The organism is Actinomyces acetigenes (assembly GCF_031296635.1).
Lineage (GTDB): Bacteria > Actinomycetota > Actinomycetes > Actinomycetales > Actinomycetaceae > Actinomyces > Actinomyces acetigenes.
This window is the reverse complement of record NZ_JASPFC010000014.1, coordinates 1-80,937: the sequence shown is the minus strand read 5'-3', so window position 1 is coordinate 80,937 and position 80,937 is coordinate 1. Positions and strand designations below refer to the sequence as shown.

Below are 80,937 nucleotides of genomic sequence, written 5' to 3'. Positions count from 1 at the left end.
ATGACCTTGGGTCCCGGGGGCTGGCGCGTGATACCCGAGCCCTGAGCAATCAGCGTCGCAGCCTGACGAGTGGTGATCGTGCGGGGGCCGCTGCCGCCGCTGGCGTCAGTGGTGTCGTCCTGTGGAATGGTCATTCGCCGTCCGAGCACGCACCCCAGGGGATCATCCGGCCCTTTGCCCGGTTTGGTGTTGCAGTCCCAGTGAGGTTGCTCCTCCCACATCGACGGATCCGAGGCCGTCACAGACGGATGCTCCTGAGACGGAGACCCACCAGAATCCGGCGCACCCTCCTGAGGGACGGTCTCAGTCACCTCGCCGTAGGTCTCGCTGGCACCGTCGAGGTTTCTTGCTCCTAGTCTTGTCCCGGGAGTGTTGTCGGCCTGGCCTTCAGCTCTGAGGGAGGGGGCTGTAAGAATTAGAACCAAAACTATTGCAGCGGTAATGCTGTGTATTTTCAATTTCATTTCGAAACCGCCTCAACGGCTCCAACCATCCATCTGCCATTATTGTATCGAACTCCGAAGTTAACCTCTTGATTATTTGTTGGTTCAGAGGTGGTTGGGTTTTTTCCGTCGCCATAGTAGGAGGCCATCGCTCCGTAGTTAATGATGACCTTGACTCTGTTATAGTCATAACCTTCCAGCTTCTCGTAGTAAGTTATTCCGACAATTTCCTGGTCCCATTTGTCGGCCCATCCTCCTTTACTGTGAATGTCGTTGGCGTCGTCGATGGTGGACTTGCAGAACTTGCAGCGTTCATCGCTCATGGCGGCGAACTCGGTGGTGTTGCCGGTCATGAAGGCGTAGCGGTAGAGGTCGAGGAAGTAGCGAACACTGGAAGCTGCCCCTTCGGGGCTCTCCTCGTTCATCTGGGAGGGCTTGGCCGGTGCGGGTTCGGCCAGGGCGGCATCGCGCTTGGCGCGCAGCTCAGGGGTCAGGGCCGCTTCCCGGGAGGCGGTCGCAGAGGCGTTAGCGTCAGCAATGCCCTTCTCAGCCCGGGCAATAGCCGCCGACGCGCTGGCGCTGGCGCTCACGCTGGCCTCAGCCTTGGCGTCCTTCACCGAGCAGGCCGCCGCCCCCAGCGCCAGCACACACACCGCCACCAGGCCAGCCACACCCCGTCGACGCCCAAGACGAGCCCCGGGCCGAGAACCGGGCCGAGCCCTGCGCGACGACAGCACCACCCCACCCGGCAGCTCCGCCCCGACCTCCAGCACGACCCGCTCTCCAGGAACGCAGTGGCTTCCGGGGCCCGGGTGGGAGTAACGGTCACGTTCGGCCACGCCCGACTCCGGAGCGGTCGCCCGTCCACCTGGCTGCTCCAGCCCTCCCCTCAGAGCCACCTGCTCCGCAGGCTCGCTAGAGTCAATGAGAACCAGCCTGCCGCGACGCCTGTGCACGGTGGGGTGTCGCTTCGACACAGCGACCTTGCCAGGGCCGGATACCGGCTCCCGGGCGCCCGCAGGCTTGGGGGATCGTAGGGACGCACTCATCACGGAAGCCTCCTCGCCGCCGAAACAACTCCATACCCCGCCCGGCCAGGCAACACTGCCCGTCCAAGCGGTGTATTGACACTACCCGCACCAACGCCCCCACACCAGCCCCTCAAGACACCCTGTGGAAAACCGGCTCTTCGCGTTTGGGTGTGTAGTAAGTAGAGCTTATTGGTGTGCCTGGGGTTGGTGGGTGCGTCGTTACGCCGGGTAGGGGTCGAGGTCCCTCGATGATGGGAGCTGCTAGACAACCGTCACGAGAGACCTCGACGTGCCTGAGACTACCTTCATCGGCCCTGATCTGACGACCTTCCTGGGCCCGGCGCCCTGGGACTGACCGCGGTGGGCCAGTTCCTCACGGTGGAGTGTGCGGTGATCGAGTGCCGTATGCCGATCGGGTTCGAGGACCCCTTCTGCAAGGCCTGCGGGGCCCAGGGGCAGGCTCGTGGGACGGTGGCCCGGCGCCTGGCCCACGTGCCGGTGGGGTGGAGGCCCACGCAGCTGGTGGTACGCGTGCGGCGCTTCACCTGCACCCACTGCCGCCGGATGTGGAGACAGGACACCTCCACCTTGGCTGAGCCCAGGGCGCGGCTGACCCGCTCGGCGGTGGAGTGGGGACTGCGGGCCCTTGCCCTGGAGGCCATGTCCGTCTCCCGGGTACCAGCCGCCCTAGGGATCTCCTGGCACACCGCCAACAACGCAGTCCCGACCCGAGCCGAGCAGACCATCACCGGCAACCCTCACCGCTTCGACGGCGTGGAGGTCCTCGGCGTCGACGATTCCCCCGCGCGCTTCGCTCCCGTGCGGGAGGTACCCCCTGTGTGTGGCGCCACACCAAGCGGGGCGACAAGCACGTCAGAGTCAGACGCGCCCAGGAACAGCCCCAGCGCCCTCGTCCCGAACACCGGCGGAGGGCCTGTGCTGTAGATCGTCTCGCACAGGCCCATAACCTCACACTGAGGGATTTCTCGTGCTACTATTTATTATGGTGGCTCACTTCTTGGTTGGATTGGCTTAAGCGCCAAAGATCTCTCAAAAGCCAGCCGCCACCCTGCTTGGCGACATACCTCTTTTAAACGCCCAAACACCCTTACGAATAAGCCTCATGGTTTGCATGTTGCTGACGTGCGGGTGATTCCAGCGGGCAGCTTGCCGACGACTGTCTCTGGAAAGGTTGTCCGGACAGGTTTGGAGGACCTAATCAGTCGGTTAGACATTGGAGAGAACGACGAGTGAGTTGATGGGATATGGGAGCTGCAGCAGAGTCCGGTAGTCGCGAAATAGCAGAATTAAGGGATAGTCGCGTTCTGGCGCTTGTGCTCGTCTGCACGGTGAGTTTCATGAACGTCCTGGATATCACGGTGGTGTCGGTGGCACTGGGTGATATCGGGCAGAGTCTTGGCGCGTCGCAGAGTGAGTTGCAGTGGGTAGTGGACGCCTACACGCTGCCGTTGGGGGCGTTGCTGATGTCAGCGGCGACGTTGAGCGGAAGTCTGGGGCGACTGCGATTGTTCCGATGGGGGCTGGTCCTGTTCACGGTGGGGTCAGCCGTGTGCGCATTGGCCCCTTCGATGCTCGTACTCAACGCTTTCCGGGCTCTTCAGGCGGTCGGTGGGGCGATCTTCCTGGGCGTCGGCGTGCCGATGATCTCTGATCGCTACGCCGCCGGACGCGAGCGGGCACGAGCTACCGGGATCTACGGGCTCATCTCAGGGGTGGCTATCGCAGTGGGGCCACTGGCAGGTGGGGGCCTGGTCCTAGTCGCCGGGTGGCGCTCCATCTTTTGGATCAACGTCCCTGTGGGGGTGGTGTCCTGGCTGGCGTCGTGGTACGTGAAGGATCACGGCGCGGATCGCAGAGGTTCAGACGTGGACTGGCCCGGAACGCTGCTGGCAGTCCTTGCCGCCGGGGGCGTGACGGTCGTCCTGCTGGAGGGGTCGGCCTGGGGGTGGACTAGTGCGCGCACGCTTGGTGGCGTTGCCGTCGGACTGGCCGCGATGGGGCTGTTCATGGCCGTCGAGCGGCGCTCGGACGCACCTATGGTTCCGGGACGCCTGCTGACTGACCGGCTCTATGTGGTGAGTATCCTGACCGGCTTTGCCGTCCAGGCTGGTCTGGTGGGGCAGATGCCCTGGCTGTCGCTGTATGCGCAGAATATCTACCTGTTTTCACCCCTGCAGGCCGGACTCTGCTTCCTCCCGTTCAGTCTCTGTGCCATCGCGGGGGCGTGGCTGTTTCGTGGCGGTAATGGGCGCTGGGCGCCGTCGGCCAGGCTGCTGGGAATCCTTGTCGTCGGGTGCGCGGCGCTGATGTCATGGGTACTGTTGTACGGCTCATCGACCTGGGTGGTGCTCCTGCCGGGCCTGATCCTGGCGGGCATTGCGGTTGGCGCTGCCGGGACCGTGGTCAACGAGCTGGCGGTCGCCTCCTTCGAGGGTGATGAGGCAGGTGCGGCCTCTGGGCTGTCCGCTGCGATGAGGCAGATCGGCGTGGTGCTCGGCGTGGCTGTCTCCGGCGTGGGGTTCGGTGGTGCGAGTGAGCACGTGGTGCGTGATCAGTGGCCGGTGGGTGCGCAGGAACTTGTCAGCAGCGTGCGCTCAGGACAGGGACTGCGTACGACGGCTAGTGCTCCCGGTGCCGGGCGCAGCCTTCTTGCCGACGTCGTGCACCGTGCCACCGACTGGGGAATGGTGACCAGTTTCGCGATCGGGCTGTTCATCATGCTGATGGTGCTGGTGGTCGGTGTCCTGTGGCTACGACGAGGAGGCGTCAACATGCCGACCTCGGGGAAGAAAAATCCCCCGGCCCGAGAAACACCACGCACCCCACACCGTTGAGCGCGACATCCTCAGAATCTGCACCAGATCTGCCTGCATGACCCCGACTCTTGCCACCCGAGTCGTCCACGTCGCTGTCCGGTTCCATCCGGACGGCGACGGGTCGGTGGCGCGCTCAGGCGAAGACGACGGTGCGGTGCCCGTTGAGCAGCACCCGGTGCTCGGTGTGCCAGCGCACCGCCTGCGCCAGCACCCGGCGCTCGACGTCCTGTCCCTTGGCCTGCAGCACGGACACCGAGTCCTCATGGCCTGCCCGCGTCACGTCCTGCTCAATGATCGGCCCCTCATCGAGGTCCGCCGTCACGTAGTGCGCCGTCGCCCCAATGAGCTTGACCCCGCGCTCGTGCGCCTGGGCGTAAGGACGTGCCCCCTTGAAGGACGGCAGGAACGAGTGGTGAATGTTGATGACGCCCCCGTGCAGCCGCTCGCACAGGGCGGGGGAGAGGATCTGCATGTAGCGGGCCAGCACCACCAGCTCGACATTAAGGGAGTCCACCAGTCCCAGCAGCTCGGCCTCGGCGGCCTCCTTGGTCTCCTTGGTGACTGGGATGTGGTGGAAGGGCACCCCGTAGAACTCGGCGACGTCCCGCAGCGTCTCGTGATTGCCCACCACGCCGACGACGTCGACCGGCAGCCCCTGGCTGCGGGCCCGGAAGAGCAGGTCGGTCAGGCAGTGCCCCTCCTTGGAGACCATGATGAGGGTGCGCATCGCCCTCCCCACTTCATCGAGGCTCCACTCCATCTCGTACTCGCCGGCCAGCTCGGCCAGGTCCTTCTCCAGCTCCACTCGCGGCACGGTGGTGAGCACCTGGACCCGCATGAAGAACAGGCCCGTGGAGGAGTCCCCGAACTGCTTGGACTCGGTGATGTTCCCGCCGCGGCGCGCCAGCGTGCCGGTGACCGCGTGGACGATCCCCGGGCGGTCGGGGCAGGACAGGGACAGGACCAGGTGGGCGGCGGAGTCGGGTTGCGCCGTGGAATGAGCCATGGCCTCAGCCTAGTCGGCGCTCGCGCCACTTGACGACGGCGAGCACCAGCCAGGTGGTCACGATGAAGGGCCAGGTGTAGGTCGGCACCGGGATCGCCGTGAAAACCCGGTCCACGACGACGGTCAGCACCGACCCCACCACCGCCAGCACCCAGGCCCGCCTCCCGGGAGGCAGAAGGACGACGCCGATCGCGATCGCCGTCAGGCACGGCGAGTATCCGCCCAGACCATGCGCCGCCTGACCGGCGGGAACGAGCGCCAGCGTCGCTGCCGTCCCGACGACGCTGCCCAGCAGCGCCGCCGCCCCGACTCTCCACCCGGCGATGAACAGCCCGGCCAGGATCAGCGCCCCGCCCACCCAGGAATCGACGAGCACCACCTGGGACTCCCCGGTCAGCACCGCCTCCGGGACCAGCCACGCCGTCGCCCCACTGACCGGCGCCGGATCCGGCACCATCGGCGCATCGATCGCCCTGAGCAGAGCCGTCAGCAGGCCGGAGACGATGCAGAAAGGAGCCGTGAGCGCCGGGAGCCCGACCGGGGCGAGTGCGCGCTCCAGCGCGCGGTGGACCGCGGGGCACGCCGCCGCCCCGACCACGGTGACCAGCGTCGCCGGCCAGAAAACCCCCACAGCGGCCCAGGCCGCTGCTCCCACCAGCGCCCCGTTGTAGCCCTGGAGTCCGTCACGGACACGTAGATCCAGCATCCTGGCCGCCACCGTTGACACCGTTGTGCCGAGGACCACCTGCAAGGCCATGAGCGGTGAGTAGACGGCGACGCCGGCCACGATGAGCAAACCGGTGAGCGTCCGGGGCTGGAGGAAGATCTGCCCCACCCCGCGCCCCAGTGCGCCCACGCCGGAGGAGACGATCGACGGGACGGCCGAGGTACCCGGTCCGTCAGCCGGGCGGTGGGACTGGTGAACAGATGACTCAGGCATGAGGGGCTCCGATCGATAGAGGCATCGCGGGAGGTGCCCGCCGCCCAGGCGAGCGGGCTGTTGCTAGTACTTGCGCAGGTTGAGCCTCGGCGCGCCGAACCACCGGCCGCGCAGAAGCTCGCTGATGTCGAGCATGAGAGCGGTCAGACGGGTCGTGTCATCGCCCAGCGCCCGGGCGATGAAGCCGGGTCCCTGCACCCGCGTCACTGCCCCGCGCACGTCGTCGACCTCCAGCATCTGGGCCACCTCATTGACCAGGGCGGCATCGACCCGGGCGTCGAGCGCCGTGAAGGAGGCCAGGTGGCTGTGCCCCTCCAGGCCTCCCAGACCCGCCAGCCCGGCCTCACCGGGGACCAGGCGCAGGTTGTCGACGACGGCGCACCGCCCACCGACCCGGATGTCAGTGCGCATCCGCACGCAGTCGTAGCCGAAGGCCGAACCGTCCGGGGCCCATCCGGGGGTGAGGACCTCCAGGGACATGAAGGTCGCCGTCGGGTCCATCTCAACCAGGGTGGTCTGCCGGTAGGAGGACTCCCGGTAGGCGATGACCTGGTCGGGAACGAGCTCCAGCACGGCCCGGGGCCCCAGGTTCACCCGGGTGTCCTGGCGGACCGGGCAGGTGGGGGTGCGGTAGATCTTCGTGGCCGCCTGGGTCGTCAGCACCGCCGAGGCCCCCTGGAGGACCTCGACCTCGGTGAGATAGGAGTCGCCGTCCAGGTACCCGCCTCCGGGATTGACCACGTAGTAGGTCACCTGCCCGGTCTCATCGAGGTACAGCGGGCGGAACACCCTTAGTGCTCCCCGGTGGTATTGGTCGACGGCGATACTCCGGTCCTCGCCCCGGGCGATCCGCAGGTGCAGCTCGCCGGTGGTGCTCACGGCTCCAGGTCCGTCATGAGCACGTCGTGGTGGATCCACTCGATGACCTGCTCCAGGCCCTCGTCGGTCTTGAGGTTGGTGAAGCAGAAGGGCTTGTCACCTCGGAACACCTTGGAGTCGGCCTCCATGACCGCCAGGTCGGCGCCGACGTGAGGGGCCAGGTCCGTCTTGTTGATGACGAACAGGTCGGACTTGATCATCCCCTGACCGGCCTTGCGGGGAATCTTCTCGCCCTGGGCGACGTCAATGACGTAGATGGAGAAGTCGACCAGCTCGGGGGAGAAGGTGGCCGAGAGGTTGTCGCCTCCCGACTCCACGAACACCACCTCCAGGTCGGGGTGGCGCTCCACCAGCTCGGCGATCGCCGCCTCGTTCATGGAGGTGTCCTCACGGATGGCCGTGTGCGGGCAGCCCCCGGTCTCCAGCCCGACGATGCGGTCCACCGGCAGGACCCCCTGAGCAGCGAGGATCTTGGCGTCCTCGATCGTGTAAATGTCATTGGTGACGGCGGCCATGGAGACCTCCCGGCTCATGGCCCGGGTAATGCGCTCGATGAGCTGGGTCTTGCCCGCCCCCACCGGACCACCCACTCCGATACGGACCGGGCCGGGGTGGGAGCGGGGCGCCGACTGCCCGGGCGCATCCGCATGCTCCTGGCTGGTTGCTGCTGACATGAGAATCTCCTCAATAGCTCTTCAGGAAGGTCTTTCAGGACATGAACATGCGGGCGCGCTGGCGCTCGTGCCGCATCTGGCTGATCTCGATCCCGGGTGCGGCGGCCCCCAGATCCGTCTCGTCGAGGCCCCCGATCCGCCTGACCGCGGCGTGGACGTCGTCGCGTACCGAGGCGATGGCGCGCTGACCGGCGTCCTGCCCCAGGGGGATGGCTCGTACGGCGTTCTGCGTCAGTGAGATGACGCTGGACTGGAGGTAGGCCGCCGTGACCGCCGCCGGCGGCGCCGCCAGCGCGTAGCCGGCGATCGCCAGCACGATGGCGGGGTGGGTGCGGCAGCCCCCGGTGTCCTCGGTGTCTCCGGTGTCCATGAGCGCCGCGTATCGGCTCAGCAGCCCATCGCCGTCGGTGCCTTCCAGGGCCAGGCGGGCGATGGTGAGCAGCCGCTGCCCCATCGTCACCCCGGCCCGGCGCACCTGGATCGGCACCGCCTGAGCCACGAGGAGCGCATCGAGGTGCGCGATCGCCTCCCAGTCGTCGGCCGCCACCGCCTCGAAGGCCAGCCGCAGCCCCAGCCCCTCGGAGAAGGTCAGCTGGGTGGACACGAGCGCGCGCAGCCAGGACACGAAGGAGGCCTCACCGTCCACGACGCCCTCGCAGATGTAGGTCTCCAGCCCGAAGGAGTGGGAGAAGGCGCCCGTGGGCAGCGCGGAGTCGCACAGCTGGGCCAGCGGCAGCTGCCAGCCGGCGACCTCGCCCCACTGCGGGGTGGGGGCGTCAGTGAGTGTGTTCGGCATGACGGAAGGGGACGGGCATGGACCGCTCCATCCGCGCGTGACGCACGCCCAGGTGCTCCAGGTAGTGCTCGGCGGTGTGGTCGTACTGGATGACCATGACGCCGTCATGCCCCTCGAGGCCTGGGAAGGGCTCGTCCGGGCCGAAGAACTGGGCGGGCAGGTGCCGGTTGCCCAGGTTGTGGGCGACGACCCCCATCTCGCGCACCGTGGCGGGCGCGATGACCAGGACGTCGGTGGGCTCCAGGCGCACGACGACGATCCCGCGTTCGTTGCGAAGCAGAATGTCGCCCTCGCGCAGGTCCGGTGCGCCCGGCGCGAGCCGGATACCGAGCTCGGTGCCGTGGTCGGAGCGCACTCGTTGGATGCGTTTCGTGAGGTCGGCCAGGGGGAGGACCACGCTCTCAACGTGCACGTCCTCCAGGTCCTCGCCGGGCAGGTCGTGGATATTGCCTGAGATGGACTCGATGATCATGAAGGCTCCAGGGTTGAGGGTTCAGAAGAGGAAGTAGCGCTGGGCCATGGCCAGGACCTGGGCGGGCTCGCAGGTGACCTTCTCGCCGTCGACGGTGACCTCGTAGGTCTCGGGGTCGACGGTGAGCGCCGGAGTGGCGTCATTGAAGGCCATGTCCGCCTTCGTCAGCCGCCTGACCCCGCGGGCCGGGCAGATCTTCTTGCGCAGCCCCAGCCTCTGGGGCACTTCCGCGTCGATAGCCGCCTGGGACATGAAGGTGATCGAGTTCGACGCCGGCGCCGCCCCGTAGCCGCCGAACATGGTGCGCATGAGCGTGGGCTCGGGGGTGGGGATCGAGGCGTTGGCGTCACCCATGACCGCCGAGGCGATCTGGCCGCCCTTGAGGATCAGGGATGGCTTGACCCCGAAGAAGGCGGGGTCCCACAGCACCAGGTCGGCCCACTTGCCCACCTCCACGCTGCCCACGACCTCGGCGATCCCGTTGGTGCGGGCCGGGTTGATCGTGTACTTCGACACGTAGCGCTTGATGCGCAGGTTGTCTCCGCCCTGCGGGTCCCCGGCGAGCCTGCCGCGCGCCTTCTTCATCTGGTCGGCCACCTGCCAGGTGCGGATGACGACCTCGCCGACGCGCCCCATGGCCTGGGAGTCCGACGACGTCATCGAGAACACGCCCAGGTCGTGCAGCACGTCCTCGGCCGCGATCGTCTCCGGACGGATGCGCGAGTCGGCGAAGGCGACGTCCTCCGGGATAGCGGGGTTGAGGTGGTGGCACACCATGAGCATGTCGAGATGCTCCTCAGCGGTGTTGCGCGTGAAGGGCAGCGTCGGGTTGGTCGAGGACGGCAGGATGTTGGGGTCCTGCGCCAGGGTGATGATGTCGGGGGCGTGGCCGCCGCCGGCGCCCTCGGTGTGGAAGGTGTGGATGACCCTCCCACCGATCGCGCGGCGGGTGTCCTCGACGAAGCCGCACTCGTTGAGCGTGTCGGTGTGGATGGCGACCTGCACGTCGAACTCGTCGGCGACCTTGAGGGCCTCGTCGATGACGGCGTGCGTGGCTCCCCAGTCCTCATGGATCTTGAAGCCGACCGCGCCGGCGCGCAGCTGCTCGGCCAGAGGCTCCCGGGCCGAGGCGTGGCCCTTGCCCAGCAGGCCGATGTTCATGGGGAAGGACTCGACGGCCTGGAGCATGCGGGCCAAGTTCCACGCCCCGGGGGTGATCGTGGTGGCGTTGGTGCCGTCGGCGGGTCCTGTCCCTCCTCCGATCATGGTGGTCACTCCCGAGGCCAGGGCGGTGGCGACCTGGGTGGGGGAGATGAAGTGAATGTGGGAGTCGATGCCTCCGGCCGTCAGGATGCGGTGCTCGCCGGCGATCACCTCCGTGGAGGCGCCGATGACGATGTCGACGTCGTCCATGATGTCCGGGTTGCCCGCGGCGCCGATAGCGCTGATGACGCCGTCGCGGATGGCGACGTCGGCCTTGTAGATACCGGTGTGGTCGATGATGATCGCGTTGGTGATGACGGTGTCGGGGATGCCCTCGTCCCGCGTGCGCTGGCCGTTGTGGCCCATTCCGTCGCGGATGACCTTGCCGCCTCCGAAGACGGCCTCGTCGCCACGGTGGGTCAGGTCCCGCTCGATCTGGGCGAACAGGTCGGTGTCGGCCAGGCGGACGGCGTCCCCGGTGGTGGGGCCGTACAAGGCGGCGTGCTCCCGACGGCTGAGTTCCTTGCTCATGATGTGCTCCTGTGCTCTCAGCCCTCGACCGGGCCGTTCGTCTCGCCTGCCAGACCGAAGACTCGTCGTGCTCCCGCCAGTGCCACCAGGTGGACTGGGCGGGAGTCGCCCGGCTCGAAGCGAACCGCGGTTCCGGCCGGAATGTCGAGGCGGAAACCGCGAGCGGCCCGCCGGTCGAAGGACAGTGCGGAGTTGACCTCGGCGAAGTGGAAGTGCGAGCCGACCTGAATGGGACGGTCCCCGGTGTTGAGGACGTCGAGACTGAGGGTGGGGCGGCCCTCGTTGATGGTGATGGTGCCGCCCGCGAGCCGGTACTCTCCGGGGATCATGGCAGCCTCCTGCGAATCGGGTCGTGAACGGAGACGAGCTTGGTCCCGTCGGGGAAGGTCGCCTCCACCTGGACCGCGCGGATCATCTCGGGGACTCCCTCCATGACGTCGTCGTAGGTCAGCAGGGTGGTCCCGTAGGCCATGAGATCCGTGACTGTGCGCCCTTCGCGGGCCCCCTCGAGGATCTCAGCGGTGATGTAGGCGACTGCCTCGGGGTGATTGAGCCGGATACCCCTGTCCTTGCGTCTTCGTGCCAGGTCTGCGGCGACGACGATGAGTAGCTTCTCCTGCTCACGAGGAGTGAGGTGCATCAGGGCTCTCCCAGAGACGGTTCTCAGCGGGCGCATAGGCGCGAGCTTGTCCGCACATGACGGACGCATATAGGCAATGCCTGGCATGTTGCAGAAATATTTCCGGCCGTTGAGTGGTGTGGGGCGGGTGCTTCGGCCTGGCTGGTTTTCCGCGTCATGGCGGGGCGAGGCTGATTGTGGTTGACGTGCCATCAATCGTCGGCGACTGGCATCGATACTGAGGAAAAGAAGGGCCGGGATGCGTGCTGATGCGCATCCCGGCCCTGCGTGGGCGGTTGTGAGTGTCAGCCCTGACGGGCCTTGAGGCGGGGGTTCTTCTTGTTGATGACGTAGGTGTGGCCGCGGCGTCGGACCACCTTGGACCCCGGCTGCTTGGCCAGGGACCGGATCGAGGCACGAACCTTCATGCCGTCTCCTTTCCTTCTTCGTGTCCAGTGAGGGCGGTGAGAGATCGAGGTGAGGGGCGGTGGCGCCCCGCCTGTGCGCCTACCGCTTGCGCTTGCCGTAGCGGCGCTCGAACTTCTCCACCCGGCCGGCCGTGTCCAGGATCTTGCCCTGGCCGGTCCAGAACGGGTGCGAGGCGCTGGAGACCTCGACGTCGTAGACCGGGTAGGTGTTGCCGTCCTCCCACTCGATAGTCTCCGACGACGTCAGGGTCGAACGGGTCAGGAAGGCGAAGCCTGCGGACTTGTCGCGAAAGACGATGGGCTGGTAGCTGGGGTGGATCCCAGGGCGCATACGAGCTCCTTGGATGGGGCGAAGGTGAGAACTGACGTGGTGAACGAGTGGTAGAGGTGCGGTGAGGGGGGCGGGGTGGCTGAGGCTGCGGCGCGCCGTGGGCCCCGGCAGGGGCGGGCCCGCTGGCCCCGTCCCGCACGTCTACCAGGAGGACTTGACGATGCCCGGCAGCTCGCCGCGCAGCGCCATCTCGCGGAAGCGCACCCGGGAGGTCCCGGTGACGCGCAGGTGCCCGCGCGGGCGACCGTCCACCACGTCACGCCGACGCAGGCGAGTGGGGGAGGCGTCGCGAGGCAGCGCGTGAAGCGCCGCCATCGCCTCATCGCGCTCGGCCTGGCTCAGGTGGGGGCTGACCGAGGCTCGCTTGAGCTCGGCGCGGCGCTCGGCGTAGCGCTCCACCACCTGCTGGCGCCGCAGCTCGGCGGCGATCTTGGACTTCTTGGCCATCAGCGTGACTCCTTGTACTCCACGTGCCGGCGCACCACCGGATCGAACTTGCGCAGCACCAGCCGGTCAGGGGTGTTGCGGCGGCTCTTGCGGGTCACGTAGGTGTGGCCCGTCCCCGCGGTGGAGACCATCTTGATGATCGGCCGCAGGTCCTTCCCCCTGGCTCCGCTCATGACAGCTTCTCCCCCCGGGCGAGCATCTGCGCCACGACGACGTCAATGCCCAGCTTGTCGATCGTGCGGATGCCCTTGGCGGACACCGTCAGGCGCACGGTGCGCCCCAGGGACGGCACCCAGTAGCGCTTGCGCTGCAGGTTGGGATCCCAGCGCCGGGGCGTGCGCTTGTGGGAGTGGGAGACGGATCGGCCGAAGACCGGCCGGGCCCCCGTGACTTGGCAGTAAGTGGTCATGACGAGCATGATATAAGAATGATTCTCAGTTTCGTCAACTCTGCTGGAGGACCTCGTGACCGATCCCTCGGATGACTTTGCCGGCAACGTCGCTGACATCCTCGGCTCCCCGGCCGACGGCCGGCACACTCTGGCCGTCATCGGCGCCGTCGACCCCGCCCTGCTGGACCTGGTCGACCTCGCCCTGGCCGGCCAGGACGCCGTCGTCATCCGCGCCGGGCTCCACTTCGGCGGCGACGAGGAGTCCGGGAGCGGCGACGCCGGCGACGACCTGGTCCGGCTCGTCAGCCACAGCTCGGCCGAGGGCTTCGACGACGAACCGGTCAGGCTCGACGTCCCCATGCCCTTCACCTGCCCCACCTGCTCCCTGCGGGAGGTCCTGGCCGCCGTCGCCCAGGACCGTGCCGTCCAGGAGCCGGGCGGCACCACGGTCATCCTCCTGCCTGCGGCCATCGAGCTCGCCCACCTCTTGCCCGGCCTGGCCGAGGAGCTTGCCGGTACCGGCGTGAGACTGGCCGGAGCCGCTCACGTCCTGGACGCCACGACCGCCCTGGACGAGCTCCTCGAGCACCGCCTGCTGAGCGCCTTCCCCGGCGACTGTCGCTGCACGGGCGCCGTCCACCTGACCAACCTCGGCTACGCCGACGTCGTCCTGGCCCTGGGGCGCGATGAGGACCCCGCCGGGGCCGACCTCATCGAGCACCTGCGCCCCCACGACGCCCTCCTGCTCCCGGGGCTCGACGCACCCCTCCTGGAGACCCTCACCACCCTCACCCACGACGTCGCCGCCTCCTTAAGCCGCATCCACCCCGCCACCACCAGCGCCTGGGGCGGCCCCGACGAGCACGGCGTGTGGACCCTCGACCTCAGCGCCACTCTGCCCTTCCACCCCGAGCGCCTGCGCTCCCTGGTCGTGGAGCTCGCCGGTCAGGGCCTGTGCGCTCGCGGCTGCTTCTGGCTGCCCAGCCGCCCCGGCCGGGTCTGCACCTGGGAGGTCGCCGGAGGCGCCGTGAGCGTCGGCGACGCCGGAACCTGGGCGGAGGTCCCGGCCGCCGTCTCCGGCACCGGCGACGACGCGGCCGGCGAGCCCCGCTGCCACCTCGTGGTCACCGGCGTCGGAGACGAGGAGATGCGCGAGCAGGTGCGCCGCGCCTTCGCCCGGATCCTCCTGCGCCCCGAGGAGATGGCCCAGGCCCTGGCCTGGATCGGCGCCGACGACGGCCTGGGCGACTGGTTCGGCCAGGCCGACCAGGAGGGCTGAGCACCCACGGTTGCGGCGCGAGCCCCGCCCCAAGGCGGCGCAGGGCGGCACTGGGCAGCACTGGGCGGTAGGGGCGGCGTGGCTGCGCCCCGGCGCGGTAGGGTGTCCCCGTCGCGACTGGCGCCGGGTGGATCACCACCGGGGAGCGGCACGAACACGACTCCGGGGTCGCCCGCCTGGGCCACGGATCGCCCACCAGTGCGCGCACAGCCGCCTGCCACGGCGCAGCGTGCGCCCCACACCTGAGGAGAGACATGACCGCGCAAGCCGTCACCCCGTCCCTGAACCAGCCGCTGGCCGAGCTCGACCCGGACATCGCCGAGGTCCTCACCGGTGAGCTCGCCCGCCAGCGCGAGACCCTGGAGATGATCGCCTCGGAGAACTTCGTTCCCCGGGCCGTCCTGGAGTGTCAGGGCTCGGTCCTGACCAACAAGTACGCGGAAGGCTACCCGGGGCGCCGCTACTACGGCGGCTGCGAGGTCGTCGACGTCGCCGAGTCCCTGGCCATCGAGCGCGCCAAGGCCGTCTTCGACGCCGAGTGGGCCAACGTCCAGCCCCACTCCGGGGCCCAGGCCAACGCCGCCGTCCTCCACGCCCTGGCCACCCCCGGCGACACCCTCCTGGGCCTGTCCCTGGCTCACGGCGGCCACCTCACCCACGGCATGAAGATCAACTTCTCCGGCAAGAACTACAACGCCACCGCCTACGGCGTGGACGAGACCACCATGCGCATCGAGATGGACCAGGTGCGCGAGGCCGCCCTGCGCGAGCGCCCCACGGTCATCATCGCCGGCTGGTCCGCCTACCCCCGCCACCTCGACTTCGCCGCCTTCCGCTCCATCGCCGACGAGGTCGGCGCCACCCTGTGGGTGGACATGGCCCACTTCGCCGGGCTTGTCGCCGCCGGCCTGCACCCCAACCCCGTCCCGCACGCCGACGTCGTGTCCACCACCGTCCACAAGACCCTGGGCGGCCCCCGCTCCGGCATGCTCCTGTCCAGCCGCGCCGAGCAGTGGGGCAAGAAGCTCAACTCCGCCGTCTTCCCCGGCCAGCAGGGCGGCCCCCTCATGCACGTCATCGCCGCCAAGGCCGTGGCCATGAAGATCGCCGGCACCGAGGAGTTCCGCGAGCGCCAGGAGCGCACCGTGCGCGGCGCCGCCATCATCGCCGAGCGCCTGGGGGCCGACGACGTTAAGGCAGCAGGTGTCAGCCTGGTCACCGGTGGCACCGATGTCCACCTGGTGCTGGTGGACCTGCGCGACTCCTCCCTGGACGGCCAGCAGGCCGAGGACCTCCTGCACACCGCCGGCATCACGGTCAACCGCAACGCCGTCCCCTTCGACCCGCGTCCTCCGCGCGTCACCTCCGGCCTGCGCATCGGCACCCCCGCCCTGGCCACCCGCGGCTTCGGTGACGCCGAGTTCACCGAGGTCGCCGACATCATCGCCGCCACCCTCGTCCACGGCGCCGCCGGCACCGCCGACGACGAGACCCTGGCGACCTTGCGCGGCCGCGTGCGCGCCCTGACCGACGCCTTCCCCCTCTACCCGGGGCTGGACCAGTGAGGGCACCCTGGAGCGGGGCGGCCCAGGTCCTGGACGGCAAGGCCACGGCCGCCGCCCTCAAGGCCGAGCTCAAGGAACGCGTCGCGGCGCTGCGCGAGCGCGGAGTCACCCCCGGCCTGGGCACGGTCCTGGTGGGGGAGGACCCCGGCAGCGTCAAGTACGTCGCCGGCAAGCACGCCGACTGCGCCGAGGTCGGCATCCTCTCCATCCGTGAGGACCTGCCGGCCACCGCCACCCAGGCGGAGGTGGCCGCTGCCGTCGACCGCCTTAACGCGGACCCCGCCTGCACCGGCTACATCGTCCAGCTCCCGCTGCCGGCGGGCGTGGACACCAACGCGATCCTGGAGCGCGTCGACCCGGACAAGGACGCCGACGGCCTGCACCCCACCAACCTGGGGCGCCTGGTGCTGCGGGCCTCGGGGCCCATCGACTCGCCCCTGCCCTGCACGCCGCGCGGCTGCATCGAGCTCATGGAGCGCCACGGCATCGACCTGGCCGGCCGCAACGTGTGCGTCGTCGGGCGCGGGGTCACGGTGGGCCGCTCCATCGGCCTGCTCCTGGGCCGCAAGGACGTCAACGCCACCGTGGACATCTGCCACACCGGCACTACGGACCTGGCCGAGCACGTGCGCCGGGCCGACGTCGTCATCTCGGCGGCCGGCAGCTCCGGCATCATCACCCCGGAGATGGTCGCCCCCGGCGCCGTCGTCCTGGACGTGGGCGTCTCGCGCGTCGTCGACCCCGTCACCGGCAAGGGCCGCATCGCCGGTGACGTCGCCGACGGCGTCGACGAGGTGGCCTCCTGGCTCTCGCCCAACCCCGGCGGCGTGGGGCCCATGACCCGCGCCCTGCTGCTGGCCAACGTGGTCGAGACCGCGGAGCGCTCGCTCTGAGAGGCGCCGCCCTCGCCTGACCGGCCGTTTAACCTTGAGGCCATGACGGACGAGTCCCACGGCGCCCACCCCTCCCATCCTGACCACCCCACCCATCCGGCTGAGTCGGCAGGCTCCACGAGCTCCTTGGAACCTGAGCCGACTCAGCCGGAGGCATGTCCTCCGGCCCCTGGGGACACGGCGCCGGTGTCGTCCTCGCCGGACGCGACCGGTTCCCAGGACTCGCAGCCGCACAGGACCGGCCTGCGACGTCGGACCCTCATCCTCGGCGCGGCCGGCGCCGGCGCCCTCATCGTGGGCGGAGCCGTCCTGGTGCGCTGCACCACGGGGCGCCGGAGCTCGCCGACGCCCACGGCCACCGACTCGCCGGCCTCGGCCGCCTACCGCCCCACCTACCACTACAGCCCCGCCACGGGGAATCTCGCCGACCCCAACGGCCTGGTCCTCTACGAGGGCGAGTACCACCTCTTCCACCAGCAGGACGGCACCTGGGGCCACGCGATCAGCCCGGACATGGTGCACTGGAAGCGACAGGGGACGGCCCTGAAGCACGACGCGCAGGGCCTGGCCATGTCCGGCAGCTGCGTCGTCGACGGAGCCAACACCTCCGGTCTGGTCACCGGCGGCGGCATGGTCGCCGTCTACACCTCCACCGAGGGCGGAGAGGCCCAGTCCCTGGCCTACTCCACCGACCAGGGGAGGAGCTGGCAGCGCTTCTCCGGCAACCCCGTCATCCCCAACGACGGGCGCAAGGACTTCCGCGACCCCAAGGTCTTCTGGCACGAGGACTCCAAGGCCTGGATCATGATCGTCTCCGCCGGGGACCACGTCTCCCTGCTGCGCTCCACCGATCTCAAGGCCTGGAGCCACGCCAGCGACTTCGGCCAGGGCATCGGCTCGCACGCCGCCGTGTGGGAGTGCCCCGACCTCTTCCCCCTGACCGACTCCAGCGACGGGCGCACCCGCTGGGTCATGACCCTCTCAGTGGGCGCCAACGAGGAGACGGCCGGCTCCACCGCCCAGTACTTCATCGGCGACTTCGACGGCTCCGTCTTCTTCCCCGAGGACCGCGACACCCGCTTCACCGACATCGGCCAGGACTTCTACGCCGCCCAGAGCTTCGAGCACGTCGAGGGCCGCCGCGTGTGGATGGCCTGGCTGGGCAACTGGAACTACCCCTACTCCCTGCCCACCGGGGACTGGCGCGGCGAGATGAGCATCCCGCGCGAGCTGTCCCTGACCACCATCGGCGGCAAGCGCACCCTCGTGCAGACACCCGTCCCCGAGCTCGACGCCCTGCGCGGGCGGGCCACCGACCTCTCCGGCCGTCAGGCCACCGACACGGTGACGGTTCTGGGCTCGGGCCGCACGGTCGAGATCGACCTGACCCTGGACGTCTCCCATGCCTCCGAGGCCTGGCTGGGACTGGCCCGCGGCACGGTCGACGGCAAGACCCAGGAGGTGCGCGTCGGCGTCGACATCTCGACCGGCACCCTCTACCTGGACCGCACCGACGGCGGGCTCACGCAGGTCGACGGCAAGGACGAGGGGGCCACCACCGACTTCGCCCTGCGCCGCCAGACGCAGTACCACCCCACCGGCTCCGCAGTGCGTCTGCACCTCTACCTGGACCGCTCCAGCCTCGAGGTCTTCGTCGACGACGGCGCCACAGTCGGCAGCCTCCTGGTCTTCACCGTCCCCTCCTGCCAGGAGATCGTCCTGGGCGCCAAGGGCACGGCCACCATCACGTCGGGCAGCCTCACCCCACTGGCCGCAGCCCTGTAGGCGCGCTGCAGGACGCTCGACGACGGATGATGACGGCGGGGCCGTCGGAACAGGTGTTCCGACGGCCCCGCCTCCTGCGCGAGCAGTGATGCCCTGAGAGCGGCGCCTACTTCAGCCGCTGCGGGCGGGTGTCACCGCCGTTGGAGCGGGCCCGGTCCGAGGGGATGTCCGCGAAGCCCCCCAAGCCGTTGGTGCCGTAGGTGCGGTCCACCGAGGTGGTGTCCCCGGAGATGGTGAGCTTCACCGTCGGGGCCAGCGAGCCTCCACGCACCGGGTTGCCGTCCTTGTTGCCGCCGATGGAGTCGATGAAGGACTCCACCAGGCCACCGGGCATGACGTAGTGCGAGTAGGACTGGAAGGTGTACGGGCTCTGGTTGAAGTCCGGTGAGTAGGGCTTACCCGGGTTGAAGTTGAGGTTAATGGGGTTGCCCAGCGCAATACCCGTGTTCTGGTTGAGCGGCTTGTAGTCGCTTCGCAGCCCGTCGCCCACGAAACCGTAGACGCCTTCGGGGCCCTGGAGCCCGTCGGCATAGGTCTCCCGGTGCGAGATCGTGAACAGGTAGTACTTGCCGTCCTGGAAGTAGATCTGTGGCCGCTCGGTCTGGTCGTTGACGCAGTTGCCGCTCAGCAGCGGAGGCAGGTACTCCCACTGGGTCATCGCCTTGTTCTTGGCCCGGGCCAGACCCACGTTAGCCAGCTGGTAGCGGCCGCCGCGCTGGTTGACCGCCTCGACCGTCTCCGCCTTGGGGTCGCCCTGCTCGTAGCCCAGATCCTCCGCGGTGCAGGTGGCCAGAGTGGTGTTCTGCCCGGCCTTGGCCGCGGCGTCGACGTACTGCTGCTCACGGACGAAGGCCGAGTTGCCCTCGAAGACCATGTACTCGGTGGGGTCCGAGGGGTTGTTCTGGTCACGGAAGGTGAAGGGGTCACGGAAGTTCACGCCCGGGTTCTGCTCGCGGGTCTGGTAGTACTTGCCGTCCGGGACGAGCAGCTGGTGCTGGGTGCGGAAACCGGTGAGCCACACGCCGTTCTCGTCAGCGTAGATGCGTCCTTCGGACTGCACGATCCGCGGGTCGTAGGGCTTGGAGGCCGTGTTGTTGCCTTCCTGAACGTAGCCCTTGTCGCCACTGCCGCCGGTGGCGGTGTTGTAGAAGGCCACCGAGGTGTAGAACATGCGGATCTTGTTGCCCTCCATGAGGCGGGCCGAACCGGACCACTCGGTCTGGGCCGTGAAGCTCTGGTCCTCGAAGATCGAGCCGGAGGCGCCGTCGGGGAAGACGTGCCCACCGTAGATCCAGCCGCCGTTGGAGCTGCTGGCGCCGTCGGCCGAGGAGGTCTGCGTACCGGCCTTGCGGTAGAAGAAGCCCAGGCGCGCGTGGGTGTGGCGGTCATCGAAGGTGTAGCCGGCGTGCCGGTCGGCCACCAGGGAGAAGGCGATCTCCCAGCCGTTGTAGGAGATCTGGTGGGCGGCCTCATCGGTCAGCGTCCAGGTGTCCCACACCCACACGTCATCGCTCGTGGCCGGGAAGCCGTTGGAGATCTCCGGCATCGTGAGCTGCTCGGGCATCGAGTTGGTGCCCGACGGCGCATTGGGGTTGGAGACCCGCTGGATCTGCATGGCGTCAGCGCGGGTCCACTTGGCGGTGTAGTTCTCCTCGACCCCGTGCGCCGCACCGGTGTGCTTGGTGGCGTTGGCCCAGCCGGGGTTGTCGGCCTTGAAGCCCTTCGCGTCCTGGGCGGCGGCCCCACCAGCGGCCTGCTGGTCGCTCTGACCCGCCTGGCCCTGCTCAGTTGGGCTCTGGCTCGCCTGCGCCTGGCCGGCAGGGGCCTGGTCGTTCTTCTGGGCCGCTCCCGCCTCGGGCGAGGCCTCGGCGGTAGCGGTAGCGGAAGGGGAGGCGCTGGGGGAGGGCGCCTCATCGGCGAGCGCGGTGGTGCCGGACCCGGCCACCAGGAGCCCAAGCGTCAGCGCCACGGCCAGTCGTCTGCGACGGGCGCGGAACGAAGTGTGTGTCACGGTCATTGTCCGTACTGTCCTTACTCATGAGGGATGAGGGTGTCAGTGCGCCGTGAGCCGATGTTCGTGATCTCCCAGGCCCAACCTTAGGAGAACCTGGAGGTGGAGGGACAGGCCTTTGGACCGCTCTGTCAATATCAGGACACTGCCACCAAAGACGTAGGCCCAGCATTCCCAGGGTTTCTTGAGGTATTCGGAACTTTGGTGACATAAACCACAGGCCAAAGTGTTATCGTCCGGTTAGTCTTGAACGCGTTCTCCGTGAGCTGTCTGGTCTCCCAGCCTGTCGGTTCAGGTGGTCGTCCGCTGCCGGGCGGCCCCGTGTCTAACGGAGATCCTGTGAATACTCTTCCCATCCGTCTGCGACGGTTATCCGCATCAACAATCGCTTTCCTGGCTGCGCTCGCCCTGAGTGCGGCCAGCCCGGCGGTGGCCGCTACAGCGCCGAATACGGCGGGGCAGTCCACCACCTCCCTGCGTGACACCTCCACGGTGAGCGCCCAGTCCCTGGCTCAGATGATCGCCGGTCCGAAGGCGACAGTCTCCAACGCATCCGTCTCCGGCAAGGACGTCCAGATCGGCACCGTCAAGGGCCTGCCCGGTGACGGCAACGCCATCACCGAGGGCGTCGCCCTGTCCACCGGCTCCCTCATCGACCCCGATCCCACCGCCGACTCCGACACCGACATCACCCGCTCCGCGGTCCTGGGACCCAACGACGCCCTGGACACCACCGGTGACTTCGGCGTCGTCGAGGACCCGGCGGGACTGGCCAAGGTGGCCGGCACCGACGTCTATGACGAGGCCGTCCTGGAGTTCGACGTCACCGCCACTAGCTCCAACATCGTCCTCTACTACAGCCTCGGCTCCGAGGAGTACGCCGGCGCCACCGAGGGCACCCCTGCCTCCTGGCAGTCGCGCGGATACAAGGACCCGCTGAGCATCCAGGTCAACGGCACCGAGTGCGCCCACGTCCCCGGCACCCAGACGGCCGTGAGCGCCGCCTCGATCAACGAGTCCTCGAACGCCGCCTACTACACGGCCAACGTCTCAGGCCACACGCCGGGGCAGATCCCCGTGGAGTTCAACGGCTACACCTCCGCCCTGCCCTGCCAGGCCTCCGTCACGCCGGGGCAGAAGGTTCACGTGCGTGTGGCCATCGCCGACGCCCAGGACGGTCAGCTCGACTCCACGGTTCTCCTGCGCACCCAGGGACTGGGCTTCACCGACAAGCCGATCACCGACCCCTGCAACGCCAAGGCCGGCACCTGTGACATCCCCGGCAACGGCAAGGGTTCCAACGGGAACGGTTCGAACAACGGCAAGGACTCCACCCCTCCGCCCGGTCAGGGCAAGCCGGGCGTGACCGACTACAGCGCCGCCTCGCCCACCGCGAGCCCCAAGAAGACTGTGGCCGGTCTGCCCCTGACCGGAACCCAGGCGCTTTTCCTGGGAGGCATCGCCCTGCTGCTCCTGGCCGGCGGCGGTGTGGCGCTCATGCTGCGTCGTCGTCGCCTGACCGGCTCTGAGGCCGGCTGACAGAGGCTGCGGCCAGCAGACGGCTGACGGGGTGGATGAGGCTCTCCTCATCCACCCCGTCGTCTGTGTCTGCGGCTCACTGCTGTTGGGCGCTCAGTCCTCCTGCCTGGAGGCGCGACGTGCCGTCAGCTCCTTGGCCAGCATCGCGCAGCCCAGGATGCACAGCGGCATGGAGGCCAGCCACAACAGGGTGCTGATGCGGGACAGCAGCGAGGTCTGAGCCAGGACGGGCAGGACGGCGGCGATGACGATGACCGCCATCCACACACCGACTCGCCGTGCACTGCGCGGTTTGCGGACGTCGTCGGGACTCATGGCCCCGATCCTCTCACCCGGTGATCTCGAACCTGCGCTCATCCAAGCAGCCGGCACGCAGGTCGGTCACGGTGAGCCGGCGCACCGAGGCCCACCTGGGGCCGTGCCGCAGCCACGCGATCAGCCGGCCCACGGCCTCCGGCTCACCCTGGGCCATGACCTCGACGTCGCCGTCGGGCAGGTTACGGACCCGCCCCACCACCCCCAGCTCCTGGGCGGTGTAGGCGCAGTGGTAGCGGAAGCCCACCCCCTGGACCGTGCCCTGGACCAGGACGTGAACGGTTCTCACAGTGCTGGCACTCAAACCGGCGTCGCTCATGGCTCTATCGTCTCAGGCCCAGGGCCGAGCACGTAGGCTTGCCGCCATGCGTATCGCCACCGTCAACGTCAATGGCATCCGGGCCGCCGCCCGCAAGGGCATGGGGGAGTGGCTCACCGCCTCAGCCCCCGACATCCTCCTGCTCCAGGAGGTCCGGGCCGACGAGCAGATCGCCGTCGACCTCCTGCCCGGCTACGAGACCGCCATCTGGCCCTGCCGCATCAAGGGGCGTGCGGGCGTGGGCGTCGCCGTGCGCGACGGCGGCCCCGCTACCCTCGGCGAGCTGCGCTACGGCGTGGCCGCCCCCGGCACCGAGGAGCCCGACGTCGACTCCGGCCGCTGGCTCGAGGCCGACCTGAGCCTCACCGGCTTCGACGGCATCGAGCGGCTCACTGTCATCTCCGCCTACCTGCACTCCGGCCAGCTGGGCACCGAGAAGATGGACCAGAAGTACGCCCACCTCGAGCTCGTTGACGCTCGCATGGCCGAGCTCCTGGCCGCCGCCCGCGACGGCGGCTCCCAGGTCGTCATGGCCGGGGACCTCAACGTGGTGCGCTCCGAGCGCGACATCAAGAACTGGAAGCCCAACCACAACAAGATCGCCGGCGTCATGGACGAGGAGATCGCCCACCTGGAGGGCTGGTTCGCCTCCGGCTGGGTGGACGCCTCGCGCCACCTCGTGGGGGACGAGGAGCAGGGGCCCTACACGTGGTGGTCCCAGCGCGGCAAGGCCTTCGACAACAACGCCGGCTGGCGGATCGACTACCAGGTCCTCACCCCCGCCCTGGCCGAGCGGGCCCACAGCGTCACTGTGGACCGGGCGCCGGACTACGCCTCGCGCTGGTCCGACCACGCCCCGCTCGTCGTCGAGTACCTCTGAGGACGCCGCTGAGAACCTGCCTCGGCGAGAGGGGCCGACACGACGCTGGCCGGGGGCTCGCACGCCGGTTCGGCTCAGGCTCGCTGCCCGCCGGCCCGCCCACCCTCATCGGGGACTTACCTATCGACCGGGGACTGCGCTGTCCTACACATGACTGGGGTGCCACCATCACCGTTTGGGGGAGAAGTACGTTCTGGTCGGACAACGCAGTTCTCGATCCGTTCTACTGACAGCTGTGCGCGCCAGCCGCTGCCGGCGGGGCGGGCGAGGACTTTCGCGTGCGGTCTGCCCGACCCCGACGGCCTCTCAGTAGCGGATCGCGTCGATCGGCCGGATGCGGGTGGCCACGATCGCCGGGATGATGCCCGCCAGTGCGCCCACGGCGGTGGCCGCGATGAGGCCGATGACGGCGGCCACCATGGGGAAGGGCGGGGTCGTGGTCACCGGGATGTCCAGGAAGGTGCCCAGTGGCGTGACACGCATTCCCACGATCGCGATCCCGATGCCGACGACGCCGGCGACCACGGTGGCCACCACCGACTCCAGCATGATGGAGAAGAAGATGCGTCGGCTCGTCGCCCCGAAGGAGCGCCGCACCCCGATCTCGTGGATGCGTTGACGCACGGTCACCAGCGAGATGTTGACCAGGCTCAGGGCCCCTAGCAGCATGACGAACACGCCGGCGGCCGTGACCACCTGGGTGAAGGTGTTCGCGCTGGAGGTGAAGCTACCGCCCTGGAGGTTGTCCTCGGCCTGGGTCGAGCCCTGACCGAAGCGCGCGTCCAGGTCCTTCTTGGCCAGGCTGGCGACCTCCTTCGCACCGTCCTGACCGGCCCAGATCTCTAGGGTGGGGGCGGGACGGGCGGCGTCCTTGGGCAGCCAGCGCTCATAGGGCGTGTTGAGAGCGAAGGCGGTCACGGGCTGGGTACACGGCAGGTCCTTGTCCCGCTCGGGGTCGCCGCTGCAGCCGATGAGGGAGAGGTCCTCCGCCTCCAGCACGCCGACGATCGTGAAGGAGGTCTGCACCGGGGAGAAGGAGGTGACGGTGACCGGCTCGGTGAGCTGCTGGATCCCCATGGCGTCGAGAAAGCCCCGGGTGACGACCATGCTCGGGGAGAGGTCGTCCTCGTCCTGGGCAGTGAACCAGCGCCCCTGGGAGATGGTCTTGTGGTGCAGGAGCCCGTAGCTCAGGCTCACGGTCTGGGTGGGCACGCTCCGAGCGCCGTCGGGGAAGGAGAATCGGACGTTGGAGGTGTAGGTCGTCGCCCAGGACTTGACGTCGTAGCGCTCGACGAAGCTGTTCATCGCCCCCGAGATCTTCGCCGCGGTCGCAGCGCTGGTCGTGGAGCCTCCGCCCGCGCCACCTGCACCGCCTACACCACCGGCACCACTTGCGCCATTCGCACCACTTGCGCCGTTCGCACCGCCTGCGCCGCCCGCACCGTTGCCGCTGCTTGAGTCTCCGCTGGTGCTCGACTCGGGTGCGTCGTCGGCCTGGAGGGCCTGGTCCAGGCCCTTGCCGGTGGGGCTGACGTTGATCGTCACCGTGCCCGGGCGGCCGGTGTACTTCTCGCTGACCTTGTTGATGGCATCGACGGAGACCTGCCCCAGGGCGATGACGAAGGTCATGGCCGCCACCGCCGCCGCCACGCCCACCAGGGACAGCAGGACCCTCAGCTTGCCGATGCGCAGCTGGGCCCAGGCCTCGACGATGGCGCCGAAGAATCCGGTGAGAATGCCGTTCATGAGGTTCCTTCGTGGCTGGTGGGCGCAGACGGGTAGGGGGATGTTGGAGGGGCGACGACCTCACCGAACTCCTCCAGGCTGCCGGCCTTGCGGCGCGTGACGGAGATCGGGGTGAGGGTGCCGTGGTCGAGCCGGTACTGGGTGTGGGCGCGGCCGGCCACAGCCAGGTCGTGCGTGATGATGATGAGGGCGGCGCCGTTGTCGGCGCACTGGCGCTCCAGGAGTGTCATGACCGAGTTGCCGGTATCGACGTCGAGGGCGCCGGTGGGCTCGTCGGCCAGGATGACGCTGGGGCGCCGGGACAGCGCCCTGGCGATAGCCACCCGCTGCTGCTCGCCTCCCGACAGGCGTGAGATGGGCGAGCCCACCTTGTCTCCCAGGCCCACGGCCTCCAGCAGCTCCGCGGCCCGCGCGCTGCGGGTCCAGAAGGCTCTGCCGGTGTCGTACAGGAGCGGGGCGGCCACGTTCTCGGTGGTGGTCAGCCCCGGGATGAGGTTGAAGGACTGGAAGACGAAGCCGAAGGTCTGCCCCCGCAGGTGGGCGCGGCGGCTCTCCCCGAGCCGGGAGGTGTCGGTACCGGAGAGCGTGTAGCGGCCCGACGTCGGCTTGTCGATGAGGCCCAGGATGTTGAGCAGGGTGGACTTACCCGTTCCCGAGCGTCCCACGATGGCCACGTGCTCACCGGGGGAGACGCTCAGGTTGACTCCCGTGAGGATCTGCAGGGGCTCGGAGTCGGGAACGGTGAAGGTGCGGGTGATCTCCCGCAGCTCCAGCAGCCCGCTCACAGGATCTCCTTGCCTTCGGAGTCGTAGCAGGCGGAGTTGTCCGGCTCGCAGGTGTCCGGCGTCCCGGTGCGGCGCGTGTCCTTGTTGGGGACGAACTGCAGGACCTGCTGGTCGGCCTTGAGGCCGGCGGTGATCTGGATGTTCGTACCGTCCGTGATCCCCAGCTTCACAGCGGTCTTGACCGCCTTGGAGGTGTCCCCGGACTCGGGTACCAGCCACACGAAGCCCGAGCCGACCTTGCCCTCCACGGCGGTGACCGGAACCATCAGTGCGTCTGAGGCGCTGCCCGCGTCAACGCTGATGGTCACCGGCATGCCGGCGAAGACCTTCTGGTCGCCGGGAACCGCGCAGCGCATCTCCACGCTGGTGCCGTCGCCGGAGGTGGTCGTCGTCGAGCCGTCCCCTCCGGTGGTCGTGGAGGTGGAGGCCTTGGTGCCGACCTTGAGGTTGTTGCACTGGAAGGGCGCCGGGCCTCCTTCCAGGGTCAGGGTCGCGGCAGTGGGGGCGTTGGTGAGCCGGTACTGCTGCGCGGCGCTGACGGTGCCGGTGGCCGAGTAGGTCGAGGGGGTGATGGTGGCCACGACGACGCCGACGCCGGTCTCCTGCTGCTTGATGACCTTGGGGTTCACGGTGCCGCTGACGGGGGCGTAGATCGTGGACCAGGTCACCTTGTCCTCGGTCGGGGTCTGGGTGACGTTGCCACTCTCATCGGTCTTGGTCACCGGAGGCTGGGACTCGGAGTGCTTGATGTAGAGCAGCGGGTCGCCGGCACTGACCTGGCTGTCCTTCTCCACGACGACGGAGTCCACCACGCCGGCCAGATCGGCCTGGACCTCGACCGTGGCGTCCTGGACGATATGCCCCTTGACCTCAACCTTGTTGGCGATGCTGCCCTTGGTCACGGTGGCGGTCTTGACATCAGCGGCGTAACCGGGAGAGATGTCAGCGGTGGTGCCGTCGCTCTGCGAGGGGAAGAAGGCGATCTTCACCAGGGCGACGGCGACGACCACCGCGATGAGGGTCTTGAGGGCGGGCCAGACGAAGCGCTTCACGGCGTCCTCCATGGAAGGCAACGGAATCAGCACCGGGAAGAAAGACCGGGATCCTGATTAATACACACAGAGACTATGGCAGGGGTAGTTGCCTGACCTCATCCTGAAGGAGGAACGCTGAAAGCCCTCTCCAACCAAGGTTGGAGAGGGCTGATCGCCATCAGGTGCGGAGGCTCAGCGGTGCGCCGGGCGGCTCAGGCGAGCCGCCCGGCCGGGGCGGCGGGAACCGCATCGAGGAAGGCCGGCGGGTTGAAGCCCTCACGTCGGTAGGCGTCGGCCACGACGGCGGCCACGTCGTGGACGGCGTCGGCGTCCACCAGGGCGATCGCCGAGCCGCCGAACCCGCCTCCGGTCATGCGCGCCCCGTGGGCGCCGGCGGCGCGGGCCGCCTCCACGGCCACGTCCAGTTCGGGGCAGGTGCACTCGTAGTCCACGCGCAGTGACTCGTGCGAGGCGTCCATGAGCCTGCCCGCCTCGGCGAGCTTCTCTCCGCGCAGGGGGCGCCCGTCCTGCAGGAGCGCCACGAGCCGGCGGGTGCGGTCGATCTCGGTGACGACGTGGCGGGTGCGCTTGACCAGCTCATCGGCGTCATCGCCGTCGGTGGCCGAGAGCTGCTCCAGGGCGCCGGGCAGGTCCTCGATCGCGATGTCCGCCAGGAGCTCCACCCCGAGGATCTCGGCGGCGCGCTCGCAGGCGGCTCGCCTGGCCCCGTACTGGCCGTCGTCCAGGGAGTGCTTGGCCTTGGTGTCGATGACCAGAAGGGCCAGGCCCTCGGCGGCCAGGTCGAAGGGCACGTGGGTCACCGAGCCGTCGCGGCAGTCCAGCTCCAGGGCGTGGCCCTCGCGGCAGCGCAGGGAGGCCGACTGGTCCATGCCGCCGGTGGGGGCCCCGGCCATCTCGTTCTCCGTGCGCACGCAGTTGGCCACCAGGCGGGCGCGCCCGGCGTCGTCGGGCTCCTGCGCAGTCCCGGCCAGGCCCAGGTGCGCGACCTCGTCAATGGCGACGGCCGCCGAGCACTCCAGGGCCGCCGAGGAGGACAGCCCACCTCCCAGGGGCACGCAGGAGACGAGGGCGGCGTCGAAGCCGGGCAGGTTCTCAAAGCCGTCGCGCTCCAGGGACCAGGCGACGCCGGCGATGTAGGAGGCCCAGTGCGCCACCTCCCCGGGGGTGCCCTTCGGGCCGATCGTGTCGAGGTCCAAGACGTCGACCTTCTCCCGGGTCTGGGGGGAGACCAGGCGCACGACGCGGTCCTCGCGGCGCCGTAGCGCCAGGTGCGCCCGGTGGGGCAGGGCGATGGGCAGGGCCAGGCCGCCGTTGTAGTCGGTGTGCTCGCCAATGATGTTGACGCGCCCGGGGGCGTACCAGACCCCGTCGGGCTCGGCCTCGAAGACCTCGCGGAACAGGGCGGTGGCGGCCTCGGCGCCCTCCTTGGGGCTCAGTGCAGGGGCGAAGACGGGAGCATCGTTGGTCATCGTGGTCTCCTGTGACGGGTTGTTGGGTGAGTGAGCGGACAGGCTGTGGAAGAGGCGGGGTCGGTGGGGGAGGTGTCAGGTGGCGATGGTCAGGCGGGTGCCGGCCTGTTGCAGGGCGTCGACGCTCTCGGCGTCGGGCTCGGTCTCGGTCACCAGGACCCCGATGTCCCGGGTGGCGCAGAAGGAGCGCAGCCCCAGCACTCCCCACTTGGAGGAGTCCAGCGTGGCCACCACCGTGCGCCCGGCGGCGACCAGCGCCTGGTTGGCGGAGGCCTCCTGCAGGTTGGGGGTCATGAGCCCGGCCTCGGGAGTGAAGCCGTGGGCGCCCAGGAAGACCCACTCCACGCGCATCGTGCGCAGCGCGTCGACCGCCACCAGCCCCACCAGGGCGTTCGACGGCGTGCGCTCACCGCCGGTGATGACCACCGTGGGGGCGTCGCGGTTCTCGGCGCGGGCGGCGTCGGCGGCGTCGAAGAGAACCTGCGCGGCGGGCAGCGAGTTCGTGATGACGGTCAGGGTGGGGAAGTACTCCAGCTCGGTCAGGGCTTGGGCGAGTGCCAATGTGGTGGTCCCGGCCGACAGCGCCAGGGAGTCCCCGGGGCGGACCATGGCGGCCGCGGCCTGGCCGATGCGGCGCTTGGCCTCCAGGTTGAGGGTCGACTTGGCGGTGAACCGCGGCTCGAGGGTGGTGGGGCCGGCCGCCACCGCCCCGCCGTGGACGCGCTCGACCAGGCCCTGGGTGACGAGCTCGGTGATGTCGCGGCGCACGGTCATCTCGGAGATCCCCAGCTCCTCGACGATGTCGGCCACCCGGACCCCGCCGGTGGCCGCGACCCGCTCCAGGATGTGCTCCTGGCGCTGACGAGCGAGCATTGGGGCCGGGCGGGGCGATCCGACGGTGGAGGCTGACAGGCCGGGTTGCATGAGGCCAGTCTGCCAGACCTCGGCGCCGAAAACGACATGTTCGCACGTTCCCGCACAGAGTCGCACAGCGAAAGGAGCGCCGCTGTTCCACCCGTTCGGTCGGTCATGGCACACTTATCCCGCTCGTGCCGCTCGCCCGGCTGGGATAACAGGGGCGTGACACGGTAATGTGTTCGAGTCACCCTCGTGGTCATGCGTTCTCCGGACGCAAGAACTCACATCAACCCGACCAGCCAGTCATCCCGTAGGAGCCCAGGAGTCATGCAGATCCCCGCACCAGACGCGCACCAGTGCGTCATCGGTGTGGCCATCGCCCTGCCCTCCCACTACGCCGCCCAGGTGCGAGCGGTGCGGGAGGCCGCCGGGGATCCTCTCGCCGAGGTCGTGCCGCCTCACATCACGCTGCTGCCGCCCACGGCCGTCGACGTCGACTCCTTCGAGGAGGTCATGCGGCACCTGCGCGACGTGGCTGCTGGGACGAGTCCCTTCGAGGTGCGTCTGGATGAGGTCGGTACCTTCCGGCCCGTCAGCCCCGTGGTCTACCTCGGTCTGCGCAGTGGTGCCGAGGAGTGCGACCGTCTTCAGGCGCGGGTGCGCGACCGTCGGGGACCCCTGGCCCGTTCACTCAGCTTCCCTTTCCACCCGCACGTGACTCTGGCTCACGAGGTCGCCGAGGACGGCCTCGACACCGCGGCGAGGAAGGGCGCGGGCCTGACCATGGACTTCACCGTCACCGAGCTTCATCTCTACCGCCATCGCGGCCGGCCCGCCGACCACAGTGGCAGCCGGTGCTCGGCTTCGGAGGAGGGCTGGGACGTGGTGGCCTCCTTCGCCTTCGGCGGCTCCCTCGCCTCCGGCGCCCCCGCTGGTAGTCAGGCTCCGGTGGTCCCGACGACTCCGGTGGTCTCGGTGTGATCGAACGCGTCAAGGCGTTGCTGGCCGCCGGGCGGCGCACACGGGTGGGCCGGGCCCTGGTCCGTTACGGCACGGCGCGCGGCGCACTCATGGCCGGAGGGATCGCCTACACCGGCATGTTCTCGGTCTTCGCCGTGCTCGCCATCGGCGTGAGCATGCTCATGGCGATGCTCGGTCAGCACCCCACCATTCGGGCTGCCGTCGTGGACTCCATCAACTCTCTGCTGCCCGGTGTCATCGACACCGGCGACGGCAAGGGGCTGGTCTCGGTCAAGCAGCTGACGCTCTCCTCGGCGCTCAACCTGGGATCAGTGCTGGCGGCCGGGGCCTTCATCTACTCCGTCATCAGCCTCATGGGCACTCTCAAGATCGCCCTGCGGGCCATGTTCGGGCTGGTCAATCCCGTCATGAGGCCGGTGATCGGGCAGCTGGCGAATATCGCGGGGTTCCTCGTCATCGTGGCCGGAGTGCTGGTGACCGCCGTCGCCTCGGTGGTGACGACGACGCTGTCGGGCAGTGTCGGTCGGACCCTGGGGCTGCCGCAGTCGTTGACCGGAACCGGGGCGTGGGTGACGACGCTCCTGCTCTCCTTCCTCATCGACACCGGTGTCCTGGCGCTGCTCATCACCATGTGCGGCATCCGCCCTCCCCGACGCGACCTGGTGCAGGGCTGCATGCTGGGCGCCTTCGCTCTGGGTGTGCTGCGCCAGGTGGGAACCGGGGCGGTCGGCTCGGTGACGCGCAACCCGCTGCTGGCCTCCTTCGCCGCCATCGCCGTCCTCATCCTGTGGCTGCACCTGACCAGCCGCGTCGTACTGCTCGTGGCGGCCTGGATGGCCAACCCGCCGCTGCCCCGCGACGTCGACCACCCCGACGAGGTCCACGCCCACGAGCGTCCCAACTACGTGACGCTCTCCGTGCCCGAGACCCTGACCTGGCCCCGCCAGTCCATCACCGGCAGCCTCGAGGCGGACCCGACGGCGCACCCCGACTACGTCCCCCCGGTGCCGATCCCGTGAGGAGTTGACTGGGTTTCTTCGTGGGTGAGATGGTTACGGCAGCCTGGCGAGTTGGCGCAGAACTTCATTGACGCGCCCCGAGAATACGGGGCATCGAGCATGAACGAGAGCGTCGTCTAGTTGTTGTCGGTTTGGATGTCCCTGCCAGTACTCCAGCTGTATTTTCACGATAGGGAGGAGGCAGGTAGGGTTGGAGTCGGCTACGAGCGTGAAGAAGTCATCAGGGTTAATGATCTCGTATACTTCATTGTCTGGGCTCGAGGTGAAATCGGAAGGGCGGTCCTGCGCGAGGATAAAGTCCGCGTTCTGAGAGGTGGCTGCCGCATGTGCGTGGTAGTCGTTTGAAAAGTCTAGCCCGCCTGGAAAGTCGCTCACGACGCTGTCCATGCATTGAGGCTTATTCACAGGGCTAGCCGACTCCAGCATCTGCGCAGGTCAGAGCGCCTTTGACGGGTGCTGTGAATAAGCCTCCTTACACCCCTTGTCTGTCAACTCGGCCGCCCGACCAGCCCTGATTGCGTCCAACAGTACCCGGTCATCGTAACCAACTAAGTACGGGAATGGACTGGTGGCAGCCCATTCCTCACTCATGAACAGCATCCGAGTGCACGGCATGGTGAGGTGAAGGGCCATTATGGCTAGCGTCAGGCCCTGGTCAACACGCACCGTCGGCTGCTCACCCGTGGCAGTGTTTCCCAGAATGTCATGACTCAGGTACGCACTGACTCAACGCTCGGGATACGCATCCCGATGATGCTGTATGAGGTTCCGAAGAGCCGCGCGTCGCCTCCCACCATCGCCTCCCGCTTCAGCGAGGTCGCGAAGGTGCCCGCCGATCCAGGAGTCCCAGCACATGTCAACGCCGAAGCCACCCTCATCAATGGGCTTCGTGGCCAGCGCGCTCTGGGGTGACAACTCAATGATCAACCACCGCTTCCAAGTTTTCCGCCCCAACCTGTCGACAGCGTTCCGAATGTCCTCCGTCACCGACCGAAATCCATCGGTGCTGAGGTGTTGCACAGTGTCAAGACGCAATCCGTCTAGGTGAAAATCGGCCAACCAACGACGAGCCGATTCAGCCATTACCATTCGCACCTGCTCATGTCCTGGCTGGTTGAAGTTCACTGATTTACCCCATGGCGTCTTCGCCTCCGTGTGAAAATACGGTGCCAGGTACTTATGGGGAGCGCCCTGAGGGCCGAGGTGGTTGTATACGACATCCAGGACGACTCCCAGCCCCACAGCGTGGCAAGCATTGACGAAACGTTGAAGTCCCATAGGTCCGCCGAACTCCGATCTCACTGTCTCAGGCAGAACGCTGTCGTAACCCCAACCGCCCCTCTCCGGCGAAACTCCAACTGGCATAATCTCCACAGCAGTCACCCCGAGGCTCCTCAGATGCTCCAAGCGCGTGGCGGCCGCTTCAAACGTCCCCTCCGGGGTGAACAGTCCGATGTGCATTTCATAGAGCATACTACCCGGAATCTTAACGCCTCCCCACTTCTCGTCGGTCCAGGGAAACGCGGCGGGATCGAAGGCCCTTGCTGGACCCGCATATCCGGTGGGGAACTACCGAGCACCGGGATCAGGAAGCAAAAGTTGTTCATCGACAAGCAAGCGATAGTCTGTGCCAAGCGGAAGCTCGGCGGTCCAGTATCCGACGTCGTCCTGGGACATCTGGACCACACCGTCACCGAGCCAGAAGCCGCTCTAGCGTCTCAACGTCGACAAAACTCGTGTGTGTCCCGAGGGTCCCACACGCCCAGGCGCCACCCACCGCGCCCGCGCGGGCGGCCTCGAAGATATCGTCGTGGTCCAAGTAGTGGCACAGAAAAGCCGCCACAAAACTGTCGCCAGCCCCGTTGCTATCCACGACCGGACGACCGGGAATAGAGATCGGGCTGATCCGCAGTGGCAACTCGTCCGACCGTCGCCACACACGGGCCCCCTCGCTCCCGGCCATCACCACCACGAACTGGGCGCGCCCTCGGGAGAAAACGTCTGCGACCACGCCGGACTCGTCCCTTAGCGCCGCGGCTGACACAAAGACGTAGTCGGCACCGTAGGCAAAGTCTTTATGATAGTCGGCAACACCATCCCAGTCATGTAGGTCGGTTGACGTCGACCGACCTGCGGCAACAGCGTCCCGCAAGGCGTACCTCGCCCAGTTCATGATTGAGACGTGCACGTGACGGGACCTCTCGATGCCCTCGCGCCACAGCGACGAATCGGGAATGAAATCGAACGGATGTCGTGGATCGTACAGGGACATGCGCTGTCCTTCCTCGGTCACCAAATTCACCGAGCGTCGCGTGCCGCTGATGTGTGTGACGAATGTTATCGGGATCCCAGCAGCTGAGTAAGCGTCCTGGATGAGCCGACCTTCAGCGTCATCTCCGATCACGTCCGCCATGGCGGAGGCGCGGCCAAGCGTGTGGACACCGAGGGCCACGCCGTTACCCGTGTGACCCACGACGGTCACGATGGGCGGAACCATCATGGAATCCACAACAGGGAGGGGCAAGGATTTCACTCGGACGATGTGATCGACTCCCACGCCGCCTACCACCAGAACATCTGTCTGAGTCATTTTCTCTCCATTTTCCTTCACGTGAGTTCAGCCCACACTGGACTGCTGGGTGTTTTTCGGACAGCGCTTGTTTGTGTTTCAGGCTGACTTCTTCAGGTCCAGGAAATCGCTTTCGGCCTCGTTCGGGGTGCGATACCCTAGAGCTGAGTGAAGACGAGTACGATTGTATCTCAGCTCGATCCATGAGGCAATGTCCTTGATCGCCTTGTCCTTCGTGGGATACACCATTCGGTGGACTCTCTCGTTCTTGAGCGTGGCGTTGAACGACTGAAGCCCAAGCGTTGTCCCAGCACACCCCCGTACGCCCCACTGACGGGAGAATGCCATAGGAGTTGAGGTGGTCCAGGAACTTCTGGGACGTGTATTGGTTCCCTCTGTCGGAGTGAAAGATCGTCACACCCTCCTCGACCGGGCATCTCCTGACCGCCATGTCAATGGCCTGGCACACCAGGGAGGTGTGCATGTGGTCGGCCATCGCGTAACCCACCACCTTCTTGGTGCAGCAGTCCAGAACTGTCGCAAGATAAACGAATCCGGTCCACGTCCTGACATAGGAGGGGCACCTCCCGCTTGCGGGGGAATGTCCCCGCACCACTTACGTCCAGGTTCGTCAGCGGCGGGAGTCCCGCCGGAGCAGGTCGGGCCGCTCGTCCAGGTCCTGGGCCGGCACGGTAGTTCGGATCTTTGCCCGCGGCCCGGCGGCCTGTAGCCCCAGGTTACGCATGATGGCGCGGATCGTGGAACCGCCGGCCCGTACACCGCGCTGCTCCAGGATCACCTGGATTCGCCGGTACCCGTAGGGCCATCGGAGTGCTCAAAAATGTCCTTAATCATCATGTCCAGCTCCTCCCTCCGAATGGCCGTCTGTGACTGGGGCCGGTCGCGCTAGGAGTAGTACCCTGATTTTGATGCCCTGGACCACCGGCACATTGAGGCTTATTCATAGGGGTGTTTAGGGTGTTTAAAAGGGGGTGTGTGTCGTTAGATAGGGTGGCGGCTTGCTCTTGAGAGAATCTTTGGTGACTAAGCCAGCTCAACCAAGAAGCAAACCGCCATGACGAATAGTAGCACGAGGATCACTCGCGATGATGTCCTGGACCTGTGCGAGGCCATTCACGCTTCCGGCCCCCTGCCGGTGTTCGGGGCGAGGGCGCTGGGGCTGTTCCTGTGTGTACGCCTGACCCTGACCTACCTGCGCCACAACCTGCCCCAGGAGCTGCTCGCCGAGGTCTACTGCGTCTGGCAGGCCACCGCCTCCCGCGTCATCGCCGCCTACACGCCCCTGATCGCCCGGGCTCTTCAGGAGCACGTGCCTACGGTGGAGGACCTGGACCCCACGGCCCAGCTGATCATCGACGGCACCCTACTTCAGTGCTGGTCCTGGAAAGACCACCCGAGCTTGACTTAAGGCAAGCACAAGACCACAGGGCTGAACGTCCAGGTCGCCTGCACCCTGTCAGGGACCCTGGCCTGGGTCTCCGACCCCCAGGACGGATGCACGCACGACGCCAAGACCCTGCGCCGCTGCGGCCTGCTCGACGCACCCGCCACCGACCTACCAGACGGAGTCTCACCACCACGCCATATCGGCGACAAGGGGTACATCGGACTGGGCATGATCACCTCGAAAAGAAAACCCCCACACCTGCCGCTCCACCCAGACGACAAGACCTACAACAAAACCGTCAACCAGATCCGCTACAAAATCGAGCAAGTCATCGCCAACATCAAAACATGGAGAGTCCTGCACACCGGCTACAGAAGACCACTAGAAACCTTCCCAGAAACCATCACAGCCACCCTCGGACTCATATTCACATACACCCCACGAATAAGCCTCATTCCTTCATGAGTTCAAGACGCCTGGATATCCTTATTCCTGGTGCGCGAGGATTGTTTCTGCGCATGTTGTAAAGCACTTCACTGAAAACGTCTTGAGTGCTGATGAGCTGGAACATCCCTGGATTCTCTTCGTGCAGAAAGAAAAGCCAGTCCATGAGGGTTTTGCTGAAGAGGATATTTGCGTCCACAAATACTATTTGCTTCTTCATGAGGTTGAAGCGTATCTGGGGCGGGGTGTTTCAGTCGTTGAAGAACTCGAAGTCGCCTTCGGCGTCGAGAGCGCGCAGCTCCTCGCACCTCTTGCGACGCTCGGACTCTCGCTGATCGCGTAGCTTCATGACTTCTGTGAGGTGGAAGCGTGTGTGTGCACCTACTTTAAAGGAATCGATCTTGCCTTCGCGGCTCCACCGCAGAAGGGTGGGGCGTGAGACGCCCAGGAGGTTGGCTGCGACTGTACTCGTCAGCTCCTCCGGCATCTGTCCGATACTGACGGAGCCGCCCTCGCCGATGATTCTCAGGGTGTGGAAGAGCATGTCTTGCAGTGATGAGGGGAGGGGGGTGTCGTGTCCGTCTGCGGATCGCAGGATGAAGGTGGCTTCACGTCGGGCTGACGCGACTCGTGCGTCATGTGCGGTCCGTGAGGGGATGGTGATCCGCTCGGTGGTGCGTGCAAGGGTGGTGGCCGTCATCGCCTGCTCCTTTCGTGGCGTGCGGTCCTTTCTGAGCGTCTACAACGTAACGCATGTTCACTTATATGTGAAAGTAGTGCTGTGGGGTGGGTGCTGATGGTTGTCAGAAGAGCGGCCTGGTTCTGCCGGAGCTCGAAGTACCAACCAGGGCGATAGCCTGTCCCGGTGACTGACACTCCTGGCAACCCTGGCAACCCCGGCGGCTCCACTCGGGTCGCACATCCCAGCGGCTCGACACCCTGCGACGGCTCAGCGCCGGCCATTCACGCCATCATCCCCGCCGGAGGCGCGGGCACCCGGCTGTGGCCGCTCAGCCGACGCAGGCGCCCCAAGTTCCTCCTCGACCTCACCGGGGCCGGCCGCAGCCTCCTGCAGGACACCGTCGAGCGCCTGGCCCCCCTGACCGCCACCACGACGGTCGTCACCGGCGTCGCCCACATCGCCGCCGTCGCCGACCAGCTCCCAGACGTCCCGCGCGACAACCTCCTGGCCGAGCCCTCCCCGCGCGACTCCATGGCGGCCATCGGCCTGGCCGCCGCCGTCATCGCCCACCGCCACGGGCGAGACGCCGTCATCGGATCCTTCGCCGCCGACCACACCGTTGCCGACCGTGCCGCCTTCGCCGACGCCGTCCGCCAGGCCGCCCGCCTGGCCGAGCAGGGATGGGTGGTCACCATCGGGATCGAGGCCACCGGCCCCTCGACCGCCTTCGGCTACATCCACGCCGGCGACCCCACCGACGTGCCCGGAGCCCCCGACGGACGCCGGGTCCTGGGCTTCACCGAGAAGCCCGACGCCGACACCGCCGCCGCCTACCTGGCCACCGGCGACTACCGCTGGAACGCAGGCATGTTCGTGGTCCGCGCCGGCGTCCTCCTGGACCACCTCGCCGAGCTCAGGCCCCAGCTGGCCCAGGGCATCGAGGCCATCGCCGCCGCCTGGGACGCCCCCGAGCGCGAGGAGGTTCTCGCTGAGCGCTGGCCCGCCCTGGAGAAGATCGCCATCGACCACGCCATCGCCGAGCCGGTGGCCGCCGCCGGGGGAGTGGCCACCGTGCCGGTCTCCATGGGCTGGAACGACGTCGGCGGCTTCGACGCCCTGACCGACCTCGTTCCGCCGCGCACCGAGGGGCCGGCCACCGGGGCCGGCGTCCTCGACGACACCAACGACACCGACGGCTCTGCCGACGACGCCGCCCCCGTTGCCCCTCGCGCAGAGATCCGGGCCCTCGACTCCGACGGCGCCCTCGTCGCCTCCACCTGCGGACGCACGGTCGTGCTCCTGGGGGTGCCGGGCACCGTCGTCGTCGACACTCCCGACGCGCTCCTGGTCACCACCCCTGAGCGCGCCCAGGACGTCAAGGGCGTCGTCGACGCCCTCAAGGCGGCCGGCCGAGAGGACCTGCTCTAGCTGAACCACTGCGCTAGGAGCCGTCTTGTCCCCTCGACTTCTGAGACACTCACGCGCTCGCGATTCCGGGATAGGGCTGGTTACCCCGAAGGTGATGGTGGGGCGCCTTGAACATCGACTCAGCAGGGTTCTAGCGGCGCAGCCCGACACCCTCACCCCAGGTCCGACTCCACTGGCCCCGGCTTGGCGCCTGCTCGGGGCCAGGAGGTCGTGGTCCGACGTCGGCTCGGGCCCGGGCCTTCTCAGAGCCGCCCTACTCCACGAGGGTCGGGATCTACTGGTCATGGGTTGTGCGTACTGCACGAAGGCCCTACCTACCTGGAGTACCCCCATCCCTCCTCCAGCAGCACCCGGGCCTCGTGCATTGCAACCAGACGACGCCGGACGCCACCCGAGCTGCTGCGAGCAGCCTCGCCGGCCCCTGTCGGCGAGGCACGCAGCGGCAATCGGGGCCGGCCGGCCGACCCTTTGAGGGGCCCGACGCCGGAAGAAGACAGTCCTCCGGCGCCGAGCCCCTCGTCGAAACCACGACGATCACGAGATCATCTGGGTGGAACAGGTGGTGTGATAATGAGAGGTTTTCACCTATCCTTAACACTCGAATGTGTCCCCCGTCGCACGTGAGAACCACGGAGGTTTCCATGAAGAAGGCCTGCTCCGCGATGACACTCGTCGCGGCCGTGGCCCTGGTCCTGGCCGCCTGCGGGACGCCGCCGACGCAGCGGCCCACCCGCAACCTGGAGGGCGCCAAGGACTTCACCGCCTGCATGCTCTCCGATGAGGGCGGATTCGACGACCACTCCTTCAACGAGTCCGGCAAGAAGGGCCTGGACCGGGCCGGCAGGGAGCTGGGAGTCAAGACCATCGCCGTGCAGTCGGAAAGCTCGGCCGACTACGCCACCAACATCTACGCGCTCATCCAGCAGAACTGCAAGCTCGTCATCGGCGTCGGCTTCAACATCGCCGCCGACCTCACCGAGTCGGCCAAGGCCAACCCCGACATCCAGTTCGCCCTCATCGACGCCTCCTTCATCGGCGCCGACGGAAAGCCCGCCACCCTGCCCAACACCAAGCCGCTGCTGTTCAAGACGGCCGAGGCCGCCTACCTGGCCGGATACGCCGCCGCCGGCACCTCCCGCACCGGGGTCGTGGGCACCTACGGCGGCAAGCCCCTGCCCACCGTCCAGATCTTCATGGACGGCTTCGCCAAAGGCGTGGCCCGCTACAACCAGGACACCGGCGCCCAGGTCCAGGTCAAGGGCTGGGACACCACCACCGGCAAGGGCGGCTCCTTCGTCGGCAACTTCACCGACGCCGCCAAAGGCCAGGCCATCACCGAGCAGTTCATCTCCCAGGGCGCGGACGTCATCATGCCGGTGGCCGGCCCCGTCGGCCAGGGCACGCTGTCCTCCGTGCGCCAGAAGAACGACGCCGGAGGCACCAACGCCGTCATCTGGGTCGACTCCGACGGCTACACCTCCACCGGCGACGGCAGCATCATCATGACCTCCGTGGTCAAGGAGATCGGCAACTCGGTCTTCGACACCGTCAAAAACGCCTCCGAGGGGAGATTCTCCTCCGAGCCCTACATCGGAACCCTCAAGAACAACGGGGTGGCCGCCGCACCCTTCCACGACTTCGACTCCCGGGTACCGGCGCCGGTCAAGGCCAGGCTCGAGGAGCTGCGAGGCCAGATCATCGACGGGACCCTCGACGTCTCCACCCCCTATGACCCCTCCTGAACGCCCGGCCGGGGCCGGCGCCCCGAGCCTCCACCGCCACCCGGAAGCGAGCCTGTTGTGAAGCTTGAGCTGCGCGGGATCACGAAGGCCTTCGGGCCGCTCGTGGCCAACGACCACATCGACTTAACCGTCGAACCCGGCCAGATACACGCCCTCCTGGGCGAGAACGGCGCGGGCAAGTCCACACTCATGAACGTCCTCTACGGCCTCCACCAGCCCGACGCCGGAGAGATCCTCATCGACGATGAGCCCGTCACCTTCTCCGGTCCGGGCGACGCCGTGGCCGCAGGCATCGGCATGGTCCACCAGCACTTCATGCTCGTGCCCGTCTTCACCGTGGCCGAGTCCGTCGCCCTGGGCTACGAGCCGGTCGGGCCGCTGGGGATCCTCAACGCCGGCGCCGCCGCGGCCAAGGTCACTGAGATCTCCCGTCGTTTCGGCTTCGACGTCGACCCCGACGCCCTCATCGAGGACCTGCCCGTGGGCGTCCAGCAGCGTGTGGAGATCATCAAGGCCCTGGCCAGGGACGCCAAGGTCCTCATCCTCGACGAGCCCACCGCCGTGCTCACCCCGCAGGAGACCGACGAGCTCATCGCCATCATGCGCGAGCTCAAGGACTCGGGCACCTCCATCGTCTTCATCACCCACAAGCTGCGCGAGATCCGCGAGGTCGCCGACACCATCACCGTCATCCGCCGCGGCCGCGTCGTCGGCACCGCCGAGCCCACCGCCTCGGCCGCCGAGCTCGCCGGCCTCATGGTCGGCCACGACGTCTCCCTGACCGTTGACAAGCCCCCGGCCGCCCCCGGGGACGACGGGCTCACCCTGGAGGGCATCAGCCTCATCGAGGACGGCACCGTCGTGCTTCAGGACATCGACCTGCACGTGCGATCCGGCGAGATCCTCGCCATTGCAGGTGTCCAGGGCAACGGTCAGACCGAGCTGAGCGAGGTCATCCTCGGGCTGCGGGCGCCCACCGCCGGCTCCATCGCCTTCGACGGCCAGGACGTCACCGGCCACACGGTGCGCCGCCGCCTGCGAGCCGGACTGGGTTTCGTACCCGAGGACCGCACCACCGACGGCATGGTCGCCGAGCTCTCCGTCGCCGAGAACATGGTCCTGGACCGCTACGACGACCCCTCCCTGGGGCGGGGCCCGTCACTGTCCCCGACGCGCGTACGCCACGCCGCCCACCGGATGCGCGAGGAGTTCGACGTGCGCGTCACCGACGTCGACGACGCCATCTCGACCCTCTCGGGAGGCAACCAGCAGAAGGCCATCCTCGCCCGCGAGCTCTCCCGGCCCCTCAAGGTCCTCGTCGCCTCCCAGCCCACCCGCGGCCTGGACGTGGGCTCCATCGAGTTCGTCCATCAGCGCATCGTCGCCGAGCGGGACACCGGCACCGCCGTCCTCATCATCTCCTCCGAGCTCGATGAGATCTACGCCCTGGCCGACCGGATCGCCGTCATGTACCGCGGACGGATCGTCGGCACCGTCCCGGCCGACACCGCCCGCGACGCCCTGGGCCTCATGATGGCCGGCACCCCCGCCGAACAGGCCCTCGACCCTCAGGAGCAGACACGATGAGCACCCCCACCACCGGCTCCAGCACCGAAGCAACCCCGAGGCCCCCGTCCGAGGACCGCCCCGGGAAACGGACCGAGAGAGGCCTGAGCGGCCAGCCGGGCAGTCGGCATGCAGGCCAGGCCGCCCTGCTGCGGCAGGTCGCCTCCTCACCGGCCGTCGTCGGGCTGCTCGCGGTCCTGACCGCCCTGATCCTCAGCTCGATCCTCATCCTCGCGGCCGACTCCGAGGTGCGCTACACCGCCACCTACCTGTTCAACCGCCCCGGCGACTTCCTCCACGCCACCGCCTCCACCCTGAGCGAGGCCTACAGCTCCCTGCTGCGCGGTGCCGTCTTCGACTGGCGCGCCACCACGGGCGTGCGCATGATCCGACCCATCACCGACACCCTGACCAACGCCACCCCGCTCATCATCGCCGGGCTCGGCATGGCGGTGGCCTTCCGTGCAGGCCTGTTCAACATCGGTGGCCAGGGGCAGATGATCCTCGGGGCGATCACGGCCTGCTATGTGGGCATCGCCTGGAACCTGCCGCCGGTGGCTCACCTGCTCGTCGCCGTCGTCGGGGCGGCCCTGGGTGGACTGGTGTGGGGCGGCATCGCCGGTGTCCTCAAGGCCCGTACCGGTGCCAACGAGGTGATCGTGACGATCATGCTCAACTCGATCGCCGCCCACCTGCTGTCCCAGGTGCTCAGTCTCAAGGTCTTCAACGGTGAGGGAGAGACCGGCAACCGCAAGTCCCTGACCGTGGCGGACACCGCCCAGTACCCCTCGCTGGCCGGCGACTCCTTCCGCCTCCACGCCGGTTTCCTCCTGGCCCTGCTGGTCGCCGTGGCCGTGTGGTGGCTCATGGAGCGCTCCCGCCTCGGCTTCCAGCTGCGGGCCACCGGACTCAACGCCGACGCCGCCCGCACCGCCGGCATGAGCGTGCCATGGGTGACGAGCCTGGTCATGATGATCTCCGGCGCCCTGTGCGGGCTGGCCGCCACCGCGCCGGTCCTGGGCACCCAGAAGAGCATGGACGAGTCGGTCGTGGGAACCATCGGCTTCGACGCCATCACGGTGGCGCTCCTGGGCCGCTCCCGCCCCCTGGGGACCGTGCTGGCCGGCCTGCTCTTCGGGGCGCTGCGCGCCGGAGGCACCGCCATGCAGGCCGCCCCGGGCACCCACATCAAGATCGTCCTGGTCCTGCAATCCACGATCGTGCTGTTCATCGCCGCGCCGCCCCTGATCCGGGCCATCTTCCGGCTCCCGGAGCGCCGAGAGCCCCTCGGCGCCACCTCCCCGTCCCCCGCCTCAGTGCCGGCCGCAGCCCCGGCCGCTCCCGCCGCGAAGGAGGCCTGAGCCATGAGCGCATCAACCGCTTCCGCCGACTCTCACGCCGCGACCGCACCGGATGCGTCCGCGCCCGCGGCGCTCGCGCCCATGGATTTGAAGATCCCGATCACCGGCGTCGTCGCGCTCCTCCTGCAGGGGCTCATGGCCCTGGGGGCCCGCGGCTCGACCACCTTCGACCTGACCGCCTCCTCCGACCTCTTCAGGCTCGGGGCCCCCGAGCTCAACGCGCGCCTGGTCATCCTCGCCGCCGCCGGGATCGTCGCGGCGGCCACCGCCGTCGCCTTCGACCGCTCCCGGCGCCGCACCAGGATCCCGACCTGGGCCGCCGCCCTCATCGGCATCGGATTCGTCCTGGCCTTCCTGGCCTGGGCCGGGGCCGGACGCAGCGGCGTCATCCCCCTGGTGACCATCCTGTCCTCCGCGCTGGGACTGAGCGTCCCCCTCGTCTACGGCTCACTGGCCGGGATCATCGGGGAGCGCTCGGGCACCATCAACATCGCCATCGAGGGCCAGCTCCTGGGCGGGGCCTTCCTGGGGGCCGTCGTCGCCTCGGCCTGCTCCAACCCCTGGGTGGGGATCCTGGCCGCACCCGTGGCCGGAGTCCTCGTGGCCCTCCTGCTGGCCCTGTTCGGACTGCGCTACCGGGTCAACCAGATCGTCGTCGGCGTCGTCCTCAACGTCCTGGTCTCCGGGCTCACCGGCTTCCTGTTCTCCACCTTCCTGTCCTCCAGCCCCAGCCTCAACCGGGCCCTGCGCCTGCCCACCCTGACGGTGCCGCTGCTGTCCCGGATCCCGATCATCGGGCCGGTCCTCTTCCGCCAGACGATCCTCGTCTACCTCATGTACGCCGCTGTGGCGGTCCTGTCCGTCATGCTCTTCCGCTCCCGGTGGGGGCTGAGGCTGCGGGCCTGCGGTGAGCACCCCAAGGCCGCCGACACCGTCGGCATCAACGTCATGCGCACCCGCGTGACCAACCTGGCCCTGGCCGGGGCGCTCGCGGGACTGGGAGGGGCCTTCTTCACCGTCGGATCGGGCCTGTCCTTCGAGAACGACATGACCGCCGGCAACGGCTACATCGCCCTGGCCGCCATGATCCTGGGCGCCTGGCGGCCCCTGGGCTCCCTGGGGGCAGCCCTACTCTTCGGCTTCGCCACCTCCGTGGCCCAGACCCTGCCGGTCATCGGCAGCTCGGTCTCACCGGACATCATCTCCATGATCCCCTACATCGTCACGATCCTGGCGGTGGCCGGATTCGTGGGCAAGGTGCGTGCTCCGGCCGCCGAGGGGGTGCCCTACCCGTGAGCAGCATCGCGCCCACCGATCTGACCGACGCCCACTGGCAAGCCCTGCACGAGCTCGCCATGGAGGCCATGACCCACGCCTACGCCCCCTACTCCCGTTTCAAGGTCGGCGCCGCCGCCCTGGCCGACGACGGTCGACTCGTCTCGGGATGCAACGTGGAGAACGCCGGCTACGGCGTCACTCTGTGCGCCGAGTGCGGCCTCGTCTCCGAGCTCACCCGCACCGGGGGAGGGCGCCTGGTCGCCTTCGCCTGCGTGGACGCCCACGGCCGGGCCCTCGCGCCGTGCGGGCGCTGCCGCCAGCTCCTGAGCGAGCACGCCGCCAACGGTATGGTGCTGGCCATGCCCTCAGGGATGATGAGCATCGACGAGGTCCTGCCCGACCGCTTCTGCGCCGACGACGTCGAACGCGTCGTCGGCCAGCAGACCTGAGGGCCGGCTGACCAGCAGCCACAGATGGAGGAGAACCCCGTGACCGTCCCCGCCACGCCGGTCGTCGAGCCCTTCGACGCCGTCGACGTCATCGCCGCCAAGCGCGACGGCGCCACCCTGAGCGACGCCCAGATCGACTGGGTCGTGGACGCCTACACCCGCGGCGCCGTCGCCGAGGAGCAGATGAGCGCCCTGGCCATGGCCATCTACCTGCGCGGCATGAGCCGGGCCGAGATCGCCCGCTGGACCGCCGCCATGATCGCCTCCGGGGAGCGCATGGACTTCTCCGGCCTGCACCGCCCCACGGCTGACAAGCACTCCACCGGGGGAGTGGGGGACAAGATCACCCTGCCGCTGGCGCCGCTCGTGGCCGTCTTCGGCGTGAGCGTCCCCCAGCTGTCCGGACGCGGGCTCGGGCACACCGGCGGGACCCTGGACAAGCTGGAGTCCATCCCCGGCTGGCGGGCCGACCTCACGGGAGAGGAGATCCTGGCGATGCTCGGCGCCGACGGTCCCGGAGCCGTCATCTGCGCCGCCGGGGCGGGCCTGGCCCCCGCCGACAAGCGCCTCTACGCCCTGCGCGACACCACCGCCACCGTCTCCTGCGTCCCCCTCATCGCCTCCTCGATCATGTCCAAGAAGATCGCCGAGGGCACCGGCGCCCTCGTCCTGGACGTCAAGGTCGGCTCGGGCGCCTTCATGAAGGAGCTCGGCCAGGCCCGCGAGCTCGCCTCCACCATGGTGGCCCTGGGCACCGACGCCGGCGTGACCACCCGCGCCCTGCTCACCGACATGTCCACCCCGCTCGGGCGCACCGCGGGCAACGCCCTCGAGGTCGCCGAGTCCCTCGAGGTGCTCGCCGGCGGGGGACCGGCAGACGTCGTCGACCTCACCGTGGCCCTGGCCCTGGAGATGTGCGCCGCCGCAGGCAGACCTGTGGAGGAGGATGAGGCCCGTGCCGCCCTGGCAGACGGACGCGCCATGGACATCTGGCGCGACATGATCTCCCGCCAGGGAGGCGACCCGGACGCGCCCCTGCCCCAGGCGCCCGAGACCGAGACTGTCACCGCCCCGGCCGATGGGGTCCTGGCCACCCTGGACGCCCTCGCCGTCGGGGTGGCCGCCTGGCGCCTCGGGGCCGGGCGGGCCCGCAAGGAGGACCCGGTCCAGGCCGTCGCCGGCGTCACCATGCACGCCAAACCGGGCGACGAGGTGCGCGCCGGCCAGCCGCTGCTCACCCTGCACGCCGCCACACCCGAGCGCTTCACCCGCGCCCGGCAGGCGCTCGCCGGCGGCATCGTCATCTCTGAGGCCCGCTCCCAGGAAGCGGCCGATGCCGTGGCCCGCCGGGAGCGTGGCGTCATCCTGGAGCGCATCGGATGACCGCGCCCCGGCAGGTGGGGCCGGCCATCGTCGCCCGAGCCGTCAACTCCCGGCTGCGGGTGGGCCGCCTCACCCAGGCGGGCCAGGCCATCACCCTGACCCAGACTGACGCCACCACCTGCGGGCCCACCTGCCTCCTGGCCGCCCGCCTGCTCCTGGCGCCCGGCGAGCGCGCAGCCGTGACGAGCGACCTCGCCCAGGAGATGGCCGCCGCGCCACTCGGCCGGGAGGGCAAGCAGCTGGTCTCCGTCCTGTCCCGCCAGCAGGTGCGTCTCCAACGGGCCATGAATATCCGCGGCCTGGGGATCCTGCCCTGGCCGAAGGCACTCGGCTCCACACCCTGGTCCGTGGCCCGGCAAATGACCGAGATCGCGAGCGCCTGCACGCCGGGCAGCGGGCGCCGTCGTTACACGGTGACGTGGGTGAGCGACCACGGCCCCGCCTGGGGCAGTGAGGTCGCCTCGATCCGTGAGGCGCTGGCAGGCGGGCTCCCGGTCATCCTGGTCACCGGCGGTCCACTCGTCCTCGACGACGCCGAGAGCGAGCCCACGGCGAGGACGAGGCTGCGCGCGTCCCTGGCCCGGACCCCGGCCGTGCCCCGCCACTACGTCCTGGCCCTGCCCTGGCATGCCATCGGGCAGGACGACCCCGGTAAGGGGCGCGCGCACATCTACGAGCCCTCCAGCGGATCCGTGCGCCCCCTCGACCTGACCGCCCCGCGCGATCCGCACCGCCCCGGCCCCCGCGAGCTCGGCAACTGGCCCCGCGTCCTCGCCGTCATCGCGCCCGAGAACTGACCGCATAGAGTATTATCCTGTTTCGAGGGGTGGAAAAGGTTCTGTCGTCCTGAAGGCGGGCGCGTGTTCTCTTCTACGTTTCGGTGAGGGTGATGCCTGATGACGACTACCGGCCATGATGCGGATCTCCGGGATACTCAGCGAGCCCTGGCGATCATGATCCTCGCCGTCGGAGTACTCGGGGCGGTCGCTGTCCTGTCCGTTCCCTTCAGTATTGGCCTGTACGGTCTGCGCGGGCTGTGGATCCCTGCAGTTCTCCTCATCCCGCTCTCCTTGCAGGGGTGGGGGCTTCGCGTCCTGCGTCGGGTCGAGTCGACTTTGCCCCGATGAGGGCGACCGGGCCATGATGTCGTGACTGCCCACCAGGAAGGACCCCCATGACCACGCGCGCCCGGATCGCCCGCCTCATCGACCACACCCTCCTCAAGCCCGAGGCCACCACCGCCCAGGTCAATGCGCTCATCTCCGAGGCCGCCGCCCTGGGTACCTACAGCGTGTGCGTCTCCCCGAGCCTCCTGCCGGTGGAGGTGCCCGAGGCACTGCACGTGGCCACCGTCTGCGGCTTCCCCTCCGGTGCCCACGCCACCTCCGTCAAAGCCGCCGAGGCCGCCGACGCCCTGGCCAAGGGCGCCGAGGAGATCGACATGGTCGTCAACCTCCGCCTTGTCAAGGAGGGTGACGCCGACGCCGTCGAGGCCGACATCCGCGGCGTGCGCGAGGCCTGCCGGGGCGCCGTCCTCAAGGTCATCATCGAGTCCGCCGCTCTCACCGATGAGGAGATCGTCTCCACCTGCCGCGCCGCCGAGGCCGCCGGAGCCGACTTCGTCAAGACCTCCACCGGCTTCCACCCCGCCGGCGGAGCCTCCACCCACGCCGTCGCCCTCATGCGCGACACCGTGGGAGAGCGCCTCGGCGTCAAGGCCTCCGGCGGCATCCGCACCGCCGCCGACGCCCTGGCCATGGTCGAGGCCGGCGCCAACCGCCTGGGCCTGTCCTCCAGCACCGCCGTCCTGGAGGGGCTGGACGACTGAAGGGAACCGTGCGTCGTCGCACATCACCGCACATCACCGGCGGGCCCGGCACAGCAGCCGGGCCCGTCGCCGTCCCCGTCGGCACGAATAGGGAAGGATCGCCTCAACTTGCCAAGTTTCGGGTCCCCGAAACTATACTCGGCGCTATGAGAACCATCCCCAGTATGAGTCGCCGCAGCGTTGTGGCGCTCGCCTGCCTCGCCCTGTCCGCTCCCGCCCTGGCTGCCTGTGGTCACAGCTCGACCTCGGCCGACGCCGCGGGAACGGTCAAGGCGGTCGCCTCCACCACGCAGATCTGCGACTACATCACCCAGCTCGCCAGCGGCGACGCCTCCAGTGACCTCTCCTTCGACCGTACCGGCGCGGACGGCAAGACCCAGCACTTCGGAGCCGACGCCGCCAAGGCCAAGTCCCACCTCAAGCTCACCTGCCTGCTGGCCCCCAACGCCTCGGCGCACGAGCACGACATGACCACGGCCCAGTCCAAGGCCCTGTCCGAGGCGGATCTCTTCTTCATCTCCGGCGTCGACCTGGAGCACTTCCTGGACTCCGCCGTCGACTCCACCGGCTTCAAGGGCACCATGGTGGTGACCTCCGGGGTCGCCGGTGCCGCCGATGTCGACGACCTGGCCGCCCAGAAGAAGAAGGAGGAGGCCAAGCCCTACAAGGTCGACCGGGGCAGCGCCAAGGTCGAGGTCGCCAAGTGGCCCTTCCCACCGGAGGAGGGCGAGAGCGAACCCGAGTTCCGCTTCGACCCGCACGTGTGGACCTCGCCGAAGAACGCCATCATCCAGGTCACCAACATCGGTGCCGCCCTGGAGAAGGCCTCCCCCGAACAGGCCGGTGTCTTCCGCAGCCACGTGGACGCCTACGTCGCCAGGCTCAAGAAGCTCGACGAGTGGGCCGCCAGCTCGCTCAGCTCGGTGCCCCAGGACAAGCGGGTCCTGTTCACCAGCCACGACGCCTTCGGCTACTTCAGCAAGGAGTTCGGCGTGAAGTTCGAGGGCGCCGCCCTGTCCGACTTCAACGCCCAGCAGGACGCCACCGCCGACAAGATCAAGGAGACCGCCGACAAGGTCAAGGCCTCCGGGGCCGTGGCCATCTTCGCTGAGAACTCCAACAACCCCAAGTCCGTCCAGAAGGTCGCCGAGGTCGCCGGCGTCAAGGCGGTCATCGGCGACGAGGCCCTCTACGGTGACTCCCTGGGGACCCCCGGATCCGACGGCGAGACCTACATCGGCTCCATCCTCCACAACGTCTCCAACCTCACCAAGGCCTGGGGCGGCAAGGTCACCGAGATCCCCGCCGACCTCGCCCAGTGGACCCCCAAGGCCTCTGACGTCAAGTGAGGAACCGTATGACAGACCCCCGTGATCGCGCTTCCGGGCAGACCACCCCATCCACTACCGCCGAACCGGTCGTCACCCTGGAGGACGCCTCCTTCTCCTACGGCTCCTCCACCGTGCTCACCGGCGTCAGTGGTCGGGTCCCGGCCGGGCAGGCCCTCGCACTCGTGGGCCCCAACGGCTCGGGCAAGACGACACTCATGCGGGCGCTGCTCGGCATGGTGACCGTCAGCAGGGGCCGGGTGCGTGTCAACGGGGCGGCACCGGGCAGAGCGCCACGGGGGTCCGTCGGATACGTTCCTCAGCTCAGCGACCTCGACCCCACTTTTCCCGCCACCGTGCGGGAGGTGGTTCAGATGGGCATGTACTCCCAGCTCGGCATCCTGCGGCGCCCCGGCGCCGAGGTCCGTCGTCGGGCGCTGGAGGCCCTCGAGAGCGTGGGCCTGGCCGACCGCGCCGACAGGCGCTTCGGCACCCTGTCCGGCGGCCAGCAGCAGCGCGTCCTCGTGGCGCGCTGCGTGGCCGCCCGGCCCCGCCTCATCCTCCTCGATGAGCCCTTCAACGGCCTGGACCAGCCCAACCGCGATGCCCTGCTGTCCATCATCGCCGACCTCAAGGAGCAGGGCATCTCTCTGATCATCTCCACCCACGACCTCGTCCTGGCCCAGGAGACCTGCGAGCAGGTGGCCCTCCTGGCCGGACGGCAGATCGCCTTCGGCCCGCGCGACGAGGTGCTCGTGGCCCGTTACATCGACGAGGCCTACGGCGGCCACGGCACCACCCGGCTGCTGGGGCTGCGCTCGGGCCCGGGCACGCAGGAGCTGTCATGAGTGACGCGATGACGCTCTTCAGCCAGGCCCTCGAGCAGCTGCGCCTGGCGGCCGCCAACGTCCCCGGACTCATGGACCTGGCCGAGGCCCCCTTTCTCTTCCGTCCCCTGGTCATGGTGGTGCTTCTGGGCGTCGTCGCCGGTGTTATCGGTGTCGTCGTCAACCTGCGCAGCGCCGAGTTCAGTGCCGAGGCCATGGTCCACTCCGTTTTCCCCGGGATCGTCGCCGGCGCCGTCTACTGGGGGATCGACGCGATCATCCCGGCGGCCTCCGCCGTCGCCGTCGCCGCGGCCCTGGTCCTGACTATCGTCTCCCACCGCTCGCGTCGGGGCGAGGCCTCCGAGGCCGGTACCGCCGTCGTCCTCACCAGCTTCTTCTCCATCGGGCTCATCCTGTCCCTGGTCAAGGGCGACATGTCCGGCCAGCTCGAGGCCCTCATGTTCGGCCGCCTCCTGGAGGTCACCGATGCGCGCCTGGCCCAGGCACTCATCGTGTGCGCCGTCGCGCTGCTGCTCATCATGGCGACCTGGAAGGAGCAGGTCGCCTACGCCTTCGACCGCACCGGTGCCCGTGCCTCCGGGCTGAGGCTCCTCGCACTCGACCTGGTCCTCAACACCGCCATCGCGGCCGCTGTCGTCTCCGCCTCGACCGCGGTGGGCATCCTCCTGGTCATCGGCTACCTCGTCATCCCCGGCGCGACGGCGCGCGTCCTCGCCTCCCGGGTGCGCACCATGGTCCTCATCGCCATCGCCGTCGGTGTGGGCGGCGGATACCTCGGGATGCTGCTCATGGCTCTGCCCGAGACCTCCGACAAGCCGATCTCCCCGCAGGCCACCGTGGCCCTGGTGATGACCGGGCTCCTCCTGCTCGCCGTCGGTGTCTCCACCGCGCGTGAACGGCTGGCCAGGATCCGCCACCACGCTCGCTCGGCGCAGCCGGCAACGGTGGCGGCGACCTCGACGACGGCGGGAGCGGAGACCACCGCTGATCGCACCGGGGGACCGGAGGACTCGGCGAGTGCCGTGGCCCCGGCGGCCGAGAGGAGCCGAGTATGAGGATCGGGCTCGACATCCTCCTGCTGCCCATCATCGAGGTCGTTCTCATGGGGCTGCTGGCCGGGCTCGTGGGCGCGCTCGCACTGGTCCATCGCCGGATCTTCTTCACCGAGTCACTCACCCACGCGACCTTCCCCGGAGCGATCGTTGGCGTGGTCACTGCCGCCTGGTTCTCGCGGGCGATCCTCGGCCAGCGCGCCGACTTCACCCTCCTGTCCACCCTGGTGCTGGTGGGGGCCGCCTTCATGTGCCTGCCGATGATCTGGCTCATGCGGCGTCTCTCCCAGGTTCCCGGGATCTCCTCCCAGTCAGCGGCCGGCGTCGTCCTCACCTTCGGATTCGCCCTGGGCTACTTCCTCAACAAGTGGTTCGCCCCGCTGCCGATCAAGGTGGACTCCTTCCTGGCCGGATCCGTGCTCAACGTCAACCACGTCGATGTCATCGCCGTCGGAGTCGTTCTGGCGATGACGATCCTCGCGCTCGTGGTGGCCGGGCGGTTCCTCACCTTCTACAGCTTCGACCCGCTGGGGTACCGCGCCAGCGGGCTGAACCCCACCTGGGCCGAGGGGACCGTCATGGTCATGATCACCCTGACCATCGTGATGCTCGTTCCCGCCGTCGGCACGATTCTGCCCATCGCACTCATTGCCGCGCCCGCGGCCGCGCTGGCGCCGTGGACGCGCACCATGCGCCAGCTGCTGATCGGTGCCCCGGTTCTGGGGGCGGCCTCGGCCCTGGCCGGGCTGTTGATCGCGGTGCAGCTGAGCCTGTCCGCCGGTGGGGTCATCGCGGTGGCCTCCGGGGTGGTCTACCTGGTCTCGGCCCTGGTCCACTGGTCCGTGATGAGCGGAGTCTGGGTGCGGGTGCCTCTGCTACGTCGGGGATGAGCCGCCGATCCTGTGCGGGTGCTCCCAGCGACGCCGGAGCCGGGTCTGCGGAGGAGGCCGGGCTCTCAGGCGGCGATCCCCAGGATGCCGCGCAGGTCGGCCTTGATGGCCTCCAGGCGCTCAGCGGCCGCCTTGCGCACCTGCGCCACCGGCGTGCCATTCGTCGGCAGAATCACCTCGCAGTAGCACTTGAGCTTGGGCTCTGTCCCCGAGGGGCGCACGACCACCCGATCATCCGAGGCCGTCACCCACACCAGCCCGTTCGTGGGGGGCAGGGTGCCGCCGTTACCGTCCGAGACGCCGTCGAGCAGATCCACCGTCGTGGTGACCGGGGAGCCGGCAAGCTTGGCCGGTGCTCCGCCCGAACGCAGGCGCTCCATGGTGCTGGTAATGATGTCGAGGTCCTCGACCCGCATGCTCAATGGGCTCGTGGCGTGCAGCCCGTGCTCGCGTGCGAGCCGGTTGAGCAGATCCTGCAAGGTCCGGCCCTGCTGCTTGAGCACGGAGGTCAGCACCGCCAACCGCACCGAGGCGGAGATACCGTCCTTGTCCCGCACCGCGGCGGGATCGACGCAGTACCCCAGCGCCTCCTCGTAGCCGAAGACCAGGCCCGGCTCCCGACTGATCCACTTGAAACCCGTCAGGGTGCGGCGGAAGCCCAAGCCGTGGGACTGGGCGATCCGGCGCAGCAGGCGGGAGGAGACCACGGAGCAGGCCAGGACCCCGTTGCCGGCGAAAGCGGCCAGCTCGGCGGCCTGCTCCCCCAGGAGCGCGCCGACCTCGTCGCCTGTCAGCTGACGCCAGCCACCGGGAGCGTCCTCGTCCGGGATCGCCGCCGAGCAACGATCAGCGTCGGGATCGTTGGCGATCACCAGGTCCGCATCGACCTGCCGGGCCTTATCCAGCGCCAGGTCCAGCGCCCCGGGCTCCTCCGGGTTGGGGAAGGCGACCGTCGGGAAGTCCGGATCCGGCTCGAACTGCTCGGCCACCTCGACGACGTCGGTGAACCCGGCTCGCGCGAGCACCTCCCGGCAGATGGCCCCACCCACGCCGTGCATCGCCGTCAGCACGATCCTCACCGGGGCGGGGGCCGTCATCCGGGCCGCCTGAGCGGCCCGCTCGATGTACTCCTCCCGGATCTGCGGGTCGACCGTCTCCCAGCCCGACTGCGGGCGGGGTACGGAGGACACCGGGCCGACGGCGTCGATCGCCGCAGCGATCTGGCTGTCATAGGGGGGAACGATCTGGGCCCCCTGCCCCGAGTCGGTCACGGCCCGCCCGCCCAGGTAGACCTTGTAGCCGTTGTCCTGCGGCGGGTTGTGCGAGGCCGTGACCATGACGCCGGCGTCGGCCTCCAGGCGCCGCAGCGCGAAGGCGAGCACTGGGGTGGGGCAGTGCGACTCGAAGAGAATGGCCCGTCCGCCCGCGCCGGTGACGACCGCGGCCGTATCGCGGGCGAACTGCTCAGAGTTGTGGCGGGCGTCGTAGCCGATGACCACGCTGAAGCCCTCACCGAGACAGTCCTTGAGGTACGCGGACAGGCCTGCTGCGGCGCGGATGACGACGACCCGGTTCATCCGGTTGGGGCCGCCGCCCAGGCGGCCGCGCAAGCCGGCCGTGCCGAAGGCGAGGGTGCCGCTGAAGGCATCACTGAGTGCTCTGCGAGCCGCCTGGGCCTGCTCGCCATGAGAACGGGCGGCGCTCAGGAGCTCAGTGAGCTCGGCGCGAGTGACGGGATCCGGATCGTCCTGGATCCACGCGTCCACGGCAACGTCGTCGTACACATCTTCAGGGCCTCGGGTCATATCCGTGACGGTACCGCGCCAGAACTTCTGGAAACGCTCACAATGACGCTCCTCACTGGTGTTTCCAAACACAAGGAGAATTCAGTCACCAAAATGACGGAACATACCTAAAGATAAGATTTCTTGAATTAAATTGGCGGTATAATTCGAGGTTGTTTTGAGAGTCCTGAGAGGTGTGTTGATGTCGAGAAGGAAGTGGGTGGCGGGAGCGAGTGTCTGGGACTTTTGTCTCCCATGTGTCCTTCGCTCCTGAGCGTCGAACACGTCGCTGCCTGGCCAGGATTAAGGGATCATGGCGCCATGAGTACACGCGAGTCCTACCGCAAGGGACCAGTGGTGCTGCGCGGCACCCAGATCCCCAGCCAGACCACCGACGCGCGCCTGCTGAGCAGTGACGCCGACGCCGACTGGCTCCACGCCGACCCGTGGCGGGTCATGCGCATCCAGGCGGAGTTCGTCGAGGGCTTCGGGGCCCTGGCGGAGCTGGGGGCGGCCATCAGCATCTTCGGCTCGGCCCGCAGCAAGCCCGAGGACCCCACCTACCGCGTGGCCATGGAGGTCGGCGCCGGGCTGGCGCGCGCCGGCTACGCCGTCATCACCGGAGGCGGCCCCGGCATGATGGAGGCCGCCAACCGCGGGTGCCACGAGGCCGGTGGAACCTCGGTGGGACTGGGCATTGAGCTGCCCCATGAGCAGGGCATGAACGAGTACGTCGACCTCGGGGTCAACTTCCGCTACTTCTTCGCCCGCAAGACCATGTTCGTCAAGTACTCCGACGGATTCGTCGTCATGCCCGGCGGAATGGGGACCCTCGACGAGCTCTTCGAGGCCCTCACCCTGGTCCAGACGCAGAAGATCTCCTCCTTCCCCATCGTCCTGGTGGACAGCGGCTACTGGGGCGGGCTGCTGGAGTGGCTGCGCACCACGATGGTCGCGCGCGGCATGATCTCTTCGGCTGACCCCGACCTGCTGCATGTTGCCGACGACGCCGAGGCCGCCGTGGACTATGTGGTCAGTGCGGCCCGCCGACTGCGTGACGGCCGGGCGGGTGCGTGAATCGTGTCATGGCGGACCCATCATCGAACGTCGCACCTTGAATGTCGTAGAATATGACAGGTCGCGCGGCGATGTGCCCGCGCAGCACTGACGAAAGGTGAGCACATGGCTGCCATGAAGCCCCGGACCGGAGACGGCCCCCTCGAAGTCGTCAAGGAAGGCCGCGCCATCATCATGCGGGTTCCGCTTGAGGGCGGTGGTCGACTCGTCCTCGAGATCACGGCTGATGAGGTCAAGGCACTCGGAGAGGCTCTGGCCAACGCCAAGATCTGAGCGATCCAGGCGCCCCGGGGCAGCCGGTACCACTCGGTCCTCGGGGCCGAGTAGCCGGTGGCCGAGTCACCCAACCTCACGAGAGAGGGTCGGACCCCATGCGGGTCTGACCCTCTTCCTCGTTCCGTCCCGCTGGCGGTCAGGTCTGACGCACGGAGACGAGCAGGCCGTCTCCGACGGGCAGCAGTGTGGTCAGCAGGGCCCGGGAGGCGCGCAGCGCCTTACCGAGCTCACGGGCTGCCACAGTGGTGACGTCGCGGCGGGCCGGGTCGGCCACGTGGTCGTTCCACAGGGCGCGGGTGACGGCCAGGACCCCGCCGGGGCGCAGCATCCGCAGGGCGTTGGAGGCCAGGAGGATGGCCTCTTCCGGGGCGACGTCGAGCACCACCATGTCGTAGGAGCGGGCCGCCATCCGGGGCATGACGTCCGAGGCCCGTCCCTGGATGATGCGGGTGCGCGAGGAGGGGTAGCCGGCTCCGTCAAAGGCGCGGCGGGCCTCGCGTTGGAGCTCGGGCTCGACGTCGATCGTGGTGAGGACCCCGTCGGTCCCCATGCCGCCTAGCAGCCACAGGCCCGAGACTCCGGTGCCGGTGCCGACCTCGGCCACGGACTTGGCCCCCACTGAGGCGGCCAGCATCCGCAGCGCCGCTCCGGTCCCCGAGGACACCGGGGTGATGCCGAGCTCGAGCCCGCGTATGCGGGCCTGGGCGGTGGCCTCGTCCTCCGCGGTGAAGTCCTCCGTGTAGGACCAGCTCAGCGTCTTGTCCGCACTCACTGTGAGCCTTTCTTCTGCTGCGGGGTGCCAGGCGCACCCATCAAGCCACATTGTTCCAGGTGTTCGGCCCGATAGGCGGAAGGGCGCTCGCTCGGGTGAGTCCGCCAGTAGGCGAACCGAGGCGGACCGGGGCGGTCAGGACTCCCTATACTGAGCGGCGTGTTCGGCATCAACGGATCTGAGTTCCTCGTCATCATCCTGGTGGCGGTGATCGTGGTGGGGCCGCAGCGCTTGCCCGAGTACACCCGCAAGCTCACGCAGATGGTACGTCAGCTCAGGGTGTTCCTGGACAACGCGCGCAGCCAGATCGCCGAGGAGGTCGGCCCCGAGATGGCCGACCTGGACCTGTCCAGCCTCGACCCGCGCCAGTACGACCCTCGCAAGATCGTGCGCGACGCCCTGGGGGAGGACATTGACGCCATTCGCGAGGACCTCGCCCACCCCTTCCGCTCCGTCGGCTCAGCCGTCAAGGAGATCTCCGACGACGCCGCTCAGGCCGTCAACGATGTGGTCAAGCAGGATCGGGCCACGTCGCTGAGCAAGCAGATCGAGGCCAAGCGCGAGGAGCGGCTGGCCGAGAACGACGCCGACAATGCTGACAACAGCGAGAGCCCCACGAGCTCCGAGAGCAGCACTGAGGGTGCCGAGAACGCAGAGCGCCTGCAGAGCGCTGAGCAGCAGGCAGTCTCCACCCCACCGCGGGGAGTGCTTCAGCAGGCGGGCGACGCCGAGGCCGTGTCCGAGTCGGCTGAGCCGGTCGAGTCGGCTGACGGGTCTGATGAGACCGTACCGAAGGCGACCGAGGGCGAGCGGTCCCAGGAAAGCGACGCCGCCGAGCAGGCGGAGGCGACCGAGGAGGACGACCAGTCGGCTGAGTCGGAGCCGGTGGAGGTCCCGGCAAGCCTGGTCGAGCCACAGGCCGCTGCCTGCGGTGAGGAGGCAGGGGACTCCACCGCGGCGGGCGATGACACCCGCACCCGCGTGCGGCCGTTGTCCCCGCGCGACATCGTGCGCGCCGCCAACGCCGCCGCCCGCACTCGCGCCGAGGCTGCGCGTATCGCCGTCGACTTCTGACCTCGGCCAGAGGGACGCGCGGGGCCGGCGTCAGGCCGGGGTGACCCCCAGGCTCTTGCCGGCCAGGCCGCGGGAGCGGTGCGTCAGGCGCTGGGCCACGGCGGACAGCTCCAGGGCAGCGGGGGCGTCGGCGGCCGGCTTGCCGTCCTCGGCCACGGTGGCGGGCAGGCCGGTGTCGGACCCCTCACGCAGGCGGATGTCCAGCGGCAGCTGGGCCAGCAGCGGCACCTCGTAGCCGAGGGTCTCGCTCAGGGAGGCGCTGACGATCTTGCCTCCGCCGGAGCCGAAGATCTCCAGGCGTGAGCCGTCGGGCTGGGGCATGTAGGACATGTTCTCGATGACGCCCACCACCTTCTGGTGTGTCTGGGCGGCGATGAGGCCGGTGCGCTCGGCCACCTCGGCGGCGGCCGTCTGCGGGGTGGTGACCACGAGGATCTCGGCGCCCGGCAGCAGCTGGGCCACGGAGATCGTCACGTCGCCGGTGCCGGGCGGCAGGTCCAGCAGCAGGACGTCCAGGTCGCCCCAGAACACGTCAGAGAGGAACTGCTGGACGGCGCGGTGCAGCATGGGGCCGCGCCAGACGACCGGCTGCTTGTCCTCCACGAACATGCCGATGGAGATGACCTTCACCCCGTGGGCCACGGGCGGCACGATCATGCCGTCGAGCTGGGTGGGCACTCGGTCCACCCCCAGCATGCGGGGAATGGAGAAGCCGTAGATGTCGGCGTCGACCACGCCCACGCTCAGACCCTGGGCGGCCATGGCGGCGGCGAGGTTCGCGGTCACCGAGGACTTGCCGACCCCACCCTTGCCGGAGGTGACGGCGTAGATGCGGGTGAGGTTGCCCGGCTGGGTGAAGGGAATCACCGGTTCGGCGGCCCCTCCGCGCAGGCGACGCCGCAGCTCGGCCTTCTGCTCGTCGTTCATGACGCCCAGGCTCACCTGGACCTCGGTGACGCCCTCGACGGTGCTGACCTCGCGACGGGTGTCAGCGGTGATCGTGTCCTTCAGGGGACACCCGGCCACGGTCAGGAGCACCTCGACACTGACAACGCCGTCCTCGGCGATGTCAACGGAGGAAACCATTCCCAGGTCGGTGATGGGGCGGTGCAGCTCGGGGTCGATGACCCTGGCCAGCGCCTCCATGACGGCGTCATGAGTCGGTTGCGTCATGGGCCCATCCTAGGGGTGCCCCGGAGTGCCACGACAGGTGGCGAGCCCCACGTGGGGGCGGGAGACGCTCTCAGTGGGCGGTGCGCTGCCCCGGTGCGGCGTCGGGCTCGTCGTCGCTGTCCTGGAACTCGGCGATCTCCTCACGGGTGAGGCGTTCCTCAGCGAGAATCTCGCTGAGCATGTCACGCAGTTCGCTGCGCACGAAGTCGCGGGTGGCGACGTCGTTCATGGCCAGGCGCAGGGCGGCGATCTCCCGGGTGAGGAACTCGGTGTCCTCCAGGTTGCGCTGGGCGCGCTGGCGGTCCTGCTCGGCGGTGACGCGGTCGCGGTCGTCCTGCCGGTTCTGGGCCAGCATGATGAGGGGGGCCGAGTAGGAGGCCTGGGTGGAGAAGGCCAGGTTGAGCAGGATGAAGGGATAGGGGTCCCAGGCCCGCTGCATCTTGACCAGGACGAGGTTCGCCACGATCCACACAGCGACGAAGATCGACATGTAGAGCACGAACTGGGGGGAGCCCATGAAGCGGGCGGTGGCCTCGGCGAAGCGGCCGAAGCCGTCGGAGCGCGAGGCGTGGGTCGGATGCGTCCTGCGCAGCCACCGCAGGCGGCTGTCGGGCAAGGGCTGGTCGAGCTGGTCAGGCATTGGCTCCCCTCTCGATCGTCTCGTCGGTGACGGCCTCGTCGGCCACGCGCCAGTCGTCGGGCATGAGGTGGTCCAGGACGTCGTCGACACTGACAGCACCCAGCAGGCGCCCGGCGTCATCGAGGACCGGCAGGGCCGTCAGGTTGTAGGTGGCCAGCAGACGGGTGACGGTACCGATGGAGTCCTCGGGGCGCACGGAGTCGACGTCGGTGTCCACGATGGAGCCGACCAGGCGCTGAGGACGCTCGCGCAGGGCCCTCTGGAAGTGGATCATGCCCACGAACTTGCCGGTGGGGGACTCCAGGGGTGGGCGGCACACGAAGCCGACGGCGGCCAGGGCGGGAGGAACCTCGGCCTTGCGGGACTGGGCCAGAAAGGTCGCCACGGTCGACTCGGGGGGCAGGATGATCGGCTCGGTGGTCATCAGGCCGCCGGCGGTGTAGTCGTCGTAGGCCATGAGGCGGCGCACGTCCTCGGCCTCCTCGGGCTCCATGAGGCCCAGCAGCTCAGTGGCCTTGAGCTGGGGGAGGTCGGCGACCAGGTCGGCGGCGTCGTCGGGCTGCATGACGTCCAGGACGTCGGCGGCGCGACCGGCCTCCAGGCGGGACAGAAGGGCGACGGCGTCCTCGTTGCCAAGCTCCTCCAGGACATCGGCCAGGCGCTCGTCGGCCAGCTCGGCGGCCACGCGCATCTGGCTGTCCTGGGGCAGGTCGCGCATGACGTCGGCCAGGTCGGCGGGCTTGAGGTCCTCCAGGGTGGCCAGCAATGCGGTGGCGCCCTGCTTGTCGGCGCTGTCGGCCAGGCCGCTGACCTCATCGGGGCGCACCGTGAAGGTCTCCCCGCGGCGCAGGCCCAGGGGACCCGAGGAGGCCCGCTGGACGAACAGGCGGGTCACCTTCCAGTCCATGCCGCGGTCGCGCTCGATGGCCACGTCCCGCACGGTGACGGTCCCCGAGCCGTCGCGCATGGTGACCACCCGGTCCAGCAGCTCGCCGACGACCAGGGTCTCCACGTGGCGCTGGGTGAAGCGGCGGATGTTCATCAGGCCGGTGGTGATGACGGCTCCGGGCTTGATCGCGGTGATCCGCGACAGGGGCAGGAAGACGCGACGCCGGCTGGAGACGTCGATGACGAAGCCGACGGCCCTGGGCTCTCCACGCATCTGCAGCAGGACGACGACGTCATGGACCTTGCCCACCGCATCGCCCAAGGGGTCGAAGACAGAGGTGCCGATGAGGCGGGCCACAAAAACCCTGGTGGTCGTGCGCGTCCTGGTGTTCTCCACAAGCCAAGCCTATGCGCCTGAGGCGTGATTGCCGGCCGATGGGTCCGTACCGTGTGCCCGCGCGTGCGACGATAGCCCCCATGAACGCCAATCCGAGCCCGTTGTCCTCCCTGACCTCGTCCAGTGGTGGTGTCATGCCCCAGGGGGAGGAAGTGGCCTCCTTCGCGACCTACCCCGAGGCGCAGAGGGCGGTGGATGCCCTGTCGGACCAGGGCTTCCCGGTTCAGCACCTGGCGATCATCGGCACCGACCTGCGTCAGGTCGAGCGCATCACCGGACGCATGAGCTGGGGACGCGCAGCGATGTCGGGGGCCATGAACGGCCTGTGGATCGGGATGTTCTTCGGCATCATCATGTCGGTGGCCGGCAGCAGCGGTCCCAGGCTCAACTTCTGGGCCTGCGTCCTGCTGGGGGTGCTGTGGGGCATCGTCTTCCAGCTCTTCAGCTACGCCCTGACCCGAGGGCGGCGCGACTTCACCTCCATCAGCCAGGTCGTGGCCTCGCGCTACTCGATCATCGCCGCCCGTGAGATTCACGAGGCCAGCCAGGCCCTGGCCGATGTCCCGGGCAACCTTGCACGCGGGGGAGGGGCGCTGCGGCGCTCCCAGGAGCGGCGTCGGGCACGGCAGGAGGCTCCCGGGCCCACCGCCTTCGGATCGCGCCCCGACGAGCAGCCCCGCTTCGGGGTGCGACTGCCGCAGCCCGGCAGCGACGCTCCTGAGCGGACCTCCACCACCTTGGCCGGCCGCGCCTCCGGTGCCCCGGCCGCTGCCGAGGACTACGACCCCTTCCTGCGCCCCTCGCGATCGGGGGATCGCAAGGAGTCGGGGGCCTCGGAGTCGTCGCAGGAGACCGGCGATGAGACCGGCTCCGGTAACGAGGGCTGACCGGTGCTGAGGGACGAGGGAGCGCGACAATGAGCATTCCGGTGGGGCTGTCGACCGCCTGCGTGGTTCCTGGCAGTGTTCCAGACACCTTCGCCATCGCCCGGGAACTGGGCTACGACGGTGTCGAGATCATGGTCTGGAGTGAGAAGGCGTCCCAGGACGCCACCCGGCTGGCGGCCCTGGTGGAGAAGTTCGACCAGCCGGTGCTGGCCATCCACGCCCCCACGCTGCTGGTGACCCGCGGGGTCTTCGGCGCCGATCCGTGGGACAAGGTGGACCGCTCCATTGAGCTGGCCCACTACCTCGAGGCGCCCACGGTGGTGCTGCACCCGCCCTTCTTCTGGCAGACCCGTTACGCGCGCTCCTTCATCGCCGGGGTCGCGCAGCGCGAGGCGACCACGGGCATCCACCTGGCGGTGGAGAACATGTTCACCTGGCGGCCCCGCCACGCCCACTCCACGCGCGACTTCCAGGCCTACTCGCCCACCTGGGACCCAGTGGGGCAGGGCTACAAGTCGGTGACGCTGGACATCTCCCACGCTGCCACCTCCGGCTCCGACGCCCTGGCCATGGCCCGTGCGCTGGGGCCCACGCTGCGTCACCTGCACCTGACCGACGGTGTGCCCGGGCCCCTGGACGACCACCTGCTGCCCGGGCAGGGCAACCAGGACTGCGCCGGGGTCCTCAAGCACCTGGTGGCCACCGGTTTCGAGGCTGGTGGGGGACAGGTCGTCGTCGAGGTGACCACCCGGTCCATGACGGCCGCCCAGCGTCTCGAGGGCCTCGCCAGCGCCCTGGCCTTTGCCCGCGAGTACCTGGAGGGTGGGGAACCGGCCCACATTCCCGAGCCGACCCGCAAACGCTACCGCCGTACCTGACCCGGCCTAGCAGTAGGCGGTCTCGTGCTCCAGGTGCGAGACGGGCTCGAGCTGGAGGGTCGCGTGCTGGATTCTGACCGGGAAGTGCTCGGCCACGCAGCGCTGGAGTCGGTCGAGGATCTCCTCGGTGTGACCGTCGCGCAGGCACTCGTCGCGCACGACGACGTGCGCGGTCAGCACCGGCATGCCCGAGGCGACGGTCCACGCGTGCAGGTCGTGGACCTCCTCGACGTGGTCGATGCCGAGCATGTGCGAGCGCACCTGCGCCAGGTCCAGCTCCCGGGGGGTGAAGTCCATGAGGACCGCCAGGGCCGAGCGCAGCAGCGTCACCGCCCGGGGCAGGATGAGGACGGCGATGAGCAGGGAGGCCACGGCGTCGGCCCGGGTCCAGCCGGTGCGGGCCACGACGGCGGCGGCGATGATGACGCCCACCGATCCCAGGGCGTCATTGAGGACCTCCAGGAGAGCGGCCCTCATGTTGAGGTTCTCGCCGTGTCCGTCATGCCCCCGGCCGCCGGAGAGGACCAGCAGCGCGATGACGTTGGCGGCCAGGCCGATGACCCCCATGACGAGCATGCCGGAGGCCTCGACCTGCGGGGCCACCAGCAGGTTGTGAACCGCCTTGAAGGCCACGAAGAGGCCGACGACGGCGAGCATGCCTGCCTGGAGCGCGGCCCCGATGACCTCGGCGCGGCGCATGCCCCAGGTGGAGCGGTCCGTGGCCGGACGCGCGGACAGGTGCGCGGCCGTCAGGGCCATGGCCAGGCCGGCGACGTCGGTGAGCATGTGCCCGGCGTCGGCCAGCAGCGCCAGTGAGCCGGTGAGAAGAGCAGTGATGATCTCGGCCACCAGGACGGTGGCCGACAGGTACAGGGCGACCAGGAGCCGCCCGCGCGAGGCCCCGGCGCCATGGTTGTGCGAGTGACCGTGGGAGCGGTTGGGGGAGTGGTCGTGGGGCTCGTGGCCGACTGGGGTGCTCACTGTGGCTCCTTGCTCCGGTTCGCGGCGTCCGCGCAGATGGTGGCGGCCAGGGACTCGGCCGCGGCCAGGACCTGCTCGATCGCCTCGGGGTTCTCGATCCGGCTGACGTTGGCTCGCCCGTGGGAGTGGCTGGAGATGAGACCGGCGCTGCGCAGGATCGCCAGGTGCTGGGAGACGGTTGACTGGGCCAGGCCCAGGTGCTCGGTCAGCTCCACCACCCGGTGCTCGCCACCGTGGAGGTGACGCAGGATCGCCAGGCGGGTGGCGTCCCCCAGGACATCGAGCAGCGAGGCCACGGTGGAGGCCTCGCGCACGGCGCCGTGGTCCTGGGGGCGGTCCTCGGGCAGCAGCCCATGTTTCATCGTCATACACCGATGCTATCTGCGAGTAACGATGAGGGCAAGGGGGCGACCAGCAGTCAGTCAGGCGATGAGCCCACTGACCCAGGCCTCGACCTCCTCCACAGTGCGGGGCACGTCCTGGGTGAGGCGCTCCACGCTGCCGTCCTCGCGCACGACGACGTCGTCCTCGATACGCACGCCCGTGCCGCGCATCTCGGCGGGCACCAGCAGGTCGTCCTGGCGGAAGTACAGCCCCGGCTCAATGGTGAAGCACATGCCCGGCCTGAGCTCGGCCTCCATGTACATCTCGCGGCGCGCCTGGGCGCAGTCATGGACATCCAGACCCAGGTGGTGGCTGGTGCCGTGAACCATCCAGCGCCGGTGGTACTGGCCCTCGGGGGCCAGGGAGTCGGCGGCGCTCACGCCCTCGGGCAGCATCCCCCACTCCTCCAGACGGGCGGCGATCACCTCCATGGCGGCGGCGTGGACGTCCTTGAAGCGGCAGCCCGGCGTGCCCGCACGGGCGAAGGCGGCGTCGGCGGCGTCGAGAACCGCCTGATAGATCCGGCGCTGAGCCTCGGTGAAGCGACCATCGACCGGGATCGTGCGAGTGACGTCGGCGGTGTAGAGGGAGTCGACCTCGACGCCGGCGTCCACCAGGACCAGCTGGCCGGGCTCAACGGCGCCGTCATTGTTGATCCAGTGCAGGGTGTTGGCGTGGTTGCCGGCCGCCGCGATCGTGTCATAGCCCAGGCCGTTGCCCTCCTCACGGGCCTTGGCCCCGAAGGCCCCCTCCAGGACCCGCTCACCGCGCCAGTGGCCGCGGGCACGGGGAATGGAGCGGATGAGGTCGTCGAAACCGGCCTTGGTGGCGGCGACGGCGGCACGCAGTTGATCGATCTCCCAGGGATCCTTGATCAGGCGCAGCTCGCTGGTGGCCTCGGCCAGACCGGCGTCCACCTCCGCGGCTCCCTGGCCGGTCTGCAGCCCGACCTTCTCCCGTGTGGAGGTCACCAGGGCGGTGACGGACTCATCGGCCTCGGCGACGACGCGCAGCCGGACCGCGTCGGAGCCGGCGTCCTTGGCCAGTGCGTCGGGCAGGGAGTCGATGTGGGCGCAGCGCATGCCGGTGGATGCCTCGACCTCCTCCAGGGAGGGCCGCACGCCTACCCACAGCTCGCCGTACCGGGGGTCGCCGTAGAACTCCTGGCTGGAGCGTGAGGCCCGGGGCCGGAAGTAGAGGACCGCCTCATGCGTCGGGGCGGCGCCGTCGGCGTTGTCGGAGTCGGTGGAGTCGGCGGCGTGGCCCGGGGAGCCCGCGTCCTGACCCGGCGCGGTCAGGGGGTCCAGGACGAGCACGGCGTCCGGCTCGAAGTCCGTGCCGGTGCCGGCCAGGTGGGCGAAGGCGCTGTGGGGCCTGAACCGATAGTCGCAGTCGTTGTTGCGCACCTTGAGCGCGCCGGCGGGCAGCACCAGACGCTCACCGGGGAAGAGCCTTCCGAGGGCCTCACGCCGGGCCGCCGCCCAGGGGGCCGCCTCGCTGCGGGCGGGCAGACCCTCGGGGCGCGGGCCCCACCCCGAGCCGATGAAGTCGCGGAAGGCCTGGTTGTCGGGCTGGCGGGACCGGTTGGAGCCTCGCGCCGCCAAGGACTGGGGGGCCTCCTGCGAGGAGGCGGGGGCCTCGTCGGACGGGTGAGTGTCTGCGGGAGAAGTCGATGCCATAGGGGCATCATCCCACTGTCGAGCCCCTGCCGGTGCTGGGTGGGGCCCAGGGACACTGGAACGGATCAGCCCTGCTCGTCGGCCGGGAAACGCACCCCCACCTGGCGGCGGGCCTCCTGCAGGACCCCGACCGCCGCCACGGAGCGGCTCAGCGGGTGCAGATCGGACTCGCGCGCGCCGGCACGTACCAGGCGGCACACCTCGGTCAGCTCGTAGGTGAGCTGGTGGCCGGGCGTCTGGACGCCGCGCTCGACCGACAGATCCTCACTCGCGCCCGTTTCCGCCGCCGGGCCGCGCAGCTCGATGCGTCTGGGCCACTGGCAGTCATCAATGCTCAGCACGTCATGGTCCCCGGCGAAGCTCGACTGTGTCCCCGGGGAGGTCTTGGAGTGCAGGCAGACGACCTCCAGCCCGGCGTGCTCACCGAAGTCGTAGGACAGGACCACCGTGCCCCGTGCGTCCACACCGCACTCCAGCAGCGTCCCGGTGGCCGTCACCCGGTCCGGCTCACCGAAGAGGTGGATGGCCAGGCTGACCGGGTAGATGCCCAGGTCCATGAGGGAACCACCACCCAGTGCCGGATCGAAGGCCGGCGGCAGACCACCGGAGCGGTAGACCTCCATCCGCGAGGAGAACTGCTCCTTGGACAGCACTACCCGATGCAGCCGCCCCAGCCGCGGCAGGTGTTCACGCAGCCGAGCCACCCCGGGCTCGAAGGCGGACAGCCACCCCTCCATGAGGAAACGGTCGGCTGCCCGCGCTGCCTTCACCATCGCCTCGGCCTGCGAGCGCGTCAGGGCGAAGGGCTTCTCCACCAGGACGTGGAAACCGGCCTCCAGGGTCGCGATCGCGTGCTGTGCGTGCAAGGAGTTGGGGGAGCCCACGTGGACGACGTCGATCGGGGCCTGCGAGCCCGGGCCGTGGGCGGCGAGCATCTCCTCGAGCGAGGCATAGGCATGCGCGATCCCGTGCTCGGCGGCGAAGGCGGCGGCGCGCTCGCGGTGGGCGGAGGTGACGGCCACGATCTGGGCGCCCGGCTCACAGGCGACTGCCTCGGCGAACCACCGGGCGATGAAACCGGCCCCGATCACCCCGAAGCGGATCGGGGCGTCGTCGGGAAGGCGTGTGGGAGGCGCAGTATCCGTCGTACGGCTCGGCTCGCTCATGTCGTCCAGTCTTCCACGTCTCCCGATGCTCCTACCTACACTTACCTACACTGTCACGGTGCGTATTGATCCCCACACCCACTCGGCCTGCTCCGACGGCACCGACTCTCCCGCCGGGCTCATGGCTCAGGCGGCCCGGGCCGGCCTCGACGTCGTCGGGCTGACCGACCACGACACGACGGCCGGATGGGAGGAGGCGGCGCGAGCCGTCCCGGACACCGGTGTCGCACTGCTGCGCGGCACCGAGATCTCCTGCGCTGCGGACGGGGTCACCCTCCACCTGCTGTCCTACCTGCACCGGGCCGATGACGCCGGACTGGAGGCCGCCTTCGCCCGCGCCCGCCGCTCGCGCGACAGCCGGGCGCAGCGGATGGTCGAACGCCTCAGCGAGGACTTCCCGATCACCTGGAAGGATGTCCTGTCCCAGTGCGCCGACTCCCACACGATCGGCCGCCCCCACATTGCCGACGCCCTGGTTGCGGCCGGTTCCTTCCCCGATCGCAACGCCGCCTTCGCCGGGCCGCTGGCCACCTCCTCGCCCTACTACGTCCATCACTGGGCGCTGGACCCGGTGGAGGCCTGCCGCCTGGTGCGCGCCGCCGGCGGAGTCCCGGTGGCGGCCCACCCGCGCGCCGCCTCACGCCAGCGCCGCCTCGTGCCCGATGAGACCTTCGCCCAGATGGCCGAGGCCGGCCTGGCGGCCCTGGAGATGAACCACCGCGACCAGGGCCCCGAGCAGCGCGAGCAGGTTCGCCTCCTGGCCCAGCGCCTGGGGCTGGGGCTGTCGGGGGCCTCGGACTACCACGGCACCGGTAAGCCCAACCGCCTGGGGGAGAACCTCATGCCGCCCGAGCTGCTGGAACGGATCCTCGATGAGGGTGCCCTCGACCTCGTCCGCCCCTGAGGGCCGACCGGCCCCGGCACCCGACTCCCGCCGAGCGGCGGTGATAGAAACACCCCCATGTTGCAGTCCGTCTTCGACACCACGGTCTTCGCCACGACCTTCACCACGCTCCTGGTCATTCAGGACCCCCTGGGCGCCATCCCGATCTTCCTGTCCCTGACCTCGCGGCAGACACCCACCGAGCGCGCCGCCTCCGCACGCCAGGCCACGGTCGTCTCCTTCGCCGTCATCGTGCTCTTCGCGGTCTTCGGGCGCTACATCCTGAAGTTCCTGGGGATCTCGGTGCCCTCTCTCCAGGTGGCCGGAGGTCTGCTCCTGCTCCTGGTGGCCCTGGAGCTGCTGACCGACAAGGTCGATGAGAGCCCTGACCCTGAGGCCGTCACCGCCAACGCCGCTCTCGTTCCTCTGGGCACGCCGCTGCTGGCCGGGCCCGGCGCCATCGTCGCGGCGATGGTCGCCGTGGACACCACCGGAGGTGGGGTAGCCGGATGGGTCTCCGTGACGGCCGCGATCGTCGGCACGCACGTCGCCATCTGGGCCTCGCTGCGCTTCTCCCTGGGGCTCAACCGGGTGCTGGGCACCTCCGGCATCCGGATCCTCACCCGGGTCATGGGACTGCTCCTGGCAGCCATCGCCGTCCAGATCATGGCCGACGGCGTCTTCGCCTTCCTGGAGACCCGCCTCTGACCCGGGTCCGCCCCGGAGTCGGACAGCGGCTGAGATCCACGTGCGTCTCAGCCGCTTCTATGCCGCCCTACTCGCCGACGGTCCTGTCAATGGGGCGGCCGCCGCGAGTGCGCTTACGGGTGCGCTTGCGCCGGGGCTTGTCCTCGCCGTCGGCGGAGCGCCGGGAACGCTCGCCGCGCTTGGCGTCCCTGCCGCCGCGGCCCCGGCCGCGCTCCGAGCGCCCGCCCTTCCGGCCGGACTGCTTGCGTCCGTGCCTGCCGGTCTCACCCAGGTCCTCGATCTCCTCAGCGTCCAGCCCCTCCAGGATGCGCTTGTGGCGGGGCAGGCGGCCGGTGACCTTCTCCGGGATCGACAGGTCGGAGAACAGGTGCTTACTGGTGTGGTAGGTCTCCACCGGCTCCTCGATGGGCAGGCCCAGGGCCTTGGCGATGATCCGCCAGCGCGGCACGTCGTCCCAGTCCACGAAGGTGACCGCCGTGCCGGAGTTACCGGCGCGGCCGGTGCGCCCGATGCGGTGGACATAGATCTTCTCGTCCTCGGGGCACTGGTAGTTGATGACGTGGGTGACGTCGTCGACGTCGATGCCGCGGGCGGCCACGTCGGTGGCTACCAGGACGTCCACCTTGTTGTGGCGGAAGGCGCGCAGGGCCTGCTCGCGGGCCCCCTGGCCGAGGTCGCCGTGCAGGGCCGCGGTGGCGAAGCCGCGGGCGCGCAGGTCATCGGCCACCCGGGCCGCCGTGCGCTTGGTGCGCGCGAAGATGATGGTGCGTCCACGTCCCTCGGCCTGGAGGATCCGGGAGACGACCTCCACCTTGTTCATCGAGTGAGTGCGGTAGACGACCTGCTGGACCGTCTGGACAGTCATGCCCTCGTCGCCCGGGTCCTGGGCGCGGATATGGGTGGGGCGGGTCATGTAGCGGCGCGCCAGGGCGACCACGGCCCCGGGCATGGTGGCGCTGAAGAGCATCGTGTGCCGGTCGGCGCGGGTGCGGGCCAGGATCTTCTCCACGTCGGGCAGGAAGCCCAGGTCCAGCATCTCGTCGGCCTCGTCCAGGACGACGGTGGTCACGTGAGCCAGGTCCAGCACGCCGCGCTCCATGAGGTCGATGAGGCGGCCGGGCGTCCCCACGACGACCTCGGCTCCGCGCTCGAGGTCCTCGATCTGGGGCTCGTAGGCGCGCCCGCCGTAGACCTGGACGATGCGCACGGTGCGTTTGGCGGCAGCCGTGGACAGCTCCTCGGCGACCTGCTTGGCCAGCTCACGGGTGGGCAGGATGACCAGGGCCTGGGGGCTGCCGGAGGCGGGATCCTCGTCCCAGCCCTCCTCCCCGGGGCCCAGGGTGTCCATGAGCAGGGGGATGCCGAAGCCCAGGGTCTTGCCAGTGCCGGTCTTGGCCTGACCGATGATGTCCTGTCCCTCCAGGGCCACCGGCAGGGTGAGGGCCTGGATGGGGAAGGGGTGGGTGATGCCCTTGGCGTCCAGGGCCTCGCAGATCTCCGGCTCGACACCGAAGTCGGCGAAGGTCTTGCGGCTCAGGTCGGTCTGGGCACCCTCGTCGGTGATGTCGGGAGTGGCTTCGTCCAGGACGGGGGCGTGGGCGCCGGCCGTCTCGATGATCCCGGACGTGGCGGCAGTGGCGTCAGCACCCTCGATGGTGGTCTGGTCTTCTGTGGAGTTGTGGTCGGGCTCGACGGCGTCGGCCCCGTGCTGCTCGTTGCTCACGAGGTTCCTTGTCTTCTGATCAGGTTGAACCGGTCCGGCGCGGCTGTTGCTCGCGCGCACGGTGGGGTGCGCTGCGTGGGCGTTGGCGCCGTCGGATGTGGCAGCCGATCGCGAGTCATATCTGAGTCCATCTGACGACCGGGCAACCGTGGACGCCGTCAGCGTAGCGGCTTTCCAACATATTCGCGGCGTTGGGCGTCACCTTGGCGGCTTGAGTGTGGGTGATGTCACGACGGGTGTGGGGGAGATCAGGTGGAGGTGGAGGCGTTGCATGTGGTGAACCGGTGCGGGGCGAATCTGCTGCTGTGCCTGTCTGGTGTGATCCTCAAGTAAAGCCTTTCTGGCAGTTCATTGAAAAAGATGACGAGGGGCGTCGTCAGGGGACTTGTGGTCAAGAATGAAAGATGTCTGAGTAGGTTAACGAGTCTCATTCGGGTAATACCTGCCTCACCTTTGATGATTCATCGACTCACAATTGAAAATCATGTCTTCTCCTAGTGGCGGCTGCAGTGGCGGCTGATGTGGGCGCGACGGCAAGGCTGCTCGGCGAGGGTGGGCTGGTTACGATGGTGGCCATGTCCCAGATGTCGACTCCGTCACCTCAGCCCAGCGCCTTCACCCCGATGCAGGTCGGTCCTCACGAGCTGTCCGTCGTCGGCGTCGTCGCGATCTCCCGGACAGCGGCCTGCACCCGCTACGCCAAGGATGCCGACCGGGCTCCGCGGATGACGGCCCGGGTCGACCTGCTGCGCATGAGCGCCTGGGAGGTCGCCTCCTTCGACCGGGTCGTGGAGCTGGCCTCGACCCACGGCATCGACGCCCTGGGGGCGGCCGAGCGCTTCACCGACGTCCTGGGTGACTTCGACGAGCGGCTGCGGCCACTGGACTGGGCCGAGCGCCTGCTCAAGACCTACATCACCTTCGGGCTGCTCATCGACTTCGGGATGGCGCTGAGCGAGTCCCTGGACGATCCCCTGCGCAGCGGACTCGTCCACGAGCTCAGCCAGGATCCGATCGGTACGTACGCCGTTGCCGAGCTGGAGGAGGTCATCGCGGCAGACCAACAGCTGGCCGCCCGGCTGGGGCTGTGGGGCCGGCGCGTCATCGGTGAAGAGATCGGAACCTTCCAGAGGCTCCTGGGGCAGTTCCCCGAGCTTCTCGGCCAGATGGCTCAGGAGCAGCTCCACTCGGTACTGTCCCAGGGGGCGGTCTCCCGTATGAGAGGGTTGGGCCTGAGGGTCTGACCACCTCCCACCACCCCCACGCGGTGGTGATGTGAAGTGTCCAACAGTGGAGTAGTGCCCGTGTCGGTAGCGTGACAGGACCCGGGCTGCGGTGGGTAAGGTGGCCGCATCCACATCCTCATCACCCGACGTAAGAGCCGTGGCTCTCAAGTCCTCAAGGAGTTCCCATGAAGCGAAGCGTATGGATGGCCGCGTCCGCGGCCGTTGCCCTGTCTGTCATCCCGGTCGGTGCGGCCGCTGCTGACACGGACTCGGCTCCCGCCGCCGGGCAGTCGACGGCGCAGGCCAGTGACGCGAAGGCTGACGCTCCCCAGCCCGACACCCCCTCCCCGGCCGCCCCTAACCCTGAAGGCGACAAACCCGCTCCCACCCCTGCCCCCGCGCCTGCTCCCGCCCCCGCGGACGATGCGGGCAAGGCTGCTCCCCAGGCTCCGGGTGCCAACAACGCCGCGGCGCAGCAGGAGAACAAGCCGGAGGCTCCGGCTGAGCAGCCTCAGCAGAACCAGGGCGACCAGCAGCAGGGCGATCCTGCCGGTTCCCAGGCCGCTCCCGAGCAGCAGCAGGCTCCGGCTCCCGAGCGGTCCTCTGAGGGTGGCGCCCCTGCGGCCGCCGAGGAGAGTGCCCCCCGGGGCTCCGCGGATGCCCCCGGTGAGCAGGCCGCCGCTCCCCGCAGGCAGGCTCAGGCTGCTTCTGGCCAGCAGGGTACCGCCACCTCAGGTCGCTCCACCCTGGCCCAGACCGGTGCGGGGACGACCGCCGCTTGGGTAGTGCTGGGCACCGGCGCGGCAGGTGCCGCCATGCTCATGGCGCGCCGTAGGCTGACCTACTGACACACATCGGTCCTTGACGTTGAGGAGAGGTCTGGCCCATGGATGACCGGATGCTCGACGGGGACAGGGTGCTGTGGTTCATCGGCGGCAGTCCTGAGCGTGCTCGGGAGGCCCTTGCCACCGGGCACGCCTGGACGCCCGAGCAGCGCGCGCAGCTCGAACAGATCGCAGCATCTGCCGGATATTCCCCTCAGCAGCCTGCCGGGTACCTGCCTGCTCAGCAGCAGGTGCCCGTTCAGGACCCCGCGTCCTTGTATGGGGCGCCTGCAGATCCCGTGGCCTTTGACGGCGCATTCAGAGGCGACGGCGCTCGTGGAGACACCGTGGACTACGGGGCGACTCAGCCTGCTCAGCAGCCGGCTGGGGTCGCACCGCCCCAGCCGCAGATGGCGACGCAGCCTCAGCCACAGGGCTACAGGCTTCAGCCGCTGCCCATGGTGACCGAGATGGAGGCGCCGCAGAGCGATGTCTCCCAGTACTCGAGCGACGCTCCACGCCGCGGGTGGGTCCTCCCGGTCGTGGCGGTCAGTGTGCTCGCCCTCGGACTGGTCGGGGGTGCTCTGGGAGGGCACTGGCTGTGGCCCGGCAAGAATGCGGCGGCTCCGTCACCCTCCGCTGCAGCGGCCCCTGCTGCCACCAAACCCGCAACCCTGCGCGCCGGCAGCGGTTCCTTCGTCTGCTCCTCCGGCGGCACTGGAGTCTCCTGCTGGGGCGCCGACGCCCAGGCCAACACCCAGGGCGCACGTGTCTCGCCGACGGCGGTGCCAGGGCTGGAGAAGGTCAAGGTCTCGGCGCTGAGCGTGGGCAAGGGCTTCGCCGTGGCCGTGGACGACTCGGGCAAGGTCTACGCCTGGGGCGCCAACGAGGTCGGCCAGCTCGGTAAGAAGACTAATGAGGCGCTGGTCAACCAGGCCGTGGAGGTCGGCAAGCTGCCGGCCGCTCCCACCGCGCTCGTCTCCGGTTACGAGCACACCTGCGCGCTCGCCAAAGGCACAGTCTGGTGCTTCGGCTCCAACCGCTACGGGCAGGTCAACGGCACTGTCTCCGACACCCCGTCAGGGTTGGTGCAGGTGGACAAGATCAGCGGGGCCACCCAGATCGGCACTTCCGGCTATGACACGTGGGCCACTGTCGACAAGGGGACCTGGACCTGGGGGAACAACTCCTGGGGGCAGGCCGACCCCTCGCAGAGCGTGGTCAACGTGGCGCCGACCCTGATCCCCGCGAGCAGCTGAAGCCGGTGCCGACAACGCAACAGCGCCCAGTCTCCTTCAGGAGGCTGGGCGCTCGGCGTATGTCGCGACGACGCTTACTTGTCGCCCTTGAGGTGGTTGACTGCGCCCTTGATGGCGTCCTTGGCGTCCTCGGCGACCTCCTTGATCTTGCCTTCGGCCTGCTGGAGCTTGCCCTCGGTCTCGGTCTCCTTGTTGCCAGTGACCTTGCCCGCGGCCTCCTTGGCCTTGCCGGCGATCCTGTCAACGGTTCCGTTGTCGCTCATGAGAGCTCCTTTCCATGGTGAGTCTCCGTGACGTGGAGACGTGGAGGATGGCTCGACTATACATGTGTACGTCTGAGACGACGCCCGGTATCCAGTGAGAGTTGCTATGGAGATCGCCTAAAACGTGTGACATATCCTATGTCACTGAGGGTGCGGTGGCTCGTCTCGTCTCTCCGACGTCGTTCGCCGCATCTCAATGCCTATAGACTTCAGACACCTCTCGTTCGAGAGCCTCCTGATACCGACACCGAGGTCGATCGCCCATGAGCAGTGCATCTGCGGACGTTCCCGCCGCCACCCGCGTCGAGAACGCCGGTCTTGACGTCATCTCCGAGTCTGATCGCAAAGGGCGGCCGAGCGATCTCTTCATGCCCTGGTTCGCGGCCAACATCTCCGTCCTGGGACTGTCCTGGGGCGCCTGGGTCCTCGGGTTCGGACTGTCCTTCTGGCAGGCGGTCGTCGCGGGCAGCGTCGGTGTCATCGTCTCCTTCCTCCTGTGCGGTGTCGTGGCTGTCCTGGGCAAGCGAGGCAGCGCCCCCACCCTGGCGCTGTCCCGAGCGGCCTTCGGCTACAACGGCAATCGCCTGTCCGCGGCCCTGTCCTGGATCCTCACGGTCGGCTGGGAGACCGTCCTGTGCGTCTCGGCCACCCTGGCCTCGGCCACGGTGTTCCAGGCTCTGGGCTGGCACAACCAGGTCGGTGCCCAGATCTTGGGCTTCCTGCTCACCGTCGGTCTGGCCGCCAGCGCAGGCATCCTCGGCTTCGAGGCGATCATGAGGGTCCAGACCTGGATCACCTGGGCCACCGGTGTCCTCACCATCATCTACCTCGTCCTTGTTGCTCCCCAGATCAGTGTCGACAGGATTCTGGCCCTGCCGCCGGGCGGCCCCGCAGCCTTCATCGGAGCGCTGGTTATGGTGGCCACCGGCTTCGGCCTCGGCTGGGTGAATGCCGCCGCCGACTACTCCCGCTACCTGCCCCGCAGGGCCTCGACCACCGGCGTCATCGGCTGGACCACGCTGGGATCGGCACTGCCCTGCGTGGTGCTCGTCTTCTTCGGCATCCTGCTGGTGGGCTCCGACGCCGAGCTCGGCAAGGCCATCAACGCCGACCCCATCGGCGCCCTGACCACGATCCTGCCCACATGGTTCCTCATCCCCTTCGCGATCGTCGCCATCCTGGGGCTGGCCGGCGGCATCATCATGGACCTGTACTCCTCGGGGCTGTCGCTCCTGGCGACCGGCTTGCCCGTGCGCCGGCACGTGGCCACCTCCATCGACGCCACCATCATGACCGTGGGCACCATCGCCGTCATCTTCGGTGCCGATGACTTCCTCGGCCCCTTCCAGGGCTTCCTCACCACCCTGGGAGTCGTCATTGCCGCCTGGGCCGGAGTCATGGTCGCTGAGGTCATCCTGCGCAAGCGCGACTACGACGAGGAGGCCCTCTTCACGCCTGACGGCGTCTACGGCTCAGTCAACTGGGAGGCCATCGCCCTGGTGGCTGCCGGTTCCGTCGTCGGCTGGGGGCTGGTCGTCAACTCGGCCGCTTCCTGGTTGTCCTGGCAGGGCTACCTGCTTGGGCCTCTCGGGGGTCGTGACGGGGCATGGGCCGGAGCCAACCTCGGTGTGCTGGTCGCTCTGCTCGTCGGTGTGCTCGGGCACCTTGTCCTCGGCCGAGGCCGGGTCGCCTGTCAGGAGGCCCGTTCGTGAGTGACCGTGCGTGTGCTGTCTCCTCGCTTGTGAGACATGTGAGTGTCATGGCTTCTGAGGCACTCGTTCGGGCGGGAACCCGGGGCAAGTTGGTGGTCCTGGAGGCGGCGATGCGCGGAGGGAAGAAGTCTGGCGGGTCCTGGCAGGTCGCTGGTGTCCATGGTGCTGACATCACAGGCGCACCGGCGTCGCACGCCGAGGAAGAACCGCAGGATTCCAACGATCCCCACGGGGTGCTTTGGCGGCAGGATCGTTCATGTCAGCGCTGTGGACACCGGGCCGCGCAGGAGTGAGTCCGGGGTTCTTGGTGGCACAGTCCGGCGCCTGCGTCTCAGGTCCTCCTCCACCGTCTTCTGACCGCCGTCTGCGCTGGGGCCCGGAGGCTATGACTCGACGCCGGCTCTGCCTTGAGTCTCGCCTCGAGTCGGTCTACTCCACGAGGGTCGGGATCCACTGGCCACGGGTTGTGCGTACTGCACGAAGGCCCCACCTACCCCCAGTACCCCCAACCCTCCTCCAGTAGCACCCCACCCTCGTGCAGTGCATCCAGACGACACCGGCAGCCACCACAGTGACCGGGCCGGCCCCCTCCGACAAGCCCAAGCAGCAGCTCTCCCCTCCGGCAGACCCACCCCACCGATGTCTTGAGACGTCATGACATCCGAAACTCCCAGAAGACATGAGACAACACAGAGGGTTAAGGGTACGAAAGCGCGCTCTAAGGTACGAACGCGAGGCGCTTGCTCAAGGGCAGGCCCGGAGGCCATGGTTCAACGCCCAGTTCCGGGCCCGGACCCCTCCTCCCGTTCCGAGTCGACCAATGTGCACGAAGGCGGGGCTGAGCTGGTCAAGGGTCGTGCGTACCGCGCGGTCCCCCGGCAAGCCTTCCAACCAAGGGCTCGGATGTCATGCGGCAACACAGCGTAGGCCGCCGTCGCGTTCGTACCTTATGCCTCGCGTTCGGGGGGTTAAGGGTACGAACGCGAGGGCTACCCTACGAACGCGCGGACGCGTCCCTACTTGTGCGACGGGCCCTAGTCGTCGCGGGGCGCCCCGCGCAGGCCGGCGCGCAGCACCTCCCGGTTGAGCAGCGCGATCGCCTCGATCGGGATCCCCGCCGGACACGCCGGCACACACTCGCCGTACACCGAGCACGGCCCGAAGAGCTCATCGAGCTCCCGCGTCATCGCCCGAGCCCGGCGCCCCCGCTCGATACGCCCCTGCGGCATGAGCGACAGGTGCGCCAGCTTCGCCCCCGCGAAGAGCGCCGCCGCCCCGTTCGGGCAGGCCGCCACACAGGCCCCGCAGCCGATGCAGGCCGCGAAATCCAGCGCCCGCTCCGCCTGCAGGTGCCCCTGGGCGACGTCGTCGGCATCCGGCGCGGTCCCCGCGGCCACGTCCACGGTCCCGCCCGCCCGGATGAGCTCGTCGAGCGCCGTGCGGTCCACCACCAGGTCCCGGATGACCGGGAACGCCGCCGACCTCCACGGCTCCAGCCGGAAGCGCGTCACCCCCGGGAAGGCCCGCAGGTGCTGACGGCAGGCCGGGGTCGTGTCCAGCGGCCCGTGCGGCACCCCGTTGACGAGGAAGCCGCAGGCCCCGCACACCCCCTCCCGGCAGTCCGACTCGAAGACCACCGGCTCGCCACCGGCCTCGATGATCTGGTCGTTGAGGCGGTCGAGCAGCTCGAGCAGACTCATCTGCGGCTCGGCGTCCTCCACCACGTGACTCTCGAAGAAACCCCGTGCCCGCGGCCCATCCTGCCGCCAGATCTCCAGCTCGATCCTCATCGGTAGTCCCTCACCTGCATGGGCACCAGCGAGAAGCTCAGCGGCTCCGTGCGGCGCGTGTGCCCGCCATCGTCCCCCGTCTGCCAGGCCGACACCGAGCACCAGGACTCGTCATTGCGCCGGGCCTCACCGCCCTGGGTCGCGTACTCCTCACGGAAGTGGGCGCCGGCGGACTCGCGCCGGTCCAGGGCGTCGAGGACCATGACCTCCGCCAGCTCCAGGAAGTCGGCGACCCGCAGCGCCTTCTCCAGCTCCTGGTTGAGCCGCGCCTGGCCACCGACCACGGTGACGTCGGCCCAGAACTCCTCACGCAGGGCGCGCACCTCCTCCAGGGCGCGTAGCAGTCCCGCCTCGGAGCGGCTGACCCCACAGCCGGCGTAGAGGATCTCGCCCAGCCGGCGGTGGAACCACACCGGACGGTGGGTCCCGTCCACCGCCATGAGCGCCTCAATGCGCTCGCGGGTATCGGCCACGGCCTGGAGCGCCTCCGGCGCGTCGGGGCTCAGGGGCCTACTGCCCACCAGCCCGGCCAGGTAGTTCGGCACGGCCAGCGGCAGCACGAACCAGCCGTCCACGCTGGCGCTCAGCAGCGAGTTCGCCCCCAGGCGGTTGGCGCCGTGGTAGTTGTTCGAGGCCTCCCCGCCCACGAACAGTCCCGGGATGGTGGACATCTGGTCGAAGTCCACCCACAGCCCGCCCATCGTGAAGTGGGCCCCCGGGGCGATGCGCATGGGCACCTCGTAGGGGTCCTCCCCGGTGGCGTCGAGGTACATCTCGAACAGGTTGCCGTAGCGCGAGGCGATGGTCTGCCTGCCCAGCCGCTCCAGAGCATCGCGGAAGTCGAGGTAGACCGAGTTGCGCAGCGGCCCGACGCCGCGGCCGGACTCGATCTGCTCGCGGGCGTTGCGTGAGGCCACGTCACGCGGGGTGAGGTTGCCGAAGGCCGGGTACTTGCGCTCCAGGTAGTAGTCGCGCTCGTCCTCGGGGATCTCGTTCGGGGGCCGCTCGTCCCCGGGGCTCGCGGGCACCCAGATGCGCCCGTCGTTGCGCAGGGACTCGCTCATGAGCGTCGTCTTGGACTGCCAATGAGAGCTCACCGGCAGCGCCGTGGGGTGGAACTGCACCATGCAGGCAGAGGCGAAGGCCGCCCCGCGCCGGTGGGCGCGCCAGGTGGCGGTGGCGTTGGAGGCCATGGCCAGGGTCGAGTAGTGGTAGACGCTGCCGTAGCCGCCGGTGGCCAGTACGACGGCGTGAGCGGTGTGGGCGCGCACCTCGCCGGAGAGCAGGTCCCGGGTGACGATGCCCTGCGCGCGGGAGTCGGCCACGATGAGGTCGAGCATCTCGGTGCGGGTGTGCATGCGGACGCTCCCGGCGGCGACCTGCTCCTGGAGGGCCTGGGCGCAGGCGATCTCCAGCTGCTGGCCGGTCTGCCCGCGCGTGTAGTAGGTGCGCGAGACCTGCACCCCGCCGAAGGAGCGGGTGGCGAGCTGGCCGCCGTACTCGCGGGCGAAGGGCGCCCCGATCGCCTCCATGTGGTCAATGACCCGGCCGGACTCCAGCCCCAGGCGCACGACGTCGGCCTCCCGCCCCCGGTAGTCCCCGCCCTTGACGGTGTCCTTGACGAAGCGCGCCAGGGAGTCGCCGTCGACCTTGCGGGCCCGGGCGGCGTTGATCCCACCCTGTGCGGCCACCGAGTGGGCGCGGCGCGGGGAGTCGTGCAGGCTGAAGCACTCCACCCGGTAACCCAGGCGCCCCAGGGTCGCGGCCGCCCCCGCACCGGCCAGTCCGGCGCCCACCACGATGACGGTCAGCTTGCGGCGGTTGGCGGGATTGACCAGGCGGTACTCGTCGCGCCGGCGTTCCCAGGCCTGCTCGGGCGGACAGTCCGGCAGATGCGCATCAAGGTCCTCGCCGACGTCGTACAGGCCGCCGACGGCCCCCGGCACGCTCGCGCTCATCCGATCACCCCCGTGCAGATGAGGACGGGCAGCAGGCCGTTGACGACGGCGATGACCAGGGCCACGGCCAGGGCGAGGGCGCGACAGGCCTTGCGCAGCCTGGGGCCGGTGCCGCCCAGGTCGATGACCACGTTCCACAGGCCCTGCGCCAGGTGGAGGGAGAGCGCCAGCATGACCAGGCTGTAGAAGACCGCCATGCCGGGACGCGACAGGCTCGCCACGAGGTTGTGGTAGGCGCTGACCTGCAGCTCGCCGTTCGACGTCGTCGGCGCCTGAAAGCCCTCAGGGGCGATGAGGCGGCCGATGGTCAGGTCGAGAAGGTGGATGAGGATGAAGACCCCGATGAGGGCACCGGTCACCAGCATGGAGCGGGCGCCGATGGTGCGGGCGGGCAGGGCCCGGCGCCGGAAGGCCCCGCGAGCGCTCCTCGCGCGTCGCCACAGCGTGATCCCCGCTGCCACGTGCGCCGCGATGCAGGCCCCCAGGGCCAGTCTCATCGCCCACAGGAGCCCCTCGTGCGGCAGGAGCGGGTAGGCGACCTGCCGCAGCCAGGCGGCGTAGCCGTTGAACGCCTCCGGGCCTGCGAGAACCTTGAGGTTGCCGACCATGTGGACCACGACGAACAGGGCCATGATCGTGCCGGTGACCGCCATCGTCACCTTGAGGACGCGCTGCGAGGCCCACACGGGGGTGCGGCGCCTGCGCCGGGGAGGAAGCGCGTCACCAACGGGCTGAGCAGCCTCAGGGACGCGGACGACCGTGGACGTTGCAGCCATCTGACCCACCCTCCTTTGCGCAGAACAACCCATCACTATGATAACGAACACAGTGATACTGGCATAGGGTGTGAACCCTGTGTTTCGGCGGGTCGTCCAATGCGACCGGCCGCCTCCCGCGGCTGAGGCGGAAGATGGCCGGAACGAGAAACGCGGCGGCGGGGGAGTCGGAGGAGGAGAACCCTATTGGCCGGCGTGCTGGGGCGGGCCCAGCTCGATGCTCTTGCCGCCGCGGGCCAAGGCCTCGACGGCGCCGGACTGGGAGTTGCGGCGGAACAGGACGTTGGAGGCGCCGGCCAGCTCGCGGGCCGGGACCACGCGCGGCTCCTTGAACAGGCCGTGGTTGCCGGGTACCACGCCGCCCTGCGGCATGAGGGAGACCTTCGTGCCGGCCGTCAGGTACAGGCCGGCCTCGACGACGCAGTCGTCACCCAGCGGGATCCCGAGCCCCGAGTTCGCCCCCAGCAGGCAGCGCTCGCCCAGGGCCACGCGCTGGCGCCGGCCGCCCGAGAGCATGCCCATCGTGGAGGCGCCGCCGCCGACGTCGGAGCCGTCACCGATGACGACCCCCTGGGAGATGCGGCCCTCGACCATGGAGCGCCCCAGCGTCCCGGCGTTGTAGTTGACGAAGCCGGCGTGCATGACCGTGGTGCCCTCGGACAGGTAGGCGCCCAGGCGCACGTTCGCGCCGTTGCCGATGCGCACCCCCGAGGGCAGCACGTAGTCGGTCATGCGGGGGAACTTGTCCACCGAGTGCACCTGGACGGGGCGTCCCACGGCGGCGCGCAGCCGCATGCGGGTGGTCTCGAAGTCCTCGGCGCGGCAGGGGCCGGCGGAGGTCCACACCACGTTGGGCAGGCGAGAGAAGATCCCGTCCAGGTTGACGGTGTTGGGCCGGACCAGGCGGTGGGACAACGTGTGCAGGCGCAGGTAGGCGCCGGCCACGGTCTGGGGGGCGTCGTCGAGGTCGGCCCAGGTGCGCACCACCGTGGTGTGGACACCGCGGGCCTCATCACGGCGCTCCATGGCGCTCAGGGAGGCCAGGAGGTCGGCGTGCCCGTCCTCGGGCTCGTCACCGAGAACCGGGCGGGGGTACCACACGTCGAGGGTGTTGCCGTCGTCAGTCACGGTCGCCAGACCGAGACCCCATGCGCTGCGAGTCGTCATGGGAACACCCTACGGTCCCCGGTGGATGACCGTTGCCGGTGGGCGTGCGAGAATCACCGCATGGCGCGCACGACGATCCACCTCATGCGGCACGGCGAGGTGTACAACCCCGAGGGCATCCTCTACGGCCGCCTGCCCGGGTACCACCTGTCGGCCCTGGGCCACCAGATGGCCCAGCAGGTCGCCGACGTCCTGTCCGCATCCGGGCACGACATCACCCGGGTCATCACCTCACCCCTGGAACGGGCCCGGGAGACCGGCGCCCCCACCGCCGCCGCCTTCGGCCTGGTGCCGACGACGGATCCCCGGCTCATCGAGGCCGGTAACTCCTTCGAGGGCGTGGCCGTCAACCGCAACCGCTGGATCCTGGTCCACCCCACCTACTGGTCCAGCTACATCAACCCGCTGCGCCCCTCCTGGGGCGAGCCCTACCGGGAGATTGTCGAGCGCATGCGCGGCGCCGTCGTCTCCGCGCTCGACCTCGCCGAGGGCCACGAGGCGCTCCTCGTCTCCCACCAGCTGCCCGTCTGGTCGCTGCGCCTCTTCCTGGAGGGCCGCCCCCTGGCCCACGACCCGCGCCGCCGCCAGTGCGCCCTGGCCTCCCTGACCTCCCTGACCTTCGAAGGCCGCACCCTGGTGGGGCTGGCCTACTGGGAACCGGCCGGTGACCTGCTGCGCCAGGCCCGCGACATGGTGCCCGGCACCTCCTCCGCCAAGACCGCGGGCAGTGCCAGCCCCGTCAGCCCTGCCAGCCCCGTCAGCCCCGACGGGCACGTCGAGGCGGCCCGGTGACCCAGCAGCCGCCCTCG

The 80,937-nt window shown here is 69.0% G+C and carries 81 protein-coding genes, 4 pseudogenes and 1 riboswitch; of the genes and pseudogenes, 38 read left to right on the top strand and 47 right to left on the bottom strand.

Going from position 1 to position 80,937, the window contains the following annotated elements:
* Positions 1 to 89: pseudogene (locus tag RIV14_RS13735) on the bottom strand (zinc transporter); the annotation flags it as partial.
* Between the two features lie 371 nt (positions 90 to 460).
* Positions 461 to 1,114, bottom strand: coding sequence for a DUF6318 family protein (locus tag RIV14_RS07540; RefSeq protein WP_256694965.1), 654 nt, complete (start codon positions 1,112 to 1,114; stop codon positions 461 to 463).
* 765 nt (positions 1,115 to 1,879) lie between these two features.
* Between RIV14_RS07540 and RIV14_RS07535 the strand changes: the two genes are divergently transcribed.
* Positions 1,880 to 2,419 carry a transposase family protein gene (locus tag RIV14_RS07535; protein ID WP_143224195.1) on the top strand — a complete coding sequence of 180 codons (540 nt, stop codon included), beginning with the start codon at positions 1,880 to 1,882 and terminating at the stop codon, positions 2,417 to 2,419.
* Positions 2,420 to 2,808: 389 nt separating this feature from the next.
* The gene (locus RIV14_RS07530) at positions 2,809 to 4,329 is read left to right on the top strand and encodes an MFS transporter (protein ID WP_256699186.1); all 1,521 of its coding nucleotides are present in this window, start codon (positions 2,809 to 2,811) and stop codon (positions 4,327 to 4,329) included.
* Positions 4,330 to 4,444: 115 nt separating this feature from the next.
* On the opposite strand, the gene purU is transcribed toward RIV14_RS07530, so the two are convergent.
* The 14 genes from purU to rpmB form a co-directional block, all read right to left on the bottom strand.
* Positions 4,445 to 5,317 (bottom strand): formyltetrahydrofolate deformylase, encoded by an 873-nt coding sequence (gene purU, locus RIV14_RS07525; protein WP_075249785.1) that lies wholly within the window; start codon positions 5,315 to 5,317, stop codon positions 4,445 to 4,447.
* A 4-nt stretch (positions 5,318 to 5,321) separates the two neighbouring features.
* The gene (locus RIV14_RS07520; protein WP_075372164.1) at positions 5,322 to 6,257 is read right to left on the bottom strand and encodes an urea transporter; all 936 of its coding nucleotides are present in this window, start codon (positions 6,255 to 6,257) and stop codon (positions 5,322 to 5,324) included.
* A gap of 63 nt (positions 6,258 to 6,320) precedes the next feature.
* Positions 6,321 to 7,136, bottom strand: coding sequence for an urease accessory protein UreD (locus RIV14_RS07515; RefSeq protein ID WP_075372163.1), 816 nt, complete (start codon positions 7,134 to 7,136; stop codon positions 6,321 to 6,323).
* Positions 7,133 to 7,810 carry an urease accessory protein UreG gene (gene ureG / locus RIV14_RS07510; RefSeq protein WP_178387848.1) on the bottom strand — a complete coding sequence of 226 codons (678 nt, stop codon included), beginning with the start codon at positions 7,808 to 7,810 and terminating at the stop codon, positions 7,133 to 7,135. Before ureG ends, RIV14_RS07515 begins: the two co-directional genes overlap by 4 nt.
* Before the next feature lie 34 nt (positions 7,811 to 7,844).
* A complete protein-coding gene (locus RIV14_RS07505) occupies positions 7,845 to 8,606 on the bottom strand; it encodes an urease accessory protein UreF (RefSeq protein ID WP_075372162.1) in 762 nt (253 codons plus the stop codon).
* Entirely contained in the window at positions 8,587 to 9,078 is a 492-nt protein-coding gene (gene ureE, locus RIV14_RS07500; RefSeq protein ID WP_075372161.1) for an urease accessory protein UreE, read from the bottom strand. The genes RIV14_RS07505 and ureE overlap by 20 nt, the downstream gene beginning before the upstream one ends.
* A gap of 21 nt (positions 9,079 to 9,099) precedes the next feature.
* Entirely contained in the window at positions 9,100 to 10,812 is a 1,713-nt protein-coding gene (gene ureC, locus RIV14_RS07495) for an urease subunit alpha (RefSeq protein WP_075372160.1), read from the bottom strand.
* A 17-nt stretch (positions 10,813 to 10,829) separates the two neighbouring features.
* Positions 10,830 to 11,141: an urease subunit beta gene (locus RIV14_RS07490; protein WP_075372159.1), complete on the bottom strand. Its 312-nt coding sequence runs from the start codon at positions 11,139 to 11,141 to the stop codon at positions 10,830 to 10,832.
* Positions 11,138 to 11,452 (bottom strand): urease subunit gamma, encoded by a 315-nt coding sequence (locus RIV14_RS07485; protein ID WP_003782040.1) that lies wholly within the window; start codon positions 11,450 to 11,452, stop codon positions 11,138 to 11,140. The genes RIV14_RS07490 and RIV14_RS07485 overlap by 4 nt, the downstream gene beginning before the upstream one ends.
* Before the next feature lie 284 nt (positions 11,453 to 11,736).
* Positions 11,737 to 11,859: a type B 50S ribosomal protein L36 gene (gene ykgO / locus RIV14_RS07480; RefSeq protein ID WP_003782012.1), complete on the bottom strand. Its 123-nt coding sequence runs from the start codon at positions 11,857 to 11,859 to the stop codon at positions 11,737 to 11,739.
* Between the two features lie 79 nt (positions 11,860 to 11,938).
* Entirely contained in the window at positions 11,939 to 12,190 is a 252-nt protein-coding gene (locus RIV14_RS07475; RefSeq protein WP_009395619.1) for a type B 50S ribosomal protein L31, read from the bottom strand.
* Positions 12,191 to 12,331: 141 nt separating this feature from the next.
* On the bottom strand, positions 12,332 to 12,637 hold the full coding sequence (rpsN, locus tag RIV14_RS07470; RefSeq protein WP_075372158.1) for a 30S ribosomal protein S14: 306 nt from the start codon (positions 12,635 to 12,637) through the stop codon (positions 12,332 to 12,334).
* Entirely contained in the window at positions 12,637 to 12,810 is a 174-nt protein-coding gene (gene rpmG, locus RIV14_RS07465; protein WP_075372157.1) for a 50S ribosomal protein L33, read from the bottom strand. Before rpmG ends, rpsN begins: the two co-directional genes overlap by 1 nt.
* On the bottom strand, positions 12,807 to 13,046 hold the full coding sequence (rpmB, locus tag RIV14_RS07460; RefSeq protein WP_003789593.1) for a 50S ribosomal protein L28: 240 nt from the start codon (positions 13,044 to 13,046) through the stop codon (positions 12,807 to 12,809). The genes rpmG and rpmB overlap by 4 nt, the downstream gene beginning before the upstream one ends.
* Positions 13,047 to 13,101: 55 nt before the next feature.
* Here rpmB and RIV14_RS07455 point away from each other — a divergent pair, with 55 nt between their 5' ends.
* The 4 genes from RIV14_RS07455 to RIV14_RS07440 all read left to right on the top strand — a co-directional run bounded on the left by RIV14_RS07455 (position 13,102) and on the right by RIV14_RS07440 (position 18,550).
* A complete protein-coding gene (locus tag RIV14_RS07455) occupies positions 13,102 to 14,307 on the top strand; it encodes a CobW family GTP-binding protein (protein ID WP_075372156.1) in 1,206 nt (401 codons plus the stop codon).
* 103 nt (positions 14,308 to 14,410) lie between these two features.
* Positions 14,411 to 14,496: riboswitch (ZMP/ZTP riboswitch) on the top strand.
* Between the two features lie 65 nt (positions 14,497 to 14,561).
* Positions 14,562 to 15,872 (top strand): serine hydroxymethyltransferase, encoded by a 1,311-nt coding sequence (glyA, locus tag RIV14_RS07450; RefSeq protein WP_075372155.1) that lies wholly within the window; start codon positions 14,562 to 14,564, stop codon positions 15,870 to 15,872.
* Positions 15,869 to 16,765 carry a bifunctional methylenetetrahydrofolate dehydrogenase/methenyltetrahydrofolate cyclohydrolase gene (locus RIV14_RS07445; protein WP_075372154.1) on the top strand — a complete coding sequence of 299 codons (897 nt, stop codon included), beginning with the start codon at positions 15,869 to 15,871 and terminating at the stop codon, positions 16,763 to 16,765. The genes glyA and RIV14_RS07445 overlap by 4 nt, the downstream gene beginning before the upstream one ends.
* A 42-nt stretch (positions 16,766 to 16,807) precedes the next feature.
* Positions 16,808 to 18,550, top strand: coding sequence for a glycoside hydrolase family 32 protein (locus tag RIV14_RS07440; RefSeq protein WP_075372153.1), 1,743 nt, complete (start codon positions 16,808 to 16,810; stop codon positions 18,548 to 18,550).
* A 106-nt stretch (positions 18,551 to 18,656) separates the two neighbouring features.
* On the opposite strand, the gene RIV14_RS07435 is transcribed toward RIV14_RS07440, so the two are convergent.
* Entirely contained in the window at positions 18,657 to 20,567 is a 1,911-nt protein-coding gene (locus tag RIV14_RS07435) for a glycoside hydrolase family 68 protein (RefSeq protein ID WP_075372152.1), read from the bottom strand.
* 333 nt (positions 20,568 to 20,900) lie between these two features.
* Between RIV14_RS07435 and RIV14_RS07430 the strand changes: the two genes are divergently transcribed.
* Positions 20,901 to 22,100 (top strand): choice-of-anchor L domain-containing protein, encoded by a 1,200-nt coding sequence (locus RIV14_RS07430; RefSeq protein ID WP_075372151.1) that lies wholly within the window; start codon positions 20,901 to 20,903, stop codon positions 22,098 to 22,100.
* 93 nt (positions 22,101 to 22,193) lie between these two features.
* On the opposite strand, the gene RIV14_RS07425 is transcribed toward RIV14_RS07430, so the two are convergent.
* Together RIV14_RS07425 and RIV14_RS07420 are read right to left on the bottom strand one after the other, a co-directional pair.
* Positions 22,194 to 22,415 (bottom strand): hypothetical protein, encoded by a 222-nt coding sequence (locus tag RIV14_RS07425; RefSeq protein WP_075372150.1) that lies wholly within the window; start codon positions 22,413 to 22,415, stop codon positions 22,194 to 22,196.
* Between the two features lie 13 nt (positions 22,416 to 22,428).
* Positions 22,429 to 22,734 (bottom strand): acylphosphatase, encoded by a 306-nt coding sequence (locus RIV14_RS07420; RefSeq protein WP_075372149.1) that lies wholly within the window; start codon positions 22,732 to 22,734, stop codon positions 22,429 to 22,431.
* 46 nt (positions 22,735 to 22,780) lie between these two features.
* Between RIV14_RS07420 and RIV14_RS07415 the strand changes: the two genes are divergently transcribed.
* Positions 22,781 to 23,614: an exodeoxyribonuclease III gene (locus RIV14_RS07415; RefSeq protein WP_075372148.1), complete on the top strand. Its 834-nt coding sequence runs from the start codon at positions 22,781 to 22,783 to the stop codon at positions 23,612 to 23,614.
* Between the two features lie 306 nt (positions 23,615 to 23,920).
* On the opposite strand, the gene RIV14_RS07410 is transcribed toward RIV14_RS07415, so the two are convergent.
* The 5 genes from RIV14_RS07410 to RIV14_RS07390 all read right to left on the bottom strand — a co-directional run bounded on the left by RIV14_RS07410 (position 23,921) and on the right by RIV14_RS07390 (position 29,542).
* A complete protein-coding gene (locus RIV14_RS07410; RefSeq protein ID WP_075372147.1) occupies positions 23,921 to 25,360 on the bottom strand; it encodes an ABC transporter permease in 1,440 nt (479 codons plus the stop codon).
* Positions 25,357 to 26,145, bottom strand: coding sequence for an ABC transporter ATP-binding protein (locus RIV14_RS07405; protein WP_075372146.1), 789 nt, complete (start codon positions 26,143 to 26,145; stop codon positions 25,357 to 25,359). Before RIV14_RS07405 ends, RIV14_RS07410 begins: the two co-directional genes overlap by 4 nt.
* Complete coding sequence (locus RIV14_RS07400; RefSeq protein ID WP_075372202.1) at positions 26,142 to 27,209, bottom strand: permuted SH3 domain-containing protein; 1,068 nt, start codon at positions 27,207 to 27,209, stop codon at positions 26,142 to 26,144. Before RIV14_RS07400 ends, RIV14_RS07405 begins: the two co-directional genes overlap by 4 nt.
* A gap of 182 nt (positions 27,210 to 27,391) precedes the next feature.
* A complete protein-coding gene (gene galK, locus RIV14_RS07395) occupies positions 27,392 to 28,669 on the bottom strand; it encodes a galactokinase (RefSeq protein ID WP_309325076.1) in 1,278 nt (425 codons plus the stop codon).
* A gap of 75 nt (positions 28,670 to 28,744) precedes the next feature.
* Entirely contained in the window at positions 28,745 to 29,542 is a 798-nt protein-coding gene (locus RIV14_RS07390) for a DeoR/GlpR family DNA-binding transcription regulator (protein ID WP_075373526.1), read from the bottom strand.
* A 312-nt stretch (positions 29,543 to 29,854) separates the two neighbouring features.
* Here RIV14_RS07390 and RIV14_RS07385 point away from each other — a divergent pair, with 312 nt between their 5' ends.
* On the top strand, positions 29,855 to 30,508 hold the full coding sequence (locus tag RIV14_RS07385; protein ID WP_075373527.1) for a 2'-5' RNA ligase family protein: 654 nt from the start codon (positions 29,855 to 29,857) through the stop codon (positions 30,506 to 30,508).
* Positions 30,505 to 31,527, top strand: coding sequence for a YihY/virulence factor BrkB family protein (locus RIV14_RS07380; protein WP_075373528.1), 1,023 nt, complete (start codon positions 30,505 to 30,507; stop codon positions 31,525 to 31,527). The genes RIV14_RS07385 and RIV14_RS07380 overlap by 4 nt, the downstream gene beginning before the upstream one ends.
* Positions 31,528 to 31,560: 33 nt before the next feature.
* Here RIV14_RS07380 and RIV14_RS07375 read toward each other — a convergent pair whose 3' ends face one another.
* The 6 genes and pseudogenes from RIV14_RS07375 to RIV14_RS13725 all read right to left on the bottom strand — a co-directional run.
* Positions 31,561 to 31,914 (bottom strand): hypothetical protein, encoded by a 354-nt coding sequence (locus tag RIV14_RS07375; protein ID WP_075373529.1) that lies wholly within the window; start codon positions 31,912 to 31,914, stop codon positions 31,561 to 31,563.
* Positions 31,915 to 32,253: 339 nt separating this feature from the next.
* Positions 32,254 to 32,988 carry an alpha-amylase family glycosyl hydrolase gene (locus RIV14_RS07370; RefSeq protein ID WP_178387923.1) on the bottom strand — a complete coding sequence of 245 codons (735 nt, stop codon included), beginning with the start codon at positions 32,986 to 32,988 and terminating at the stop codon, positions 32,254 to 32,256.
* A 229-nt stretch (positions 32,989 to 33,217) separates the two neighbouring features.
* Positions 33,218 to 34,117, bottom strand: a complete 900-nt coding sequence (locus RIV14_RS07365; protein WP_075373532.1) for a carbohydrate kinase family protein — start codon at positions 34,115 to 34,117, stop codon at positions 33,218 to 33,220.
* Positions 34,118 to 34,195: 78 nt separating this feature from the next.
* Complete coding sequence (locus RIV14_RS07360; protein WP_309325073.1) at positions 34,196 to 34,444, bottom strand: integrase core domain-containing protein; 249 nt, start codon at positions 34,442 to 34,444, stop codon at positions 34,196 to 34,198.
* A pseudogene (locus RIV14_RS13730) lies at positions 34,425 to 34,709 on the bottom strand (transposase); the annotation flags it as partial. The gene RIV14_RS07360 and the pseudogene RIV14_RS13730, both read right to left, overlap by 20 nt.
* 18 nt (positions 34,710 to 34,727) lie before the next feature.
* A pseudogene (locus RIV14_RS13725) lies at positions 34,728 to 34,907 on the bottom strand (IS3-like element ISGmo1 family transposase); the annotation flags it as partial.
* Positions 34,908 to 35,171: 264 nt separating this feature from the next.
* Between RIV14_RS13725 and RIV14_RS07355 the strand changes: the two are divergent.
* Positions 35,172 to 35,525 (top strand): transposase family protein, encoded by a 354-nt coding sequence (locus tag RIV14_RS07355; RefSeq protein ID WP_309325071.1) that lies wholly within the window; start codon positions 35,172 to 35,174, stop codon positions 35,523 to 35,525.
* A 15-nt stretch (positions 35,526 to 35,540) separates the two neighbouring features.
* Positions 35,541 to 35,969: pseudogene (locus tag RIV14_RS07350) on the top strand (transposase family protein); the annotation flags it as partial.
* On the opposite strand, the gene RIV14_RS07345 reads toward RIV14_RS07350, so the two are convergent.
* Together RIV14_RS07345 and RIV14_RS07340 are read right to left on the bottom strand one after the other, a co-directional pair.
* Entirely contained in the window at positions 35,956 to 36,168 is a 213-nt protein-coding gene (locus tag RIV14_RS07345; protein WP_143224224.1) for a hypothetical protein, read from the bottom strand. The pseudogene RIV14_RS07350 and the gene RIV14_RS07345 overlap by 14 nt on opposite strands.
* A gap of 30 nt (positions 36,169 to 36,198) precedes the next feature.
* The gene (locus RIV14_RS07340; RefSeq protein WP_075372817.1) at positions 36,199 to 36,648 is read right to left on the bottom strand and encodes a helix-turn-helix domain-containing protein; all 450 of its coding nucleotides are present in this window, start codon (positions 36,646 to 36,648) and stop codon (positions 36,199 to 36,201) included.
* A gap of 165 nt (positions 36,649 to 36,813) precedes the next feature.
* Between RIV14_RS07340 and RIV14_RS07335 the strand changes: the two genes are divergently transcribed.
* The 14 genes from RIV14_RS07335 (at position 36,814) to RIV14_RS07270 (ending at position 51,783) form a co-directional block, all read left to right on the top strand.
* The gene (locus RIV14_RS07335; protein WP_428978871.1) at positions 36,814 to 38,058 is read left to right on the top strand and encodes a mannose-1-phosphate guanylyltransferase; all 1,245 of its coding nucleotides are present in this window, start codon (positions 36,814 to 36,816) and stop codon (positions 38,056 to 38,058) included.
* Between the two features lie 641 nt (positions 38,059 to 38,699).
* Complete coding sequence (locus RIV14_RS07330) at positions 38,700 to 39,800, top strand: BMP family lipoprotein (RefSeq protein WP_075372818.1); 1,101 nt, start codon at positions 38,700 to 38,702, stop codon at positions 39,798 to 39,800.
* Between the two features lie 57 nt (positions 39,801 to 39,857).
* Complete coding sequence (locus RIV14_RS07325) at positions 39,858 to 41,387, top strand: ABC transporter ATP-binding protein (protein ID WP_075372819.1); 1,530 nt, start codon at positions 39,858 to 39,860, stop codon at positions 41,385 to 41,387.
* Positions 41,384 to 42,727, top strand: coding sequence for an ABC transporter permease (locus RIV14_RS07320; RefSeq protein WP_075372820.1), 1,344 nt, complete (start codon positions 41,384 to 41,386; stop codon positions 42,725 to 42,727). The genes RIV14_RS07325 and RIV14_RS07320 overlap by 4 nt, the downstream gene beginning before the upstream one ends.
* Positions 42,728 to 42,730: 3 nt before the next feature.
* Entirely contained in the window at positions 42,731 to 44,023 is a 1,293-nt protein-coding gene (locus tag RIV14_RS07315) for an ABC transporter permease (protein WP_070660113.1), read from the top strand.
* Positions 44,020 to 44,454, top strand: coding sequence for a cytidine deaminase (locus tag RIV14_RS07310; RefSeq protein ID WP_075372821.1), 435 nt, complete (start codon positions 44,020 to 44,022; stop codon positions 44,452 to 44,454). The genes RIV14_RS07315 and RIV14_RS07310 overlap by 4 nt, the downstream gene beginning before the upstream one ends.
* A gap of 39 nt (positions 44,455 to 44,493) precedes the next feature.
* A complete protein-coding gene (locus tag RIV14_RS07305) occupies positions 44,494 to 45,837 on the top strand; it encodes a thymidine phosphorylase (protein WP_075372895.1) in 1,344 nt (447 codons plus the stop codon).
* Positions 45,834 to 46,634, top strand: a complete 801-nt coding sequence (locus tag RIV14_RS07300) for a hypothetical protein (RefSeq protein ID WP_075372822.1) — start codon at positions 45,834 to 45,836, stop codon at positions 46,632 to 46,634. The genes RIV14_RS07305 and RIV14_RS07300 overlap by 4 nt, the downstream gene beginning before the upstream one ends.
* 99 nt (positions 46,635 to 46,733) lie before the next feature.
* Positions 46,734 to 46,964, top strand: a complete 231-nt coding sequence (locus RIV14_RS07295; protein WP_075372823.1) for a hypothetical protein — start codon at positions 46,734 to 46,736, stop codon at positions 46,962 to 46,964.
* Between the two features lie 47 nt (positions 46,965 to 47,011).
* Positions 47,012 to 47,665, top strand: a complete 654-nt coding sequence (gene deoC, locus RIV14_RS07290; protein ID WP_075372824.1) for a deoxyribose-phosphate aldolase — start codon at positions 47,012 to 47,014, stop codon at positions 47,663 to 47,665.
* A gap of 164 nt (positions 47,666 to 47,829) precedes the next feature.
* Positions 47,830 to 49,014 (top strand): metal ABC transporter substrate-binding protein, encoded by a 1,185-nt coding sequence (locus RIV14_RS07285; RefSeq protein ID WP_075372825.1) that lies wholly within the window; start codon positions 47,830 to 47,832, stop codon positions 49,012 to 49,014.
* Positions 49,015 to 49,022: 8 nt separating this feature from the next.
* Positions 49,023 to 49,841, top strand: a complete 819-nt coding sequence (locus tag RIV14_RS07280; RefSeq protein WP_075372826.1) for a metal ABC transporter ATP-binding protein — start codon at positions 49,023 to 49,025, stop codon at positions 49,839 to 49,841.
* Positions 49,838 to 50,896, top strand: coding sequence for a metal ABC transporter permease (locus RIV14_RS07275; protein ID WP_075372827.1), 1,059 nt, complete (start codon positions 49,838 to 49,840; stop codon positions 50,894 to 50,896). Before RIV14_RS07280 ends, RIV14_RS07275 begins: the two co-directional genes overlap by 4 nt.
* The gene (locus RIV14_RS07270; protein ID WP_075372828.1) at positions 50,893 to 51,783 is read left to right on the top strand and encodes a metal ABC transporter permease; all 891 of its coding nucleotides are present in this window, start codon (positions 50,893 to 50,895) and stop codon (positions 51,781 to 51,783) included. The genes RIV14_RS07275 and RIV14_RS07270 overlap by 4 nt, the downstream gene beginning before the upstream one ends.
* Positions 51,784 to 51,848: 65 nt before the next feature.
* Here RIV14_RS07270 and RIV14_RS07265 read toward each other — a convergent pair whose 3' ends face one another.
* The gene (locus RIV14_RS07265; protein ID WP_075372829.1) at positions 51,849 to 53,588 is read right to left on the bottom strand and encodes a phospho-sugar mutase; all 1,740 of its coding nucleotides are present in this window, start codon (positions 53,586 to 53,588) and stop codon (positions 51,849 to 51,851) included.
* 300 nt (positions 53,589 to 53,888) lie between these two features.
* On the opposite strand from RIV14_RS07265, the gene RIV14_RS07260 reads away from it, so the two are divergent.
* Positions 53,889 to 54,644 carry an LOG family protein gene (locus tag RIV14_RS07260; RefSeq protein WP_075372830.1) on the top strand — a complete coding sequence of 252 codons (756 nt, stop codon included), beginning with the start codon at positions 53,889 to 53,891 and terminating at the stop codon, positions 54,642 to 54,644.
* Positions 54,645 to 54,749: 105 nt separating this feature from the next.
* Positions 54,750 to 54,917 carry a DUF3117 domain-containing protein gene (locus RIV14_RS07255; RefSeq protein ID WP_009396029.1) on the top strand — a complete coding sequence of 56 codons (168 nt, stop codon included), beginning with the start codon at positions 54,750 to 54,752 and terminating at the stop codon, positions 54,915 to 54,917.
* 139 nt (positions 54,918 to 55,056) lie between these two features.
* Here the strand turns inward: RIV14_RS07255 and RIV14_RS07250 are convergent, their stop codons facing one another.
* Positions 55,057 to 55,692 carry an O-methyltransferase gene (locus tag RIV14_RS07250; RefSeq protein ID WP_009406302.1) on the bottom strand — a complete coding sequence of 212 codons (636 nt, stop codon included), beginning with the start codon at positions 55,690 to 55,692 and terminating at the stop codon, positions 55,057 to 55,059.
* Positions 55,693 to 55,851: 159 nt separating this feature from the next.
* Between RIV14_RS07250 and RIV14_RS07245 the strand changes: the two genes are divergently transcribed.
* A complete protein-coding gene (locus RIV14_RS07245) occupies positions 55,852 to 56,766 on the top strand; it encodes a twin-arginine translocase TatA/TatE family subunit (protein WP_075372831.1) in 915 nt (304 codons plus the stop codon).
* A 30-nt stretch (positions 56,767 to 56,796) separates the two neighbouring features.
* Here the strand turns inward: RIV14_RS07245 and RIV14_RS07240 are convergent, their stop codons facing one another.
* The 3 genes from RIV14_RS07240 to RIV14_RS07230 all read right to left on the bottom strand — a co-directional run bounded on the left by RIV14_RS07240 (position 56,797) and on the right by RIV14_RS07230 (position 59,864).
* Entirely contained in the window at positions 56,797 to 57,939 is a 1,143-nt protein-coding gene (locus RIV14_RS07240) for an Mrp/NBP35 family ATP-binding protein (protein ID WP_075372832.1), read from the bottom strand.
* Positions 57,940 to 58,009: 70 nt separating this feature from the next.
* On the bottom strand, positions 58,010 to 58,579 hold the full coding sequence (locus RIV14_RS07235) for a DUF1003 domain-containing protein (protein ID WP_075372833.1): 570 nt from the start codon (positions 58,577 to 58,579) through the stop codon (positions 58,010 to 58,012).
* On the bottom strand, positions 58,572 to 59,864 hold the full coding sequence (locus RIV14_RS07230; RefSeq protein ID WP_075372834.1) for a magnesium transporter MgtE N-terminal domain-containing protein: 1,293 nt from the start codon (positions 59,862 to 59,864) through the stop codon (positions 58,572 to 58,574). Before RIV14_RS07230 ends, RIV14_RS07235 begins: the two co-directional genes overlap by 8 nt.
* A gap of 80 nt (positions 59,865 to 59,944) precedes the next feature.
* On the opposite strand from RIV14_RS07230, the gene RIV14_RS07225 reads away from it, so the two are divergent.
* Positions 59,945 to 60,751: a YflT domain-containing protein gene (locus RIV14_RS07225; protein ID WP_075372835.1), complete on the top strand. Its 807-nt coding sequence runs from the start codon at positions 59,945 to 59,947 to the stop codon at positions 60,749 to 60,751.
* 29 nt (positions 60,752 to 60,780) lie between these two features.
* Positions 60,781 to 61,629 carry a sugar phosphate isomerase/epimerase family protein gene (locus tag RIV14_RS07220; protein ID WP_075372836.1) on the top strand — a complete coding sequence of 283 codons (849 nt, stop codon included), beginning with the start codon at positions 60,781 to 60,783 and terminating at the stop codon, positions 61,627 to 61,629.
* Between the two features lie 6 nt (positions 61,630 to 61,635).
* On the opposite strand, the gene RIV14_RS07215 is transcribed toward RIV14_RS07220, so the two are convergent.
* The 4 genes from RIV14_RS07215 to RIV14_RS07200 form a co-directional block, all read right to left on the bottom strand.
* Positions 61,636 to 62,610, bottom strand: coding sequence for a cation diffusion facilitator family transporter (locus tag RIV14_RS07215; protein WP_075372837.1), 975 nt, complete (start codon positions 62,608 to 62,610; stop codon positions 61,636 to 61,638).
* Positions 62,607 to 62,978 (bottom strand): ArsR/SmtB family transcription factor, encoded by a 372-nt coding sequence (locus RIV14_RS07210; protein WP_075372838.1) that lies wholly within the window; start codon positions 62,976 to 62,978, stop codon positions 62,607 to 62,609. Before RIV14_RS07210 ends, RIV14_RS07215 begins: the two co-directional genes overlap by 4 nt.
* Before the next feature lie 54 nt (positions 62,979 to 63,032).
* The gene (locus tag RIV14_RS07205) at positions 63,033 to 64,673 is read right to left on the bottom strand and encodes an aminopeptidase P family protein (protein WP_075372839.1); all 1,641 of its coding nucleotides are present in this window, start codon (positions 64,671 to 64,673) and stop codon (positions 63,033 to 63,035) included.
* Positions 64,674 to 64,738: 65 nt separating this feature from the next.
* Positions 64,739 to 65,839 (bottom strand): Gfo/Idh/MocA family protein, encoded by a 1,101-nt coding sequence (locus RIV14_RS07200; RefSeq protein WP_075372840.1) that lies wholly within the window; start codon positions 65,837 to 65,839, stop codon positions 64,739 to 64,741.
* Between the two features lie 58 nt (positions 65,840 to 65,897).
* On the opposite strand from RIV14_RS07200, the gene RIV14_RS07195 reads away from it, so the two are divergent.
* A complete protein-coding gene (locus RIV14_RS07195; protein ID WP_075372841.1) occupies positions 65,898 to 66,743 on the top strand; it encodes a PHP domain-containing protein in 846 nt (281 codons plus the stop codon).
* 57 nt (positions 66,744 to 66,800) lie between these two features.
* Positions 66,801 to 67,430, top strand: coding sequence for a MarC family protein (locus RIV14_RS07190; protein ID WP_075372842.1), 630 nt, complete (start codon positions 66,801 to 66,803; stop codon positions 67,428 to 67,430).
* 67 nt (positions 67,431 to 67,497) lie between these two features.
* On the opposite strand, the gene RIV14_RS07185 is transcribed toward RIV14_RS07190, so the two are convergent.
* A complete protein-coding gene (locus RIV14_RS07185; RefSeq protein WP_075372843.1) occupies positions 67,498 to 69,153 on the bottom strand; it encodes a DEAD/DEAH box helicase in 1,656 nt (551 codons plus the stop codon).
* A gap of 566 nt (positions 69,154 to 69,719) precedes the next feature.
* On the opposite strand from RIV14_RS07185, the gene RIV14_RS07180 reads away from it, so the two are divergent.
* The 3 genes from RIV14_RS07180 (at position 69,720) to RIV14_RS07170 (ending at position 72,462) form a co-directional block, all read left to right on the top strand.
* Complete coding sequence (locus tag RIV14_RS07180) at positions 69,720 to 70,397, top strand: ferritin-like fold-containing protein (protein WP_075372896.1); 678 nt, start codon at positions 69,720 to 69,722, stop codon at positions 70,395 to 70,397.
* A 167-nt stretch (positions 70,398 to 70,564) separates the two neighbouring features.
* Positions 70,565 to 71,227 carry a peptidase gene (locus tag RIV14_RS07175; RefSeq protein ID WP_075372844.1) on the top strand — a complete coding sequence of 221 codons (663 nt, stop codon included), beginning with the start codon at positions 70,565 to 70,567 and terminating at the stop codon, positions 71,225 to 71,227.
* 38 nt (positions 71,228 to 71,265) lie between these two features.
* Complete coding sequence (locus tag RIV14_RS07170; RefSeq protein WP_075372845.1) at positions 71,266 to 72,462, top strand: RCC1 domain-containing protein; 1,197 nt, start codon at positions 71,266 to 71,268, stop codon at positions 72,460 to 72,462.
* Between the two features lie 74 nt (positions 72,463 to 72,536).
* Here the strand turns inward: RIV14_RS07170 and RIV14_RS07165 are convergent, their stop codons facing one another.
* Positions 72,537 to 72,725, bottom strand: a complete 189-nt coding sequence (locus RIV14_RS07165) for a CsbD family protein (RefSeq protein ID WP_070660035.1) — start codon at positions 72,723 to 72,725, stop codon at positions 72,537 to 72,539.
* A 263-nt stretch (positions 72,726 to 72,988) separates the two neighbouring features.
* Here RIV14_RS07165 and RIV14_RS07160 point away from each other — a divergent pair, with 263 nt between their 5' ends.
* Positions 72,989 to 74,437 (top strand): purine-cytosine permease family protein, encoded by a 1,449-nt coding sequence (locus RIV14_RS07160; protein WP_075372846.1) that lies wholly within the window; start codon positions 72,989 to 72,991, stop codon positions 74,435 to 74,437.
* 1,034 nt (positions 74,438 to 75,471) lie between these two features.
* Here RIV14_RS07160 and RIV14_RS07155 read toward each other — a convergent pair.
* The 4 genes from RIV14_RS07155 to dapD form a co-directional block, all read right to left on the bottom strand.
* The gene (locus tag RIV14_RS07155; RefSeq protein WP_075372848.1) at positions 75,472 to 76,227 is read right to left on the bottom strand and encodes a succinate dehydrogenase/fumarate reductase iron-sulfur subunit; all 756 of its coding nucleotides are present in this window, start codon (positions 76,225 to 76,227) and stop codon (positions 75,472 to 75,474) included.
* Positions 76,224 to 78,185, bottom strand: coding sequence for a fumarate reductase/succinate dehydrogenase flavoprotein subunit (locus RIV14_RS07150; protein WP_075372849.1), 1,962 nt, complete (start codon positions 78,183 to 78,185; stop codon positions 76,224 to 76,226). Before RIV14_RS07150 ends, RIV14_RS07155 begins: the two co-directional genes overlap by 4 nt.
* Positions 78,182 to 78,961: a succinate dehydrogenase cytochrome b subunit gene (locus tag RIV14_RS07145; protein WP_081381860.1), complete on the bottom strand. Its 780-nt coding sequence runs from the start codon at positions 78,959 to 78,961 to the stop codon at positions 78,182 to 78,184. The genes RIV14_RS07150 and RIV14_RS07145 overlap by 4 nt, the downstream gene beginning before the upstream one ends.
* 183 nt (positions 78,962 to 79,144) lie before the next feature.
* Complete coding sequence (gene dapD / locus RIV14_RS07140) at positions 79,145 to 80,128, bottom strand: 2,3,4,5-tetrahydropyridine-2,6-dicarboxylate N-succinyltransferase (RefSeq protein WP_070659634.1); 984 nt, start codon at positions 80,126 to 80,128, stop codon at positions 79,145 to 79,147.
* Positions 80,129 to 80,188: 60 nt separating this feature from the next.
* Between dapD and RIV14_RS07135 the strand changes: the two genes are divergently transcribed.
* Positions 80,189 to 80,920 (top strand): histidine phosphatase family protein, encoded by a 732-nt coding sequence (locus RIV14_RS07135; protein ID WP_075372850.1) that lies wholly within the window; start codon positions 80,189 to 80,191, stop codon positions 80,918 to 80,920.
* The last annotated feature ends 17 nt before the right edge of the window (positions 80,921 to 80,937 follow it).

Bases quoted from the DNA above. Each gene is read 5' to 3' on its own strand.
- RIV14_RS07160 (WP_075372846.1), top strand. From the start codon at position 72,989: ATGAGCAGTGCATCTGCGGACGTTCCCGCCGCCACCCGCGTCGAGAAC.
- ureE (WP_075372161.1), bottom strand. From the start codon at position 9,078: ATGATCATCGAGTCCATCTCAGGCAATATCCACGACCTGCCCGGCGAG.
- RIV14_RS07475 (WP_009395619.1), bottom strand. From the start codon at position 12,190: ATGCGCCCTGGGATCCACCCCAGCTACCAGCCCATCGTCTTTCGCGAC.
- RIV14_RS07360 (WP_309325073.1), bottom strand. From the start codon at position 34,444: ATGGCATTCTCCCGTCAGTGGGGCGTACGGGGGTGTGCTGGGACAACG.
- RIV14_RS07240 (WP_075372832.1), bottom strand. From the start codon at position 57,939: ATGACGCAACCGACTCATGACGCCGTCATGGAGGCGCTGGCCAGGGTC.
- RIV14_RS07210 (WP_075372838.1), bottom strand. From the start codon at position 62,978: ATGACGATGAAACATGGGCTGCTGCCCGAGGACCGCCCCCAGGACCAC.
- RIV14_RS07490 (WP_075372159.1), bottom strand. From the start codon at position 11,141: ATGATCCCCGGAGAGTACCGGCTCGCGGGCGGCACCATCACCATCAAC.
- RIV14_RS07300 (WP_075372822.1), top strand. From the start codon at position 45,834: ATGACCGCGCCCCGGCAGGTGGGGCCGGCCATCGTCGCCCGAGCCGTC.
- RIV14_RS07225 (WP_075372835.1), top strand. From the start codon at position 59,945: ATGAACGCCAATCCGAGCCCGTTGTCCTCCCTGACCTCGTCCAGTGGT.
- RIV14_RS07340 (WP_075372817.1), bottom strand. From the start codon at position 36,648: ATGACGGCCACCACCCTTGCACGCACCACCGAGCGGATCACCATCCCC.
- RIV14_RS07145 (WP_081381860.1), bottom strand. From the start codon at position 78,961: ATGGCTGCAACGTCCACGGTCGTCCGCGTCCCTGAGGCTGCTCAGCCC.
- galK (WP_309325076.1), bottom strand. From the start codon at position 28,669: ATGACCAACGATGCTCCCGTCTTCGCCCCTGCACTGAGCCCCAAGGAG.
- glyA (WP_075372155.1), top strand. From the start codon at position 14,562: ATGACCGCGCAAGCCGTCACCCCGTCCCTGAACCAGCCGCTGGCCGAG.
- RIV14_RS07180 (WP_075372896.1), top strand. From the start codon at position 69,720: ATGGTGGCCATGTCCCAGATGTCGACTCCGTCACCTCAGCCCAGCGCC.
- RIV14_RS07390 (WP_075373526.1), bottom strand. From the start codon at position 29,542: ATGCTCGCTCGTCAGCGCCAGGAGCACATCCTGGAGCGGGTCGCGGCC.
- RIV14_RS07270 (WP_075372828.1), top strand. From the start codon at position 50,893: ATGAGGATCGGGCTCGACATCCTCCTGCTGCCCATCATCGAGGTCGTT.
- RIV14_RS07220 (WP_075372836.1), top strand. From the start codon at position 60,781: ATGAGCATTCCGGTGGGGCTGTCGACCGCCTGCGTGGTTCCTGGCAGT.
- RIV14_RS07435 (WP_075372152.1), bottom strand. From the start codon at position 20,567: ATGACCGTGACACACACTTCGTTCCGCGCCCGTCGCAGACGACTGGCC.
- RIV14_RS07400 (WP_075372202.1), bottom strand. From the start codon at position 27,209: ATGGAGGACGCCGTGAAGCGCTTCGTCTGGCCCGCCCTCAAGACCCTC.
- RIV14_RS07425 (WP_075372150.1), bottom strand. From the start codon at position 22,415: ATGAGTCCCGACGACGTCCGCAAACCGCGCAGTGCACGGCGAGTCGGT.
- RIV14_RS07265 (WP_075372829.1), bottom strand. From the start codon at position 53,588: ATGACCCGAGGCCCTGAAGATGTGTACGACGACGTTGCCGTGGACGCG.
- purU (WP_075249785.1), bottom strand. From the start codon at position 5,317: ATGGCTCATTCCACGGCGCAACCCGACTCCGCCGCCCACCTGGTCCTG.
- RIV14_RS07260 (WP_075372830.1), top strand. From the start codon at position 53,889: ATGAGTACACGCGAGTCCTACCGCAAGGGACCAGTGGTGCTGCGCGGC.
- RIV14_RS07375 (WP_075373529.1), bottom strand. From the start codon at position 31,914: ATGGACAGCGTCGTGAGCGACTTTCCAGGCGGGCTAGACTTTTCAAAC.
- deoC (WP_075372824.1), top strand. From the start codon at position 47,012: ATGACCACGCGCGCCCGGATCGCCCGCCTCATCGACCACACCCTCCTC.
- RIV14_RS07410 (WP_075372147.1), bottom strand. From the start codon at position 25,360: ATGAACGGCATTCTCACCGGATTCTTCGGCGCCATCGTCGAGGCCTGG.
- RIV14_RS07235 (WP_075372833.1), bottom strand. From the start codon at position 58,579: ATGCCTGACCAGCTCGACCAGCCCTTGCCCGACAGCCGCCTGCGGTGG.
- RIV14_RS07355 (WP_309325071.1), top strand. From the start codon at position 35,172: ATGACGAATAGTAGCACGAGGATCACTCGCGATGATGTCCTGGACCTG.
- RIV14_RS07165 (WP_070660035.1), bottom strand. From the start codon at position 72,725: ATGAGCGACAACGGAACCGTTGACAGGATCGCCGGCAAGGCCAAGGAG.
- RIV14_RS07275 (WP_075372827.1), top strand. From the start codon at position 49,838: ATGAGTGACGCGATGACGCTCTTCAGCCAGGCCCTCGAGCAGCTGCGC.
- RIV14_RS07155 (WP_075372848.1), bottom strand. From the start codon at position 76,227: ATGAGGATCGAGCTGGAGATCTGGCGGCAGGATGGGCCGCGGGCACGG.
- RIV14_RS07175 (WP_075372844.1), top strand. From the start codon at position 70,565: ATGAAGCGAAGCGTATGGATGGCCGCGTCCGCGGCCGTTGCCCTGTCT.
- dapD (WP_070659634.1), bottom strand. From the start codon at position 80,128: ATGACGACTCGCAGCGCATGGGGTCTCGGTCTGGCGACCGTGACTGAC.
- rpmG (WP_075372157.1), bottom strand. From the start codon at position 12,810: ATGAGCGGAGCCAGGGGGAAGGACCTGCGGCCGATCATCAAGATGGTC.
- RIV14_RS07505 (WP_075372162.1), bottom strand. From the start codon at position 8,606: ATGCCGAACACACTCACTGACGCCCCCACCCCGCAGTGGGGCGAGGTC.
- RIV14_RS07135 (WP_075372850.1), top strand. From the start codon at position 80,189: ATGGCGCGCACGACGATCCACCTCATGCGGCACGGCGAGGTGTACAAC.
- RIV14_RS07365 (WP_075373532.1), bottom strand. From the start codon at position 34,117: ATGACTCAGACAGATGTTCTGGTGGTAGGCGGCGTGGGAGTCGATCAC.
- RIV14_RS07320 (WP_075372820.1), top strand. From the start codon at position 41,384: ATGAGCACCCCCACCACCGGCTCCAGCACCGAAGCAACCCCGAGGCCC.
- RIV14_RS07285 (WP_075372825.1), top strand. From the start codon at position 47,830: ATGAGTCGCCGCAGCGTTGTGGCGCTCGCCTGCCTCGCCCTGTCCGCT.
- RIV14_RS07345 (WP_143224224.1), bottom strand. From the start codon at position 36,168: ATGAAGAAGCAAATAGTATTTGTGGACGCAAATATCCTCTTCAGCAAA.
- RIV14_RS07420 (WP_075372149.1), bottom strand. From the start codon at position 22,734: ATGAGCGACGCCGGTTTGAGTGCCAGCACTGTGAGAACCGTTCACGTC.
- RIV14_RS07385 (WP_075373527.1), top strand. From the start codon at position 29,855: ATGCAGATCCCCGCACCAGACGCGCACCAGTGCGTCATCGGTGTGGCC.
- RIV14_RS07280 (WP_075372826.1), top strand. From the start codon at position 49,023: ATGACAGACCCCCGTGATCGCGCTTCCGGGCAGACCACCCCATCCACT.
- RIV14_RS07315 (WP_070660113.1), top strand. From the start codon at position 42,731: ATGAGCGCATCAACCGCTTCCGCCGACTCTCACGCCGCGACCGCACCG.
- RIV14_RS07535 (WP_143224195.1), top strand. From the start codon at position 1,880: ATGCCGATCGGGTTCGAGGACCCCTTCTGCAAGGCCTGCGGGGCCCAG.
- RIV14_RS07170 (WP_075372845.1), top strand. From the start codon at position 71,266: ATGGATGACCGGATGCTCGACGGGGACAGGGTGCTGTGGTTCATCGGC.
- RIV14_RS07295 (WP_075372823.1), top strand. From the start codon at position 46,734: ATGACGACTACCGGCCATGATGCGGATCTCCGGGATACTCAGCGAGCC.
- ykgO (WP_003782012.1), bottom strand. From the start codon at position 11,859: ATGAAGGTTCGTGCCTCGATCCGGTCCCTGGCCAAGCAGCCGGGGTCC.
- RIV14_RS07485 (WP_003782040.1), bottom strand. From the start codon at position 11,452: ATGCACCTCACTCCTCGTGAGCAGGAGAAGCTACTCATCGTCGTCGCC.
- RIV14_RS07330 (WP_075372818.1), top strand. From the start codon at position 38,700: ATGAAGAAGGCCTGCTCCGCGATGACACTCGTCGCGGCCGTGGCCCTG.
- ureG (WP_178387848.1), bottom strand. From the start codon at position 7,810: ATGTCAGCAGCAACCAGCCAGGAGCATGCGGATGCGCCCGGGCAGTCG.
- RIV14_RS07520 (WP_075372164.1), bottom strand. From the start codon at position 6,257: ATGCCTGAGTCATCTGTTCACCAGTCCCACCGCCCGGCTGACGGACCG.
- rpmB (WP_003789593.1), bottom strand. From the start codon at position 13,046: ATGACCACTTACTGCCAAGTCACGGGGGCCCGGCCGGTCTTCGGCCGA.
- rpsN (WP_075372158.1), bottom strand. From the start codon at position 12,637: ATGGCCAAGAAGTCCAAGATCGCCGCCGAGCTGCGGCGCCAGCAGGTG.
- RIV14_RS07190 (WP_075372842.1), top strand. From the start codon at position 66,801: ATGTTGCAGTCCGTCTTCGACACCACGGTCTTCGCCACGACCTTCACC.
- RIV14_RS07440 (WP_075372153.1), top strand. From the start codon at position 16,808: ATGACGGACGAGTCCCACGGCGCCCACCCCTCCCATCCTGACCACCCC.
- RIV14_RS07150 (WP_075372849.1), bottom strand. From the start codon at position 78,185: ATGAGCGCGAGCGTGCCGGGGGCCGTCGGCGGCCTGTACGACGTCGGC.
- RIV14_RS07370 (WP_178387923.1), bottom strand. From the start codon at position 32,988: ATGCACATCGGACTGTTCACCCCGGAGGGGACGTTTGAAGCGGCCGCC.
- RIV14_RS07205 (WP_075372839.1), bottom strand. From the start codon at position 64,673: ATGGCATCGACTTCTCCCGCAGACACTCACCCGTCCGACGAGGCCCCC.
- ureC (WP_075372160.1), bottom strand. From the start codon at position 10,812: ATGAGCAAGGAACTCAGCCGTCGGGAGCACGCCGCCTTGTACGGCCCC.
- RIV14_RS07415 (WP_075372148.1), top strand. From the start codon at position 22,781: ATGCGTATCGCCACCGTCAACGTCAATGGCATCCGGGCCGCCGCCCGC.
- RIV14_RS07255 (WP_009396029.1), top strand. From the start codon at position 54,750: ATGGCTGCCATGAAGCCCCGGACCGGAGACGGCCCCCTCGAAGTCGTC.
- RIV14_RS07200 (WP_075372840.1), bottom strand. From the start codon at position 65,839: ATGAGCGAGCCGAGCCGTACGACGGATACTGCGCCTCCCACACGCCTT.